This is a genomic window from Streptomyces sp. NPDC002490 (assembly GCF_040296045.1).
In the GTDB taxonomy this organism is placed as follows: Bacteria; Actinomycetota; Actinomycetes; order Streptomycetales; family Streptomycetaceae; genus Streptomyces.
Genome location: NZ_JBEOWM010000010.1, coordinates 57,013 through 168,880 on the forward strand (window position 1 = coordinate 57,013; position 111,868 = coordinate 168,880).

Consider the following 111,868-nt stretch of genomic DNA (forward strand, 5'->3'; position numbering starts at 1 on the left):
ATCCCGCTCCCGCCCCTCCCCCGCCCCTCGGCGCCCGGGCCCCCGCCGCCCCGGCACCGGGTGGTCGTGCTCGCCCTCGACGGGGTGCTGCCCTTCGAATTGGGCATCCCGCAACGGATCCTGGGCGGGGCCCGTGACGTCGAGGGGCGGTCCCTGTACGAGGTGGTGACCTGTTCGGTGCGGCCACCCGGCCCGGTCCTCGCGGAGGCCGACTTCTCCGTCCTGGTGGCGAACGGGCCCGAGACCCTGGCCACCGCCGACACGGTGGTCGTCCCCGCCTGTCACGCGCTGGGTCCCGCCCAGGAACGGGGCCAGCTGACCCCGGAGTTGGCCCTCGCCCTCGCCCACGTCCGTGCCGGCACCCGACTGGTCTCCATCTGCACGGGCAGCTACGTGCTCGCCGCCGCCGGGTGGTTGGACGACCGCCCGGCCACCACCCACTGGTCGTCCGCCGACCACTTCCAACGCCTCTTCCCCCGGGTCAGGGTGGATCCCGACGTGCTGTTCGTCGACGACGGCGACGTGCTCACCTCCGCGGGCGTGGCCGCCGGGATCGACCTGTGCCTGCACCTGGTCCGCCGGGACCACGGGGCCGCCGTCGCCAACGACGTGGCCCGTCGCACCGTGGTCCCGCCGCACCGCGACGGCGGGCAGGCCCAGTACATCGAGCGCCCGGTGCCCGAGCCCCAGTTCTCGACCACGACCGCGGCCCGTTCCTGGGCCCTGTCCCATCTGCACCGGCCGCTCACGCTGCGGGAGTTGGCCGCCCGCGAGGCCATGTCGGTGCGGACCTTCACCCGCCGGTTCCGCGAGGAGGTAGGGATGAGCCCCGGGCAGTGGCTCACCCAGCAGCGGGTGCAGCGCGCCCGGCACCTGTTGGAGTCGACCGACCTCGGCATCGACCACGTGGCCCGTGAGTGCGGCTTCGGCACCGCCCAGTCGATGCGCCAGCACCTCCAGGCGGCCGTCGGCGTCACCCCCAGCGCCTACCGCCGGGCCTTCCGCGCCCGCGGCCCGCTACCCGGTGGCTGACCGGGGGCGGCGACGCACCGGGGGTGCACCCGTCTGTCGGCCGGCCGTCACGGCGGGCGCGCCGATGTCCGTGAAGGGCGGTCGGGGCACTCGGAGTTCCGTCTCCCGTGCGTTCCTCTTCGGCGGGGCGCTGCCCCCGCGGGATTCTCCGCCCGTATCCGCGTTCCTGCCCGCACCCGCCCCGATCCGCCGGACCGGTTGTCCGGTGCCCCGTCAATTCACGGGAATTGCGCGCTACTTGCCCGGCCCGCCTCGCGGGAGAGGAATCCGCGGCAGGCCCGGGGCCACCGTTCGCGTGGCGGCGCGCAGTTCGGGCGGGCGGGCTCGTGCCGCGTCGGACCGGCCGACGCCGGGGCTGCCGGTTCGGCCGCGACCGGTCGGCTGACCCAGGGGTTGGGCCCCGCCCGGACGTCCGGACGGGACCCGAGGCCCGGGGTCAGTACCGTTCGAAGGAGCAGCCGTAGCCGCCGGGGGCGGCGGCGGGAGCGACGCTGCGGTCGACCTCGCACCAGATGCGCTTGCCGGACCCTTCCGGCTGCCAGCCCCACCGGTCGGCGAGTCCGTCGACGAGTTCGAGGCCCCGGCCGCCGGTCTCGTCGCCCTCGGCCCGTCGCGGGCGGGGCGGTCGGGCGCAGGCGTCGGCGACCTCCACCCGTACGGTGGCGGGTGCCGCCTCGGCCCGGCCCGACAGCAGCAGTCGCAGCACGGCGGGACACCCGGCGTGGACGACGGCGTTCGTGACGAGCTCGGACACCAGCAGGATGAGGGTTTCCGCCACCGGCTCGTCCGCGGCTATGCCGGAGCCGGCGAGCCGGGAGCGCGCCCATCGCCGGGCCCGCCCCACCTCCGCGGGGTCTGGCCGGACTTCCAGCTGAACCTGAAGCACCTGCACCGCTCACACCATCCGAACCGGCGGACACATCGCCTCGCGCCTCCCGAGGGTCACGGAACGTGATTCCCTTGTGAGACAGCATGGTTGACGTTCAATTACCCCAACAAGCGCTTCGGGCATATTCCAGCGCGAAGGAGTACGCGTGCGGCATACTGTGCGACGCTCGTCACGGGGGGTCGAACAAGCGGACGTCGGACCGCTTTTTGTACGAGCGAACAGGTGCGTCACCAGGCACGGAGCCGCCTCAGGGGCAACACCGGCAGGGCTCGGCCACAACTCCGCTCGCATCCCTCACAAGGTACCGGAGTGACGCGTTCGCACCACACCGTGACGAGTCACGCGAAGGACACAACCCGGTAAACCCGAGCGCCCGGCACCTCCGCACCCCGGATTCCCTCCCTCCGCACCCACCTCGCGTGCACGCTGCGTCACCATCTCCCCTGTGCTGTGGGGCGGTTGCCCGCCACCACGGTTGACCGTCCGGGGCGACGGTCGGCACGGCGGGGCGGCGGGGCACGGCACGCCGGTGGCCCGGGTGCGGACGGTCCGCACCCGGGCCACCGGCGTACGACGCGTTCCGGCCGCGGGGCGGTTCGTCCCGCGGCCGGCGGCGGGCGGGCTACTCGGGGACGGTGAAGTACCGGGCGAAGGCGCTGATGACCTCGGCCTGGGTCACCCGGCCGTCGGTGTCGGCGTCCAGCGCCGCGGCCGCCGCCTTCGCCGTGGGCGCGTCGACCCCGAGGCAGCGCAGTACCCGCGCGGTCTCCTCGACCGTCGCGGCGCCGTCCGCGTCGGCGTCCGCCACCGCGAGCGCGGCCTGGAGGAAGGGGCGGGCGATCTCGGCGAACCGGTCGGGGTTGTCGCGCAGTCGCTTGACCGCGCCGTTGACGAACTCGTCGCGACTGATGCGCTGGTCCCCGTCGCGGTCGGCGATGCCGGCCATGCCCTGCCAGAACGCCTCGGCGCCCAGGTAGAGGGCCTGGCCCTTGTCGCAGCGGGCGGTCGTGCCGAACTCGGCGAGCAGGGTCTTGGCCGCGGCGCTGAAGTCCTCGCGGTCGATGTAGCCGTTGCCGTCCTGGTCGAAGGTGGCGAACCACTCGGCGATCCGGTGCTCGTTCTCGGTACTGACCATGGGTTCTCGGACCGCCTCACGTTACGGGTTCCGGTTGCTTCCGATCGGGAGCGTACGTGCTTCCGGCTCCCCCCGGGCGGCGAACCCGTTCGGTCCCCGGCCGTGTTCGGCCACCTTGGCGGCCGGAACCCGGCGCCGGTCAGGCCGACAGCGGTTCGACCCGTTCCGTCACCGCGGCCTCGACGTCCGGAAACACGTCGAAGAGGCGCCGGACGCCGAGCGCCGCGAGCACCCGGTTCACGTGCGAGCCCTCGACCGCGCCGCGGGCGGGCAGCGTCAGCCGCAGTCGGCCCCGGCAGGAGCGGATGAGGCGTCGGGTGGCGATCAGCACGCCGACCCCGCTGGAGTCGCAGAAGAACACCTCGGAGAGGTCCAGCACCAGGTCGTGCCGGCCCTGCGCCACGGCGTCCCGCACGTGCTGCCGCAGCACCGGAGACGTCATCAGGTCCAATTCCCCCGAGACCCGGAGCACCGTCCACTCGCCCCGCTCGTCCCCGGTCACTCTGAACGCCACGCCCCAGCCCTTCGTCCGCCGAACCGTCGAATCCGTCCGGAACCCTCCACCGCCCGGCGCTGCGGTCGCCGCGCCGTCCGTGCCGCCTGCCGTCACTGCCGTCGTTCCGTCGTGCATTCCTGCGTTCCGGTGCCGCGCACCGGTGGTCCCGGGCCGTCCGCCGCGCGCCGGTTCGCACTCCGGCGATCCGCCCGGAAGCATTTCTCGTGTTTCCCAGGCCGACTTCCCGCACCGGCCGTCACGAAACACGGGTATCCAGAATCGTGAAGAGAAGTATTCGCGCTGTCACGATCACATTCGGACATGCTCATTCAACAGCAGTCAGACTTATGGCAGATGGGCTGAAAAGGCTTCCCCGCCCGGTCATCATCTGCGGATTTACTGGAAATCTCATGGACCAAAGGGGCGCCCCCGTACGGCCGGGCCGACTACATTCGAGGGGCGGGGTGCGAACGTCGCACCCGTCGACGTCGACGGGGACGCCCGGGGCAGGGCGCGGCCGGACCGGGTGAGGGGGGCACGTGACACAGGACGCACCGCGGCGCTGGGACCGGAGGATGCAGCAACGGTTGGCCCGCGGCGAGGCAGCGGCGCTCGGCGAGTTGTACGACCGCTTCGCCCCGCTGGTGCACGGACTGGCCCACCGGGTCCTCGGCGACGAGGCGGGCGCCGACCGAATCACCCGGGAGGTCTTCGGCCACGTCTGGGAACGACCCCACGCCTACGACCCCCGGAAGGAACCGCTCCGCACCTGGGTCGCCGCCCTGACCCACCGGTTCGCGGTCGAGCGGCTGCGCAGCACCGAGGCGGCGGCCCTGGCCGAGGGGGCCGCGGACGCCGCGGCCTCCACCGCCGAACTCGAACGCAAGGTGCGCCACGCCTCCGCGACGGCCCGCGCCGACTACATCGTCGCGTCGATGCCGGCGCCGCTGCGCACCGCGCTGGAGCAGGCGTACTTCCAGCGCCGCGACTACCACAGCACCGCCGCCGACCTCGGGGTGACCGCCGAGGAGGCCCGCCGCCGGCTACGGCTGGGCCTGCAACTCCTGGCGACCGCCCACGACACCGCGGGCGGGCCGCCGCAGTCGGGGAGCCCGCGATGAGCACGCCCCCGGGCCACCGGCCGCCGCCCGCGCCCACCGTGCCCCCGGACCCGGCGGAGCCCGTGTCGCACAAGGTCCTGACCTCCCTGTTGGGCGCCTGGGCGCTCGACGCCTGCTCGGCCGCGGAGGTCGCCGCGGTGGAACGGCACCTCGGCGAGTGCGGGCCCTGCGCGGTGGAGGCGCTGCGGCTGCGGGACGCGGTGACCCTGCTGCACCCCGCCGAACCGCTGGACCTCGACCCGCGGCTGCGCACCCGGGTCCTCGACAGCTGCCTGGGCCGCCGCCCGCCCCGGGTGCCGGTCCCCGCCTGGGCCACGCCCTACGACGCGGAGGCCGCCCGTCTCGACGCGCTGCTCCAGGACTTCGGCCCGGCCGAGTGGCACACCCCGGTGCGGCTGCGCTGGCACGAGGACGCCGGACCGCGCAGCCGCGCCACCACCGTGGCCGGGGTCATCGCCCACCTGTGGACCGTCGACGGGTTGGTGGCCGCGGCACTGGGGCTGACGGACCCGCTGGCCGGCGCCGCGGAGGACGGCGGACCGCTCGCCGCGGGGCCGACCGCCCGGACCGAGGCGTACTGGCGGACCCTGGCGGCGCCGCCCGACCGCACGGTGCGCGGGCCCTGGCGGGAACAGGGCCACGCACTGGTGCGCGGTGCCGCGTTCGCCGCCGACGGCACCGTGCCCGGCGGCCCGGCCGAGGAGGTGCCGGTGCCGTACGGGGACTTCACCCTGCCGCTGCGGGAGGCGATGCTGGACCGGGCCTTCGAGTGCTGGGTGCACGCCACCGACATCGCCGAGGCGGTGACCTACCCCTACGAACCGCCCGCGCCGCGCCATCTGCGGCAGCTCGTCGCGCTGGGGGTGCGGGTGCTGCCCCGGAGCCTGGCCCGGCGGCGGCGGGCCGGGCTCGGCCCCGGTGCGGAGCCCTCCGGGCGGCCGGGGGCGCCGGCGCGCAGCGTGCGGCTGGAGATCGAGGGGTTCGGTGGCGGCGACTGGCACATCCCGCTGGACCCGCCCGGCGGGGCGGACCCGGCGGTGCACGTGGTCGCGCACGTGGCGCTGGACGACACCGAGTTCTGTCGACTGGCCGCCGGGCACGTCGCGCCCGAGGAGGCCGCGGCGGGTCGGGAGGGCGACCGGCGGGCCATCCAGGAGGTGCTCGCCGCGACGGCGTCCCTCAGTCGGCTCTGAGCGGCCGGTCCGCGGACCGGCACGGGAGGGCTACGGGAAGACGACGGTGCGGCGCCCGTTGAGCAGGATGCGTCGTTCCGCGTGCCACTTCACGGCCCGGGCCAGCGCCTGGCACTCGACGTCCCGGCCGACCGCCACCAGCTGCTCGGGGGTCACCCCGTGGCCGACCCGCTCCACCTCCTGCTCGATGATGGGGCCCTCGTCCAGGTCGGCGGTCACGTAGTGCGCCGTCGCGCCGATCAGCTTCACGCCCCGCGCGTGCGCCTGGTGGTACGGCTTGGCGCCCTTGAAGCTCGGCAGGAACGAGTGGTGGATGTTGATGATGCGCCCGCTGAGCTGCTTGCACAGGTCGTCGGAGAGCACCTGCATGTACCGGGCGAGCACCACCAGCTCCACGTCCTGCTCGCGGACCAGCTCCAGCAGCCGGGCCTCCGCCTCGGACTTGGTGTCCTTGGTGACCGGGATGTGGTGGAAGGGGATGCCGTAGGAGTCGACCAGCTCGGCGAAGTCGGTGTGGTTGGAGACGACCGCGGCGATCTCCACCGGCAGCGCCCCGGTCCTGGCCCGGAAGAGCAGGTCGTTGAGGCAGTGCCCGAACTTGCTGACCATCAGGACGACCCGCATCCGGTCGTCGGCCCGGTTGATCTGCCAGTCCATCTGGAACGAGTCGCCGACCGCGGCGAAGCTCGCCCGCAGCTTGTCCACGGTGACCGGCGGCTCCGCCGAGAAGTGCACCCGCAGGAAGAACAGACCGGTGTCGTGATCGCCGAACTGCTGGCTGTCCTCGATGTTGCAGCCCGTCATGAACAGATAGCTGGAGACGGCGTGCACGATGCCCTGCTTGTCGGGGCACGACAGGGTGAGGACGTACTGCTCGGCTGGGGCGGCGGCCTGATCGTTCATGCGGACCAGGGTCGCACACCCCCGCCCCTGCGTCCCGGGTCCCGGCCGGAGGGGGCGGCGCTCAGCCCCGGCCGGTCATGGTCCGCAGCGCCTCCAGGGTGCGCGGCGGCTGGTGCGGGTCGTCCCCGTCGGCCGTCGCGAGCCGCAGGTGCGCCTCGCGCGCGGCGTGCACGGCCTCGGGCCACCCCGGGTGCTCCAGGTAGGCGGAGACGGCGGCGTCCGGGCCGACCTGGTGCATGATCCGCAGCACCCGCAGCACGGCGGCGTCCACCAGGGCCGCCTCCTCGGCGTCCCGGAAGATCGTCCCCACGTACTTCTCGGCCGACCAGTTGTCCAGCCAGGTGTCCTCGACCAGCCGGTACACGGCGTCGGTGACGTCCCCGTAGCCGGTGTGCCCGGCGAGCCAGCACTCCCGCTGGAACGCCGGGTCGGAGAGCATGTGCAGCGCGGAGCGCACCTGGCTGCGCCAGCGCCACCAGGGCATGTCGTTGAGCGGCATGCCGTCCATGGTGGAGGAGCGGCGGCCACGACGGGAAGGGTTCTCCGGACCTTGCACGGTTCCCGATCGTACGTTCCCGCGCGCTCGGCACGCACGCTCCCTCAATTCACCTCGGCGTCACCCCTCCGTGTCCCGGCGACACTCGACGGTTAGGAATGCGGCGCAAGGGTGCGGAGCCATGACCGGTTCCCCTCGCACGTCCACGCGCCCCGCGCGCTTCCTCACCTCCCGGTTCTCCAGACCGCGCGCACCGCGCGCCCGCGCCCTCGGTGCGCTGCGCCGCACGACGGCGCTCACGGCGCTCACGGCGCTCGTCGGGGCTTGCGGCGTGCTCCCCGGTTCGGGCCCGGACCGGTCCCCGGTCACCGTGATGACCTGGGCGCCCGAGCGGGCCGGGGGCGCCGACCTGCCCGGCATCCCGGCGATGGCCCGGGCGTTCGCCCGCTGGGTGAACGCCGAGGGCGGGATCGGGGGCCGCGAACTGGAGGTGATCACCTGCAACGAGCGCAACGACGCGGCCGGCGCCTCGGAGTGCGCCCACCGTGCGGTGGCCGAGGAGGCGGTGGCGGTGGTCGGCTCCTACAGCCAGCACAGCCGGGCCTTCCTGGGGCCGCTGGAATCGGCGGGCATCCCGTACATCGGCGGCTACGGGGTCACCGAGGACGAGTTCACCCGGGCGCTGTCCTACCCGGTGCACGGCGGACAGCCGGCGCTGACGGCGGGCCTGGGACGACAGCTCGCCGCGCACTGCACCGACGTGGCGCTGGTGCGGCCCGACACCGCCGCCGGGGACGAGCTCCCGGTGCTGCTCAACGGCGGACTCGCCACCGGTCGGCGTCCAGCCGCGCACGACGTGATGGCCGAGGAGGAGGCGACCGAGTACACGCGGCAGGCCCGTGAGGCCCTGTCCCGCGTCAGCGCCGCGGGCCCGGGGAAGGGGTGCGTGGTCTCGGCGCTGGGCGAGCGCACCCGCACGTTCACCGACTCCTTCCGGCGGGTCCGCGCCGACTACCCGCCGGTCCGGGTCGGGGCGGTCTTCGGCAGCGTGGACCAGTCGGCGGTGGACCGCACCGGCGGCGGTTCCGGCCCGTACGAGGGCGCCTACGTCTGCGGCTGGTACCCGGTGTCCTCGGACCCCCGGTGGGCGCCGCTGCGGAAGGTCATCGGGGCGCACGCCTTCGACGACAACCGCATCGACCCGGCGGACGCCGGGGTGCAGACCACCTGGGTCGCCTACACGGTGCTCCGGGAGGCCGTCGAGGCGATCGGCGGGGCCGAGGTGACGGCGCGCGGGGTACGGGACGTCCTGGACGGCGGGCTCCGGGTGGACACGGGCGGACTGACCCCCGTGCTGAGCTGGCGGTTCGAGGACCTGCTCGCGGTGCGGGAGTTCCCCCGGGCGGTGAACGCCAACGTCACCTTCCAGTCGGTGCGGGACGGTCGGCTGGTGGCCGCCCGCCCCGGGTTCGTCGACGTGTCCGCCACCCTGGAGGACCTGCCCGCCCGGTGACGGCGGGCGCCCGGGACCCCGGGGCCGTCAGAGCTGGGTGGGCTGCCGGGTGGTCAGCCCGTGCTCCTCGGCGATGGCGTTCCAGAGGCCGGACGCGGTCCGCTTGGCCTCGGTGGCCTCGCCGCTGGCCCGGTTGCCGGCCGCCGCCTCCTTGGTCTGTCGTGCCGTGCCGCCGCGGCAGCCCTTCTTGCCGTCGACCCGCTCGGCCCAGGCCGCGTAGTGCTCGTCGGCCTCGGCGGACGCCTGCCAGGCCGTGGTCAGCGCACTGGTCAACTCGCCGTGCCGGGGCAGTCGGTCCACGGACAGCCCGGCCAGCCGGGTCACCAGCTCGTCCCGTTCCCGGGCCGCGTCGCGCAGGTCCTCGGCGGCGCTCTCCAGGTCCCGGCAGCGGTTGATGTCGGCGACCGCGCTGATCACCGTGGCGCGGCTGCCGCCGCTGTCGGCGAGCAGTTCGTCCAGCTTCCCCGCCTGGTCCGCGGCCCGGTCGGGGGCCGGTGCGGACCCGGTCGGCTCGGGCGGGGCGTCGGCGGCCTCGGCCGCGGAGACGGGGGCGCTGCCCTTGGTGGTGCGCTTCGCGTCCTCGCCGTCGCCGCCGCCGAGCAGCGCCCCGGTGCCGACGCCGAGCGCGGCGAGCCCCACCCCGACGGCCGCGATCAGCGGCACCCGGGACTTGCGCTGCGGTTCGCGGGCGGCCCGACGGGCCGCCGCCCGCCCCGGGGGCGCGGCGGCCGGCCCCGGCGGACCCGGGTACGGGGGACGGGGACCCGGCGGTGCGGGCCGGGGGGCGGGGGCGCCGTCGCGGAACAGGGCGTCGAAGCCGGCGAGAGCCTCGGGCGGGGTGCGCTCGCCGTGCGGGGCGCCCGCGGCGGCGGCCGGCACCTGCGGAACGTGCTGGGTGGGCGCGCTGTGCACGTCGGGGGCCGATCCGGCGCGCGGAACGGTGCCGAGGTAGTGGGTCCGTTCGGCGGGGGCTCCGGGGGGCGCGGGCATCTCGGGCGGGAGGGCGCCCGGGGTGACGGGCAGGATGACCTGGGTGGCCGCCAGGTGCCGGGCCGGGGTTCCGGGCCCGGCCGGCACCGGGGGCATGACCTGGGTGGCCTGGGCGTCCGGGGCGGCCGGCACCGGGGGGATCACCTGGGTGGCCTGGGCGTCCGGCCCGGGGAGGGCGGGCAGCGCCGGCGGGCCCGCGGCGATCGGCGGGATCAGCTCGGTCGGGGCCGCGTCCGGGCCGGCGGGCAGCGGGGCCGGGGCGGGCGGGACCGGCGGCAGGTACTGGGTCGCCTGGGCGTCGCCGGCCGCGGCGGGCGGGAAGAGGCCGGGCGCGGGGCCGGCCGGTGGACCGGCGGCGGGCAGCGGACGGCCGGCGGCCGGGACCGGCGGCAGCAGCGCGGTGGCCTCGGCGTCCGGGCCGGGGCGGGCGCCGGGCGCGGTGCCGCTCTCGGGCGGCAGCGGGCCGGTGCCGGGAGCGGCGTGCCGGCCGCGGGAGGGCTGCTGCGGGGGCGGGACGGGCGCGCCCCAGCCGCCGGGGGCCGGCGGCGGGGCGGTGGATGGCGGGGCGCCCCAGCCGGGCGGGGCGGTGGGCTGCGGAGCCGGCGGCAGGAACGGCCCGCTTCCGTCCGCGGGGAGCACGAGGCCCTCGTGGGGGTGGCGTGCCGGAGCGGGATGCGCGTCCTCGCCCTGTCCGCTCTGCGTCACCGGGACTCCTTCGGATGAGGGAACTTCCGAACAGACCGGCCACGCTACCCGGTGCCCGCGTCCGCACGCCAAGTGCGTCGACGCGCCGCGGCCCGACCGGGCGGGAGCGGTGCCGCCCCGGCGCGCAGCGCCGTTCCCTCCTTGTGCGCGGGCCAGTTGACCAGGCGTCCGACCAGCGGGGACGGGCGGGCGCGGGTGCGGGAAGGACGTGGCGACGGGTCTCGGAAGCGGCCCGGCGAAGGGGCACCGGCGGGCCGCTTCCGTGACCCGTCTCACGTCCGCACGGGACGCGGGGGGTCAGGCCGCCTGGAGTTCCAGGCGGGCCCCGAACTCGCGGACCACCGGCTCGTCCCGGAACGGTTCCAGCCGCTGGTGGAAGTCCTCCAGGTACTCGGCGCCCCGTTGGGAGCGCAGGGTCCCCAGGAGCTCCACGGCCCGCAGCCCGGTGTGGCAGGCCTGCTCGACCTCGCGCTGCTGGATCTGGGCCGTCGCCAACAGCACCAGGGCGATGGCCCGGCGGCGCGCCCGGGTGGGCGGGTGCTTGTCGAGGGCCTCGCGGGCCGTGCGGGCCGCGGCCTCGGCCTGTCCGAGGTCGCGGTGGCAGTGGGCCAGTTCGTCGGCGAGGTACGCCTCGTCGAAGTGGGCGATCCACACCGGGTCGTCACTCGACGCCGCGTCGGCGCGCTCCATCGCGGACACCGCCCGCACCGAGGCCTCCTGGGCGGAGCGGACGTCCCCGAGCAGGGCGTGTCCGCGGGCCTCGGCCGCGTGGAACATGGACTCCGCGCGGGGGGTGACCCGCCCGCGTGCGCCCTCCTGTGCCGCGCGCGCGAGTTGGGCGATCTCGCGCGGGTTGCCCAGTTGGGCGGCGAGGTGGCTCATCGAGGCGGCCAGCACGTATCCGCCGTAGCCGCGGTCCCCGGCCCCCTGGGCGAGCCTGAGCGCCTGGATGTAGTAGCGCTGCGCCAGGCCGGGTTGGCCGGTGTCGACGGCCATGTACCCGGCGAGTTCGGTGAGTCGGGCGACGGCGGCGAACAACTCCCGTCCCACCGTCTCCCGGTAGGAGCCGGCGAGGAGTCCGGAGACCACGCTGTTGAGGTAGTGGACGACCACCGGCCGCACGTGGCCGCTGCCGTACTGGTGGTCCAGGTCGACCAGGGCCGCGGTCATGGCCCGCACGGCCGCCACGTCGGAGGTGCCGACCCGGGGGCCGGCCTGACGGGCCACCTGGGCGTCCGGGGCGGAGATCAGCCAGTCGCGGCTGGGTTCCACCAGGGCGGAGGCGGCGACGGAGGAGCCGGACAGGAAGTCCCGGCGGCCCACGTCGCTGCGCCACAGTTCGCAGACCTGCTCGATGGCGCCCAGCACGGTGGGGGAGAACTGGAGGCCGACGCCGGAGGCCAGGTTCTTGCCGTTGGCCATGCCGATCTCGTCGATGGTGACCGTCCGGCCGAGCTTGCGGCCGAGCGCCTCGGCGATGATCGCGGGGGCGCGGCCCCTCGGCTGCTGGCCGCGCAGCCAGCGGGCCACGGAGGTCTTGTCGTAGCGCAGGTCGAGACCGTGCTCGGCGCCGCACATGTTGACCCGGCGGGCCAGTCCGGCGTTGGAGCAGGCGGCTTCCTGGATGAGGGACTGGAGCCGTTCGTTCGGTTGTCGCGCGACGAGAGGCCGTGCGGCCATGACGTGAACCCCCTGTTGCTGCGGCGCTCGCCAGCCCGCCGCCTCGTCTGGTTCGGATGGTGTGGGTGTCGGGGCCGCCGTGGCTGCCGCGGGTGTGGAGGGTGCTGCGGGTGGTGTCCCGGTCTTCTCTGACATCGTGTCCGGTTCAGGTGGTTTCGCACTGTTCAGCCGTCGAGATGGCGGCTTCTCGCTGATCAATGCCCCGACGACAAAGGGAAGATGCGGGACATACGAGAAATGCCGGGGTAACGGCCGGTAGTACGCCCCTACCCTGGTTACCCACAGCCGCGGCTCGACCCTCCGCGCGCCCCTGCCAGTGCACCCATGCGCCCCGCCGCGGGCCCTCGTGCACCATGCCGTGCGCGAGGAGTGTCGTTACCCCTACAGAAAGCGAGAGTTGAGAAGCACGTGGAAGAGACCATCGAGCAGCGCGGAGCCGCATCGACCGCCCAGATCCCCCAGCAGCGGGGCGAGGCACCGCAGGACACGGCGGTGCGGTACGCCGAGGAACGACACTGGGACGTCTTCCCCGGCACCTGGATGGAGACCGTCGACGGGGTCCCGCAGTGCTCGTGCGATGACAACGGGTGCGCCGCACCGGGGGCGCACCCGGCGCGCAACGACTGGCCGGCACAGGCCACCGGGAGCGCGTCGACCGCGCGTCGCATCTGGGAGAAGCAGCCGAACGCGTCGATCCTGCTGCCCACGGGCCGCACCTTCGACGTGATCGACGTGCCCGAGACCGCCGGGTTCCTGGCCCTGGCCCGGATGCGGCGGATGGACCTGACGCTCGGTCCGGTGCTGAGCGTGCCCAACGGGCGCACCCAGTTCTTCGTCCTGCCCGGCGCCTCGGTGAAGGTTCCGGACCTGATCCGCAAGCTGGGCTGGCCGCCGTCCTCGCTGGACCTGGACACCCTCGGCGAGGGCAAGTACGTCGCCGCGCCGCCGACCCGCTTCGGCACCCGGGGCGCCGTCCAGTGGGCCAACCGCCCGACGGACGCCAACCGTTGGCTGCCGGACGTCGAGGAGCTGATCAGTCCGCTGGCGTACGCCTGCGCGCGGGAGGCCCGCCGATAGGCGCCCCGTGCGCCTGCCCCGTTCCCGGCCCGCCACCGCCCGTCCCGGGCTCCGGCGCCTCCTCCGGGGAACGCACCGGGCGGGGCGCGGCCGGTCGCCCGGCCGACGCGCCGCGCTCCGTCCGGGAGGCCGTACGGGGTCGTGCACGCAGACGACCCGCAGGCGTGGTCCCCCCGCGCGGAGCGGGGGAAGCCGGCCGGACTGACCGGCGACCTGCGGGTCGGGTGACTGCGTGGATTGGGCCGGTTGCGCATGCGTCCACGCGCTGATCCGGCACCGCACTCGGGTGGGGTGACGGGCCTAGCCCGCAGCCACCTCACTAGTCCGGTGATCACTCATGTTCCGAACCACCTCCCTTCTGTGTGTCTCCACACTAGGCACGCCCTTCGGGCGCCCTCAAACGGTTTTCCACCGCACCGCCCCCGGGCCTCCCGCACCGGCCCCGGACCCGACCGTCCCCCCGGCGCGAACCCGGCTGCGTGCGCCGGGCCCGCAAGCTGGCAGAGCCCCCGTACGACCATCCGCGGCGTCCGCCCCCCATGCGCCCCCACCTGCACGAAAGCCGCCCCCGATGCCCCCGAAACGGGCCGTTGGGTCCTCGATCGTTTCCCGGCGCGGCCTCTTTCGGGGAACACTGGATGGGGTGGGTCACGTTCGAGTTGAATGAGGCCGGAGCGCGGTGAGGCGTACCCGACGCGGTGGTACGCGTGCCGCACGGAAACGACGCGGTGCTGGGCGCCGCGGACAGGGGGTGCCCGGTGAGTGCTTCCCGACGGAGCGGGACCACCGACGAACTGGGACCGACCGGTCCCGACCGCGACGGGCGGGACGACGCGGACCTGCTCGCGGCCCTGCTGGACGGCATGGACGCGGCCCTGTGCGCCCTCGACGCGGACGGGGTGGTCACCCACTGGAACCGGGAGGCCGAACGCGTCCTCGGGTGGAGCGCCGACGAGGCGGTCGGCCGCCAGGGGTTCGCGGGCTGGGCGGCCCGGCCGGGCGATGCCGCGGGCATCGTGGAGCGCCTGCTGGGCGCGATGCGGGCGCGGGGCCGTCAGGTCCACGAGTTCGCCCTGCTCACCAAGGACGGCGGCCGGGTGCTGGTGCGCACCCAGTCCGCGGCCGTGCGCGGACCGGACGGCGAGCCCGCCGGCGTGTACTGCGCGTTCAGCGAGGTGCACGCGCAGATCGACCTGGAGCGGTCCATCGCCCTGAGCGAGGCCCTCTTCCAGGACGCCGCCTGGGGCGTCGTCCTGATCGACGCGGACCTGCGGCCCGCCGCCGCCAACGCGCACGCCGCCACCGCCCTCGGCAGCGGGCGCACCACCCTGCTGGGCCGGCCGCTGGGCGAGTTCCTGACCCAGGGCGTGGAGGAGGTGGAGGGCGCGCTGGCGCACGTCCTCGCCGAGGGGGCGCCGCCCGTGCCCACCGACCTGTGGGTGACGGTCCGACTGCCCGACGGCGAGGTCCGGCGGTGCTGGCGCAGCGGCTTCGTCCGGCTGTCGTCGCCGCTCGCCGAAGAACCGGTTCCGCTGGGCGTCGGCTGGCTCTTCCAGGACGTCACGGAGTCCAAGCAGACCGAGCAGGAGGCCACCCAGCTGCGGTTCCGCAGCAACCAGTTGCACCGGGCGGCGCGGGCGGCCGGTGAGTGCGAGGACCCCGCCGAGGCGATCTCGGTGCTGCTGGACTTCTCGCTCGCCGGCTTCGCCGACCACGTGCTGCTGGACGTGCTCGGCCGGGCCGACGCGCCCTCCGCGCACCCGGACCTCGACGTGCCGGTGCGCCTGGTGCGGGCCCTGGCCACGCCCGCCGGCCCCGCGGGCGGCCCGGGGCCCGGACTCGCCGCCCGTCGCTCCGGACTGCCGCTGCGGTACGCGGCCGGGCACCCGGCGCTCCAGAGCGTGGAGCGCACCAGCTCCGTGCGGGCCAGTGCGCCCGCCGATCCGCCCGGCCGCGCCCGGGAGTGGGCGCGGGCCCGGCAGTGGCCGGAGGACTCGGTGCACGCCCTGTGCTCGGTGCTGCGCAGCCGGGGCCGGACCCTGGGGGTGCTCACGTTCCTGCGGGCGGCGAGCCGCAGCCGCTTCGAGCGGCTGGACGCCACCTACGCGGAGTCGATCGCCGCCCGGATCGCGACGGCGGTGGACCTCGCCGACGCGCGGTCCGGCCCCCGCGGCTGAGCCGCGGGGGCCGGTGCGGCTACCGGCGGTAGAAGATGCGGTCGCGGTACTCGTCCATCACCCGGTCGTTCCAGTCCAGACCGCCGTCGACGTTCCCGGAGCGCAGCAGCGGGGGTTCGGTGCCGCGTCCGGCGAGCGCGCCGGCGGCGGTGGCCATGACCGCCTGGAGCACCGCGCTGTTGACCACCGTGGAGGCGGGGGCGAACGGGGCCGCGATGCCCTCGTGGGTGAGCTCGGCGTCGCCGAGGGGGATGCGGGTGTCCAGGACGACGTGGCAGTGGTCCTTGAGGTGGGTGCCGGACGGGTGCCGGGACGTGGTCCCGGTGGCGTAGGCGACGGAGGTGACGCCGATGACCGTAACCCCGAGGGCGCGGGCGTGGGAGGCCATCTCCACGGGCAGCGCGTTCCGGCCGGAGAGCGAGATGACGATCAGGAGGTCCCCGGCGCGCAGCGGGCTGGTGTCCAGCACCGCCGTGGCCAGCCCCTCGACGTGCTCCAGCGCGGAGCCGAGGGTGGCGGGCACCGCGTCGACGCCCACGGCGCCGGGCACGGCCAGCAGGTTCATCAGGGCCAGGCCGCCCGCCCGGTAGACGATGTCCTGGGCGGCGAGCGCGGAGTGCCCGGCGCCGTAGGCGAAGAGCCGTCCACCTGCTTCGACGGTGTCCGCGACGAGGGTGCCCGCGGCGGCGATCTCGTCCGCGTCCCCGTCCCGGACCTGCTGGAGCAGCCCGATGGCCGCGTCGAAGAACCGGTCGGAGAGCTTCCGGTCGGCCCCCGTCCCCCGGTCCCCTCCGTCGTGCGCCTGCGCGCCCCCGACTCCCTGGGAGCTGCTGTCGCTCATCGCCGAACCCCTTCGTTCACGATCGTGTACGTCTCACGCGCTGGAGCGCCGGCGCGGTACCCGGCAGCGTGCGCCCGCGGGCGGGTCGCGCGCGCCGGTGACCTCGCAGTGCCGTCCCCGCGCGTGTCGCGGATCACCGTGCGTTCTGCACCGCTGCGCTGTCAACACGGGTGCGGACGCCACCCGCGCGCCGGTGTGCGAGGCGTTCCGCACACGGCGACGTGCGCGCCGGAGGACGTCGGGACGAGGTCGGGTACGACGGCCGGGGCCCGGTTGTCGGCGCGATGCGTAAGAATTGGGGCCAGGGGCCAGCGCACTCGCTAGTGGAGCACTAGCAAAGCCGAACGAGGGGCACGTACGTATGTCCGGACTGATCGACACCACCGAGATGTATCTCCGCACCATCCTCGAACTCGAAGAGGAGGGTGTGGTCCCCATGCGCGCCCGCATCGCGGAGCGGCTGGACCAGAGCGGCCCGACGGTGAGCCAGACGGTGGCGCGCATGGAGCGCGACGGTCTGGTGTCGGTCGCCACCGACCGCCACCTGGAGCTGACCGAGGAGGGCCGCCGGCTCGCCACCCGCGTCATGCGCAAGCACCGCCTCGCGGAGTGCCTGCTGGTCGACGTGATCGGCCTGGAGTGGGAGCAGGTCCACGCGGAGGCGTGCCGCTGGGAGCACGTGATGAGCGAGGCGGTGGAGCGGCGCGTGCTGGAGCTGTTGCGGCACCCCACCGAGTCGCCGTACGGGAACCCGATTCCGGGGCTGGAGGAGTTGGGCGAGAAGGAGGCCGCCGACCCCTTCCTCGACGAGGGGATGGTGTCCCTCGCGGAGCTCGACCCGGGCAGCGAGGGCAAGACCGTGGTGGTCCGGCGGATCGGCGAGCCGATCCAGACGGACGCCCAGTTGATGTACACGCTGCGGCGGGCCGGGGTGCAGCCCGGTTCGGTGGTGAGCGTCACCGAGTCCGCGGGCGGGGTGCTGGTCGGCAGCGGTGGCGAGGCCGCCGAGCTGTCGACCGAGGTGGCGTCCCACGTGTTCGTGGCCAAGCGGTGAGGCGCCGCTCTCGGGGCTGAGTCCCGTGCCGCCCCGCAGACGGCACGGGCCGGGTCCGGTTGCGGACGGGGGCGGGCGCCGTGGGCTCGACGGCGCCCGGACGGGACCGGACCGGTCCGGGTGCGCTGCGGAGTGCCCCGGGCAGCTCGCCCACCGGGCAGGGGCGTGCGGACCTGCACGGGGGCGTGAGCAGGTGGAGTGCGCCCCTGGATGTGGGGTTGTTGGGACGGCGGAGAACGGGAGGGGGACGGCGGGTGTTCACATTCACAGCCGATGCGCTTTCTGTGTGTGGAATCGCAGCGCCGGACCCCCTCCCCGTGCCAATCTGTGCGGCAGGCATATGACCAGGAGGCCGGGAACCGCACGTCGGGACCCGGTCCCTCGGCCGTGGAGGGGCGGACCATGCGCGGCGCGCAGGGGGCGGTACGTCAGCGGAAGGTGCGGCGCGGAGCGCTCGACGGCGGGCGCCCGCCCCGGAGTCCGCGACCCCGCCGCCGCACCGCGCACCACGGGGCGGGGCGGCCCGTGACGGGCCCCGACACCCGGGGGCGCCGGAGTCCGCGCCCCTTCGCCGCTCCGGAGCCCCGAGCTCTCGGGGGCGCTCCCCACGGGCCCGCCTCCCCGGGCGGCCCGCCTCCCGGCAGCGAGCTCCCCCGGTTCACCGGGGCCGTTCCCCGGGAAGCGTCATCCGAACGAGGGGTGGCACGACCCCGCACCGCCTTTTCGAATACAAGTTCGATAATCTGGCATCCGTCGACCTGACGACCGGCGGGCGGAGCGGTGCCCTGCATGATTCCGCCCCTTCCAGCCCACACACAAGACCCGCAACAGCCCAGTAGAGCGCGCGAGCGGCCCCCGGGCCGCCATGAGGGGGTGCCGGAGCAATGGCGAGGCGTATCGACGTGACCGGGGCGGACGGGGTGCGCCTGGCCGCCTGGGACTTCGCCGACCCGTCCAAGCCCGGGCGGGAGCGCACGCCGGGCGTGTTGCTGTTGCACGGCCTGATGGGCCGGGCCTCGCACTGGGCCGACACCGCCCGCTGGCTGGGGGAACGGCACCGGGCGCTCGCCCTCGACCAGCGCGGGCACGGCCGCAGCGACAAGCCCGTCGACGGCCCCTGGGACCGGGAGGCGTACATCGCGGACGCGATCGCCGCCCTGGAGCAGCTCCACCTCGCGCCCGCAGTGCTGATCGGCCACGGCATGGGCGCGCTGACGGCCTGGCAGGTGGCCGCGCGCCGGCCCGAGTTGGTGCGCGCGGTCGTGGTGGGCGACATGCGCGCCTCGGCGCTGGGCGCGGCCTCCCAGCGGGAGTGGGAGCAGTGGTTCGCCACCTGGCCGCTCCCGTTCGCGACCCTGGCCGACGTGCACAAGTGGTTCGGCGAGGACGACCCCCGGGTGGAGCGGCCGAACGCGACCCGCGGTGCGTTCTACGCCGAGGTGATGGCCGAGTCCCCGGACGGCTGGCGGCCCGTCTTCGACCCCGCGCACGTGCTCGCCTCCCGCGCCGCCTGGACGCACAACGCGCACTGGGACGAGTTGGCGCAGGTCCGCTGCCCCACGCTGGTGGTGCGCGGACTGGACGGGGAGTTGGGGCGGGCGGAGGCCCAGGAGATGGTGCGGGTGCTGCCCCGGGGCCGGTACGCGGAGGTCGACGACGCCACCCACTTCGTCCACGTCGACCGGCCCGAGCAGTGGCGCACCGCGATCGAACCCTTCCTGGAGGAGGTCACCGCGGGCTGACCGGGCCGGCCCGCGCGCCCGTCGCGGGACGGTCAGGGGCTCAGCCGCTCGACCCGCCAGGCGGTGTCGGGGCCGGTGCCCTCCCGCACGTACTGGAGCCGGTCGTGGAGGCGGTTCTCCCGCCCCTGCCAGAACTCCACGGTCAGCGGGGCCACCCGGTAGCCGCCCCAGTGCGGGGGCACCGGCACCTGCTCGCCCTCCGGGTACCGGACCGCCAACTCGGCGTAGGCTCGGTCGAGTTCCGCGCGGGACGCGACCACCGTGGACTGGGCGCTGGCCCAGGCCCCGAGTTGGGAGCCGTGCGGGCGGGTGCGGAAGTAGGCGGCGGTCTCGTCGCGACCGGTGCGGCTCGCGACCCCCGTGACGAGCACCTGGCGGGCCATCGGGTGCCAGGGGAAGAGCAGCGCGACCTGCGGGTTGGCGTCGAGGTCGCGGGCCTTGCGGGAACCGTAGTTGGTGTAGAAGACGAAGCCCTCGTGGTCGAACTGCTTCAGCAGGACGGTGCGGGAGCGGGGCCGGCCCCGGACGTCCGCGGTGGACACCACCATGGCGTTCGGCTCGTAGAGGGCGCCCTCGTCCGCGGTGCGGGCCGCGTCCCGGAACCAGCGGGCGAACTGCTCCAGGGGGTGGGCCGCCAGGTCGTTCTCTGCGAGGCCCCGCTCCCGGTACTGCGCGCGCATCAGGGACGGGTTCGGGTGGTCGACGGAATCGCGGTTCACGGCGCCATCCTGCCGCACCCGCCCCGTGCGGACCGCGAGGGGGCGGTCACCCAACGCGTACCCGACCCGGCACTCAGTGCCACCGCGGACCCGATTTCCGGCACTCAGGGAAATGTCCGCGCCCGGTTCCGGTTGGCCGACCGCCCGAACGGGGCATCACGGGGGTGACGGGTCCGGTCCGCGCGCTCCCCCACCGGTGGTGCCGCGGCACCGACGCCGGGCGCCCCGTGCGCCCTCCGCAGCAAGGAGCCGCCCCATGACCGACTTCGTTCCCGGGCTCGAAGGAGTCGTCGCGTTCGAAACGGAGATCGCCGAACCGGACCGGGAGGGCGGCGCCCTCCGCTACCGGGGCGTCGACATCGAGGAACTGGCCGGCCAGGTGCCCTTCGAGCAGGTGTGGGGGCTGCTGGTGGACGGATCCTTCGCCCCCGGCCTCCCCCCTGCCGAACCGTTTCCGCTGCCCGTGCACTCGGGAGACGTCCGGGTGGACGTCCAGGCCGCGCTGGCCCAGCTGGCGCCCGTGTGGGGGCTGCGCCCCCTGCTGGACGTCAGCGAGGCCCAGGCCCGTGACGACCTCGCCCGCACCGCCGCGCTGGCCCTGTCCTACGTGGCGCAGTCCGCACGGGGGCAGGGTCTGGCGATGGTGCCCCAGCGCGAGGCGGACCGGGCCACCACCGCGGCGCAGCGGTTCATGGTCCGGTGGCGGGGCGATCCCGACCCGCGGCACGTGGCGGCCGTCGACGCGTACTGGACCTCCGCCGCCGAGCACGGGATGAACGCCTCGACCTTCACCGCCCGGGTGATCGCCTCCACCGGCGCCGACGTCGCCGCCGCGCTCTCCGGCGCGGTGGGCGCCATGTCCGGGCCGCTGCACGGCGGCGCCCCGTCGCGGGTGCTGGGGATGGTCGAGGAGGTCGAGCGGACCGGCGACGCCGGCGCCTACGTACGGCGGGCCCTGGACCGGGGCGAGCGGCTGATGGGCTTCGGGCACCGGGTGTACCGGGCCGAGGACCCGCGGGCCCGGGTGCTGCGGCGCACCGCCCGGGAGCTGGGCGCGCCCCGGTTCGAGGTGGCCGAAGCGCTGGAGGAGGCGGCGCTGGCGGAGTTGCGGGCCCGCCGCCCGGACCGGGTGCTGGCCACCAACGTGGAGTTCTGGGCGGCGATCGTGCTGGACTTCGCCGAGGTGCCGGCGCACCTGTTCACCTCCCTGTTCACCTGTGCCCGGACGGCCGGCTGGTCGGCCCACGTGCTGGAGCAGAAGCGGACCGGGCGGCTGGTGCGGCCCTCCGCCCGGTACACCGGGCCCGGAGCGCGCCCCCTGGCCGAGCTGCTGCGCCCGGAGCGCGCCGCCTCCTGAGCGGGCGCGGGGCCCCTTCCGCACGCCGGCGGACGGGCCCCGCGCCGGCGCTCAGGCCCGGACCGGACGGTTCCGGTGGTGGCGGGCGGCGACCCGGGGGTGCGCGCGCAGCTTGCCCTTCCACTCGTTGCGGCCGAACTCGGCGTGCAACGGGTTCGCCGGGTCCCGGGTGATCCCGGGCGCGCGCGGGGCGTACGGGAAGGGCAGCGGCTCCACCCGGGCGTCGAGCCGCGGGTTGTGGAAGTACGGGACGGAGAACCGTTCAGTGGCGCCGGGCGGGCTGACCACCCGGTGCGCGGTGGCCATGAGGTAGCCGTCGGTGGCGATCTCCAGGAGCTCGCCGAGGTTGACCACGAAGGCGCCGGGCAGCGGCGGCACGTCGTGGAACGCCCCGTCCTCGCGCTGCACCTGGAGCCCGCCGACCTCGTCCTGGAGCAGCAGGGTCAGGAAGCCGTAGTCCTTGTGCGCGCCCACCCCCTGCCCGGCGCCGTCGGCGCCGGCCCCGCCCGGGTAGCGGACCAGTTTCAGCTGGGGGTGCGCGCCCGGCCCGAAGAGCGGGTCGTAGAAGTCGGGCGGGGCGCCGATCGAGGCGAGCAGTTCCCGCAGCAGGCGCTGGGCGACGTCGCCGAGGCGGGCCATCCAGTCCAGTGCGGCGGTCCGCAGTTCGGGCAGGGCGTCGGGCCACTGGTTGGGGCCCTGGAGCCAGCCGTACGCGGGGGCGCCGAGGGCGGGCGCCCGGGCGGGGCGCTCGGTGCCGATGTCGAGTTGGTCGCGCCGGTCGGCCCGGCCGCCGGTGCGTTCCTCGCCGGTGCGGGTGTAGCCGCGGAAGTGCGGGGAGTTGACGATGTCGAGGGCGCCCCGCTCGGCCTCCGGCAGGGCGAAGAACCGGTGCACGACGGTGGTGAGCGCGGCGGTCCGGGCTTGCGGGACGCCGTGCCCGACGAGGTGGAAGAAGCCCACCCGGTGTGCGGCGTCGTGCAGTTGGGCGTGGAGCAGTCGGCGGGCCTGGGGGCCGCGGTCCGCTGCGGAGAGGTCGATGACGGGCAGGTCCGTGCGGCCGGTGGAGTGGTTGCCGTCGAGGGGGCGGGCGAGGGGGCCGGTGGTGTCACCCGGATGCGTCATGGGATGTCCGCTGGGGGTACGGCACCGGCGCCGCCGGGGTGGGGCGCCGGGCTGCCTGGGTTGACGGGGGTCGGGTCAGGCGGGACGCCGACATCCGGTGCTCGTCACACGGCGGTAGTCCACATGACGGCGGCGTACGAGCGGAAGCATGTCGCCAGCGTACTGCGGGGGTGGAAGGCACGCGCGTGCGCTCGCTCACAGGTGGTCCGCGCCCGGCGCACGAGGTGTGCGCACGCCGGGCGCGGGGAGGTCAGAGCGGATCGGCGGCGGGTGCCGCGCGCCGGCCGCGGGCCATCTGGGTGCGGACCGCGCCCATGCTCGCCGCGATGACCAGGACGATGGCCACGCTCTGGGAGGCGGTGAGGGTCTGGCTCAGGACGAGGAACCCGGCCGCCGCGGCGATCGCCGGCTCCAGGCTCATCAGGACGGCGAAGGTGGAGGCGGGCATCCGGCGCAGGGCGAGCAGTTCCAGGGTGTACGGGAGCACGGAGGACAACAGGGCGATGGCCGCGCCGAGCCCGAGGACGGCGGGGTCGAGGAGTGCGGTCCCGGACTCCACCACGCCGAAGGGCAGGATCAGCACCGCGCCCACGGCCATGGCGAGCGCGAGGCCGTCGGCCTTGGGGAAGCGGCGGCCGGTGCGGGCGGAGAACACGATGTACAGGGCCCACAGGGCGCCCGCCGCGAGGGCGTAGGCCATGCCGACCGGGTCCAGGGTGCCGAAGCCGCCGCCGCTGAGCAGGAACACCCCGGCGAGCGCGAGGCCCGCCCAGAGCAGGTTGATCGCGCGGCGGGAGACGATCACCGACAGGGCGAGCGGGCCGAGCACCTCCAGGGTGACGGCCGGGCCGATGGGGATGCGGTCGATGGCCTGGTAGAAGAGGCCGTTCATGCCGGCGAGGGTCACCGCGAAGGCGACGACCGTGGTCCAGTCGGCGCGGGTGTACCCGCGCAGTCGGGGCCGGCAGACCAGGAGGAGGACCAGCGCGGAGACCACCAGGCGCACGGTGACGACGCCGAGGGCCCCGGCCCGGGGCATCAGGGTGACCGCGAGGGCCCCGCCGAACTGGACGGAGACGCCGCCCGCGAGGACCAGCCCGACCGGGCCGAACGCCCCGAACCGTCCCGGTCGCGCGCCGCCGTCCGCGGGGGCGGGGGCCGGGGTGCGCGCGGGGGCCGGGCCGGCAGTGGCGGCGGCGGTCGGGGGGACGTCCACGGGTTCCTCGCATCGTCATCGGTGGCGGGTCGGCCGGCGACACCCGTCCGATCACTACTCTGAACTCAAGAGTGCACTTTAATGCACCAAACCGGGGGGGTGCCCAGCACCTCGACCCCCGAACACCCCGGAGCACTGCGCCGGCGCACGGGTCCTGCCCCCGAGCCGGTGTCCGCCCCGGGGCGGTCCCTCGGCCCTCCCCACCACGCTAAACGCCCCGTGCGCGCCCGTGAAATGCCGATCGGACCGCGCCTATGCTTCACAGACATGAGCGCTGACAGCGGCCATCGGCCCCGCCCGGCCGGCACCGGCACTGGCACTGGCACCGGCACTGGCACTGGCACCGGCACTGGCACTGGCAGCCTGCGCACCCTGGAGATCCGTCATCTGCGCTGCTTCCTCGCCGTCGCCGAGGAGGGCAGCTTCACCCGGGCGGCGATCCGGCTGCGACTCACCCAGCCGGCCGTGTCCCGGACCCTCGCCGCCCTGGAGGGCGCGCTCGGCGTCCGGCTGGTGGACCGCTCCACCCACCACCTCGCCCTGACCCCCGAGGGCCACGCCTTCCGGGACCGGGCCCGGGCCGCCGTCACCGCCTTCGAGGACGCCCTCGCCACCGGCCGCGGGGCGCCCCGCCCGCTGCGGATCGGCCACCCCTGGTCGGCGCTGGGCCCGTACACCACGCCCCTGCTGCGCCGCTGGCGCGCCGCGCACCCGGACACCCCGCTGGAGCTGCTGCGCATCGACGACCGGACCGCCGGGCTGACCCGGGGGCTGGTCGACGCGGCGTTCCTGCGCGGACCGCTGCCGGCGCCCGGGCTGGAGTCGGTGCGGCTGTACGAGGAGGGGCAGGTCGCGGCGGTCCCCTCGGACGGGTCGCTGGCCGACCGGGCGGACCTGCGGCTGGCCGACCTGTCGGACCGCACCATCGCCCTGAACACCGTCTCCGGGCTGACCTCCCTGGAGCTGTGGCCCGCCGCGATCCGCCCGGTCTCGGTGGTCAAGGTCGCCAACACCGACGACTGGCTGAACGCCATCGCCGCCGACCGGGCGGTGGGCGTCTCGGCGACCGCCACCGCCCGGATGCACCCGCACCAGGGCGTCGTCTACGTGCCGCTGGCCGACGCGCCCCCGGTGCCGGTGCTGCTGGCCTGGCGCACCGGCACCGACGGACCCGCGCTCCACGCCCTGTTGGCCCTGGTCCGCGCGGTGCTGACGGAGGGCGGGGACGGGGGCGCTTGAGTCTCCCGCCGGGGGAGAGCCCAGAGTGGGGCCATGAACGGCGGCACTCCCTACTCGATCGGTGAGCTGGCCCGGCGCACCGGGCTGACGGTCAAGACCGTCCGCTACTACTCCGACCGCGGCCTCGTCACGCCCGTGGACCGCACCCCCGCCGGCTACCGGCGCTACGGACCGGACGCCGTGGCCCGGCTCGCCCTGGTGCGCACGCTACGGGAACTCGGCATCGGCCTCGACGTGATCCGAGGGGTCACGGCACGGGAGCGCACCCTCGGCGAGGTCGCCGCCGAGCACGTCGCCGCGCTGGACGTCCAGATCGACGTCCTGCGGCTGCGGCGGGCCGTGTTGGGCGTCGTCGCCGCGCACGGAACCACCCCCGAGGAGATGGCACGCATGCACCGGTTGGCCACCCTGACCGCGGTCGAACGCCGACGTCTGGTCGACGACTTCCTGCACGAGGTCTTCGACGGCCTCGGCGACCCCGCCCGGCACGCCGGACCACGGCGCACCCTGACCCCCGACCTCCCCGACGACCCCACGGAGGAGCAGCTCGCCGCCTGGGTAGAGCTGGCCGGGCTGGCCCTCGATCCGGAGTTCCGGGCCGATCTGCGGCACCTCGTCCACACCCATCTGGCCGAGCTGCCCGCCGATGCCGGCGCCCCGCCGCGGCCGGGCACGATCGGCCTGGCCCGGCTGGTCGTGGGGCCCGCCCTCGCGGCCGGCACCGACCCCGGATCGCCGGGGGCCGATCCGGTGGTCGCGGAGTTCACCGCCCGCTGCGCGCTCCTCCACGACCGCCCCGACGACCCGGCCCTGCGAGGGTGGCTGCTGGACCGGCTCGACGGGATGCGCGATCCGCGCAAGGGCCGGTACTTCCGGCTGCTGGCGCTGGTCAACGGCTGGCAGCCGCCCCGGTGCACGGCTCCGGTGATCGATTGGACCGTCGCCGCGCTACGGGTCCGCACGGCCGGCTGACCCCGTCCCGGCGCCCTCCTCCCCGGGCAGGCCGTCCGCCAGCGCTTCGGCCAGGTGGCGCCCCCGGACCCCGCCGAGTTGGGCGAGCTGGGTGCGGCAGGAGTAGCCGTCCGCGAGGACCAGGGCGCCCGGCGGGGCCGCCCGCACCGAGGGCAGCAGCTGCTCCTCGGCGCAGCGCTGCGACACCTCGAAGTGGCCCTTCTCGAAGCCGAAGTTGCCGGCCAGTCCGCAGCAGCCGCCGCTCAGTCGCCCGCTCAGGCCGGCGGCGTCCCGGACCCGCTGGTCGGCCCCGTCGCCGAGGACCGCGTGCTGGTGGCAGTGGGTCTGGCCGACCACCGGCCGGTCCAGCCGGGGCGGACGCCAGTGGGGCACCTGCGCCTCCAGCGTCTCGGCGAAGGTGCGCACCGAGGCCGCCAGCCGGTGGGCGCGGGGGTCCTTCGGCAGGAGCTCGGGCAGGTCGGTGCGGAGGGTGGCGGCGCAGCTCGGTTCCAGGACGGTCACCGGCAGGTCCGGGCCGCCGGTCCGGTCCAGCAGGTCGAGGGTGCGGGTCATCACCCGGCGGGCCCGGTCGAGTTGGCCGGTGGTGACGTAGGTCAGCCCGCAGCACACCCCGGTGCCGGGCAACAGGACCTGCTGTCCCGCCGCCTCCAGCACCCGGACGGCGGCCCGGCCGACCTCGGGGGCCAGGTGCTCGGTGAAGGTGTCCGGCCACACCACGGTGGCCTGACTGGTCGACAGCAACCGGGGGCCGGGCGGGGTCCGCCGGGCGAACCAGCGGGTGAAGGGTTCGGGGGCGAGCGGCGGGAGGTCCCGGCGCGGGTCGATGCCGGCCAGCCGCTTGCCGAGGGCGGCCAGCGGCTCCCGGGCGGCCAGGGCGTTCAACAACGGTGCGGTGCGGGTGGCCGCGGCCAGCCGGAGCCAGCGCGGCAGCCGGCCCAGGGCGTAGTGGGAGGCCGGGCGGAGCCGTCCCGCGTAGTGGTGGTGGAGGAACTCCGCCTTGTAGGTGGCCATGTCGACGCCGACCGGGCAGTCCGAGCGGCACCCCTTGCAGGAGAGGCAGAGGTCGAGGGCGTCCCGCACCTCGGGGGCGCGCCAGCCGCCGGTGATGACGGCGTCGGGGGCGCCGGTGGTGCCGGCCAGCATCTCGTGGAGCAGCCGGGCCCGGCCCCGGGTGGAGTGCTCCTCCTCTCCGGTGGCCCGGAAGGAGGGGCACATCACGTCCGGGCCGGGCACGGTGGTGCGGCACTTGGCGACGCCGACGCAGCGACGCACCGCCGCGGTGAAGTCCCCGCCGTCCTGCGGGTAGCCGAACTCCACCGGCACCGGCCGCCGGGGCAGCACGGCGAACCGCAACCCTTCGTCCAGCCGCGCCGGCCGGACGAGTACCCCGGGGTTCAACAGTCCCTGCGGGTCCCAGGCGGCCTTCACCCGCGCGAAGAGCCCGACGAGTTCGGGGCCGTACATCCGGGGCAGCAACTCGGCCCGGGCGGTGCCGTCGCCGTGCTCCCCGGAGAGCGAACCGCCGTGGGCGACCACCAGGTCCGCCAGTTCTTCGGAGAAGGCGCGGAACCGGGCGATTCCGGGGGCGGTGAGCAGGTCGAAGTCGATCCGTGCGTGCACACAGCCGTCGCCAAAGTGCCCGTAGGGGGTGCCGTGCAGGCCGTGCGCGGCGAGCAGGGCGCGGAACTCCCGCAGGTAGGCGCCGAGTCGGGCCGGGGGAACCGCGCAGTCCTCCCAACCGGGCCACGCCTCGGAGCCGTCCGGCATCCGGGTGGCGGTGCCGGCCGCGTCCTCCCTGATCCGCCACAGGGCCCGCTGGGCGGCCGGGTCGGTGACCACCCGGGCGTCGAGGGCGTCCGCGGAGCGGACGATCCGTTCGGCAGCCGCCCGGGCCTCGGCCGGGCTCGCCCCGCCGGTCTCCACGAACAGCCAGGCCGTGCCCCGGGGCAGGGCGTCCAGGACGCCCGGGGGCACCAGGTCGACGGCCATGCCCTCGACGGTCAGCGGCCGGTGCGGCAGCAGGCCGGGGGCGGCATCCGCCGCCGCCGACTCGTCGACGTGGCCGAGCACGGCGAGGGCCCGCGCGGGCGGGGTCTCCACCAGCTTCACGGTGACCTCGGTGAGCAGGCCGAGGGTGCCTTCGGAGCCGCAGAACGCCCGTGCCACGTCGGCGCCCCGCTCGGGCAACAGGGCGTCCAGGGCGTAGCCGGAGATCCGGCGCGGGAGGTCGGGGAAGCCGGTGCGCAGCAGGGCGAGTTCGGATTCCACCAGCGGACGGAGCGCCGCGGGGGCCCCGGCCCAGTCGGGGCCGAGTCGGGTGAGGGCCGGGCCGTGGTCACCGGCGCAGAGGGCTGCGGTGAGCGAGGCGACGTTGTCGGCGGTGGTGCCCCAGGCCACCGAGTGGGCTCCGCAGGCGTTGTTGCCCACCATGCCGCCGATGGTGCACCGGCCGTGGGTGGAGGGGTCGGGGCCGAAGCGCAGCCCGTGCGGGGCGGCGGCCTCCTGGAGCCGGTCGAGGACGAGGCCGGGTTGCACGGTCGCCGTCCGGGCCTCGGGGTCCAGGTCCAGGACCCGGTTCAGATGCCGGGTGAAGTCGAGGACCACCCCGGTGCCGGTGGCCTGGCCGGCGATCGAGGTGCCGCCGCCGCGGGCGAGGACGGGCACCCCGTGGTCCCGGCAGACGGTGAGGGCGGCGAGGACGTCGTCCGCGTCCCGCGGGGCCACCACCGCCAGCGGCACCCGTCGGTAGTTGGAGGCGTCCATGGTGGTCAGGGCGCGGGCGGTGGGCCCGAAGTCGACTTCTCCGGCCACCTCCGCCCGCAACGCGGCCCGGAGGCCCTCCGGTTCGGTGTCGGTCCCGTGGTCCGTCATCCCCCCAGCATCCCGCGCGCGGGCGGAGGGGGGGGCGGAAGGCCCGCCCCGGAGCGGGTCGGGGACCCCGGGGAACGGGCCGGCCGCACCCGTCGGCGGGGGCGAGAGAACCTGCGGGGCGGGCGATTCCGGCGAATCCGGCCCGGGTTCCAGGAGATCCGGGAGCGACAAAAACGGCCAAAGCATCGAAAGGGAATTCCGACGGGCGAGAGGGCGACGAATCGGACCGCGAAGGAAAACGAGAAGAACGCGGAAAACGAGAAGAACCCCGCGCGCGACCGCCGGCACGGGGGCACCGGGAAGCCCGGGATCGAGGCCCGGACCTGCACCGTCGAGTCCGCGGTGCCGTGGGACGGGGCGAACCGGCCGGGGCGCCGGAACTCGTGAATCGGAGCCGGTCGGCCGCGGCCATGTGCGTAGCCGGATCACCCGGGCCGGGTCCGGTCGGTGAATCCGATCGCCGTATACGAGGCGGTCGGTATGCCCCGGGCGGCGGCACCGCCGGGCGGGGCCGCGCAGGGGCGGCACGGCAAACGGAAGGGAGACCGGTTGCCGTGGGAAACGAATGCGGCGGGGACGTCGGCGGGTCGGATGCGCGAAGGCGGCCCCCCGCCTGCTCCGGAGCAACGGAATGGGCTGGGAAAACGGGCCGGACGGGGCGGGGGACCAGGGAAGCCGCCGCACCCGCGGGTTACCGCCTGCGAACGGTGCGGAATTGCTCAGCGCATCTCCTTACCCCGGCGCCGCCTTCCCCTCACCCGGTCCCGAGCGAATCACACGAGAACCCCACAGGGCCGCTGCGTGGTTCAGACCAATTGCTTAGCGCGACGGTACGGAAAGCCAGGAATTCCGCTGCGGGATGTTCCCAAACCGATCAGGAACTCTCCTATAGTGACGACAAGTTGAACGGCGGGTGTTTCCTGTCCGTACGGAGAAGCACTTCGACCCATCGGTCGGCCGTTTCGACGCAGCTCACCACCCGGGGCCGGGCACCCTCGGGCCCCCCGGGGAGCGACCCGCGCCCGTGACGGACACCCCGTGACGGTCCCCGCCGCGGACACCCCGCGGGGCGGAGGCCCTGCCGCCCTCCCACCCACCAGCCCCCCGACACCCGCACCCGCACCCAGCCACCGTGGACTCGCCACCCGAGGACATGACCCGAGGACACGATTGATGACCGCGCCCCTACCGCACGCGCACCCCGCGGGACGCCGCATACCCGCGTCCAGGCGGGCGAAGGTCCGTCAGACGGCGGCCCTTCCCACCCCGCAGGCGTCCGCTCCGCCCGCGACCCCCGCCCCGGCGTCCCCCCCGCCGGCGTTCGCCACCCCCACCCCCCTCTCCGCCGCCGAACTGCGCACCACCCGCCCCGTCCAGGGCACCACCGTGCACGAGCCGTCCCGGCCCGCCCCGGCGACCGCCCCCCGCACCCGCACCGGCACGGCCCCGGCCCCGAGCGCCCCCGGCCCGATGCGTTCCGCCCTCGCGGGACTGCTCACCCTGCTGCTCTCCGGCGGCGCCACGCTCGCCACCGCCCTGGCCGCGCCCCCCGAGGTCCGGAACACCGTGGCCCTCGGCGGCGCCGCGGCCGGCGCCCTGCTGCTCTCCGTCACCGTCGCCGTCACCCACCGGACCCTGCACACCGCCCGGTTGCTGCGGGAGCGGCTCGCCGCGGCGCGGGCCGAGACCGCCCGCGCCCTCGCCCAGAACGCCTCCCTCACCGAGAAGCTGGCCGACGAACGGGAGCGGGCCGCCGAGGAACTCACCCGGGAACGCGACCGGTTGGGCGCCGTCTGCGAACGGCTCTCCGTCGACAACGCCCGGCTGGCCGAGGCCGCCGACCACGCCGCCATCGACCGCGCCGCCACCCTGTCCGCCTGCGCCAACGCCGCCGGACGGCTCCAGGCCCTGGCCACCGGCACCCTGGCCGACCTGCGCCGCATGGAGGACCAGCACGCCGACGAGAACGTCCTCGCCGACCTGCTGCACCTCGACCACCGCACCGCTCAGGCCGGTCGGATCGCCGACTCGATGGCGCTGCTCACCGGCTCGCGCTCCGGGCGGCGTTGGTCCCGACCCATCGTCATGGAGTCCATCCTGCGCGGCGCGATGGGCCGCATCAGCGCCTACCGGCGGGTCCGGATGCACTCCACCAGCCAGGTCGCCGTCGCCGGCCACGCCGCCGAGGGCGTGATGCACGCCCTCGCCGAACTCCTCGACAACGCGGCCAACTTCTCCTCGCCGACCTCCGAGGTCCATGTGTACGTGGAGGAGGTGCCGGCCGGGGTCGTCGTCTCCGTCGAGGACAGCGGACTGGTGATGAGCGAGCTCCAACTGCACCGCGCGGAACGGTCCGTGTCCGGCGAGTGCACCGCGCTCGGCGGGCTCTCCGGCACCCGGCTCGGACTCGCCGTGGTGGGCCGGCTCGCCCGCAAGCACGGACTGAAGGTGTCGTTCCGCCCCTCCTCGCGCGGCGGCACCGGCGTGGTCCTGATGATCCCCCGGTCCCTGCTGACCGGCCCCGACGCCGCACCCTCGCGCTACTCGGGCCTGCCCGAGACCGAAGCCGAGCCGGCGCCCGCGGCCGACCCGGAGCACGCGCGCCCCGCCCCGGCGGCCGGTGACCCCGCCATCGAGGACGCCCGGCCCGGCACGACGTCCTCCGTCGTCCCCGCGGCCGACCCGCACCCGCTGTCCTTCTCGTACGCCGCCGCCCGGCCGGACGCGGAGGACGGCCTCGACCCCGACCCGGTGCCGTCCCACGGCCGGCCGTCCCGGGCCGCCGCGGCCCGCACCGCACCACCCGCACCGGCCGCCCTGCCGGTGCGCGGCGCGACCCCGCCGACCGGCCGGCTCCCGCGCCGGGCCCGGGGCCGCACCCTCGCCGACACCGACCCCCGGCGCGCCGGCGGCGACCCCTACGCCGCCTCCGCCCCCCTCGACCCCGCGGAAGTCGCCGCCCGCACGGCGCGGTTCAGCAACTTCCGGGCGGCCGTCCGCACCGCTCCCCCGGCCTCCGCCAAGGCCGAACCGGCCGTCGAACCGCTCCAGCAGGAAGGTGAGCCCACCTCATGACCACCGCCCGCTCACACACCGCCGCCTCCGCCGGCCCGGCGCAGCAGACCGGACAGACCGGAGCGGGGACGCTCCACGCGTTCGACGCGGCCTACCCGATGGCCACCTACCACGCGGACATGGACCTGCGCCCCGCCGCCCCGGACGCCACCGGCACCGTCGACGACTCGTTCGCCTGGCTGCTGGAGGGCCTGCTCGCCCGCACCCCCGGCGCCCGGCACGCCCTGGTGCTCTCCCGCGACGGCCTCAAGCTGTGTCGCACCCCCGAACTCTCCGTCGACCAGGCCGACCAGTTGGCGGCGATCGCGGCCGGCATCCACTCGCTGTCCCACGGCGCCTCCGTGGAGTTCGGCAACGGCAACGGCGGCGTGCGCTCCGCGATGGCCGAGTTCCACGGCGGCGTGCTGTTCATCGTGGAGGCCGGCCAGGGCGCCCACATCGCCGTCATCGCCGACGAGGACGCGGACGCCGGCCTCGTCGGTCACCACATGAGCGAACTGGTCGACCAACTCGGCGCCCATCTGACGGCCCAGGCCCGTGCGGCGGACGACACGGCGGACGGCGCCCCCAAGGGAGCGCACCCCACCCCCGGCACGTGAGCCGACCCGGCCGGGACGAGGTGCCGGACCGGCTCTACACCCTCACCGGCGGACGCAGCCGGTCGTCGACGGACACCCCCCTCGACCTGGTGACGCTGATCGTCGCGGAGTCCGAGCCGCGCCCCGGGATGCAGTCGGAGCACGCGGCGATCCTGCGCATGTGCCGGCTCCCCACGGCGGTCGTGGAGGTCGCGGCGGACCTCCGGCTGCCGGTGAGCATCACCCGGGTGCTGCTCTCCGACCTGCTCTGCGCGGGCCGGATCAGCGCCCGGCACCCGCGTCCGGCGCGCCCGCGGGAGGGCTTTCCCGATACCGAACTCCTGGAACAGGTGCTCAATGGCCTCCGAAGACTCTGAAGGACCCTGGCCACCCGGCACGCCCGGTCCCCCCGCCGGTCCCCTCGGCGTCCCCGCGGGCCGCTCCTTCCCGCAGGACGACGGGCCCGCGGGCCGGCCGGCCCTGCAACCGACCGCGGAGACCGGGCTCAAGATCGTGGTGGTCGGCGGCTTCGGCGTGGGCAAGACCACCCTGGTCCGCTCGGTGAGCGAGATCCGCCCGTTGAACACGGAGGAGACGCTGTCCCGCGCCGGCGAGGCGGTGGACGACACCGCCGGGGTGAAGGGGAAGTCGGAGACGACGGTCGCCTTCGACTTCGGCCGCATCACGCTCGGCCCGCGCCACGTGCTGTACCTGTTCGGCGCGCCGGGCCAGCCCCGGTTCTGGTTCCTGTGGGACCAGCTCTTCGCCGGGGCGCTGGGCGCGGTGGTGCTGGTGGACACCCGACGGGTGGACGACTGCTGGTACGCCGTGGACCGGCTGGAACAGACCGGGGTGCCCTTCATCGTGGCCCGCAACGACTTCGGCGGGCCCCCGTACACCCCCCGCGAACTCCGCGAGGCGCTGGCCCTGGACCCGGAGGTGCCGGTGATCGACTGCGACGCGCGGTCCCGGGAGTCCGCGGCCCGGGTGCTGATCACCCTGGTCGAGTACCTGACCGCCGCCGCCCGCCGGCCGGGCGGGGACGCATGACCGCGACCGGCCCCGAGGCGGTCGCACCGGTGCCGCTGAGCCTGTTGCGCGGGCCCGGCGCCACCACGGCGCTCCACCACGAGCTGCGCCGCACCCACGGCCCGGTGGCGCCCGTGGTGCTGGACGACGGGGTGCCGGCCTGGCTGGTCCTCGGGTACCGCGAGCTGCACCAGGTGACGGCCGACGCCGAGTTGTTCAGCCGGGACCCGGCGCTGTGGAACCGGCCCGGCACCGTCCCGGACGGCTGGCCGCTGCCGCCGCACACCGGACGGGGCGCGCCGCCCGTGCTGCACACCACCGGACCGCAGCACACCGCCCGGGCGGCGGTGATCGCGCACGCCCTGGCCGCGGAGGACCCGTTCCGGCTGAGAGAGCAGGCGGAACGTTTCGCCGATGAGCTGGTCGACGGGTTCTGCGCCCGGGGGCGGGCCGAGGTGATCGGGCAGTACGCGGTGCCGCTGCCGGTCCGGGTGCTCGCCTGGCTGCTCGGCTTCCCGCCCGGGCTTGCCCCGGAGTTGCAGTCGGCCCTGGAGGCGGTGGCGGGCGGCGGGGAGGGCGCGGTGGAGGGCCGGCGCCGGCTGTCCGCGGCGGTGGTCGAGCTGGTGGTGGAACGCGGCCGGGCCCCGCAGGACGACGTGGCGACCCGGATGCTGGCCGACCCGGCCGGGCTGCCGGAGGAGGAGATCGCCCGGGACCTGACCTTGATGCTGCTCGCCGGGCACCGCCCGACCAGCGACTGGATCGGCAACTCGCTGCGGCTGATGCTGACCGACCACCGGTTCGCGGCCTCGCTCTCCGGCGGACGGCGCAGCGTGGTCGAGGCGATGAACGAGGTGCTGTGGGAGGACCCGCCGGCGCAGAACGTGGCCGGCCGCTGGGCCTCCCGGGACACGGTGCTCGGGGAGCGGCACATCCGGGCCGGGGACCTGGTGGTGCTGGGCTTGGCCGCAGCCAACTCCGACCCGGAGGTGCGGATCGACCGGACCGCGCTGACCGGCGGGAACAACGCCTTCTTCTCGTTCGGGCACGGCGAGCACCGCTGTCCGTTCCCGGCGCGGGAGATCGCCGAGGTGGTGACCCGGGCCGGGATCGAGGTGGTCCTGGACCGGCTGCCGGACCTGGATCTCGCGGTGGCCCCCGAGGAGCTGGCCCGGCGGCCCTCGCCGTGGCTGCGCGGGGTGGCCTCGCTCCCCGTGCGGTTCACCCCGGCGGCAGCGCTCGGCGCCCGCCGTTGACGGACCCGCCGCTTCCCTTGTGTCCGAGATCCGGCGCGTTCGTCTCAGCGGCCGGACACCCCGTTCGGGGGCGTCCGGCGAAGGGCTAGGCTCCGTACGTGGCTGAGATCCAGATTCCCGCTGACATCAAGCCCGCGGACGGCCGTTTCGGCGCGGGCCCCTCCAAGGTGCGGACGGAGGCGCTGGACGCCCTGGCCGCCACCGGCACGTCACTCCTCGGCACCTCCCACCGCCAGGCTCCGGTCAAGGACCTGGTGGGCCGGGTCCGGGACGGCGTGTCCCGACTCTTCGACCTGCCCGAGGGATACGAGGTGATCCTGGGCAACGGCGGCTCCACCGCGTTCTGGGACATCGCGACCCACGGGCTCATCGAGTCCCGCTCCCAGCACCTCACCTTCGGCGAGTTCTCCTCGAAGTTCGCCAAGGCCGCCAAGCTGGCGCCCTGGCTCCAGGACCCGTCCCTGGTCACCGCCGAGCCGGGCACCCACCCGCTGCCGGTCGCCGAGGCCGGCGTGGACGTGTACGCGTACACCCACAACGAGACCTCGACCGGCGTCGCGATGCCGCTGAAGCGGGTCGAGGGCGCCGACGAGGGCGCGCTGGTGCTGGTCGACGCGACCTCCGGCGCGGGCGGCCTGCCGGTGGACGTCAGCGAGACGGACGTCTACTACTTCGCCCCGCAGAAGTCCTTCGCCGCGGACGGCGGACTCTGGCTCGGGGTGTTCTCCCCGGCCGCCGTCGAGCGCGCCGAGCGCATCCACGCCTCCGGGCGGCACATCCCCGAGTTCTTCTCGCTGCCGACCGCGATCGACAACTCGCGCAAGAACCAGACGTACAACACCCCGGCGCTGGCCACCCTGTTCCTGCTCGCCGAGCAGCTGGACTGGATCAACGGCCAGGGCGGTCTGGACTGGGCGGTGCGGCGCACCGCGACCTCCGCCCGGAACCTGTACGGCTGGGCCGAGGCCAGCAAGTACGCCGACCCGTTCGTGGCCGACCCGGCGCAGCGCTCGGCCGTGATCGGCACCATCGACTTCGCGGACGAGGTGGACGCCTCCGCGGTGGCCAAGGCGCTGCGCGCCAACGGCATCGTGGACACCGAGCCGTACCGCAAGCTGGGCCGCAACCAGCTGCGGGTGGCGATGTTCCCGGCCATCGACCCGGCGGACGTCGAGGCGCTGACGCACTGCATCGACTACGTCATCGAGCAGCTCTGACCGTCTGACGGACCACCAGGGGGCGGGCGCCCGGCCGGGCGCCCGCCCCCTTCGTCGTGCCGTCCGCCGCGGCCGGCGGGTCAGCGGCTGAGCCGCTGGAAGCGCCGCACCGCCAGCGGCAGGAAGACCGCCGTCAGCACCAGCGGCCAGACGACCGCCATCAGCACCGCGTTCTGCTCGATCCAGGAGTCTCCGGCCCCGACGGGCGTGCCGAAGAGTTCACGGGAGGCCGCGACGGTGGAGGAGATCGGGTTCCAGGCGGCCACGTGTCCGAGCCAGTCCGGCATGAGCTGGGGCGCGACGAAGATGCTGGAGATCATCGTCAGCGGGAAGGCGACCGCGAAGAGGCCGCCCGCGGCCTCCGGGTTGGGCACCATCAGCCCCAGCAGCACGCCCACCCAGATCAGGCAGAAGCGGAGCAGCAGCAGGAGCCCGAAGGCGCCGAGCGCACCGCCGACCCCGCCGTCCGGACGCCAGCCCATGGCGAGCGCGGTGAGCATCAGGATGGTCAGTTCCGCGCAGGCCACGATCAGATCGGTGACGCCCCGGCCGGAGACCACCGCGGAGGGGGCCATCGGCATGGAGCGGAAGCGGTCGATGACGCCCTTGGTCGCGTCGTAGACGACGACGGTGGCCGTGTTGATAAAGCCGAAGGCCATCGTCATGGCGAACATGCCGGGCATCAGGAAGTCCCGGTAGTCGCCGCCGCCCGGCACCGTCATGGCGCTGCCGAACACGTACCCGTACAGCAGCACCGACAGGATCGGGAAGCCGAGCTGCCAGGCGATGTTCACCGGCTGGCGCTGGTAGTGGGTCAGGCCGCGGCGGACGATGTTCCAGCAGTCCGCGAGGGCCCAGTAGAGCCGGCCGTGCTGCGGCCGGTCGTCCTCCCCGCCCCCCGACGGGGAGGACGCGCCGGCGGTCGCGGCGGGCTTCTCGGTGATGGTCGTCCCCGTCATCGGCGGGCCGTTCCCTTCGGGTCGTCGGTGCGGTCCGCGGGATCGCCCGCGGCTTGGGGCTCCTCCGCGCGCTGTCCGGTGAGGCGCAGGAACACGTCGTCCAGGCTGGGGCGGCGCAGTCCGATGTCCTCGACCTGGACGCCGTCGTCCTGGAGGGTGCGGGCCACCTCGGTGAGGGCGGCCACCCGGTCGACGACGGGGGCGTGCACCCGTCGCTCGTTCGGGTCGGTCTCGGGCTCGCCCGCGCTGACCCGGGCCACCACCCCCGCCGCGTGGGCGAGCTGCGCCGGCTCGGCGACGACGACCTCGATGCGGTCCCCGCCCACGGTGTCCTTCAGCCCGTCCGGGGTGTCGTCGGCGATGGCCCGGCCCCGGTCGATGACGGTGATCCGGGAGGCCAGCTTGTCGGCCTCCTCCAGGTACTGGGTGGTGAGCAGGACCGTGGTGCCGTCCGAGACCAGCCGGCGCACCGAGTCCCACACCTCGCCCCGGCTGCGCGGGTCGAGTCCGGTGGTGGGCTCGTCGAGGAAGAGGACGTCGGGGGTGAGGATCATCGAGGCGGCCAGGTCCAGCCGCCGGCGCATCCCGCCGCTGTACTTGCCGACGCCCCGGTCGGCCGCCTCCGCCAGGTCGAACCGCTCCAGCAGTTCGGTGGCCCGGCGGCGGGCGCCCCGCCCGCCGAGGTGGAAGAGCCGGCCGAACATCTCCAGGTTCTGCCGTCCCGTCAGCACTTCGTCCACCGCCGCGTACTGGCCGGTGAGCCCGATCCGGGCGCGGACCGCCCGCGGGTCCTGGCGCACGTCGATCCCGGCCACCGTGGCCCGGCCGCCGTCCAGGGCGACCAGGGTGGACAGGATGCGCACGGCCGTGGTCTTGCCCGCGCCGTTGGGGCCGAGCAGACCGTGCACGGTCCCCGGGCGCACTTCGAGGTCGAAGCCGGCGAGGGCGTGCTTCTCCCCGTACCTCTTCTGGAGCCCTTCGGCCCGCACCGCATGCGTACTCATCGATTCCACCCCGTGTGGTGCCGTTCGGTCGGTGCCGCGGAGACCCGCGACCATTAACTGGGTACAACGTACCTCATGACGAGTACGGTGTACCCAGTTTTATTTCCGACGGTTTAAACTGCGCTCCATGGAGAGCACCGAGTCCAGCGGCAGCGGCGACATCCAGCGCACCCTCGAACTGCTCTGGGAGCCCGACCGCAGGCCGAGCCGCGGCCCCAAGCCGACCCTCACCGTCGACCGCATCGTGCAGGTGGCGATCCGGATCGCGGACGCCGAGGGCCTGGACGCCGTCTCCATGCGCCGGCTCTCCACCGAACTGGGCACCGGCACCATGTCCCTGTACCGCTACCTCCCCAGCAAGGCCGAACTCCTCGACCTGATGCTGGACCGGGTGCAGGGCCCCGAGGAGGCCGGCGGGCCCGCCGTCGACGACGGGGACTGGCGGACGGCCGTCGAGGACCTGGCCCGCGGCACCCTCGCCGTCTACCAGCGGCACCCCTGGCTGCTCCAGGTCAACCAGGCCCGCCCGGTGCTCGGCCCCGGCACCCTCGACAGCATGGAAGCCACCCTGGGCCGCATCCGCACCATGGGACTGACCGACCCCGAGCTGCTGTCCGTGATCATCATGGTCGACGGGTACGTGTCCGGCGTCGCCCGCACCAACGTCCACGAGGTCGAGGCGGAGCAGCGCAGCGGACTGACCGACAGCGAGTTCTGGGCCGCCCAGACGCCCTACCTGGAAGGCGTCATCGCCAGCGGGCGCTACCCGGTGATGGCCTCCCTCGCCGAGGACACCTTCGGCTCCGCCTTCGACCACTTCGAGTTCGGCCTCCAGTGCCTCCTGGAGGGCCTGGACGTCCTGGTCGAACGACGCCGGACGGGCGGGGACGAGGCCCCGACCGCGCGACCCCACGCCTGTCCCCCGACGCTCCGGCCGGCCGAGGACGCCACCGCGACGGGCTGACCCCGCCCCGGAGCCTCAGCCCCGCCGCGCCCGCCGCACCCCGAAGAACGCGAGCACGCCGAGGGCCAGCAGGACGAAGCCGGTGCTGATCCCCCCGCCGTCCTTCCCGTCGCCGGCCGCGGCCGTGCCGCCCTTGCCGGCCTCCGCCGCCGCGCCGCCGGGCGCCTCGCGCGGCTCCACGTCGCTGGCCAGCCCCTCCGAGCCGTACAGCAGCGTCTTGCCGTCCGGGGTCCAGGCGAGGGACTCGCCCTGCCGCTGGAGCGGCACCCGCAACTGGTCGACGCGCTTGGGCTTGCCCTTCTTCCAGGCGTAGTGGACCCCGCCGAAGTAGCCGCGCAGGGCCAGGTGTTCGCCGTCCGGGGAGAACGCCCCGTCGGTCACCCAGAGGTCGATCGGCCCGACCCGTCGGAAGACGTTGGTCCCGGACGGGGAGAGCTTCTCCGGACCCACGTACAGGGAACCGTTGCCGTCCTGCTTCTTGTCCGCGATGTAGACCCGCCCGGTCTTCGGATGCACCATCAGCGCCTCGGCGTCCCGCGCCCCGTCGGCGTACTTCACCACGTACTGGACGGCCTTGACCGTCCGGTCCACCAGCTTCTTCGGCTCGGGCAGCCGGTAGATCCACACGTGGTTCCAGGTGCCGCCGAGGTTGTCCCCGATGTCCCCGACGTACAGGTCCCCGTCCGGCCCCATCGAGATCGCCTCCACGTCCCGGGGGCGGCCCACCCCGGTCAGCGTGAGCCGGGCCACGGTCTTGCCGCTGCGGGCGTCCACCGCGTACAGGAACGCGCCGTCGTCGCTGTCGTTGTGCGTCCAGTAGATCCCGGGGTGCACCCGGGAGGCGACCAGACCGCTGGACTCCTTGATCCGCGGATCCTCGATGGTGAACCCTTCCGCCCCGGGGTCCCCGGCGGCGGACGCGGGCGCGACGGTGAACGCGGCGGTCAGGACGGCGAGGCAGGCGGCACCGGCCACCGACGGAAGCGAACGCATGCCCCCAAGGGTGCCACCCCCGGGCACCACCCGTCCGGGCCACCGCCCGGGAATGCCCCCACGTACCCCCGACCCCCGAACCCGCGCCCCCTGCGCCCCTCGTCGACGGCCGTGTGCCCTTGCACGGCGCGGGACCGGCCGGGTCAGTCGCCCGGGTCCGGACCGCACCGCCGACCGCACCCGCCGGCTCTCCGCGACCCGGGACACCCGCCGCGGGGAGGCGCACAACCGGCCGGCCACCAAGCGCAGTTCCCCGCGACGACCGGAGGGGGCAGCCCCCGGTCGACCCGCGCCCGCGCCGACGCGGAATGCCCTTGCACACCGCTCCCCCACCCCGTTGGCTGGGGATCATGGAGTACACGCAGCTCGGACGCACCGGCCTCAAGGTCAGCAGGATCGTCCTCGGGACGATGAACTTCGGTCCGCACACAGACGAGGCGAGCAGTCACGCCCTCATGGACGCCGCGCTGGACGCGGGCGTCAACTTCTTCGACACCGCCAACACCTACGGCCGCGACCCCCGGGGGCGCACCGAGACGATCATCGGCGACTGGTTGGCCCGGGGCGGCGGGCGCCGCGACAAGGTGGTCCTGGCGACCAAGGTCTACGGCGGCATGGGCGGCCCGGGCGCCCGGGAATGGCCCAACCACGACCGGCTGTCGGCGCTGAACATCCGCCGTGCGGTCGACGCCAGCCTCCAGCGCCTGCGGACCGACCACATCGACCTCTACCAGTTCCACCACGTCGACCGGAACACCCCGTTCGAGGAGATCTGGCAGGCGATCGACGTCCTGGTGGCCCAGGGCAAGGTGCTGTACGCCGGTTCGTCCAACTTCCCCGGCTACAAGATCGCCCAGGCCAACGAGGCCGCCGCCCGGCACGGCCGGCTGGGGCTGGTGAGCGAGCAGTGCATCTACAACCTGTTCGAACGGCGGGCCGAGATGGAGGTGCTGCCGGCGGCCCGGGAGTACGGGCTCGGGGTGATCCCCTGGTCCCCGCTGCACGGCGGGCTGCTCGGCGGAGTGCTGCGCAAGGAGGCGCAGGGCGAGCGGCGGGCCCGCGGCACCTCCGCCCTGGCGCTGGAGGACCCGGCGGTGCGGACGCGGATCGGGGCCTACGAGGACCTGCTGGCCCGGCACGGGCTGGAGCCCGGCGAGGTGGCCCTCGCCTGGCTGCTGACCCGGCCCGGGGTCACCGGCCCGATCGCCGGCCCGCGCACCGCCGAGCAACTCGACTCGGCACTGCGCGCGGCGGCCCTGACGATCCCGGAGGAGGTGCTGACGGAGCTGGAGACCCTGTTCCCGGGGCCAGGCCCGTCCCCGGAAGCCTTCGCCTGGTAGGCGCGGGGCGAAGGGTGGGGTCCGTCCGCGCGGGGTTCCCGCGGGCGGACCGGGCCGGCGGGCGCGGCTACCCGCCGAACGCCGAGGCGACGGCGACGACGAGGAACATCACGACGAGTACACCGGCCATGATCCGGTTGCGGGTCTTCGGGTTCACGCCGTCGAGCCTAACCGGCCGGGCGGAGCGGAAGCGCGGCGACCGTCTCGTAGCGGGGCCGGGCCCCGGGCACCCTGCCGGTCGGTAGGTTGCTGCGGACCAGGGCCAACTCCTCGACCGTCCACCGGGCGCCGACGAAGTCGGCGAGGGCCTCGGCGTACGGCCCGAGGTCCACGGTGGGGCCGGTGTCCCGGGCGCGGGCCAGCGTCAGGTGCGGACGGTGGCGGCGGTGCTCCCCCGTCGCCAGCCCGGCGCGGCGGGCCGCGGCCTCCGCCCGGTCGGCCAGCAGCCGCAGGGTCGGGGTGTCACCGCGCAACCCGGCCCACAGGGTGCGCCCGCCGAAGGTTCCGGAGCCGGCCAGGGAGAGGGCGAAGGGTTCCGTGCGGTGGGCGGCCCGGGCCAGTCGCCGGGTCAGCTCGGGCACCGCCCCGTCCGGCACCTCACCGTAGAAGGCGAGGGTGAGGTGCCAGCCGGGCCGGCCCGTCCAGCGCAGTGCGTCGTGGCCGGGCAGGTCCCGCAGCGCGTCGACCGCCCGGCCGAGCTCCCCGGCGACGGACGGCGGGGGCAGCACCCCGGCGTAGAGTCTCATGGGCCCAGTGTCCCCGCCGGCCGCCGGCCGGACGGGGTGGTGCGGGCGGTCAGGCGGCGACCAGTTCCCGGCGGCGGGGCACGAACCGCACGTGCTGGTGGCCGCGCCGCAGGTCGACCTGGAGCCGCAGCCCGGCGGCCCGGGCCAGCATCAACCCGACGAACAGGGCGGACACGGCGCAGACGAGTCCGCCCAGGGCGAAGCTGATCCGCACGCCGTAGGCGTCGGTGAGCCAGCCGAACAGCGGCCCGCCCAGCGGGGTGCCGCCGACGAAGACCATCATGTAGAGGCTCATCACCCGGCCCCGCATCTCGGGGTCGGTGGCGAGTTGGACGAACGAGTTGGCCGTGACGTTCACGGTCAGGCCGAGCATGCTGATCACCACGAGCAGCAGCAGGAACGTCCAGAGCGTCGGGGAGTAGGCGGTCACGACCTGGAGGACGCCGAAGACGACGGCCGCCGCGACGAGCATCCGCAGCCGGGTGCTGGAGCGTCGGGCCGCGAGCAGCGCACCGGTCAGCGAACCGGCGGCCATGAGCGTGTTGAACAGGCCGTACATGCCCGAGCCGCCGTCGTAGACGTCATGGGCGTAGGCGCTGAGCCAGATCGGGAAGTTGAAGCCGAAGGTGCCGATGAATCCGATGAGGACGATCGGCCAGATCAGCTCCGGGCGGCTGGACACGTAGGCCAGGCCCTCCCGGAGTTCGCCCTTGCCGCGGGGGCGGCGCGGGGTGGGGTGCAGTTCGGCGGTGCGCATCAGCGCGAGCCCGACGATCGGGGCGAGGAACAGCAGGCCGTTGGCGAGGAAGGCCCAGCCGGGGCCGACCGCGGCGGTCAGGCCGCCCGCGACGGCGGGGCCGACGAGCCGGGCGGACTGGAAGTTGGCGGAGTTCAGGCTGACCGCGTTGCGCACCTGGCCGGGGCCGACCATCTCGGAGACGAAGGACTGTCGGGTCGGGTTGTCCACGACGGTCACCATTCCGGTGAACAGCGCGGTCGCGTACACGTGCCACACCTGGACGTGTCCGCTCAGGGTGAGGACGGCGAGGAAGAGCCCGCCGAGGCCCATGGCGCCCTGCGTGAGGAAGAGGAGGGTCCGCTTGGGGAAGCGGTCGGCGATGACGCCGCCGTAGAGCCCGAACAGGAGCATCGGCAGGAACTGCATCGCCGTGGTGATGCCGACCGCGGTCGAGGAGCCGGTGAGGCTGAGGACCAGCCAGTCCTGGGTGATCCGGGCCATCCAGACGCCGATGTTGGCGACCAGGGCGGCGGTCCAGAACAGTCGGTAGTTGCGTATGCGCAGGGAGGAGAAGGTGCCGCGGCGTCCGCGGTCGGGACGCTCCGTGGACCCTGCGGGGGTGGTCCCCGTGGACCCCGTGGGGTCGGGGCGCTGGTGGTCGGGTCGTGGTGCGGGGGCGGATTCTGCTCCGGGTCCCGTACTCAAAGAGTTCGCCTCCTCGGCTCTGGCTTACAGGTGTGCGAGCTTCTCCAGCACGGGGGCGGCGGCGCGCAGCTTCGCGCGCTCGTCCTCGTCCAGGCCCTCGACCAGACCGGCCAGCCAGGCGTTGCGCCGACGGCGGCTCTCTTCGAGCATGGCTTCGGCCCGCTCGGTCTGGGTGACCACCTTCTGGCGGCGGTCGTCGGGGTGCGGCTCCAGCCTGACCAGGCCCTTTGCTTCCAGGAGTGCGACGATGCGGGTCATCGACGGTGGCTGCACGTGCTCCTTGCGCGCCAGCTCGCCGGGGGTGGCTGAGCCACAGCGGGCGAGAGTGCCGAGCACCGACATCTCCGTCGGGCTGAGCGACTCGTCGACCCGCTGGTGTTTGAGCCGGCGGGACAGTCGCATGACCGCCGAGCGCAGGGCGTTCACCGCTGCCGCGTCGTCGCCATGGGTGAGGTCAGGCATGTTCCTTAGAGTAACTCATTACTCTTTCTAAATACCAGCCGCGAAACCGTGACCTGCGACACGCCCGCCCCCCATCACCCGTACGGGTGAGCGACCGCCGGAAAGTGATACAACCTACCGCCTCGCGCCGGACCCTCGTGTACATGGGGACACATGTGTTGAGCCTACGGATAGACGGTCAGCTGTTGGACCGGCTCCGCGGCCACGCCGCGAAGCGCGGCATGAGCGTGCAGGACTACGTGATCCGGACGCTGGTGCGCGACGACTTCGACGAACGGTTCCACGCGGCGGTCGAGGAGACCGACCGGTTCTACGCCGGCGCCGCCCCCGCCCCGCGCGCCCTCCCCCCGGCCGGCACCGCCCCCACGGACAGCCGACCCGCGGACGCCTCCGCCGCCCCGTCCGACCCCGTCCCTTCGGCCGGGAGAGCCGGAACCCCGGGCACGGCCCGCCCCGGCACCCCGCCCGGCAGCACCCCTCGGGCGACGGGCTCGACCGTCACCGGCACGGGCACGGGACCCCTCGCCCCGGCTCCCGCCCGGACGGCGGGTGGGGCGGGTGGCGCCACGGCGGCGGCCCCGTAGCCGCCCGGACCCGCCGGCCGCCGCACCGAACGGCGGGTGAGCCGCAGCGACCGCCCCGGCCCCGTGAGCCCGAGGGTCGACGCGCACGGGCGGCTCCCCGGATCAGTCCGCGGTGCCGGCGGGAACCACCCAGCGCGTCGGCTGCCCGGTGATCGCGGCGATCATGTCGTAGTCGCCGTCGTAGTGCAGGACCGTGACGCCGTGGCGTTCGGCGGTCGCGGCGATCAGCACCTCGGCCATGGACAGGGCATGGTGATTCCCCCGGAAGAGAGCGCGACGCTGGATCTCCTTGGCCCGGTCCCAGACCTCGTCCGTGCAGGGCAGGTGGTCAAAGCCCCGCAGGAGGTGACCCAACCGGTCGGCTTCCGCCGCGCTTCGGGCGCTGTACACGACCTCCATCTCGACGGCGGCGCTCACCGCGAGGAGCGCCCGCTGCGAAAGGTCGTCGAGGACCGGCCGCACCGCGGGCTTCCGCCAACGCGCCAGCGCCGACTTGTCGATCAGGTGGTGCTCGCGGCTCACGCCACCGCCGGCCCGTCCGCCCGACCCTCGTCGCCGAGGAGGTCGAACTCACCGTTGGCGATGGCGTCGGCGAGTTCGATCCGCCGCGCGAGCTTCACCGCTTCCCGCAGCGCGGCGTTCACCGTGGCCACTTCGGTGGGGGCCCGAACAGGCGCTGCGCCTCCGCGGGGAGTTCGTCGTCCAGATCGATCACCGTGCGCGCCATGGCCGTCACCCCTCGGTTCGGATACCAGGAATGATCTCAACAGGGCTCGCTCTTTGACATCAGACAGAGCCCGCAGGGCTCGGTTCCGGAGCCGGGCGGCCCGGTAGCCGCCCGGGCCCGGCCGCGCCCCGCATCAGCGGGGGCGGCGGCCGCCGTCCCCGTCAGGTGAGCCCGAGGGCCGGCATCAGGTAGTAGAAGGCGAACACCGCCGAGACCGCGTACATCGCGGCGGGGACCTCGCGGCCCCGACCGGCGGCGACCCTCAGCACGGTGAAGGTGATGAAGCCCATGCCGATGCCGTTGGTGATCGAGTAGGTGAAGGGCATCATCACCATGGTCACGAACGCCGGGATCGCGATGGTGTAGTCGTCCCAGTCGATGGCCCGGATGGAGCCGGCCAGGATCAGGAAGCCGACCGCGAGCAGGGCGGGGGTGGCCGCCTGGGACGGCACCATCGTGGCGACCGGCGTCAGGAACAGGGCCAGGCCGAACAGGCCGCCGGTGACGACGTTGGCGAGGCCGGTGCGGGCGCCCTCGCCGACGCCCGCCGTGGACTCCACGAAGCAGGTGGTCGCCGAGGAGGAGGTGGCACCGCCGGCCGCGACGGCGATGCCGTCCACGAAGAGCACCTTGTTGATGCCGGGGAAGTTGCCCTTGGCGTCGGTCAGCTTGGCCTCGTCGCCGACGCCCATGATCGTGCCCATCGCGTCGAAGAAGCACGACAGCAGCACGGTGAAGACGAACAGGACGCCGGTGAGGATGCCGACCTTCTCGAAGCCGCCGAACAGGCTGACCTCGCCGATCAGCCCGAAGTCGGGGGTGGAGACCGGGTTGCCGGGCCACTTCGGGGTGGTCAGGCCCCAGGACGGGACCTTCGCGACCGCCTCGATGACCATGGCGAGGACGGTCATGGCGATGATCGAGATCAGGATGGCCCCGGGCACCTTGCGGACGATCAGCACCAGGGTGAGCAGCACGCCGAGCACGAAGACCAGCACGGGCCAACCGTCGAGGTGCCCGCCGCCGCCGAGTTGGAGCGGGACGGTGGTGCCGGCGACGTCCGGGATGCGGGACACGAACCCGGCGTCGACCAGGCCGATCAGCATGATGAACAGGCCGATGCCGATGGCGATGCCCTTGCGCAGCCCGAGCGGCACGGCGCTCATGACGCGTTCCCGCAGCCCGGTCGCGACCAGCAGCATCACCACGAAGCCGGCCAGCACGACCATGCCCATGGCGTCCGGCCACGACATGCGGGGCGCGAGCTGGAGGGCGACGACGGTGTTGACGCCGAGACCGGCGGCCAGCGCGATCGGCACGTTGCCGATGACGCCCATGAGCAGGGTGGTGAACGCGGCGGTGAGCGCGGTGGCGGTGACCAGTTGCCCGTTGTCGAGCTGGTTGCCGTACATGTCCTTCGCGCTGCCGAGGATGATCGGGTTCAGCACGATGATGTAGGCCATCGCGAAGAAGGTGGCGAAGCCACCGCGGACCTCGCGCGGAATGCTGGAGCCGCGCTCGGAGATCCGGAAGAAGCGGTCGAGGCCGTTGGACGGCTGCTGGGGGGCCGGAGAACCTCCGGCCGCGTCGACCTGGTCGGTGGCCGAGGGGGACATACGGGACCTCAAGGGGTGACTCGCAGGAATTGGTGTGTTCCTACGAGGGAAACGGGCCATATCGAGAACGTTTCAGTATGAACATATGATGCAAATGAACGCTATCTCCGCGCGTAGACCCCTTGTCGTGATCACCCGGAGGGCCCAGCCGGCGCCCCGCGCGCCGGACCCGGTTCTCCGGAGCCCGCCCCCACCGCCCGCCCCGCCGCGGCCCGCCCGGAGGGCCGGGCGGGCCCCCTCCGGGCCCTCGATAAACTCACCACCATGTCCGATCCTTCAGCGGGTTCCCCCAAGCGCGAGGCTCCGGAGCCCTTGGAGGGCCCGGTGGTCGGCACCATCACCGGTGGCACGATCGTCTGGTTCGCGCTCTTCCTGGTGCAGCTCCCCTTCTACGGCTGGTTCGACGACCACGGCCATCTGTGGTGGTTGTGGACCTGCCTCGCCGGCGGCGGCCTCGGCCTGATCGGCATCTGGTACGTGCGCAAGCGGGACGCCGCCCTCAAGCGGCACGCGGCCCGCTCGGCCGCCGGCGAACCCTCCGCCGGGAACGACGGGGGCGACGGGAACGACGGGGGCGAACGGAACGACGGGCACGGCAGGGGCGGAGGAACGGCCGACCGCACCGGCTGACACCCCACGGGCCCCACGGGCCCGCCGCTTCGCCGCCACGGGTCACCGTCCGGCCGACGCGCGGTTCTCGACGGGTGCGGACCCACGTCGTTCCGTACCGTCGGGGCATGACCCACATCGATGCGGGCGCCGAACTCGACCCCGTGCACCCGGTCCCGCTTCCGGGCGGCGCCCGGGCGACCGGTCTGACCGCGGCCGAGGTCGCCGAGCGGGTGGCCCGGGGCGAGGTCAACGACGTACCGGTGCGCAGCAGCCGATCGGCGACCGACATCGTCCGGGCGAACGTCTTCACCCGCTTCAACGCGATCATCGGCGTGCTGTGGGTGATCATGCTGGTGGTCGCACCGATCCAGGACAGCCTGTTCGGGTTCGTCATCCTCGCCAACACCGGGATCGGCATCGTCCAGGAGCTGCGGGCCAAACGGACCCTGGACTCGCTCGCGGTGATCGGCGAGGCGCGGCCCACCGTGCGGCGCGACGGCGCCGCGGTCGAGGTGCCGACCGCGGGGATCGTGCTGGGCGACCTGATCGAGGTGGGGCCCGGCGACAAGATCGTGGTGGACGGGGCCTGCGTCGAGGCGGACGGGCTGGAGATCGACGAGTCCTTGCTCACCGGGGAGGCCGACCCGGTGGTGAAGCGGCCCGGGGACCCGGTGCTCTCCGGCAGCTTCGTCGTCGCGGGCGGCGGCGCGTTCACCGCGACCAAGGTCGGCCGGGAGGCGTACGCGGTGCAACTCGCCGAGGAGGCGTCCCGGTTCACGCTGGTCCACTCCGAGCTGCGGTCCGGGATCTCCACCATCCTGAAGTACGTGACGTGGATGATGGTCCCGACCGCGATCGGGTTGGTCATCAGCCAGTTGGTCGCCGAGCACCACGACCTCCGGGACTCGATCGCCCGCACGGTCGGCGGCATCGTCCCCATGGTTCCGGAGGGCCTGGTCCTGTTGACCTCGGTGGCCTTCGCGATCGGCGTGATCCGGCTGGGCCGCAAGCAGTGCCTGGTGCAGGAGTTGCCGGCGATCGAGGGGCTGGCCCGGGTCGACACCGTCTGCCTGGACAAGACGGGCACCCTCACCGAGGGCGGGATGGACGTCACCGAGGTGCGGCTCCTGGGCGGCGGCGAGGGCGACGAGGAGCGGGCCGGGTACGTGGCCAAGGTGCTGGGCGCGCTCGGCGAGTCCGATCCGCGGCCCAACGCCTCGCTCCAGGCCGTGGTCGACGCCCATCCGGTGCCCGCGGGATGGCGGTGCACCCGTTCGCTGCCGTTCTCCTCGGCCCGCAAGTACAGCGGGGCGAGCTTCGACGAGGAGGACGGCCAGTCCAGCACCTGGCTGTTGGGTGCCCCGGACGTGCTGCTCGCGGCGGACGATCCGGCGCTGGAGGCGACGGAGGAGCTCAACCGGCAGGGCATGCGGGTGCTGCTGCTCGCCCGGGCCGGCGAGGGCCCGGACGTGCTGGACGCCGTCGACGGCACGGCGGTGGCCGCGGCGGTGCGGCCGGTCGCCCTGGTGGTGCTGGAGCAACGGCTGCGGCCGGACGCCGCCGACACCCTGCGCTACTTCGCCGCCCAACGGGTCCGGGCGAAGATCATCTCCGGGGACAACGCGGTCTCGGTCGGCGCGGTGGCGGGGAAGCTGGGCCTGGTCGGCGCCGAGGCGGCGGTGGACGCGCGGACGCTGCCCGCCGAACCGGACGCGATGGCCGGGGCCCTGGAGGCGGGCACCGTGTTCGGGCGGGTGACCCCGCAGCAGAAGCGGGAGATGGTGGGTGCGCTCCAGTCCCGCGGGCACACCGTGGCGATGACCGGCGACGGGGTGAACGACGTGCTGGCGCTCAAGGACGCGGACATCGGCGTGGCGATGGGTTCGGGTTCGGAGGCGACCCGGGCGGTGGCGCAGATCGTGCTGTTGAACAACAGCTTCGCGACCCTGCCCTCGGTGGTCGCCGAGGGCCGGCGGGTCATCGGCAACATCACCCGGGTGGCGACCCTGTTCCTGGTGAAGACCGTGTACTCGGTGCTGCTGGCGGTCCTGGTGGTGGTCTCCCAGGTCGAGTACCCGTTCCTGCCGCGGCACCTGACGCTGCTGTCCACCCTGACCATCGGCGTCCCCGCGTTCTTCCTCGCCCTGGCCCCCAACACCGAGCGGGCCCGCCCGCACTTCGTCCGGCGGGTGATGCGCTACGCGATCCCGGGCGGGATCATCGCGGCGACGGCCACCTTCGTGACGTACCTGTTGGCCCGTCACCACTACACGGGCGCCGGCGCCCTGGACGCCGAGACCAGTGCGGCGACGCTCACGCTGTTCCTGGTCTCGCTCTGGGTGCTGGTGATCATCGCGCGTCCGTACACCTGGTGGCGGGTCGTCCTGGTGGCGGCGATGGCGGGCGGGTTCGTGCTGGTGCTGGTGGTGCCCTGGCTCCAGCACTTCTTCGCGCTGAAGCTGGTGGGCGTGTTCATGCCGTGGACGGCGGTCGGCGTGGCGGCGGCCGCGGCCGCCGTGCTGGAGCTGACCTGGCGCTGGGTGGACGTGCGCTTCCCCGCGTAGGCCCCGGGGCGGGCGGGGCGGCGCCTCCGCCCGCCCCGGGGGCGTTCAGCGCACGTCGACGCGGTCGCCGCCGGAGGCGGCGGGGCCCGTCGTGCGGGACCCTCCGTACTGGTAGCGGTAGGTGCCGTCCGCCGTGGCCTTGACGGTGGTCCGCAGTGTGCCCCGGGCGTCGGCCCGGACGGTCCTCACCGTGGTCCAGGCGGTGGCGCCGTCCTTCTTGAACTGGAGCTTGACCGCGTTGCTGGTGAAGCCCCCGTACCGGTTGCGGTCCCAGTCGGCCCGGGTCAGCGCACCGGTGACGGTGAGGTCCGCCCCGCGCCGCACCGGCTCCGGCGAGGCGTCGGCGGTCAGCTTCGCCGCCCGCTTGATGTGCAGGGTGCCCTGCTCCCCCAGGGTCACGCTCCCGTCGCGGCCCAGCACCTGTCCGGCCAACTTCCAGGGGCCGGCCAGCTCGTTGGTGACGTCCTTGCGGGGGTGGTAGTGGTCCGGGTCGGCGACGTTGCGCGTGGTGCAGGCGGAGGTGGTGGCGTCGATCTCCCGGCAGCCGGACGAGAAGTCGTCGGGCAGCAGTTGGCGGTACGCGTTGTCCAGCGAGGCGCCCCAGTAGGCGAGTGCGGCCCCCTGGGCGATGCCCGACTCGTCCGAGGCGGTGATCGTGACGTCGAACGACTTCGGACCGAGGCCGAGCACCAGGTCCTTGCCGCCGTTCGCGGAGACGCTGATGATCTTCGGGTCGGCCGGGGCGGCCGGGGCGGCGGGTGCGGCACCGGGGGCGGCCTGGGCGGCGGGTGCGGCGAGTGCGGTCAGGGCCAGGGTGCAGGTGGCGAGAGCGGTCACGGCACGGGTTCTCATGCTTCTCCCTGTCGACGGGGCGACCGGGCCACCGGCGTGCGCCACCCCCCGCTCCGGGGCGCACGCCGGGCCGAACGGCCGCATCGTGTCGGTATGCGGAGCGGGAAGCGGCTCCGCGTACCCCAAGACCCCTTTCACGGCTGCGGGGTTGAGCAGTCCGGCACCGTGCGCACGGGGCGGGGCCCGCCCCGGACGGGCGGTCCCGTCCGAGTCGGGCCCGGTGCGTCAACGGCGGTGCCGTAGGGTCAGCGCACGTCGATGAAGTCGGCCGCGGAGGTCGCACCACCGGTGGTGGTGGAACCGCCGTAGGACAGCCGGTAGTGACCGTCCGCCGACGCCTTCGTCGTCGTCCTCACCTTGCCGCGGCTGTCCGCGGACACCGTCTTCAGCGTCTTCCAGGTGGTGGTGCCCTGCTTCTTGTACTGGAGCTTCACCGCACCGCTGGTGAACCCGCCGTACTTCAGGGTGTCCCAGTTCGCCCGGGTCAGATCACCGGTGACGGTGACGTCCGCACCCCGACGCACCGGCTCCGGCGAGGCGTTCGCCGTCAGCTTCGCCGCCCGCTTCACCGAGTGCTTCCCGTACTTCTGGTTCTCGTACTCGCTCCCGTCCCAGCCCCGGGCGTAGACGGCGACGTCCCAGCGGCCCGCGTAGGCGTTCGCGAGGTCGAACCTCGGGTTCGGGTGCGGGTTCTTCGGGTCGGCGACGATCGTCGCGGTGCACCTGGCGGTCGTCCGGTTGACCTTGACGCAGTCGGACTCCTGCTGCTCCAGCGGGGGCACCAGGATCTTCTCGGCACGGTCCGCGTCCGGGCCGCCCTTCCACAGCGCGGCGACGCCGTTGGCCACGCCCCGGGTGTCCTTCGCGGTGAAGGTGATGGTGAACGCCTTCTTGGAGACGCCGACCACCAGGTCCTTGCCCCCGTTGACGCGGAGGTTGCTGACCGTCGGGGCGCCGGCCGCGGCGGTGGTCACCGAACCGAACGGGGAGACCGGGTCGGCAGCCCGGTCACCCGCGTGGGCGGCGGGAACGGTGACGGCGGTCAGCGCCAGGGCGCCGGTCGTCAGAGCGACGAAGGCACGGGTCTTCATGCGGTGTCCTGTTCGTTGTGGGCCGCGGTGGTGTGCGCCGCCCCCGTGTTCCTCGGGGCGCACGGGCGCGCGGCCCAGGTCAGCGAGGAATCGATCATCACGACCCCCCGCCCTTAAGACGCCGCGGGAGCGGCATGGTTGCACGTCGGCCCGCGACCAACACGCGACGGAACCGGTCCCGTACGCACGGCGAGGGGGCGTCGCCCCGGACGGGTGGTCCCCGTCCGGGGCGACGCCCCCGTACGTCAGAGATGCGCCGTAGGGTCAGCGCACGTCGATGAAGTCGGCCGCGGAGGTCGCACCACCGGTGGTGGTGGAACCGCCGTAGGACAGCCGGTAGTGACCGTCCGCCGACGCCTTCGTCGTCGTCTTCACCTTGCCGCGGCTGTCCGCGGACACCGTCTTCAGCGTCTTCCAGGTGGTGGTGCCCTGCTTCTTGTACTGGAGCTTCACCGCACCGCTGGTGAACCCGCCGTACTTCAGGGTGTCCCAGTTCGCCCGGGTCAGATCACCGGTGACGGTGATGTTCGCACCCCGACGCACCGGCTCCGGCGAGGCGTTGGCGGTCAGCTTCGCCGCCCGCTGGAGCTTGAAGTTCCGGTAGTTCTCGACCATCGAGACCGGCTCGCCGTTCTCCTTGACGCTGAAGGCGACGGTCTTCCAGGCGCCCGCGTCCTTGTTGGTCAGGTGGGCGTTGACCCCGGTGGTCTTCGGGTCGAGGTCATAGGTGTACTTGCAGGTGAGGGTCGTCGAGCCGTACGAGCACGGGTTGCTGGTCGGCTCGTTGGGCTCCAGGAAGGCGGCCGGGTTGTCGAAGCTGCCGCGGTACGGCAGCGCGATGGCGGCGATCACGCCGCCCTTGCGCTGGGCGCTCACCGAGATGGTGATCTTCTTCTTGGAGACGCCGACCACCACGTCCTTGCCACCGTTCACGGTGACGCCGGTGATCTTCCCGCTGCCGGAGTTGGTGGCGGCGAACGAGGAGAGGGAGTTCGGGAGGTCCAGCCCACCGTCGGCGGCCTGGGCGGCCGGGACGGAGAGGGCGGAGAGGGCCAGGGCGCCGCTGACCACGGCGACGGAGGCACGGAAGCGCATAGAGACTGTTCCCCACTGTTTCTGCGGGGCCCCCGGCTACCCGGCGCTCCGTGGCTCTCCGCCGCGGAGTGCGCCGTCCCGGCGGCCCACTTCGGTCCGGAGTCCTGATGACTCCAACCGAACAGACATCCCCCGCCGGCGAATGGTTGTACGAATCACGCGGCTTCTCGCGAGGTCACACCTCTGCGGAACGGATGCGGGGTCCGTCCGCACGCCGTGGACGACGTCGGCCCGCGGGAGTTCGGGGGCGCCGCCCCGGGCGGGCAGAGGTCTCGTGAAGGCCCCGCCCGGGGTGGCGCCGTGCGCTACCGCGCGTGAGCGCGCGGGGAGCGCATCACGGTCAGCGCACGTCCACGTGGTCGGCGGAGGAGTTGACCGCCGCGGTGGTGGAGGTGCCCGCGAAGCCGTAGCGGTACGAACCGTCCGCGGTCGCCTTGACGGTGGTCTTCAGCTTGCCGTACCGGTCCGTCTTGACGGTCTTCAGCGTCGTCCAGGTGCTGGAGCCGCCCTTCTTGTACTGGAGCTTCACCGGCTGGGCGGCGTAGCCCTGATCCGCGAAGGCGTCCCAGTCGGCGCGGGTCAGGTCACCGGTGACGGTGACGGTGGCGCCCCGCCGCACCGGCTCCGGCGACGCGTTCGCCGTCAGCTTCGCCGCCCGCAGGATCTTGACGGTCTTGACGTTGTCGCTCTCCAGGGCGGAGGAGTGGTCGGTGGACTTCATGCGCAACCAGGTCCGCCAGTCGCCGGCGTTCCGGTTCTTGATGTCGTAGTTCAGCGTCTCCACGTGGAACGTGGCCGTGCAGTCCGACCTGGTGTCGGACACGGCCTTGCACATGTTGCCCTGCACCTCGTAGGGCTGGAGGAGCTCGCCCGAACCCTGCCGCAGCACGAGCACCGAGTTGCGCTCGACGTTGGCGGGGTGACTGGCCGAGAAGGTGATCGTGAAGCCGGAACCAAGGGATCCGATGTGAATGCCCTTGCCGCCGTTCACGCTGAAGTTGCTGAGCACGATCGGCTCTGCCGGAGCAGCGTGGGCGGCCGGGACGGCGAGGCCGGTGAGGGCCAGGGCGCCGCTGGTCAGGGCGGCGGAGGCGCGCATGCGCATGTGGTGTATCCCCCAGGTGTTGGGCGGCCGGTCGGCGCTTCCGTGCCGCTCCCGCGTGCACGGCGGGAGGTGCGCGGTCGGCCGGCGGTCCGCATCGGGTCGGTCGCGGAGCCCTTCCGGCTCCACCGACAACGATCGCCGCCCTCCGCCGACGGTTGTGCGGCACCCCGATTTTCCCCTGGAGAACCCGCCTTGCGACGGGTCGGAGCACCGTGGGCGCCCCCCGATCGCACCGGGGGACGCCCACGGCGTCAGATCAGCGCACGTCCACGTAGTCGGCGGAGGAGTTGACCGCCGGGGTGGTGGAGGTGCCCGCGAAGCTGTAGCGGTACGAGCCGTCCGCGGTCGCCTTGACGGTGGTCTTCAGCTTGCCGTAGCGGTCCGTCTTGACGGTCTTCAGCGTGGTCCAGGTGCTGGAGCCGTTCTTCTTGTACTGGAGCTTCACCGGCTGGCTGGTGTAGCCCGCGTACTTCCGGGTGTCCCAGTTGGCGCGGGTCAGGTCACCGGTGACGGTGACGGTGGCGTTGCGGCGCACCGGCTCCGGCGAGGCGTTCGCCGTCAGCTTCGCCGCCCGCAGGATCTTGACGGTCTTGATGTTGCTGCTGCTCAGCGTGGACGCGTAGTCGGTGGAGGCGATGAACAGGTCGGAGCGCCAGCTACCGGCTTCCTCGTTGGCGATGTCGTAGGCGCGCGGGTCCACGTTGAAGGTGGCCTTGCAGTCGGACTTGGTGCTGGAGACCGCCTTGCACATGTTGCCCATGAACTCCTCCGGCAGGAGGATGCCCAGCGAGTTCTTCTCCAGCGAGAGCGACGGGTCCCGCTCGACGTTGGCGCTGTGGCTGGCCGAGAAGGTGAACGTGAACTTGGTGAGGCCGGTGCCGACGTGGACGTCCTTGCCGCCGTTCACCTTGATGTTGCTGAGCACGATCGGCTCTTCCGGTGCGGCGTGGGCGGCCGGGACGGCGAGGCCGGTGAGGGCGAGGGCGCCGGTCACCACGGCGGCGGATACGCGCTTGCGCATGAGTTCCCCAGGTGTTGGGGGCTCCCGGGGCGATCCACGCCACCCCCCAGTTCTGGGGCGTGGGGCCGCACGGGAGCCCGGTCTGCGTTCGGTACGAGCCGGTCGGCTCGTCGAACAAGACACACCATGCCATCGAACGGTTGCACTCGTCCACAACTTTTTGACCTGTGAGCCGAGTTAACACTCATTCTCCGGGGTCGAGCATCCGCCGAACCGTGATGAACCGGCCCGAACCGCCTCAGTCGAACCAGCGGTCCCGGGCCAACTCGTCCGTCCGGGAGGGGTCCTCCAGCAGCGCGGCCACCTCGAACCGCCGCGGCCACTGGCCCGCCGCCCGGGCGAGACCCGCCGCGACGCCCTCCAGGGTCGCCGCGTGCACCACCCCGTCCGGGGTGCGGCGCCAGTCCAGTTCCACTCCCTGGACGACGAGTTCCTCGTGTTCCACGTAGGTGGCCGGGGTCGTCGGCCCGAGCAGGGTGCGCACCGACTCGGGCACCGTCCGCACCGCGCCGTCCGCCGTCACGGCGCCCTCGACCACGTCGGAGAGCCGACGCACCTGGAAGAGTTCCGCGAGGGCGGCCGCCGCGGCGGGGCGGACCGGCAGCAGGGGCAGTCCGGTGGCCAACGGCAGCAGGTCCGGCGCGTCGGCGACCACCGCGTCCGCGGCGTCCACCACCACCGCCCGGCCGTCGAGCACCGCACGGAGTTCCTCCGGCAGCGTCACCCGGTCCGCGTCGAGGTGCGCCAGCTCCCCGTAGATCGCGTGCAGTTGGGCGGGCGTCACATCGCGCTCGGGGTCGGCCAGCCGGTCCAGGAGTTCGGCCGCCCCGCCCGGCTCGTCCAGCAGCGCGGTCACCGAGGTGCGCACCCCCAGGGCCCGCAGCACCTGTACGTCCTCGAAGCCGGCGGCGTCCGCCGACTCGTACAGCCCGGCGAGCAGCGGGTCCGAGCCGGCGGCCCGCAGTCCCGCCGGGCGGCGGCCCTCCAGCACCGGGTGGCCGCGCAGCCACCAGGCGGTGTACGGGCGGACGGACTCGGTGGTGCCGTCCGGCAGCAGCACCCGCACCGGCTGGGTGAGCGCGTCCCGCAGCGGCGGGCGGGACAGCAGGGCGAGCGCCTGCGGCCAGCGGTCGTCGTCGACGAGGTCGAGGTCGCGCACCGCGATCAGTTCGGTGGCCACCGGCGGGACCGGGGTGTGCGGCAGCCGGTCCAGCACGTCCTCGCACCACACGTCGACGGCGTCCAGCAGACCGGCGTCGTCCGGCTGGGCGAAGTCGCCCTCCCGGGGCTCCAGTTCGTCCGGATCGAGGACCACGTCGGCGGCCCGGACCAGGGCGAAGTCCGCGAGCACCCCGCAGGCGGCGAGCGGCTGCTCGCCCCAGCGCTCGGCGAGTTCGCGGTCCACCTCCGCCAACTCCCCCTCCCGGATCACGAGGGCGAAGGGACTGTCCGGCAGGACCAGTTCGCCCGCCGGGGCGAGTTCGCCCTCCTCGTCGGTGAGGGCCAACGCCCCCAGCCAGGGCTCGTCGCCGGGGGCCAGGTGCGCGTCCCGGACCAGTCCGAGGACGAGTTCGGCGAGCCCTTCCGCGTCCAGACCGGCACCCGGCTCCGCCCCGTAGGGGTCGGCCCCCGCCCACTCCTCGTCCAGGGAGGCGGCGACGGCGGCCCGCACCTGCGGGGTGGTCAGCACCGCGCGCGGGGTCGCGGGCAGCGCGCCCAGCTTCTCCAGCAGCGGGTGCGCGGCCTCGGGGTGGGCGACCTTGAGGCCCAGCCGGGCCAGGACCGCGGGCGTGCCCGGGGCGTCCGCGTCGGTCGGGCCGGTGCCCGGCGCGGGCAGCAGCACCTGACGGGGGCCGATGGTGGTGCGGCCGTCGGCGAGCGGCACCGGCAGTCCGGTCAGCCGGTCCGGGTCCACGCCGGCGAGGCTGTCGTAGAGCCGCCACCACCAGGCGGGGTCGCGCTCCAGGCCGGCGAGCCGGTCCACGGCGTCGGTGAGCGGGGTGCGCGCCACCCCCAGGGCGCGCAGTTCCACCCGGCGCTCCAGTCCGGCCGGGAGCAGGGTCGGCAGCACCTCGGCGAGCACCTCGACGGTCTCCGCCCCGGCGCCCTCGACGAGTTCGGCGTCCCGGGGGCGCAGGGCGTGCCCGTCCTCGGGGGCCCGCTCGGCGTCGCCGTCCCACGCCTCGGGGGCGGGCACCGGGGCGGCCGGGGCGTGCCGGGCGGCGGGCGGCAGGAACGCGGTGCGGGGCAGCCGCTCCAGTACGGCGGCGCGCAGCGCCCCGTCGAGTTCGGCGCGGCCGAGCGGGCCGGGCACCAGGTCCACGGTGCCGGGGCCCACCGGGTGCCAGCCGGCGAGCAGGTCGGCGTAGGCGTCGGCGGCGCGGGCGGTGAGGAAGTCGGTGAGCGGGCCGGGCGCCGCGTGGCGGCGGGTGGGGTCCATCGGGTAGGAGGCGATCAGCAGGGCGGGCAGGCCGAGCGGCTCGTCGCTGGGGGTGGGCGCGTGGAGCACGGGCTGGGTGCGCGGCGGGCGGGGCGCGCCGGCGTCGTCCACCGGGACGGCCCAGGTGACCGACCAGTGCGGGCGGAGCCGTTCCTCGGTGGGGCGCCCGGCGAGGAGCTCGGCGGTGAGCGGGCCGGTGCGGCTGAGGGTGCGCCAACGGGTGGTGCCGTCCCGGGTGTCCTCGACGACGGTGTACGGGGCTTCGGTGCGCCGGGCGAGGGTGCGCACGGCGGCGCCGGGCAGTTCGACGGTGACCTCGGCGAGGCCGGGCAGGGTGAGCAGCAGGGCGGCGTCGACCTCGGTGAGGAGGCGCTCGGCGAGCTCCCGGGCGCTCGCGTCGCGCAGCGGGAGGAGCACCGCCGTGTCGTAGGGCTCGGGTACGGCTCCCGAGGCCGGGAACGGCAGCCGCAGCAGGGGTACCTGGCCGGCGCGGCGGTGGAGTTCGTCGCCGAGCGAGCCGGGGGTGCCGGCCGGGTCGCCGGAGGCGGTCCGTTCGGTCTGGGTGCGGGCCTCGTCGAGGGACCAGCGGACGCCGCCGGTGCGGCTGAGGACGGCGGGCGCGTCGGTGAGGGTGAGGACGGCGGCGAAGCCGACGCCGAACCGGCCCACGGCGCCGGCCGCGGGGTCGGAGTCCTCGCGTTTGGCGGAGGCGCGCAGGGTGGCCAGGGAGAGCACGCCGGCCGCGTCCAGCGGGGCGCCGGTGTTGGCGGCGAGCAGGGTGCCGTGGGGGGTGCCGTCCTCGTGGAGGGCGAGGCGGAGCCGGCCGGGGGCGCCGGTGCGGGCCGCGGCGTCGGCGGCGTTCTGCGCGAGCTCCACGACCAAACGGTCGCGGTGACCGCCGAGGGCGAGGTCCTCCTCGGCGTTGGCGTCCTCCCGGAAGCGGGCGGGCGCGGCCCGCCAGGCGGCGAGGACCTCGGTGCGCAGCCGGTCGGTGCCGAAGGGGTCCGGGGCCCCGGGGGCCTGGGGGGCGGGGCTCGGAGACGTGCTCACGGGGGGCTCCTTGTCCTTGGTCCTACGGCCCGCGGCCTCTCGGCGACCGCGGCGCGGCCCGGCGCCCGGCCCGCTGGTCGCCGCTGGGGCGGGCCGGGGCCGGGCGTTCGGGCGTGCCGCCCGAAGGTACCGCCTCGGGGAGGACGGGCCGGCGGCGCGGGTGCACGGGGACCCCCGCCCCCGCGCCCGGCGCCGGATACCCCCCGGACAGGGGGTGTGACTACGCGTGGCCCGGGTCCTCGGCGGGGGTGTCCGCGGGGGCCGGGTCCGCGTCGGCGGTGGGGTGGAGGGGGAAGACCTCGACGGTCGTCTCGTCCAGGACCGGGGCGGGCGGGCGGTTGCCGCGCGGGACCACCGCCGCCTCGGAGTGGGCGCCGCAGCCGTAGGTGAGGGAGACCAGTCGGCCGTCCGCGGGGGCGAACTCGTTCGCACAGACGCCGAACGCCTGTCCGAGCGCACCGCCGACGGGGGCCAGGAAGCCACAGCTCCCGCAGTTCCCGGGGGCGGCCTGCGCCATCGGAGTGGCCCCGCCGAACGCCTGGTCCCAGCGCTCCGCGGCCTCCTTCAGCCCGAGCGGGGACAGCACCCGGGCCCGGCCGAGTCCGAGCTCGCGGGCCACCGAGGCGATCTCCGCGCGGGCGGGCGTCACCGACAGCGCCGGCGGCGGCCCGTCGACCCCGGCCGCGGCCTCCTCGGCAGCGGCCAGCCGTTGGGCCTCCGCCGAACGGACGGAGTCGGGCGCCGGCTCGTCCGCGCCGCTCCAGCCGCCCGCGAGCCGCGGGTCACCGGCCGGTGCGGGCCCCTCGACGGGTCCGGCCGCGGGCTCCTCCGCGGCGGCCGGCACCCCCGGTTCCAGGCGCCGGTCGTCGTCCTCGGTCGGCAGCAGGTCGCCCGGGCCCAGGTCGCCGGGGCGCAGCCGCTCGCTCCAGGGCAGCCACTCGGGGGCGAGCAGGGCGTCCGGGCCGGGCAGCAGAACCGTCTCGTCAATCGTGACGATCCGGGCCCGGGAGGCCCGGGCCACCGTCACCGCCCAGCGCCAGCCCCGGTAGCCGGGCTCCTTGGACTCGAACAGGTGGGTGAGCACCCGGTCGCCCTCGACGACCACATCGACGTGCTCACCGACCACCCCCGGCGCGGCGGCCTCCTCGGCTGCGGTGCGGGCGAGATCGACCGCCTCGGCGCACAGGCGGTCGGGGGTACGGCTTCGCGTTGTCGCTGCGCTCACGGGTATCGCTTCTCTCCTACACCGTCTGTCGGGTGCGCCTCCTGTCGAGCGGCGGACCGGCTGCACCGGGAGCACGGACGGAGCGGACCTGTGGGCCGCGTCAACGTCCGCGCCCGGCCACCCGGGCGCACCTGTGTCATCCATTCTGCGTGATGAGCGAGAGGCGCGCGGCCAGGACCAGTCACCGCAGGCGCGTGGTGCACGCTACCCTCTCCGGCCGCCGGCGCCCACACCGGCGTACGGTGCGGCCCGGCTTCGTTCCCGGTCCGAGACCCGGCGGCCCCCGGTCCGCGCCCCCCGCAGCCGGGCGCGCCCCCCACCCGGCGGACGTCGTTTCCGCGCCACGCGGGCCGGTTTGCGGGCACTATGACGGGGTGGCAGTCGCCAGGTCGTCCCGTTCCCCGGGCGGACCGGGCCCGCTGAGCCGGGCCGGCCGCACGGTGGGACGCGCGCTGCACCTGCCGATCACCGGCCCCGCCCGGGGCATCCGCCGGGCCACCCACGCCCACGGCGCCGGCGAGTCCGGCCTCGGCAAACTGATCGAGCTGCACGCGGTGAACGGCGCCGGCGACGTCATGGTCACCGTGGCGCTGGCCTCCACCGTCTTCTTCGCCGTGCCCACCGACGAGGCCCGCGGCCGGGTCGCCCTCTACCTGGCCATCACCATGGCCCCCTTCACCCTGCTGGCCCCGGTGATCGGCCCGCTGCTGGACCGGCTGCCGCACGGGCGGCGGGCGGCGATGGCCGCGGCGATGCTGGCCCGGGCCGCCCTCGCGCTCCTGCTGTCCAGCGCGGTCGTCACCGGCAGCCTGGAGCTGTACCCGGCGGCGCTCGGCGTGCTCGTCGCCTCCAAGGCGTACGGGGTGGTGCGCAGCGCCGTGGTGCCCCGGCTGCTGCCCACCGGGTTCTCCCTGGTGCGCGCCAACTCGCGGGTCACCCTCGGCGGGCTGCTCGCCACCGGGGCCGCCGCCCCGATCGGCGCCGGGCTCCAGTTGATCGGCCCCCGCTGGCCGCTGTACGGGGCGTTCGTGCTCTTCGTGGCGGGCACCTTCCTGTCCTTCCGGATGCCGCCCAAGGTCGACTCGGCCAAGGGCGAGGCCCGGGCCCTGCTCGCGGCCGGCCCGGACCCCGCGGACCGCCCCGCGCGCGCCCCGCGCCCGGGGAACGGCGCCCGCCGGCCCGGGCTGCGCACCGTGGGGCCGGCGGTCACCCACGGGCTGGCCGCCAACGCCGCGCTGCGCTGCCTGTCCGGGTTCCTCATCTTCTTCCTGGCGTTCCTGCTGCGGGAGCACCCGATGACGGGGCAGAGCGCGGCGGTGTCCCTGGGCGTGGTGGGGGTGGCGGCCGGGGCCGGCAACGCCCTGGGCACCGCGGTCGGCGCCTGGCTGCGCACCCGGGCCCCGGAGCTCATCATCGTCGCCGTGGTCGGCGGGGTCCTGCTGATGGCGCTGGTGGCCGCGGCGTTCTTCGGTGCGGTGCTGGTGGCCTGCCTGGCCGCCTGCGCCGGCTTCGCCCAGGCGCTGGCCAAGCTGTCGTTGGACGCGCTGATCCAGCGGGACGTCCCCGAGTCCGTCCGCACCTCGGCGTTCGCCCGGTCGGAGACCCTGCTCCAGATGGCCTGGGTGCTCGGCGGCGCCGTCGGCATCGTGCTGCCGCTGAACGGCACCCTCGGGCTGCTGGTGGCCGCCGCGATCGTGGCCACCGGCTGGCTGACCACCGTCCGGGGGCTGCTCGCGGCGGCGCGGCACGGCGGCCCGGCACGGGCCCGGGTGGCCTGAGCGGGGTCGTGCCGGGGCGGCACGCCGTACCCGCGTAACACGCCCGTCCCGGGGGCCCGCTAGCCTTTCCGCCATGACGTCCCTGCCCGCGGCCGAGCCGCACCTGAAGTCCGCCCCGGCCACCGGGCGCCCCCGCCGCCTGCGCCGGACCGTCGCCGCCGTGGGCGCCGTGTCCGCCGGTCTGCTCGTCCTGTCGGCCTGCGAGAAGCCGACGCCCGTCGCCACCGTCACCGTCGGGGACGACTCCGTGACCTCGGAGGCCTCCTGCTACCAGGACGGCGACGCGATCAAGCCGGCCGACGTGGAGAAGTGCCTGAAGGACATGGACGACGTCAAGTCAATCACCGTGAACCCGGACGAGACGGTCCGCTTCGGCGTGGACGTCGGCATCGCCGACAAGGAGTGGACGATCCTCCTCAACGGCCAGCGGCTGACCGACTACAGCAAGAACACGTACCGCACGGTTCCCGGCAGCGTCTTCTTCAACCAGCAGTACGGCGCCAGCGGCACCTCCACCACCGTGACCATCGCCGAGGGCGGCGAGAACAAGGTCACCGGGCTGTGGACGTTCCGCCTCAAGAAGGCGTCCTGACGGGCCCCCTCCAATGACCCGGCCCCTGCGCGTCCTGGTCGCCACCGCGGTGCCCGTCGAGCGGGACGCGGTGGCGGTCGCGTTCCGCACCGAGCAGCGCGCGGTGCCGGTCCCGGGCGCCCCCCTGCGTCGGCTCACCACCCCCGGCGCCCGCTGGGACCTGCTGGCCGCCGGCGTGGGCCCGGCCGCCGCCGCGAGCGGCACCGCCTCGGCGCTGACCGCCGCGGCCCTGGACGGCGCCCCCTACGACCTGGTGGTGTCCACCGGGATCGGCGGCGGCTTCGCGCCGGACGCCCCGGTGGGCTCCCTGGTGGTCGCCGACGCGATCACCGCCGCCGACCTGGGGGCCGAGGCCGGCGACGGGGCCGGCTTCCTGCCCGTCACCGAACTGGGCTTCGGCACCGTCACGCACACCCCGCCGGCCCCGCTGGTGCGGGCGGTGGCGGGGGCCCTGGACTGCCCGACGGGCGGCGTCCTCACCGTCTCCACGGTCACCGGCACCGCCGCCCGCGCCGCGGACCTGCGCGCCCGTCACCCCGGTGCGCTCGCCGAGGCCATGGAGGGCTTCGGGGTCGCCGAGGCCGCCGCCGCGCACGGCCGGCCCGTCCTGGAGATCCGCGCGGTGTCCAACCCGGTGGGCCCGCGCGACCGGTCCGCCTGGCGCATCGCCGACGCCCTGGACGCGCTCACCGACGCGTTCGCCACCTGCGCACCCGTCCTGGAGAGTGGGGAACCCTCATGACGTCCACCGCCGACACCGTGTCCGGAGCGGCCCCGGAGCGGGCCGTGCCGCTGCGCATCGCCTACTCGCCGTGCCCCAACGACACCTTCGTCTTCGACGCCTGGGCGCACGGCCGACTCGCCGACGCCCCCGCCCTGGACGTCACCTTCGCCGACATCGACCTCACCAACGGCATGGCCGAACGCGGCGAGCTGGACGTGCTGAAGGTGTCCTACGCGGCGCTGCCCTGGGCGCTGGACGAGTACGCGCTGCTGCCCTGCGGCGGAGCGCTGGGCCGGGGCTGCGGGCCGCTGGTGCTGAGCCGCGAGCCCGGCACGGACCTGGCCGGGCGCACGGTGGCGGTGCCCAGCGAGCGCTCGACGGCGTACCTGCTCTTCCGGCTCTGGGCCGCGGAGCGGGTGGCCGGCGGAGTGGGCTCGGTCGTGGTGCTGCCGTTCGACGAGATCATGCCCGCGGTGCGGGACGGGCGGGTGGACGCCGGACTCGTCATCCACGAGGCCCGCTTCACCTACCGGAACTACGGGCTGCACGCCCTGGTCGACCTCGGCGAGCACTGGGAGACGACGACGGGGCTGCCGATCCCGCTCGGCGCGATCATCGCCAGGCGCTCGCTGGGCGCGGCGGAGCTGCGCCGGCTCGCCGACGCCGCCCGGGCCTCGGTCCGGGCCGCCTGGGACGACCCGGACGCCTCCCGCCCCTACGTCCTCGCCCATGCGCAGGAGATGGACCCGGCCGTCGCCGACCAGCACATCGCGCTGTACGTCAACGAGTTCACGGCCGACCTGGGCGAGGAGGGGTACGCGGCGGTGCGGACGCTGCTGTCGCGGGCCGCGGACGAGGGACTGGTGCCGCCCCTCGCCCCCGGTGCGCTGGCGTTCCCCTGACCGGGGGCGGCGCGAGGACCCCCGTCCGGTTCGTGCCGGGCCCGCCCGGCCGGATCCGAACGGGGGACCCTACACGTCGAGTTGGTCGGCGACCGCCCGGAGCAGGCCGGCGATCTTCGCGCCGGACGCCTTGTCCGGGTAGCGGCCCTTCTCCAGCGCGGGCGTGATGTTCTCCAGGAGGGTCGTGAGGTCCTGGACGATCGAGGCGAGTTCGTCCGGCTTGCGGCGCTGGGCGGCGGCGACGGACGGCGTGGGGTCGAGGACCGTCACGGACAGGGCCTGGTCGCCCCGTTGGCCCGCCACCACGCCGAACTCGACCCGCTGGCCCGGCTTGAGGACGTCGACGCCGTCGGGCAGCACGGAGGAGTGGACGAAAACGTCGCCGCCGTCGTCGCGGGAGAGGAAGCCGAAGCCCTTCTCACTGTTGAACCACTTGACCTTGCCAGTCGGCAAAGCACACACCCACTTCCGCTTCACAAGGCCAACGTTTGGACCAGCCTACCGGGGCTGTCCCCATTCGATCACCCAGGAAAACAAACGGGGCGGCCACTCGATCCGGTAAGGGGGCCGTCGACCCGTTGGGTTCACGCCATTGAGGGCTGAACGGACCCGGGAACGACGACGGCCGCCGCCCGTTGTCAGCGGCGGCCGGCCCGTTCGTTCAGGGGGCCGGGGAACTGCTCTTCGGATCGGGGAACGGCGGGCGGCTCCGCGTCCCGCACGGGCTCCTCGCGCACCGTCCCACCAGCGGGCCGGAACACCCGGGTGCGGTAGGCCCAGAACCGGAACAGGCTGCCCAGCGCCAGTCCGACCACGTTCTTGGCGAGGTTGTCGGCGAGCGCGGAAGTGAAGTCCAATCCGTAGTGGGAAATGGCGAGAACGCCGTTCTGGATTCCCGTCCCCACCAGGCTGTAGACCAGGAAGAGGGACATTTCCCGGCCGTGCTTCCCGGCCGCCCGGTCGCCGTACGTCCAGTACCGGTTCCCCAGATAGTTGACGCACATCGCGACGGCCGAGGCCATCACTCCGGAGCGGACCGGTTGGAGGTCGAGGACACCGATGCAGAAATTGAAAACCGCGACGTCGACGATCCAGCCGAAAGCGCCCACCGCCCCGAACCGGGCCAGCTCGCCGCGGAGGTTTCGAAATCCTTTCCGACGCCCCGGTGAAGCGCTCCTGCCGTCCGTCATGCACCCTCACCGTCGCATCGGTCGCGGAGGGGCATGTTAAGCACACGCTTCGGCCATCCGGGGACCCGCCCGAGACCACCCGGGGACCCTGTCCGAAAAACCGCTGTTCAGCCGCCGGAAACCAGGGGCCTGAGGCCGGCTCCCCCGCTGGTACGGCTCCTGCGCCCGCGCGCGCTCCCGCCCCGCCGTCGGCACCCGAGGAGCGTGCGCGGGCGCAGGAACTACCCTGGAGCGGTGCGCAACGAGACCCCAGTGAATTCCCCGGTGCCCGGTGACGGACTGATCCGCGTCGGTGCGGTCGTCTTCTTCCTCGGCGCGGTGGCCACCCTGATCACGGTGGCCCCGCTGTTCCTGGGGACCACCCCGTTCCCCACCTACATGTTCTGGCTGAGCATGCTGATGGGCGTCGGCTTCGCCGTCGCCGGGGCGGGCGTCCTCCAGTCCATCGCGGCGCAGCGCCGGCAGGCCCGCGCCGTGCAGCGCGCCGGTACGACCGGCTGACCACCGGACCGCCCCCGGTCAGCCCCGCGCCGCGTGCGCGGCGAGCCAGTCGGGGAAGCCGGTGAGGTCGGCGAGGACCACGTCCGCGCCGGCGGCCCGCAGCTCCTCCGCCGAGCAGGGACCCGTCGCCACCGCGACCGACACCGCGCCGGCCGCGCGCGCCCCGCGCACGTCGCCGACGTGGTCGCCGACGTACACGGTCGCCCCGTGCGTCCGCAGCGCCGCCGCCTTGCCCTCCGCCCACAGGTTCCCCACCACCGCGTCCGCCTCGATGCCCAGGTGCCGCAGGTGGAGCACCGCGTTCGGCTCCCACTTGGCGGTCACGACCAGCGTCCGGCCGCCCGCCGCGCGCACCGCGTCCAGCGCCGCGCCCGCGCCGCGCATCTCCCCGGTCGGCTCGATGGCCCACCGCGGGTACATCCGCCGGTACCGGTCGGCCACCGCCGGGACGCGCTCCGCCGGGAACCAGTGCGCCAGCTCCTCCGTGAGCGGCGGGCCCAGCCGGCTGACGACCAACTCGCTGTCGATGGCGACGCCGGTCTCCTCGGCCAGGGCGTCGTAACAGGCCCGGATGCCGGGACGCGAGTCGATCAGGGTCATGTCGAGGTCGAACCCGACGACGAGCCCTCCCCCGGGCGCCGCCCCGCCGGTGCGGTGCCCGGTGGGCTCCGGTCCGGTCGCGGGGTGCCCCGGCACCGTCCGGGGCACGGTGGGCGCGGGGTCCGTCGGGGGGTGCGTCGTGGAGGTCACGCCTCCATTGTGCCGGGACGGACCGGAACGTCCCGTGCCGCGCCCGTCCGCCGCTCGGCACGGCCCGCGCCCTCCCGACCCCGTTCCCCGTGTCTCGCATCCCGGACAACTCCCGAAGTACGGCCGAAAAGGGCCCACCCTTAGACTTAGCCAAGCCTTACCAACCCTCGCTGTCACGGGAGTACCGCCGATGCCGGTCAGACGTGCCGTCGCGATGCTTGCGGCCGTCGCGGCCCTGCTGCTCGCCGTGGTGTTCAGCCTCGCCGTGGGCGCCCGTACCATCGCCCCGTCCGTCGTCCTCGACGCCCTGCTGCACGGCGGGTCCAGCGAGGACGCCATCGTGATCCGCGAGATGCGGGTGCCCCGCACCCTGGTCGGGGTCATGGTGGGGGCGGCCCTCGCGATGGCCGGAACCGCCTTCCAGGGCATCACCCGCAACCCGATCGCCGACCCGGCCATCCTCGGCATCAGCCAGGGCGCCTCGGTAGGGGTGATCCTCGCCATCGCCTTCCTCGGCGTGCACACGCTCAACGGGTACGTGTGGTTCGCGTTCGTCGGCGCCGCGCTGGCCGCGCTCGCCGTGTACGCGATCGCCTCCCGCGGCCGGGGCGGGGCCACCCCCATCAAACTCGCGCTCGGCGGGGCCGCGCTCAACGCGCTGTTGGCCTCCGTCCTCACCGGCATCCTCACCACCCGCTCCGCCGCGCTGGACGAGTTCCGCTTCTGGCAGGTCGGTTCGCTGTCCGGTCGGGACGCCGAACTCGCCGGTCAGGTCTGGCCGTTCCTGCTGATCGGCACGGTGCTGGTGATCTCCGTGGCCCGCGGACTGGACGCCCTCGCCCTCGGCGAGGACATGGCCAAGGGCCTCGGGCAGAAGGTCGCCACGGTACGGATCGTGGGCGGTCTCGGCGCGGCCGTCCTCACCGGGGCCGGGGTCGCCGCGGCCGGCCCGATCGCCTTCATCGGCCTCGCGGTGCCCCACCTGGCCCGCGGGATCGTCGGCACCGCCCACCGCTGGCTGCTGCCGATGGCCGCCCTGCTCGGGCCCACCATGCTGCTGGTCTCGGACACCCTGGGCCGTGTCGTGTTCCCGCCCAGCGAAGTCCCCGTGGGGGTCATGACGGCCCTCCTCGGGGTGCCGTTCCTGATCGTCCTGGTGCGCAGGAAGACGGTCACCGCATGAGCCGCACCGGCCACCACATACGTCACACCCGTCACGTGGGCAGCGCGGGCACGCGCACCGAGACGTTCCGAGCGTTGCGAGAGGCGGCACGCGGATGAAGCTCCGTACCGCGGACGGCGTCACCGCCGACCCGACCCCGACCCGGCCCCCCCGGCCCGGGGCCCGACCCGCCGGCTACACACCCGTGCGGTTCGGGACGCGCGCCTCGTTCCTGGTCCACCGGCGGGCCGTGGTCACCGCCCTCGCCCTGACTGCCGTGCTCCTCGCGTCCTGCGTCGCCTACCTGTCGGTCGGCGAGAGCTTCGTCTCCCCCGCCGAGGTGCTGCGGGTGCTCAGCGGCCAACCCTCCCCCGACGAGCTTGTCGTGGAGAGCCTGCGGGCGCCGCGGCTGGTGGTGGGGCTGCTGGTGGGCGCCGCCTTCGGAGTCGCCGGCGCGCTGATCCAGTCCGTCGCCCGCAACCCGTTGGCCAGCCCCGACGTCATCGGCATCAGCCAGGGCGCGGCGGCCGTCACGGTCGGCGCGATGACCTTCGGCATCACCTCCTACGCCGTGATGCCGTACCTGAGCGTCGCCGGCGGCATCCTCGCCGCCGCGCTCGTCTACGCCTTCGCCTGGCGCGGCGGGGTGCAGGCCGCCCGGTTCGTCCTGATCGGCATCGGCATCGCCGTCGCCCTGCGCTCCGTCACCAGCCTGTTCATGACCAAGGGCGACCACAACGTGGCCCAGCAGGCCCAGGTGTGGATGACCGGCTCGCTCAACGGCCGCGGCTGGTCGGAGGCCGCCCCCCTCGGCTGGGTGCTGCTCGCCCTGGTGCCCGCGATGCTCTGGGCCGCCCACGCCCAGCGCCGGGTCGGCGTCGACGACGCCACCGCCACCGCGCTCGGCGTCCGGCTCAACCGGGTCCGCCTCGGGCTGGTCGCCCTCGGCGTGGTGCTGGCCTCGGTGGCGACCGGCGCGGCCGGCCCGGTGGACTTCGTGGCGCTGCTCGCCCCGCAGGTCTCCCGCCGGCTGACCCGCACCGCGCAGATCCCGCTGCTGTGCTCGGCGCTGACCGGCGCGGTGATCGTGGTCGTCGCCGACCTGCTGGCGCGGCGGATGTTCGCCCCCACGGAACTCCCCGTCGGAGTGCTGACCGCAGCTGTCGGCGCCCCCTACCTGATCTGGCTCATCATCCGCAGCCGCACTGGAGGAACCTCGTGACGCAGTCACCGTCCCTGGGCAAGCAGTCCCCGTCCTCCGACCCGAAGGGCCCCCGGCGGGCGGAGGCCGCGGCGGCCGGCGGGCTCACCGCGGACGCCGCCGCCCGGCTGCGGACCCGCGAACTGTCCCTCGGCTACGAGGACCGCACCGTCGTCCAGGAACTGGACCTGGCGATCCCGGACGGCCGGGTGACGGTCCTCGTCGGCCCCAACGCCTGCGGCAAGTCCACCACCCTGCGCGCGCTCGGCCGGCTGCTGAAGCCGCGCGGCGGCTCGGTGCTGCTCGACGGCACCGCCCTCGCCGAGCTGCCCACCAAGCGGATCGCCCAGCAGATCGGACTGCTGCCGCAGACCCCGGTCGCCCCGGAGGCGATCACCGTCGCCGACCTGGTGGCCCGCGGCCGTCAGCCCCACCAGCGGTGGTGGCAGCAGTGGTCCGAGGCGGACGAGCAGGCCGTGACCGAGGCGATGGAGCGCACCGACGTCGCCGCGCTCGCCGACCGTCCGGTGGACGCGCTCTCCGGCGGACAGCGGCAACGGGTGTGGATCGCGATGGCCCTCGCCCAGGAGACGGAGCTCCTGCTCCTGGACGAGCCCACGACCTACCTCGACATCTCCCACCAGGTGGAGGTGCTCGACCTGGTGCGCCAGCTCAACCACGACCGGGGCCGCACCGTGGTCGTCGTCCTCCACGACCTCAACCAGGCCGCCCGGTACGCCGACCACCTGGTGGCCATGAAGGACGGCCGGCTGGTCGCCCAGGGCCGGCCGTCCGAGGTCGTCACGGAGGAGTTGGTCCGCGAGGTCTTCGGCCTGGACTGCGTGGTCGTCCCGGACCCGGTCACCGGTTCGCCGCTGGTGGTCCCCGGTCTGCCCTGGCGCCCGGCCGCCGCCTGACCCGTCCGTTACGCGCCCGCCCCCGGTTCCTTCCGGGCGGTCAGCCCGGCCATGAAGGGGTTGCTGCGGAAGACGTCCCAGTGCTCCGGGCCGCGCTCGCGCAGGGAGCTCTCGGGGATGTCGGGAACGGACCACCGGGGGACGGAGAGGCCGGCCTCGCGGGCCGCTTCGGCGTAGACGTCCTCCTCCCAGAGGGACGACTCGACGACGATCTCGCCGCGGGGCGCGAGGAGCGCCGCGGTCATCCGGTGGCGGCGCGGCAGCGCGGTGTGGGAGAGGACGCGCAGGCCGTGCGGCTCCCAGTCCTGCCGCTCGGGGTCGAAGGAGTGGTGGGCGGTGACGGCCACCAGCCGGCCGCCCGGCACCAGGTTGCCGGCGACGGTCGCCATCATGCCCTTCAGCGCGGCGACGGATTCGGTGTAGGGGAACAGCCACACCGCCATCACCACGTCGAACTCCCCGATGGCGCCGAGGCCCGCGGCGTCGCCCACCCGGAAGTCGATGCCCGTCGCGTCCTCGGGCAGGGCCTCGCGGGCGAGCCGGACCATCTCCGGCGACAGGTCCACCCCGGTGACCCGTTCGGCGCCGAGCCCCTTGACGTACCGGGTGTAGTGCCCGTGCCCACAGCCCAGGTCGAGCACCCGCAACCCACTGACGTCGCCCAGCAGTTCGGCGACGTGGGCCTGCTCCGGACTCTCCCGGGTGGAGGCGTCCTTGAAGGACCGGTACTTGTCGCCGATGGCCTCGTACTGGTTGGCGGCGGCGCCGGTCGCACCGTCGGTCGCTTCGGCCGTTCCGGTCTCGTTGGGGGCTTCGGTTCCTCTGGGGGCTTCGGTCATGAGGGTTTCTCCCGTTCCGTCAGGGGTGTTTGATCCGTGGGAAGTCCAGGGTTGTCGGCGAACGCGGGGCCGTGTGTGGCTGCGGCCGCGGGTCCGGGCTCCCTCAGTCGGTCGATGACGGGGCCGCCGGGAGGGGGGAGATCCCGGGCTCGTAGTGGTTCCGTAGGTAGATGCGGGTGCGTTCGGGGGAGTACTCGTGCGCGTACAACTTGACGCAGCGCTCATCGTAAGTGCCGGCCTCGTAGGACGTGTCGAACGGGTCTTCCGAGGCACTGGGAGACGCCTCCAGGGAGCTGGGTTCGCCATCACTCGGGCAGACGTAGCCTTCCCGCACACCGCTCTTAAGAGTCTCCGGCTCCGGCAGCCCGAAATGGGCGAAGTCGCGAGGGGCGACGTCGACGGGTTCCGGGGAATCCAACCACTTGCCCTCCGGGGGGTTCTGCTTCAAATACGTCTCGGCCTCGGACCTGGTGAGCGTGAAGGTCAGCAAGCCCGTATCGAACTGGATAGTGATCTTGTACGCGGCTTTGGGGGACTTCGCCGTGGGCGGCACGGTGAGGCCCAGTTGCTTGCTCATCCACTCGGGCGTGATGCCGGGGGCCCATCGGGAGACCCTCAGGCGGTCATCGCCGCTGCCCTCGCCCTGCCCGGCGCACCCCGCCACCACGAGCAAGGCGGCTGCCGATCCGGCCATGGCCCGTACGGTGCGCCGCCCACCGCGGGTGGACTCCCTGTGGCGGTCGCTCATCGAGTTGCCGTCCTCCCGGGCGCATCGGTCATACGGTCCTGCTGTTGCTCCCGACCGGGATTCATCCGCCCGTCCCTGCCTTCTTCCGGACCCGGCAGCGGGTCATTATTGGGTTCTACAGAACCCAATTCGTAGTGCTGGACGCTACTGCTACCGGACATGTCGAATTCCTGAGCCAGCCCCACGCGATGAAGTTTCGCCATCTCCCCGTCGGGGATTTTCATCGGACCGATGTTCACACCCTTGCCCTCGTCCCAGTTGTAGCGATCCCAGACGTTCACCTGATAATCAACGTCGACCTTGGGGTTACCGTTCGCGTCCGGTACGGCCGTCACGACCCCCGTGATATTGGAATTCACCCCACCCACGGCATAGAACCAGTTCTCATTATCATCCCCGACAAAATAGAATCCTTCACTTCCTTTCACTTCAAAAGAGAAGGAAACCGGCTTTCCGTCATTTTCACGAAACTCACCCAAAGCCCTTCCGTGCCAGTCTTCCAGATTACCTTGAACGATCTTATTGATGTACGACTGAAATTCGGGCACATCCACCATCATCTTGTCCACCGGGAGATTCAAGGGACTGCCACTATTCCCCAGATAGTGAGACATGTGACGAGAGGCTTCCGTCATCCCCTTCCAGTCCGCACCTTCCGCGAGCAACTCCATCCTCTGTTTCGTCGCCAGATCATCGAAGCCTGGAGACTCCGAACCGTGTTTTCCGGATCCTGCATCCGCCGCAATCTGCGGTGCGGTCGGGCCAAGAATTCCCGCCGCCATCAAGTCGACCTTCTGATCCAGCCAGATTTGGGCTCGGGCGGTCGAACTCAGGGAATCCCAGAGACGTCGCAGTTCCGCTCGCTGCTGCGGGCTCGCGTCCGCGCCGAGGCCTGCCAGTTCCTTCGCTCGCGGCAGTTGCACCTCGTCGAGTGAGGTATGGCGCGCATGGCCGGCGTTCTGCGGGTCACCGCCGTGGCTCTTGCGGAGGGCCCGCACGGCTGCGGCGTCGATCTCGGCTGCATGCTGGACGATTGCGGTGAGGGTGTCGGCGTACCACTGGATGCGATCCGTGGTCCGTTGGTGGGGGCCCTCCGGGGTGCAGATCGCCTCGGATACTCGAACCGTTCCGTTCGGGCCGTCGGAAATCAGAAGCCCAGGGTCCGGTGGTTGGCGGGACGGGTCACCCCTGCCAGCCGATTCAGTATGCTCCCGGGCCTTCTTCTGGCAGCGCACGAGTTCCGCGTGAGCATCCGCAAGAACGTTCGCCACGCTCTCCGCCTCCTTCTGGAGGTCGGCGAACTCCTTGGCCGTCTTGCCAACGAATTCCCTGGTCACAGTGGCGTTGACACCCTGCCAGCGAGCCGCTTCTGCTTTCCTCGTCAGTCCATCCCGGACCTCGTTGGCGAGCTTGGCCAGTTCCCCGGCCATCGTTCTCCAGTCGCCCGCGGCGGTACCGAGCCCCGCAAGGTTCACGGACATGAGGTCCGAGTACGAGAATTCCCCCACAGAGCCTCCTACGTGAAGTAGTCGTTCAGAGCCGAAACGGGCGGAGGGCCCGTCCGACCACGAATCTCGTCCGCGATCCTGACGTCCTCCTGAGCATGCAACTTCTTGCTGTAGTCGAGATGGTTCGAGATGTGCGCACATGCCTGAAGAACGTGCTTCACCTGCGAACTCCAGACCTCAACGGTCAGAGCCATTTCCCTGCCGAGGCGCAGGTTGTGGCTGGCGAGCACTTCGGAAGCCTGCATGGTCGACCCCGACCCGCTCCCGTCAGCCCCCTTCCCGGCGATGTCGGCCCGCTTCCTCAACTCGCCGTGGAGGACGAACGCCTCGTGCCCGACCGCCCCCAAGTCATCCTGGTTCACGACGAGGTCCCCGCCCGCACCGCCACTCCCCGGCGCGGACTTGTTCAACTGCATTCCGGCTTCGTGGCGCGCCCGCACTGCGGACTTGGCCCGCTCCCACTCTTCCCAGGCCATGGGTCCTCCCCGTAGTGAGCGATGGTGGAACGATCCGTTCGTGCGCTGGTCCCCGCGGACATCGCCGAGCCGTCCCGGAGGACCAGGACGGGCACCCCTCCCGTGGCTGGCGCCCGGGGAGAACGGTCAGTCTGGAGAAACGACCTCCGGCAACTCGGCGAACCGGGTCGGGTGTGCCAACTGTCGCTCCAGGAACGTAAGTCCGGCGATCGGACACCACACACACTACGCAGAACGCACGCCCATGAGGACGGGACCGGGCGATCGGTTCGCGTGTCCGCCGAGAGCGTGGCCGTGCACAGGGTGGGGCCGGGCCGCACCCCGGACCACCCGTCAGGACTTGCGCTGCGAGCGCCAGAGCAGGAACGCGGCGCTGGCCAGGGCCGCCGACTTGAGCACCCAGGGCCACGTCTCGCCGATGGCCTCGTCGAAGCGTTCGTCGACCAGCTTCGGGCCCCAGTGGCCGGCGGCGCGGCCCCACAGCCAGAGGACGCCGCCGGCGAGCGACAGGCCGGGCAGCCAGACCACCGCGAACTGGGACTCGGCGGGGGTGAGCCGCCGGGAGAGCCAGGCGATGGCCCATCCCCCGGCCAGCGCCAGCAGGTTCCCGGCGAGCGCGCCGAACACCAGCAGGGCGACGGCGAGCAGCAGCAGCGGGTTGGACCAGCCGGTGAGCAGGGCCCGGGCCGCGCGGGTGCCGGGGGTGGTGGCCGGGGCGAGCGGGGCGGTGTCCTGCGCGGCCGGTGCTCCGGCGGCGGGTTCGGGGGCGTCGTCCTTCGGATCGGTGGTGGCGGGCGGCGGTTTCAGTATCTCGGGGATCTCGATGCCGCCGACGAAGCCGGGGACGCTGTCGAAGGGTTCGCGCGGTCCGGTGTCGACCCGCCACCAGTCGCGGTTGCCGGACGGGGAGCCGAGTTCGTCCAGGGGGGCGAGGTGCGGCGGGGCCGGGGCCCGGTGGTCGTCGTCGAGCCCGGGCGGAAGGGTCGGGGGGACGTCGTGGGGCGCGGCGGCCTTGCGGGGTCGGGGGACGAGGCCCCACAGGGACTTGGCGGTCGGCCGTCCGGCGGATTCGTCGGGGCCCGGCGGGTCCTGGGGCTCCCCGGGCTTGGGGACGAGGGGATCCGCCGGGGGCGGGGGCGGCGCTTGGACGGTGCGCTGTTCGGGGACGGCCAGGGGAGTGCCGTCGGTGGCGGGGCGCGCGCCGGTGCCCGCCTGGGCGACGAGTTCGTCGGGGTCGCCGATCCGGGACAGGATGCGGCGGACCGACGCGGGGCTGTCGGTGGACGCCTTCGACCGGTGCCGGTCGATCTCGTCACGCAGCTCGGCCACCAGCCGCATCCGGGCGGACGACGGAAGTTGTTGCTGTTGTGCCAGGTCGCCGACTCGACTCAGGTAGTCGAAGACGAGCCGGTCGCTCTCGATCCCCACGAGGCCCCTCCGCGGTGGCCGGTTGCCAAAACCCCTCGGCGTGACGGTACCGGGTCGCCCGCCGTCGTGGCGCGCCCCCGCGCGCGCCGCCGGTCCGGGCGGGGGCCGCGGTGCGGCGCGCTCGGGGACGGGAGCCGTCGTGCTCCGCGGGAACCCAGTACCGTGAGCCGGATGAGCGGAAAGTCACCCGGAAGCGTCTCGCCCCGGTCTCTCGCGGAAGCCCTGCGCGCCCGCGACGACGTGTTCCTCGCGGAGTTGCTGCGGGCCAGGCCCGATCTGCTCACCCCCGTGCCCGGGGACCTGACCCAGTTGGCGACCCGGGCCGCGACCCGGGCGAGCGTGGTGCGGGCACTGGAGCGGTTGGACCGGTTCGCCCAACAGGTCGCCGAGGCGCTGGCCGTCGCCCCGGAACCGACCGGGTACGGGGACCTGCTCCGGTTGATGCGCGGGGCTGACGGCGCCGCGGAACGGGAGGAGCGGGACGGGGAGGACGGCGACCCGGACGGGGGCGCGGCGATCGGGCGGGCGTTGCCGGGCGCGCTGGCCACCCTGCGTGCGCAGGCGCTGGTGTGGGGCGACGACGAGCGGTTGCGACTGGTGCGCACCGCGCGGGAGCTGCTGGCGCCGGGGCCGCAGCACCCCTCGCCGACGGGACTGGGGCCGCCGGTCGCGGAGACGACCGCGGGCATGTCGCCGGGGCGGGTGCAGGCGATCGTGGCGACGGCCGGGCTGGCGTCCACCCACGACTCGGTGTCGGCGGTGGCCGCGTTGGCCGCCCTGTTCGGGGACCGCGCCCGGATGGACGCGTTGTTGGCCGGGGCGCCCGCCGAGTCCTTGGAGGTGTTGGACCGGTTGGTGTGGGGGCCGCCGTACGGGCAGGTCACCGCCGAACCGGCGGCCCGGCTGCGCTGGTTGTTGGACCGGGGGTTGCTGCTGCCGACCTCGCCGGGCACGGTCGTCCTCCCCCGTGAGGTGGCGCTGCACCTGCGGGGCGGACGGGTGCACCGCCGGCCGGAGCCGTCGCCGCCGCCGCTCGGGGTCCGGGCGGAGCACCGGCCGCAGGTGGTGGACGCGACGGCGGCCGGGCAGGCGTACACGGCGGTGACGGTCGTGGAGGACCTGCTGCGGGACTGGGACGAGGGCGGGCCTGCGGTGCTGCGCGCGGGCGGGCTCAGCGTGCGCGACCTGAAGCGCACGGCGGTCGCGCTGGACGTGTCCGAGCCGATGGCAGCGTTCTGGGTGGAACTGGCCTATGCGGCCGGGCTCCTCGCCTCGGACGGCGAGGCGGACGAGCGGTACGCGGTGACCCCGGCCCGCGACGAGTGGGCGCAGCGGCCGGCCGCGGAGCGCTGGGCGGTGCTGGCCGCCGCCTGGCTGCCGGCCACCCGTACGGCGGGGCTGGTGGGCGGGCGGGACGCGAAGGACCGTTCGCTGTCGGCGCTGGGGCCCGGGCTGGACCGGACCGCGGCGCCGGAGGTGCGGAACCGGGTGCTGGCCCTGCTCGCCGAGGTGCCGCCGGGGTCGGCGCCGGACCCGGAGGCGGTGGTGGCCCGGTTGCGCTGGGAGCATCCGCCCCGGGCGGTCGCGCCGGCGCGTGCGGGTGGTGCGGCTCCGGCGGACGATCCGCGCACCCGGCTCGCGCGCGGGGCGCTGGACGAGGCGGAACTCCTCGGGATCACCGGGCGGGGCGCGCTGTCCGCGCACGGCCGGGAGCTGCTCGGCGCGCCGGACGGGCCCGCGGCGGACGGGGCGGGCCGGCTCGGCGCCGGGGCGGTGGCACGGGCCGTCGCCCGGCTCGCCCCGCTGGTCCCGCACCCGCTGGACCACGTACTGCTCCAGGCCGACCTGACCGCCGTCGCACCGGGCCCGCTGGAACGCCCGCTGGCGGACGTCCTCGCGGTGCTCGCCGAGGTCGAGTCCAAGGGCGGGGCCACCGTGTACCGGTTCACGCCGGCCTCGGTACGGCGTGCGCTGGACGCCGGCCGCACCGCGAGCGACCTGCACGCCTTCCTCGCCGCGCACTCCCGCACCCCGGTCCCGCAACCCCTGTCGTACCTGATCGACGACGTGGCCCGCCGGCACGGCCGGCTCCGGATCGGGGCCGCCGCCGCGTACGTGCGGTGCGACGACGACGGCCTGCTGAGCGAGATCCTGGCCGACCGGCGCACCGAGGGGCTGGGGCTGCGGCGGCTGGCACCGACGGTGCTGGCCTCGCAGAGCGACCCGGCGACCCTGCTGGAAGGGCTGCGCGCGATGGGCTTCGCTCCGGCGGCGGAGACCCCGGAGGGCGATGTCATGATCGCCCGCGCCGACTCCTACCGCACCGGCCCGCGCACCCCGCCGGAGCCGGTCCAGGAGGGCCCGGCCCGCCCGGACGACACGCTACTGCGCGCGGCGGTGCGCGCCGTGCGCGCCGGCGACCACGCAGCCACGGCGCCCCACAAGTCCGCCCCGGAGCAGCCCGGCGCGCTCCCGCGCACCAGCCCGCCGGAGACCCTGGCCACCCTCCAGGCGGCGGTGCTCACCGGTCAGGCGCTGTGGATCGGCTACGTCAGCGCGGAGGGCGCGGCCAGCCAGCGCGTGATCGCCCCGGTCCGCGTCGAGGGCGGCTTCGTCACCGCCTACGACCACACCGCGGACGAGGTCCGCACCTATCCGCTGCACCGGATCACGGGGGTGGCGGAGTTGGCGGAGGAGGAGTGAGGGTCAGCCCGTGCCGGAGCGGGCCTGACGCAGTCGCTCCACCAACTCGTCCACGTTGGTCCACGGGTTGGCCCGCCGTCCGTCGGGCTTCCCCTCCCTCAAGGCCCGGGCCTTGGTCCGAGCCCTGGTGTAGTTGGCCCCTTCGGCACCGCTCAGGAGGGCGTAGTCGACGTGCTTGCTCTGGACGGTGTAACCGCAGTGCGCCCCCTTCTCGACCGCGCGTTGCACATCGGCCGAGGTGCGGTAGGTGGAGACGTCCACGAAGTGGAGCAGGAGCCACAGTTCGAAGCACGGGTTGGTGAGGGCGACATTGATCTTGTTGCGCCCGGCCAGGGTCAGCGCCTCCTCCAGGGAGGGGTGCTGGCGAGGGGCCTCGGCGTCGATGACGCACCACACCTCGTCGTACGCGGTGTAGCGGTCCGTGGGCGACCGCGGGGCCTTCTCCATGTGCTGGATGGCCGACCGGACGAGGGACTTGGGCTCCCCGTGGGTGTTGCCCAGGCAGATCGTGACCGGAAGTGACCTCAGCTCCCTGCGGAGACCGTTGAAGTACCCCTTCTCCGTCTGCTCGCCCTCGCAGTAGATCAAGAACCTCCGCTGCTCCGACCGCGAACTCCCCTTCCTCGCCAGCGGCTTCCCCCGACGTCCCACCTACGCCCCTCCCACCCCTGCGGCGATCTCGCGCAGGGCCTCGTCGTCCAGGTGCGGCACTGCTCCATACCGGCCGGCGAGATAGCGCTTCTCCAGGTTCTCGACCGATTCCCGAACGTGGAACTCGGTCAACGGGAAGACCCGCGTGGCCTGGGTCTCCCGGTCCTTCTCGGTGAACCACACCTGGTCCCTGTGCAGTTCGGTCCGGACGTTCTTCCCCAACAGGGCCGCCTCGTGCGTGCTGAAGAGCAGTTGGGCCCCGAAGCGGTTGGTCTCGCCCGACTGGAACATCCCGACCAGGGCGTCGACCAGATAGGGGTGCAGACGGGCGTCGAGTTCGTCCACGCACAGCACGCTCCCCTCCGCCAGGGCCATGAGGACCGGGCCCATCATGCCGATCCAGGTCCGCGTGCCGCTCGATTCCTGGGACAGGTCGAGGGGGAAGGTGCCCTCGGCGGTCCGGTGCTCGACCTGCACCGAACGCGGCCCCGGGTTCTCCACGTGGACCTTGTCCCCGAGGACGTCCCGCATCACCCGGGTGAGCCGGCGGTACTCGTCCATCACCGCCTCGTCGGGCTCTTCGACCTTCAGACCCGATACCCCCAGGTCGGCGAAGCCGAGGAGCGTCAGCACGGGGGCGCGGCCGGCCGAGTTCCGACCCTGGTCGGACAGCAGGCGCACGGTGCGGTCCAGCCGTGACCGGAAGTTGCCGTCGGTGGCGATCCGCAGCCCCGACTGGAACCATCGGAAGACGCGACCGAGCTGAGAATGTCCTTGGGCGGCCGCGACCGAGAGGTAGAGGCTGTTGGGGCGGAGCAGTTCGGAGATGACCTTCTTGCGCCCCGTCAGGGAACGGCCGAACGTGACGGCGTCCCCGGTCCGCTCGTACAACCGGTTGGCCTTGCGCTCCGGGTAGTAGTACAGCCACTCCTCGGTGACGCGTTCGTCGTCGACCGTGAACCCGAATTCGTAGCGCGTCCCGTCCAGCGCGAAGTCGACGGCGAAGGACGTGGGCCAGTCCGCGGCGTCACGGCGCAGGGCGAAGGGGCGCCGGGGCACCCCGCCGGTGGGATCCCAGCGGCGGAACGACGACAGGACCGCACTGCGCATCCAACTGATCGCGTCGATCACGTTGGACTTGCCCGAGGCATTGGTCCCGTAGATCGCGACGACCGGCACTACGTGATGCTCACCGTTCGCGAGGGCACGCTCGGCCCGCTCCGGATGACGGGCGGAGGCGACGAGCGACAGTTCCTGCTCGTCCCGCAGCGACGCGTGGTTGGTTACCTGGAATCTCAAGAGCACAGCCCCTCCTCCAACACCGATCGATGACGTTTAACGGTCTGACCGGACAAAATTTGACGGTACTAGCCTTCTGACGCAACGGCTAGCGCTGTTCACTCTCCGGGAGGGGCGAATTCCGGACGGGCCTCTCCCCTGTACCGATCATGGACCGCCAGCTTGTTCCGCCCATGCGGCAAACTGGAGGTTTGGCCGGCGCGGAAGGGATGCACGGACGTGAACGGACCACTCATCGTCCAATCGGACAAGACCCTCCTCCTGGAGGTCGACCACGACCGGGCCGACGCCTGTCGTCGGGCGATCGCGCCGTTCGCGGAGCTGGAACGCGCGCCCGAGCACATCCACACCTACCGCATCACCCCGCTGGGCCTGTGGAACGCGCGGGCCGCCGGGCACGACGCCGAGCAGGTGGTGGACGCCCTGGTGGAGTACAGCCGGTACCCGGTGCCGCACGCACTGCTGGTGGACATCGCCGAGACCATGGACCGTTACGGGCGGCTCACCCTCAGCAAGCACCCGGCGCACGGGCTGGTCCTGACGACCACCGACCGGCCGGTGCTGGAGGAGGTGCTGCGCTCCAAGCGGATCGCCCCGCTGGTGGGCGCCCGGATCGACGCGGACACCGTCGCCGTGCACCCCTCCGAGCGCGGGCAGATCAAGCAGACGCTGTTGAAGCTGGGCTGGCCGGCCGAGGACCTCGCCGGGTACGTCGACGGGGAGGCCCACCCGATCGAGCTGGCCGAGGACGGCTGGGCGCTGCGCCCCTACCAGCGACAGGCGGTGGACGGCTTCTGGCACGGCGGTTCCGGGGTCGTGGTGCTGCCCTGCGGGGCGGGCAAGACGCTGGTCGGCGCCGGGGCGATGGCGGAGGCGAAGGCCACCACGTTGATCCTGGTCACCAACACCGTCTCGGCCCGGCAGTGGAAGCACGAGCTGGTGCGCCGGACCTCGCTCACTGAGGACGAGATCGGCGAGTACAGCGGGACGAAGAAGGAGATCCGGCCGGTCACCATCGCCACCTACCAGGTGCTGACCACCCGGCGGAAGGGCGTCTACCCGCACCTGGAGCTCTTCGACTCCCGGGACTGGGGGCTCGTCGTCTACGACGAGGTGCACCTGTTGCCCGCGCCGGTGTTCAAGTTCACCGCGGACCTCCAGGCCCGTCGTCGGCTCGGGCTGACCGCGACGCTGGTCCGCGAGGACGGCCGCGAGTCGGACGTGTTCTCGCTGATCGGCCCCAAGCGCTTCGACGCCCCCTGGAAGGAGATCGAGGCCCAGGGGTACATCGCCCCCGCCGACTGCGTGGAGGTGCGGGTCAACCTGACCGACGCCGAGCGGCTGGCGTACGCGACGGCGGAGCCGGAGGAGAAGTACCGGTTCTGTGCGACCACCGCGACCAAGCGGCGGGTCACCGAGGCGCTGGTGCGCCGCCACCGGGGCGAGCAGACCTTGGTCATCGGCCAGTACATCGACCAGCTCGACGAGTTGGGGGCGCACCTCGACGCGCCCGTGATCAAGGGCGAGACCTCGAACGCGCAGCGCGAGAAGCTGTTCGACGCGTTCCGGGCCGGGGAGATCTCGGTGCTGGTGGTGTCGAAGGTCGCCAACTTCTCGATCGACCTGCCGGAGGCGACGGTCGCCATCCAGGTGTCGGGCACCTTCGGCTCGCGTCAGGAGGAGGCCCAGCGCCTCGGCCGGGTGCTGCGGCCGAAGGCGGACGGGCACGAGGCCCGCTTCTACTCGGTGGTGGCCCGGGACACCATCGACCAGGACTTCGCCGCGCACCGCCAGCGGTTCCTGGCCGAGCAGGGGTACGCGTACCGGATCGTCGACGCGGACGAGTTGCTCGGGGGGTCCCCCGCTTAGGATCTCCGATCGTGGAGATCCGAGGCGTCGACCCCCGTGACATCGAGTGGGAGCGGGATCACGGCCGCTACCGCGTGTACTTCTGGGACCGGGCGGCCGGCGCCTCCGACGAGTACGAGGTGCTGGGCGAGCGGGACGTGGAGGAGGTCCTGGCCTGGGCCGCGGCACGGGCGGCCGAGCACGGCTGGACGTACACCGTGTACCTGGTGGTGGAGGACGACCGGGGCTCGCCGGGGCTGGTGCGGTTGAGCGGGGCGATCGGCGACCCCTTCGCGTGAGCCGGGCGCCCTTGCCGGGTGCGGGGTCGCAGGCGGTCGGGAAGGGGCGGGGGCGGGAGGGTCAGCCGCGGGTGCGGACGCCGGCCTCGCGGGCGTACTCGCCGAGCACGGCGACGCCGAACGCCGTCGAGACGAAGACCTTCAGGACCCGCAGGGCGTCGCCCACCCGGTGGGCGCGGTGCTCGCCGGTGACGGCGGTGGCACCGGCGAGGTCGGCGGGGACGGGACCGGGGGTGATGGTTGCGCTGCTCATACCTCCAGTGTCGGTTTCCCGCACGCCGGGGGCATCTGTCCGAGGACGGAACCGGTGGCCGCCGGGGTCCTCCCCAGGTGCCACGGGCACCCCGTGCCCGTCCCCTACGCCTCAGGGGGGACGGGCCTCAGCCTCTCGGACGAGGCGCATGATGGGGGGATGAGCGAGCACGAGGCACTGCCGGCGGCGGTGGACGCGGAAGCACTGCTGGCCCTGGCCCGGGGGCACCACCAGCGCGAGGCACGGGCGGTCGGCACCCGGGAGGTCGGCGGCCACCTGGTGAAGGTCTACTCCCTCCGGGCTCCGGGCCGCACGGTGACGGAGCAGGACGTGGCCGCCGCGCTACGCGTCGCGGCGGAGCACCTGGGATCGGGCCGCCTCCGCGGCTCGCTCGGGCTCGCGCTACTGATCGTGCACGCCGGTGGCGACGGCGACTACGTCCTGGTCCACAGCTGGATCGAGGGGCACATGTCCGACCTGGCCGTCTTCACCGGGCCTCCCGGGCGCCCCGAACGGCTCCGCCCGGGCCGTGCCGGCCTCGGCCCCTGCGTCTGGGAGGCCGCGCTGCTGGCGCACGAACGCGAGGCGTTCGTGCGCCACGTCCTCGACGGCAGCGGCCCGCTCGCCGACCGGCTCGCCGGCTGGAGCGCGGACACCCCGGCGGGGGGCGTGCGGTGAGGGGCGCTCCGCCGGTGCGGTGAGCGCCGGGTGCCGCGGGAGCGCACGGCGCGCGCAACGGCCGGTCGGGGGCGGGCCTCCCGGCATCCGGGAGGCCGAACGCCTCAGCCCGGGACGACCCGCAGCCTCTCGTAGGGCTCCTTCAGCGCCGGGTAGTAGTCGCCGAAGCGCGGGGGCTCGCCGCCCTCGCGGGCCACAGGCTCCCGACCACCGCCCTTGTTGTGATCACCGAACGACCACTCGTCCGCAGAGGGCACGTACGGCTGCGTCGAGCAGCACACGAAGGCCTTCCACCACCTCAGGAGAGTCACACCGTGGCGTTCGCTGGACGAGCGAGTCCGCAATGACGAAGGCGCCAGCTGCTGGAACCCGCCGATAGCGAGCGACAGCAAGCACCCCTGCGGCTTCCATCTCCACACACACCACGCCTTCGGCAGTGAACGCCTGTACCTCGGCGGCGCTCTCCCGGTACAGAGCGTCGGTGGTCCAAGCACGTCCCGAACGTACGGTGGATTCAAGGCCCCCCACCTCGTGGGTCAGGAGCGCAGTCAACCCTGTGTCGGGAGCGCTGTAACGGCCGGGGGCCAGGTAGTGGTGGGAAAGCCCTTCACCACGTAGAGCCTCACGACAGATCACCAGGTTGCCCGGAACCAAGTCTTCGACCAGGGCAGCGGCGGTGCCGATGGTGATCACAGCACGGGCGCCGAGAGCGACGAGCTGTTCGACTATGAGACCGGCAGCAGGTGCGCCACGCCCGAATCCGGAGCAGAGCACGACGTTGTCGACCGTCAGATGAAGATCGGCGGACACCCAACGGTCCAGTGGTCGGGTACCGCAGCGGCGCGCTGCGATCTTCGCGATCGACGACTGGTACAGCAGGACGACGCCCGCAGCGCGGGTCAGGTCCGCCTCGGGTCGTCGAGCACGGACGTAGGACGCGTGCTCGGAGGGATGGGTCAGCGAAGGCAGCCGGTGCTTCCCGGCCGGCAGCACGACGTCACGCCTCGAGACGTTCACGAAGAGGTCGTCCTCCTCCGGATCGCCTCAGCGAGTTGTCGTTCCTCATCCGGATCAACTTCGTTGACGATGTGCCAAGGAAGCACGACATCGTCCATGTACCGCAAGTGCCGTTCGAAATCGAGGCCGTGGTCCGCCATCGCGCGCATGAGATCCTGAGGATTCAGTGACGTGAAGTCGACTTCACTGTCGTGGAGTTGCTCCAGTACGTGCCCGACCCGACGGTCTCCACGTAGACACACCGCTTCGAGGTGAAGGCGGTTGGTTTCGCCGTACTGAACGCGGTAGTGCTGGTTGAACGCATCCGCGCCGACGAGGTCACGCAGGCGGGCAGTGATGTCCTCGACGTAGCCGTCAACTCGGACGGGGTCGCTCATGGCCAGCCGCTGCGCTGGAGTACCCGGCTCCGGCATGAACTGATGCAACTTGATGACGACCGAGGCGTCAGGTCGGCCAAGTCGATCGCGGATTTCACGAGCACGGTCAGCGATCGCGAGTCGGTCCTCATGGCGTTCGCCGGGCGCTCCGATGATGAAGTAGAGCATCATCGTGTTGATGAGGTCGGAGACCTCGCGGCACCGGTCGACGGCACGGTCAACCCGCTCGGGCGTCATGGTTTTTCCGTACAGGGCGATCAGATCGGCATCGGCGAACTCCGGAGCCACGGTGATGATGCCGCGAGCCTGTGCAAGATTCAATTCGGTGAACAAGTGCCCGAAATCGCCGAGTTCGTTGACATCACGTAAGTAGTCGGGAGTCATCTCGTCGGCGCGGACTGATCCGATGATCGTACTCACCTTGACACCCCGCCCCCTGGCCTCCTCCCGGTAAGCACGAATTCGCGCAAGGAGTTCAGCACGGTGTTGGTACTGGGTGAATGTGGGGGCGCTGATGATGATGGCGGGAACACCGAGCTCTTCAAGGCGGTCAATACGGGAGATAAGCATGCTCAGTGGCGCCTGCCGGAATGGGGGCGTCCGCAAAGTACAGAAGGAGCACTTATGACGGCATCCGATCAGCGGAATTAATCCGGAAGCCGTACCGTCCGTGATCGGATGCACGAAGTGCGCATCGTGCAACTCGGTCAACGCAAGCCATTGAGCGCGCACCCGGGAAGGCACTGTGGGTGTCTTGGGTCTCACTGCGCTCACCCCTCCTCCCGCGACCAAGTCACACTCGTACATGGCCGGTACGTACAGGCCAGGAATTCGAGCGAGTTGCTCGTGGAGCGAGGTGGAGCCATCGGGAGAACGCCGATGAGTGTGCACCGTTCGTAAGAGCTCAGGCAGGGACTTCTCGGCCTCGCCGAGCGCGATGACGTCCAAGTAGTCGGCCAGGACTTCGGGGTTGGCCAGGCCACCCTGCCCTCCGACGACGAGAGGGTGAATGCCGGGTACGCGGTCAACAGCACGGCGTGGGACTCCTGCGAGGTCCAAGAGACGGAAGACTGAGTGCAGGTCGCCGGAATTGGTCACTGACAACCCGAGGACATCCGCCTCATGGACCGGCGCGACGGACTCGATGCTTCGATACGGCTCATCACCAGGAGTGGTGAGGCGATTACCTTCTTGAACCAGGCAGTCATATTGGACGGCCCGTTCCGCATGGGCAGGCAAGGTGACGTCACGGTTGATGAGGTCATACAGAGCCATTGGCCCGTTGCACATCAGGGAAAATCCGTGCCCGTAGGGAAACATGAAGACCATCCGTAGGTCATCCCTCGCATGCCCCTTGGGGTACGGGGGGCCGAGCAGCGTCTCGCGGGCCTCGATGGAGGCGATCTCCTGAGCGATCTGAGACATGTCTGGTTCCTTCATCGACGAAGCGGAGACGAACGCCAACAGGCGCACGGGGACGCGGAAGGCATCAGACGTCGAAACTCCGGGCGACGCGCGCGGTGGCCTCCCGAATGGCGGCACAGATCTCGCGCTCGTCGTCCTCAGTGATGAGTGGATGGAAGCAGGGGCAGAGGAGACGGGCTGCGAGCCACTCGGCCCGGGGGCACGCCTGGCCGGCGACGTGAGCGCGGATGTAGTCGTGACTGGCATAGGTGGGCGGATCATTGATGATGCTGCCGAGCCCGTACTCATCCGCGAGCAGTTCCATGAGGGCATCCCGACCTGCACCCGCCCAACTCCCGGGCACAAGAAGGTTGTAGCGGTAGTACACGTGCTGGCCACCGTGGAGGACCGGGGGAAGAGTGAGGTGCCTGATGCCCTCCAGGAGTCGGGTGCGCTGGTGGGAGCGGACGACACGAGCAGCGTTCATCTCGTCCAAGCGGCCGAGCTGGGTGAGGCCAACCGCTGCCTGGATCTTGGTGAGTTGCTGGTTCGTTCCCCACTCCTGACTCAGCCCGTAGGTGCGCAGCCTCCGTAGTCTGTCAGCGAGGACAGGGTTGTCGGTGGTGACCATGCCTCCCTGCCCGAACGTCGTCATCAACTTCTTGGTCTCGAAACTGAAGATCGTCGCCCAGCCCTCGGCTCCGACCGGGAGCCCGGACGGGGTGGTGCCTCCGCAGGCACGCGCGGCGTCTACGATCACTGCCGGGGGACCGTGGTGCGGGTTGGGGTGGCGTTCGGCCAGGGCGAGGAAGGGACGCAAGTCCGCTGCCAGTCCGTTCCAATGGGTAACGAGGATGGCACGGGTACGACTGGTGAGTCGGTGCTCGACGTCCACGGGGTCGAGGTTCAGGGTCAACGGATCGGGCTCGGCGAGGACCAGGTTCCCGCCTTGGTGGATGACCGGCAGGTGGGTGCCAACGAAGTTCAGCGCGCAGCTGATCACCTCGTCTCCAGGCCGGATGTCCAGGCACTTCAGAACCATCTCCAGCGCGGTCCCACCACCGTTGAAGGCCACCGCATATCGAGCACCAGCTCTGTTCTGGAATGCATTTTCGAAAGCAGCAACGCGATCCTTTCCGCGCCACCCGATCCGCCACGGCTGGGAGTCAGCCATCACTTCCCGAACGGCGGCCTCTTCGGCTTCGGTGTACCACCCGCCCTGAGCCGGTTCGTCAGGCCAGCGCCGTGGTGTCCGGCTACGGGGCACGGTGGTGGTGTCAGTGGGCATACGGATCCTCCCGAGCACACGGTTGGACAGAGGTGCGTTCAGCTGGAATCACGCTGGCGACGGTGTTCGAACTCGGCGATCAACGAGAGCTTCGCAGCAGCGCGAGAAGCTGGGTTGTAGGCATGGGTCAGCCACTCCTCGGTGAGCTGACGGGCGAGAGCCACTCCTACGACTCCAACGCCCAGGCACAGAACCTGGGCGTTGTTGTGGGTGACGGCGTGTTCCACGCTGAGCGGGTCATGGGCGGTGACCGCACGGACGCCAGTCACCTTGTTGGCTGCAATCGCCATGCCCAAACCGGTGTGACACATCAGCAAAGCCCTGTCGACAAGGCCCGCGTCGATGAGTTGCGCCGCAGCAAAGCCGACCTCGGGATAGGTGTGCGGAACGTCGGCGGCGCCGACACCGACGACCTGCCGGACTCTGGGGTGACGTTGCAGTTGATCAGCGAGGATCGGGTGGTAGGCAGCGCCGGCCCGATCTGAGCCGATGGCGACGCGCAGTCCCGCGAGCATGAACATGGCCTCCAGAATGGTGGGTTCTGGGCCCGAGTCGAGAGGTGCCGAGATCAGATGATCGGCGGACGACCGGCTCTGGTCAGTCGCCACACCGTCCGCCAGGACATCGGCCGACGCTCTCCGTGGCCTCCGCGCACCCCCTCGGCGAACCCCTTGAACACGGTGGTCAGATTTCCGGAGGCACGGAACCGCCAGGTGCTGATCACCACCCAGGCAGACAGGTAGACGGGAACCAGCGGTGCGGGGAGACGCCGACGAGCCACCCAGACGCGGTTGCGCGCGACCATCCGGTAGAAGGGGCCGTGTCGTGCCGGGTTGGTCGCGGGATGGTGCACCTCGATGTCACCGGCGTACCAGCCGACCCGTCCGAGGTCCCACAACCGCCATGAGAGATCCACTCCCTCGTGGAAGAGGAAGAAGTGCCCGGGCCAACCACCCGCTGCATCGAAATCTGCCCGTCTCACGAGCACGACTCCCTCCGCCATGAGGGTGACGACACCCGAGCGTCGGGCGTCACCGGACCGGAGCCGGGGAACCCACCGTCCCAGGGTTTCACCAGTCACGGGGTCGGCGATCCTCGGCTGCACGTACGCGAGGTCCGCACGCCGGTCGAACTGGGCGATCAGCCGTGTGAGGGTGTGCGGGTCGGGGAGCACGGCGTCGTTGTCGAAGAAGAGCACGAACTCGGCACCTCCCGTCGCCAGCGCCCGGGCCCCGACGTTGCGCCCTTCGGGAATGCCTTCGTTGGCTTCGAGCGCCACACTCAAGGCGCCCTCGGGGACGTAGTCCGGCTCCACACCGTTCCCGACGATGACGAGGCGTAGATCGACCCCCTGCTGGGCGACGACCGAAGCCATCGCCGCACGGAACTCCTGATCCCGGTCATTCATGGTGAGGACGACGACGTCGACCGTACGTTTCGCAGCGGACTCTTCCCTGCTCACCGTGACCTGACTTTCTCCTGCTGGACTGACGCCCGCCTATGGCCGGACGCACGTGGATCCGGCGGGGCATGTGAAGGTGACCCGAAGAACGGACCTGTTGGTGCAGCCCAGCGCAGCGTAGCGCCCATGGCACTTCGGCAAGAACTCTGTGTACCCGCTCAGTGGCCTGTTCACCAACCCGGCATGAACGGTTCCGGACACGGGAGGTGTCCTCGACACCGGGCGTCTCGGGCAGGTGCCCACCTCTGGTCTCCCGCCCTCTGTTCGCGCCCCTCAGCCCGGGACGGCCCGCAGCCTCTCGTAGGGCTCCTTCAGCGCCGGGTAGTAGTCGCCGAAGCGCGGGGGCTCGCCGCCCTCGCGGGCGTGGACGAGGCGGTCGAGGTAGCACTCCCAGCCGGGGCCGATCTCGCCCAGGCCCTCGGTGCCGGCGAGGTGGTGGACGAGCGTGAACTCGGTGTGCGGGCCGGGGGTCTCGGTGAGCCGGGCCTCCAGGCGCCAGGAGCCGAAGGCGTCCTGGGTGGTCACGACCAGCCGACGGGGCGGCTCGCAGGTCTCGATGCGGACGCTGGACCGGGGCTCGCCCTCCTCGAAGGCCATCCGGACCCGTACCGTGCGGCCGGGGGCGGCGCGGCCCTCCCAGGGGCCGAACCAGAGCGCGGTGCGCTCGGGCTCGGTCAGGCTCGCCCAGACGTCGGCGACGGGGGCGTCGAAACCGCGGGCGAGGAGCAGGTCGGTGCCCTCGCCCGTGGCCAGGAGCCGGCCCGTGAGCTGCGGTGTCATGCGGCGTCCTCCGTGCGTGTGGGCACCTCGTCCATGCGCGAAGGGTAAGCCATCGGTGACGGTCCGGGACGGAAACCCGTTGGCGCGGGAGTGCCCGTCTCGCCTAAGCTCTCCGCCCTTGCCCGCCTCCCGCACGGAGTGCCGCCGCCCGGTCGGAACCGGACGGCCCGATCGTCCTGCCCGCACCCGTCCGGAAGGCCCGCACCCGTGTCCCGCACGCACCACGATCCCGTTGCCGACGCCGTCCCCGCTCCCCCGCCCGCTGCCGCCCCGGACGGTGATCCGTTGGTGCGGGAGCGGACGCACCTCGCCGCTTCCCGGGCGGCGCTGCGGGTGATGCGGGACGAGGTGGAGTCCCTCGACATCCGGGACGTGACGGCGAACTGGGTCAACCGGGAGGCGTTGGAACACCAGATCGAGTTGCGGATCGAGGCGCTGGCCGACCACGCGCACACGCCCTTGTTCTTCGGGCGCGTCGACTTCCTGTCCGCTCCGGGCCCGCAACCGGCAGCGGAGGCGGCGGGCGAGCGGTTCTACATCGGGCGCCGGCACGTGCACGACGCGGCGGGCGATCCGATGGTGATCGACTGGCGTGCGCCCGTCTCGCAGGCGTTCTACCGGGCCTCCCGGGCGGAGCCGTTGGACGTGGGGCTGCGCCGCAGGTTCGGCTACACGGGCGGGGAACTGACCGCGTACGAGGACGAGCGGCTGTCGGATCCGGTGGACCCCGGGGCCGGAGGGGGGCCGGGCGCCAGCGCGCTGCTGCAACGGGAGATCGAACGGCCCCGGGTGGGGCCGATGCGGGACATCGTGGCGACGATCCAGCCGGAGCAGGACGAGATCGTGCGCGGCGGGCTGACCGGCACGGTGTGCGTGCAGGGCGGGCCGGGCACCGGGAAGACGGCGGTGGGGCTGCACCGGGTGGCGTACCTGTTGTACGCGCACCGGGAGCGGCTGGCCCGCACCGGGACCCTGGTGATCGGGCCGAACCGGTCGTTCCTGCGGTACATCGAGCAGGTGTTGCCGGCGCTGGGCGAGGTGCAGGTGCGGCAGGCCACCTTGGAGGAGTTGGTCGGGCACGTGGAGGTGCGCGCCGTGGACGGTGCGCGGGCCGCGGTGGTGAAGGGCGACGCGCGGATGGCCGAGGTGTTGCGGCGGGCGCTGTACGCGCAGGTGACCGTGGTCGAGGAGCCGGTGGTGGTGGTGCGCGGTTCCCGGCGCTGGCGGGTGCCGGCGTACGAACTCGCGGAGATGGTCGAGGAGTTGCTGGGGCGGGGGTTGCGGTACGGGGCGGCGCGGGAGGCGCTGCCGCAGCGGATCGCGCATGCGGTGCTGGTGCGGATGGAGCAGGCGGGCGAGGCCCCGGACGACCGGGTGCAGGACGCGGTGGCCCGGGACCGGGCGGTGAAGGCGGCGGTCAAGCGGGTGTGGCCGCCGGTCGATCCGGCGACGTTGGTGTGGCGGCTGCTCTCCGACGCGGGGTTCCTGGCGGAGCACGCGGCGGGGCTGTTGGACGAGGAGGAGCAGCGGGCGGTGCTCTGGGAGCGGGCGTCGCGCGGGGTGCGCAGCGCCAGGTGGTCGACGGCGGACGCGGTGCTGATCGACGAGGCGCGGGACCTGGTGGAGCGCACCCCGTCGCTGGGGCACGTGGTGCTGGACGAGGCGCAGGACCTGTCGCCGATGCAGTACCGGGCGGTGGGGCGGCGCTGTTCGACGGGGTCGGCGACGGTGCTGGGCGATCTGGCGCAGGGCACCACCCCGTGGGCGACCCGTGACTGGGCCGCAGCCTTGGGGCACCTGGGCAAGGCGGATGCGGTGGTGGAGGAGTTGACGGCCGGGTTCCGGGTGCCGCAGGAGGTGATCGGGTACGCCTCGCGGCTGCTGCCCCGGATCGCGCCGGGGCTGGCCGCGGTGGAGTCGGTGCGGGAGGCCCCGGGTTCGCTGACAGTCCGTCACGTCATGGTGGAGGAGCGGGAGTCGGCGGTGCTGTCGGCGGTGGCGGAGGCGTTGGGGCGGGAGGGTTCGGTGGGGTTGATCGCGGCGGACGCGCGCGTTCCCGACTGGACGGCGGCCCTGGCGGCGGCCGGGGTGCCCCATCTGGCGCCGGGTGAGGAGACCCGGGCCGAGGTGCGGCTCGCCCTGGTTCCGGCCTCGCTGGCCAAGGGCCTGGAGTACGACCGGGTGGTGCTGGACGAGCCGGCGGCGGTGGTCGCGGGCGAGCCGGACGAGCGGACCGGGCTGCGGCGGCTGTACGTGGCCCTGACCCGGGCGGTGTCCGGGCTGGTGGTGGTGCACGCCGAGCCGCTGCCGCCCGCCCTGGACCGCTGATCCGGGGCGGGACGGGCGGCGGGTGGGCTCAGCCGTCGAGGGCGAGCCGCCACCGGCGGACGGCGTCCGCGGAGACGGGGCCGTCCCAGCCTTCGGGGCGGGAGGCGCCGCCGATGTGGAAGCCGTCGATGCCGCCGGCGCGCAGGGCGGGGACGTGTTCCAGGTGCAGTCCGCCGCCCACCAGGATCTGCTGCTCGTAGCCGGGCTCGCCGCTGCGGGCGGCCTCGGCGAGGAGGGTGCCCAGGCCGTCCTCGACGCCGGCGGCGGAGCCGGCGGTGAGGTAGGTGTCCAGACCCGGCAGGTCGGCGAGTTGCTTGCGCAGGGCGTCCCGGTCGGCGGCGCGGTCGATGGCGCGGTGGAAGGTCCAGCGACAGCCGGCCAGTTCGGCGGCGAGCGCCTCGATCGCGTACAGGTCGGCCTCGTCGGTGTCGGTGAGGAAGCCCAGGACGAACTCGTCCGCGCCTTCGGCGCGCAGGTCGCGGGCGGCTTCGGCGAGCGCCTCGATGGACCGGGCGTCACCGGCGGCGAAGCCGTCGCTGAGGCGGAGCATGACCCGTAGGGGGATGTCGACGGCGTCCCGGATCGCCGCGAAGGTCTCGCGGGACGGGGTCAGCCCGTCCGCGGCCATGTCGGCGACGAGTTCCAAGCGGTCCGCGCCTCCGGCCCGGGCGGCGACGGCGTCCCTCGCATCGAGGGCGATCACCTCCAGGAGTGCACGCTTGCTCATGGGGGACCCCATCTCTCGGCGGTCGGCCCGGGGGCTCCCGGAGCCTGCTGCGGTGTACGTCGGCGGACTCGCTGCCGCCGCTGCCCGCCGGAGCACCGCGTGACGCGTGCGCGTACCAACGAGTAGCTCAACAGGTCTAGTCCATTGCCAGCCTACGCCGCAAGGGCTTTCACCAACAGACGGCCCGCCCCGCAAAGCGGGTGGAAGTGGCCATGGTGGCGGGATGCCGCCGCCCACGGTACGCCCTTTCCTCCCCGTTCAGCGGCAAACCCGCTGGCCAGCGGCGTGTGCCGGCACCGCGGCCCGATCCGGGCCGGCACCGGCCCGGCCCCGTTGTGGCCGAGGCGCCACCGCCCGGGCCCCTCCAGCGCCGCACGGAACCGGCCGCCTCCCCCACGCGCCCGGCCCGCGGCGGCCCGGCGACAATGAGGACATGACGGCGGTGGACGCGGGCCCGGGCCCGGAACGGGACGAGGCGCTCCTGGCGCGCTGGGGCGAGGCCGTGCGGGAGGCCACCGGCGCCGCCGCGGCGGCGACCGACCCCGGCGTCCGGGAGTACGGCGCGGAGTTGCTGCGGCGCTGGAGCGAGGAGCCCCGGGCCTACCACACCGTCGCCCATCTGAGCGCGGTGCTGGAGCACGTCGACACCCTGGCCGCACACGCCGCCGAACCCGCGCTCGTCCGGCTCGCCGCCTGGTTCCACGACGCGGTGTACCGGCCCGACCGCTCCGAGAACGAGGAGCGCAGCGCCCGGCTCGCCGAGCGGGCGCTCGCCGAGCTGGGGCTCGACCCGTCCGCGGTGGCCGAGGTGGTCCGACTGGTGCGGCTGACCGCCGACCACGCGGTGCGGGACGGCGACCGCAACGGCGCGGTGCTGTGCGACGCCGACCTGGCCGTCCTCGCCGGCACCCCCGCCCGGTACCGGGCCTACGCGGAGGCCGTCCGCACCGAGTACCACTTCGTGCCCGACCCGGCGTTCCGGACCGGTCGGGCCGAGGTCCTGCGCCGGCTGCTGGCCCTCCCCCGGCTCTACGGCACGCCCCACGGCGCCCGGCACTGGGAGGCCGCGGCACGCCGCAACCTGACCGCCGAGCTCGCGGAACTCGCCGCTCCGCCCGCCCGGCGCGCCTGACCGGCGCCGCCTGGGCCGTGCCGCCGGGGGACGGGGCCGGGTCCGCCGGCGACCGCTTCGTGGCGTCCGCGGAGAACGCCGGATGCGACCGGAAACACACCGGATGCGGGAATGCCCACCCGCCGTCGACCCGTTGTCACCGAACATGCCTGAGCCGATACCCCACGTCCCGGAGCACGCCGCGAGCTCCTCCCAGGCCCCCTCGACCCGGCCCCCGTCCCCCGCCGACCCCCGCTCCGCCACCCGCATGCCGTTGGCGGTCCACATCCTCGGGCTGTCCGTCTTCGCGCTCGGCACCAGCGAGTTCATGCTGTCGGGGCTGCTGCCGCCGATCGCCCGCGACATGGGCGTCACCATCCCCCAGGCCGGGCTGCTGATCTCCGCGTTCGCGGTGGGCATGGTGGTGGGCGCGCCGCTGCTCGCCGTGGCGACCCTCCGGTTGCCGCGCAAGGCCACGCTGGTGGCGCTGCTGACCACCTTCGGGCTCGGCCAGGTGGCCGGTGCGCTCGCCCCGAACTACGAGGTGCTGTTCGCCTCGCGGGTGGTGAGCGCGCTGGCGTGCGCCGGGTTCTGGGCGCTGGGGGCCGCGGTCGCCATCGCGATGGTGCCGGTCACCGCGCGGGCCCGGGCCATGGCCGTGATGATCGGCGGGCTGTCGATCGCCAACGTCCTGGGCGTCCCGGCCGGCGCGTTCCTCGGCGAGCACCTGGGGTGGCGGTCCGCGTTCTGGGCGGTCGGCCTGGCCTCGGTGGTGGCGCTGGTGGGCGTCCTCACCCTGATCCCGCGCATTCCGGTGCCCGCCGAGCGGCCGCGGCTCCGCGGCGAACTGCGCATCTACCGCGACCGTCAGGTGTGGCTGGCCATCGCGGTGACCGCGCTCGCCGCGGGCGGCGTGTTCTGCGCGTTCAGCTACCTCGCCCCGTTGCTGACCGACGTGGCCGGCCTCACCGAGGGCTGGGTGCCCGTCGTGCTCGGCCTGTTCGGGCTGGGGGCGCTGATCGGGACCCTGCTCGGCGGCCGGTTCGCGGACGCCCACCTGTTCGGGGTGATGCTGTCGGGCACCGCCGCCTCGACGGTGTTGCTGACCGCGCTGGCGTTGCTGGGCCAGTGGGCGGTGGCGGCCGTCGCCCTCTCCTTCCTGCTGGGCGTCTCCGCCTTCTACACCGCCCCCGCGTTGAACGCCCGGATGTTCAACGTGGCCGGTGCCGCGCCGACCCTCGCCGGGGCCACCACCACCGCCGCGTTCAACATCGGCAACACGGGCGGCCCCTGGCTGGGCGGCACCGTGATCGACGCCGGCTGGGGCTACGCGGCGACCGCATGGGCGGGCGCCGCGATGCTGCTCACCGCGATCGGGCTGGTGGCGGCCTCGCTCCGGCTGCACCGACGGACCGCCTCCTCCCGCATCGTCGCCGGCACCCCGCGCGCGGTGCCGCTGGACGGGGCCGAGCCGAGGTGCGCCGGGGCGGCCACGGCACCGTGACCGAGCCCGTGACCCGGCGGGGGCGTCAGGGGGGCGGGGGCGCGTAGCGCGCCGAGCCCAGGGCCCAGGTGAGGTAGGCGGCGGGGAAGTTGAGGGTGGCGCAGACGACCCGGCTGACCTCGCGGACGGCGGCGGGCGACAGGCCGAGGTCCTGGGCGGCGGCCGGGGCGCGCCGCCCCAGCTCCGCCGCCCGGTCCAAGCGGTCGACGACGTGTTCGGTGACCCACTGCACGGCCTCCGCCCCGGTCAGTCCCTTCCGGTGGCGGGCGACGAGCAGGTGGTTCACGGTGAGCCGGTCGGCGCTCTCCTTCTCCGCGGACAGCAGGTCGTTGCACCCGTTGGCGGCGTCGCCGACGTGGTGGGTCAGCTCCCGCCACAGGGCGGTGGCGGCGAAGGCGGGCGGCAGTTCGACGCCGAGCACCGCCTCGGGCAGGTCGTAGAGCCACGGGCCGCTGGACCACCGGCGCAGCCGCGGGTACTCCTGCGGGGTGGGCACCGTGCCGGTGGCGCGCAGCAGGTGCTCGCGCAGGCAGCCGGCGCGCTGCTGGCGCAGATGGCGGCGGAACCGCTGCTGCCAGTGGTCGCTCATGCCCCGGCCGGTCCGCCGCCACAGGTCGGTCAGCACCTCCGCCACCGCCCGCCCGTCCCCGTCGGCTTCCCCGCGCGGCGCGGGGGCGACGGTGCCGGGCGGCCCGATCCGGTCCAGCAGCCCCCCGAAGAGGGTCTCGACCGCCTCGGGGGTGGTGCGGGACTCGACGTGGTCGTCGAGGTGGAACACCCAGATCAGCCAGCGGGCGTAGCGGAGTACCTGTTCGTCCCGCTCCTCGGACAGGACGACGGCGGCGAGCCGGTCCAGGCCGTGGGCGCGCAGTCGGACCGCCGCCGGGCCGGCGGCGAGCCCGCTCCCGGCGGCCCACTGCCGGGCCCGCCGTTCCAGCTCGGCGGCGTGCCGGTGGCGGCGGTACGGGGCGGACAGCCAGCGGGTGGCCGTGGACAGCGCGGGCCGGGCGCCCGGCCCGGGGGCCGTCGCGGACGCCGGGCCGGGCGGGGCCTGCGGGAAGGGGCCCGTCACCGCGGTGCCGCGGGGAACGGGAACCGGAAGGTGGCCCCGTACAGCCAGTTGCCGGGGGCGTCGGGGTCGGGGCTGGTGTAGTACTCGCGGACCGCGGTGAGGTACTCCGGGACGTCCAGCGCGCCGTCCGCGTTGGTGTCCAGCCGCTCGAACGCGGTACGCCCCTCGGCCTGCGACACCCCGAGCACGGCTTCCATCGCCAGGAACTCGGGCCGGTCGATCCCGCCGTCCCCGTCGGTGTCGGCGACGAGTGCCAGGGCCGTGGCGGCGGGGTGGAAGATCGCGTCGAACCGGTCGCCGTCGACGTAGGCGGCCCGCATCCCGTCCCGGTACTCGGTCGGGGTGATCCGGCCGTCGCGGTCGGTGTCGCAGTGGGCGGAGAGGGTGTCCCAGAACCGGTCGAAGGCGCCCATCAGGGCCTGGCCCTTCGGGGTGGACGAGGGTTCCGCGTAGGTGAGGAGCAGGTGGGCGGCGAGTCCGAGCAGGTCCTGGCGCTCGATCAGGCCGTTGCGGTCGGCGTCGATGTGGAGGTACGACCAGTCGAGCTTGTTGGCCAGCAGGCGTCCCGCGTCCATGGCAGGTTCCGTTTCCCCGCGCTCGGGCACCGCCCCCGGAACGTCCGTTCCGGTGCCGCGCGGATGTCGACTCCCCTTTCTCCTTAGGGCTGTCACAGCGGGCTGTCAACATCCGCCCCACTGATGAGTGAACGCACCACGGGACTCTTGCGTCAGCTCCAGGGCCCGGGGGCGGCGAGTGCCCGCAGCGCGAGGTCCACCTGGTGCGCGACGGGGACCGGTCCGGCGTCCGGCAGCAGTTGCACGATCCGGACGAGGCCGAGGAACTGGTGGGCGACGTCCTCGGCGGTCACGTCCGGGGCGAGGGCGCCGTCCGTCCGGGACCGTTCGACGGCGTCCCGACCGATCGCGGTCAGATGGGCGCGGCACCGTTCGAGGTCGGCGCCGGTCGGTGGTCCGGCGGCGAGCACGTCGACCATCGCCCGGTTGCCGGCGAGGGCGGTGAGCATCGCGGTGAAGTAGGTGCGCAGGGCGTCGATCGAGGTGGCTCCGGCGGGCAGGGCGACCCGGGCCAGCGCCGCGAGGTCGGCGCCCGTCACGGCGTGCACGAGGTGTTCGCGGGTGGGGAAGTGCCGGTAGAGGGTGCCGACGCCCACCCCGGCGGCCGTGGCGACGGCCCGCATGTCCACCGCCATCCCCGCCCGACGGAACGCCTCGCCGGCCGCGGTCAGGATGCGTTCCCGGTTGGCGGCGGCGTCGCGCCGCTGTCTGCGGTCCTGTGCCATGCCGCGACCCTATCAATCCGGAACAGGTGTTCCTCTTGGGGTATCGTTACCGGAACAGGTGTTCCGGAAAAGGGGAGGCGGTCCACGTGCGCACGATCGTGATCACGGGAGGCACCGACGGGATGGGCGCGGCCTTGGCCCACCACTACCTGACGGCGGGTGACCGGGTCGTGGCGATCGGCAGGGACCGCGCCAAGTTCGAGACGCTGGTGGCGAAGGCGTCCGCCACGGGCGGGGGCGACGCCGGGCCGCCCGTGGCGGCTCGGGCCGAGTTCCTCGCCGCCGACCTGTCCTCGGTCGCCGAGGCCCGCCGCACGGTCGGCCGGCTGACGGAGCGGCACCCGCGGATCGACGCCCTGGTGCTGGCCGCGTCCTTCGTCCGCCGACGCCGGCATCTGACGCCCGAGGGCCACGAAGCCTCCTGGGCGCTGTTCTTCCTGAGCAAGTACCTGCTGGTCACCGGGGTCGCCCCGGTCCTGGCAGCGGCGGCCCGGCCGGTGGTCGTGAACGCTGCGGTCCCCGGGGCCCGCCCCGACGCGATCGACTTCGAGGACCCGGGGATGGCCACGGGGTTCACCTTCGCCCGGTCCAACGCCCAGCAGCGACGGGCCAACGAACTCCTCGGCGTCCTCGCCACCGGGCTCGATCCCGACCTCGCCTATGTGACCTGGGGCCCCGCCCGGCTGGTCCGCTCCGGCTTCGCCGGCGAGTTCGGCACGGCCGCCAGGCTCGGCGTCACCGTCCTCGGGGGGCTGCTGGGGCAGCGCCCGGCCACCGCCGTCCGCCCACTCGTCCGGCTCCTCGACGACCCCGCTCCGGGGCGGGCGGCGTACCGCGGCGGCACCCGGCGCCCGCTCGCCGCCGGTCCCCGCGAGGCCGAGGAGTGCGCACGGCTGACGGCACTGGTCGAGGCCACCCTGTGACGCCCCCCGCCCCGGCGGCCACCGGGTGCGCCTGGCCCCGCGGCGGGGCGCACAATGGCAGGGTGGAGAACGTGTCCGGAATCGAACAGGCGCTGCACGCGGCGCGGGCGCTGGTGATGGCCGACCTGGCCGCGAGGAACGTCGCCGAAGCGGACGTGGTCTCGTTGGTGGAGGACTCGGTGACGCACCGTCGCTGGTGGGCCGAGCAGTGGCCGGAAGGCACCGCGTACCTGACCGGGCTGGTCGCCCAGGACGTGCAGGACGCGCTGCTGGAGCGGTACGGGCGGTGGCCGCTCTGCCCGGTGTGCGCCTCCGGCGAGCCGCACGCCCTGGACGTGGAGCCCGAGCTGGGCGCCGACCCGCACTGGGTGTGCAGCGAGGCGGGCGTCTCGGTGGCCCCGGTGGGTTCGCTGGGACGGCTGCCCGGCACGGCTGGTCCGTGAGCCCCGGCCGGTGACCCTGTACATCGACCCGCCGACCTGGCCCGGACACGGCCGGCTCTGGTCCCATCTGGTCAGCGACGAGTCCTTCGAGGAGCTGCACGCCTTCGCCGAGCGGATCGGTGTCCCGGCGCACGCCTTCGACCGGGACCACTACGACCTGCCCTCCCACCGCCATCCGGACGCGGTGCGGGCGGGCGCGGTGGAGGTCGGCTCCAAGGAGTTGCTGCGCCGGCTCACGGAGGCCGGTCTACGCCGGCCCAAGCACCGGCGCGCGTGAGCCGCCTTGCATGACATGCACCCGACATGGGCACCTTCTGCACACCCGTCGCCGCGGAACGTCACCCGGGTGGTCGCCGACCCCTTGACCGCCACCCGGGGGGAAAATATCTTTCCGATGTGACGGACATAGTGAAGGAAACTTCCACCCCCACGCTCCCCGCCCCCACCACGCCGGCACCGCACCCCGTACCACCCGCCGCCCTCGCCTCCCGGGTCCGCGCCCTCGCCCCCACCCTGACCCGCTCCATGCAGCGGGTCGCCGAAGCGGTCGCCGCCGACCCGGCCGGCTGCGCCGCCCTGACGGTCACCGGACTCGCCGAACGCACCGGCACCAGCGAGGCCACCGTGGTCCGCACCGCCCGCCTCCTCGGCTACCCCGGCTACCGGGACCTGCGGCTGGCCCTGGCCGGACTCGCCGCCCACCAGGAGTCCGGGCGGGCCCCCGCGGTCACCGCCACCATCCACGTCGACGACCCGCTGACCGACGTGGTCGCCAAGCTCGCCCACGAGGAGAGCCAGACCCTCGCCGACACCGCCGCCACCCTCGACGTCCAACAGCTCGGCGCCGCGGTCACCGCGCTCGCCGCCGCGGGCCGCGTCGACGTGTACGGGATCGGCGCCTCCGGGCTGGTCGGCCAGGACCTGGCCCAGAAGCTACTGCGGATCGGGGTCGTCGCCCACGCCCACCACGACCCCCACCTCGCGGTCACCAACGCGGTCCAGCTCGGCCCCGGGGACGTGGCCGTCGCGATCACCGACTCCGGCTCCACCTTCGACGTGATCGAACCCCTGCGGGTCGCGTTCGAGCGCGGTGCCACCACCGTCGCCATGACCGGCCTCCCGGACGGACCCGTCACCCAGTACGCCGACCACGTCCTCACCACCGCGACGGCCCCCGAGAGCGAACTGAGACCCGCCGCGATGTCCTCCCGCACCAGCCAACTCCTCGTCGTCGACTGTCTGTTCATCGGGGTCGCCCAACGCACCTACGACCGGGCCGGCCCCGCCCTCGCCGCCTCCTACGAAGCCCTGGCCCACCGGCGCACCCGCCGCGCCCCGCGCCCCCGCCGCTGACCCGTCGGGTGCGCCGGTCCGACCGGCCGGCGCACCCGCCCCCTGCCACCCCTCCCCTGCCACCCGTCCCCGTCCGCCCCGGAAAGAGCCCGCCATGCCCACCTCCACCACCCGCACCGCCGAGAACACGCCCGACCCGGCCCCGGAGCTGCGCACCCGGCTCGCCGCCCTCACCACCGAGGCGCACCGCCCGGAGCTGGCCGAGGTCGACCTGTTGCCCACCGCGGAGATCGCCCGGCTGATGAACGCCGAGGACCGCCGGGTCGCCGCCGCCGTCGCCGAGCGGCTGCCGGAGATCACCGCGGCCGTCGACGCCATCGCCGTCCGCATGGCCCGTGGTGGGCGCCTGGTCTACGCGGGCGCCGGCACCGCCGGACGGCTCGGCGTCCTGGACGCCAGCGAGTGCGGCCCCACCTTCAACACCCGCCCCGGGCAGGTGGTCGGGGTACTGGCCGGCGGCCCCACCGCGATGGTGGACGCCGCCGAGGGCGCCGAGGACTCCCGGGAACTCGCCGCCGCCGACCTGGACGCGCTCGCCCTCACCGCCGACGACACCGTCGTCGGCGTCTCCGCCTCCGGCCGCACCCCGTACGCGGTCGGCGCCGTCGAGCACGCCCGCAAGGCGTACGGGGCGCTGACCGTGGGGCTGTCCTGCAACGCGCACAGCGAGCTGGCCGCCGCCGCGGACCACGGGATCGAGGTGGTCGTCGGCCCCGAGTTCCTCACCGGCTCCACCCGACTCAAGTCCGGCACCGCCCAGAAGCTCGTCCTCAACATGATCTCGACGATCACCATGATCCGGCTCGGCAAGACCTACGGGAACCTGATGGTCGACGTCCGCGCCTCCAACGAGAAGCTGCACGCCCGCTCCAGACGGATCGTCACCCTTGCCACCGGCGCCGACGACACCGCCGTCGAGGCCGCCCTGGACGCGGCCGGCGGCGAGGTCAAGAACGCCATCCTGATCATCCTGGCCGGCGTCGACGCCCCCACCGCCGACCGGCTCCTGCACACCGCCCACGGCCGGTTGCGCGAAGCCCTCGCGGCAGCCGGCTGACCCGGCGGCCGGGCCACCCACCCCCCACCCTCCCGGGCCCCACCCCGACAGCGAGGTCCCCATGGCCACCACCCCGCCCCCCGAACCGCCCGAACCCGCCGCCGACGCCCCCCACCGGGCCACCGCCGCCGCCCTCCTCACCCTGGTCGGCGGCCCCGACAACATCGCCTCCGCCACCCACTGCATGACCCGGCTCCGGCTCGTCCTCCACGACCGGGCCCGGGTCCGGGACGCCGAGGTCCGGGCCCACCCGGCCGTCCTCGGGGTGGTGGAGGACGGCGAGGGCTACCAGATCGTGCTGGGCCCCGGCCGCGCCGCCCGGGTGACCCGCGCCCTCGACGCGCTCCTCGCCCGCGCCCCGGGCGCCCCCGCCCCGGCCACCGCCGTCACCACCCCCGTCACCGCCGAGGACCTCGCCGCCCGGGGCGCGGCCCTGCGCGCGGACCGCGCCCGGCGCAACGCCACCCGCGGAAAGCTCCTGCTGCGGCGCGTCGCGGCGGTGTTCGTCCCGCTGATCCCCGCGCTCATCGGCTGCGGCATGCTCGCCGGACTCAACGGCCTCCTCGTCAACGCGGGCCTCCTCCCGGGCCTGACCCCGGTGCTCGGCGCGCTCGCCTCCGCCTTCATGGCGCTGATCGCGGTGTTCGTCGGCCTGAACACCGCGCGCGAGTTCGGCGGCACCCCGGTCATCGGCGGGGCCGTCGCCGCGGTCGTCGTCTACCCCGGCGTCGACGCGATCAGCGTGCTGGGCCAACCGCTCGTCCCCGGCCAGGGCGGGGTGCTCGGCGCGCTCGGCGCGGCCCTGCTCGCCACCGTGATCGAGAAGTGGTGCCGCCGTTGGGTCCCCGAAGCCCTCGACGTGATCGTCACGCCCACCCTGACCCTGCTGCTGACCGGACTGGTCACGGTGTACGCGCTGATGTACCCGGCGGGTCGGGCCGCCCGGGCGATCGGAGTCGGCGCGGACTGGCTGCTCGTCCACACCGGGGTCTTCGCCGGGCTGGTCCTCGGCGGACTCTTCCTGCCGCTGGTGATGCTGGGGCTGCACCAGGCGTTGATCCCGCTGCACACCACCCTCATCGAACAGCAGGGCTACACGGTGCTGTTGCCGGTCCTGGCCATGGCCGGGGCCGGCCAAGTGGGCGCGGCGGTGGCGGTGTTCGTCCGACTGCGCGGCAACCGGACGATCCGGGCCACCATCCGCTCCGCGCTCCCCGCCGGAGTGCTGGGCGTCGGCGAACCCCTCATCTACGGGGTGTCGTTGCCGCTGGGCCGCCCCTTCGTCACGGCCTGCGCGGGCGGCGCCGCGGGCGGCGCGGTGGTCGGACTGTTCTCGATGCTCGGCACCAAGGTCGGCTCCACCGCGATCGGCCCCTCCGGCTGGGCGCTGTTCCCGCTCGTCCAGGGCAACCGGGGCTTCGGCACCACCCTCGCCGTGTACACCGGGGGGCTGCTCGCCGGCTACGCCGTCGGCTTCCTGGCCACCTACTTCTTCGGCTTCACCCGCAGCGCCCTCGCCGAACTCAACGCGGAACCGGCCCCCGAGGCCCGGACCGGCCGGGAGCCGGCCCCCGTCTGACGTCCGCCGGGGCCTCGCCCGGCACAATGGCAGGATGACGAACCGACGACGGGGGTTGATCGCGGCAACGGCCCTGGTGGGCGTGGCGGCCGTCACGGCCGGCGCCTGGTGGGCCGGGCGCGAACCCCAGTGGGACGGGGCGGCGTTGCGCTCCGCGGTGGCCGAGGTGACGGACAACCTCAACAAGGGCCCGCACCCCTACGTCCTCAACTACGGCGACGCCATCGAACACCGCGTCGGCGACACCGGCAGAGGCCCCGACGACGAGGTGTTCGTGGTCCGGGTCGACGCCCCGCACGACACCTCCCGGGAGGACGCCCGCGCCCCGCACCTCTACCAGGTCTCCACCGAGGACGCCCGGGTCTGCCTCCGCGTCACCCGCACCGACCCCCGCCCCAGCGCCCGCTTCACCGGCCTGTCGGCCCGAACGGCGCCGTGTCCGGGGTGAGTCCGGGAGATCGGGAGCGAGGGAGAACGGCGTACGGCGTCAGACCCGGAGGGGCCAGCGAACGGCGTTGCCGAGGGCGAGTTCGTGCCGGCCGTCCGGGTGGACTGTGAGGCCGTAGGCGGCCGGGCCCGGCCGCCCGGCCTCGTTCCACCCGCTGAGCAACGGGGCGCGCTCGGTCCACAGATCCCGGGGGCCACCGCGCACGAGGCTCGCCGTGCCGTCCCCGTGAGGGGTGATCCGGGCCCACGACTCCGAGTCGGGGTGGACGAGTCCGTACGTCCTCCGTTCGTCGAAGACCAGGGAGAGTTCGAGGACGTCGGGCTGCGACAGGGCGCCGAGGAAGCGCGGCATCCCCTCGTCGAGGGCCACCGGTAGCTCGATCTCCCGGCCCTCGCCCTCCGCGGTCGCGAGCCGGCCGGCATGGGCGCGTGCGGGCGTCGGTGCGTCGCCCGGGGCGGCTCGGACGGTCATGAACGCCGCGAGGGCGGGCAGGAAGCGGCCGGTGGCGAGCCCGTGGTCACCGATGGTCAGGGAGACGAGGCCGTTGCCGACGTTGGCGACGATGGTGCCACCGCGGACGACCTGGGCCCGCCATGGGTCCGGTACGCGCCCGACCCCGTACGTGGCGATCAGCGCACCGTACGGCGCATGTTCTGGGCACCCCTCGTTCCCGTCCCCGACCGTGAGCACGGGCGCGCAGCCGGCCGCGGCAAGGTGTTCGGCGGCCGCATCGACGAGGGCCGGGTCGACATCGCGGGAGACGACTCGTGGCGAACCGTACCGGTGGCTGAGGAGGGCGGCGTTGTAGCCGGGGCCGGTGCCAAGGTCCAGCACAGGCAGCGAGTCGTCCGCGGGGGCCAGGGCTTCGAGCATGAGCGCCATCACGGTCGGTTGACTTGAGGAACTCGTCGCCGTGCCGTGCACGTCGTACTGCGTGTTCAGCGAGGAGTCGGTGTAGACGGCTTCGAGGTATCCCGGGTCGCCCTCGCGATAGGTGATCGGATCACCGGCCGCGCGCGTGGTGAAGGTGGACACGAACAGCTCTCGGGGGACGGCCTCGAACGCCGCGCGCCAGGCGGGCGAACGCAGGACGCCGTCCTGCACGAGCCGTTCGACCATGCGGTGGCGTAGTTCGTCGGGTGGAGCGGTGACCGCGGTCACGGGTGTTCTCCTTCCAGGAGATCGGCAAGGGCGTGAGCAATGGGGGCGCGGAGTTCGGGTACGAAGCCCCACTGCCCATTCGGATTCACATCGACCAGGTACCAGTGGCCGTCATCCTGATCAACGACGAAGTCACATGCCGCGTAGCGCAGTTGCAGTGCATCGAGCAAGGCGGCCATGCCTCCGGCCACTGGAGCGGGGACCTGACACGGCCGGTACGTGTTGTTGTCGTAGTCCGTGCGGAAGTCGATCCGCCCCGCGGCGGATCCCGCGTGGATCTCCGCTGCGAACAGTTGGCCGCCGACAGCGGTCAACCGCACCTCGTACGCCTTGGGCACCCACTGTTGGAACTGGTGAGCGGTGAGGTTGACCGTGTCCTCGATCTCGTGGGCCCGTACCTGCGTGGTCCACAGGGCGTGTGCGTCGGCGCCCCGGCTGGTCGGCCCACCGGGGCCGAGTCCCTTGTACGCGGCGACCTTGCCGGGCAGCGAGTCGACGAACCCCCGGGCCGCGACGGGATCGTTGGTGATGAGCGTCCGGGGGACGGAGAGCCCGCAGCGCGCCGCCGTGGCCAGGGCCACGGGCCTGAGTTCGGCATGGGCGTTGCGGCTGGGATGGTTCACCCACGGACAGTCGAGCGCGGCGAGCAGGCCGTGGAAGCCTGCACGCGCCTCGGACCTCGCCCATCGGGCATCGTGGTCGGTCATGTCCGGGTGCGGACGGAAGGGGGAGGGTCGGCGGTAGTAGACGGCATGCACATCGTCCAGGGTCAGGTCTCGGTGCTGACCATGCAGAACGCTGGTCCACGTACTCGTCTCGGGACCGAGGTGGGCTTCCACGGTCAGCCCGTCGGAGAAGTCACCGGGGTCGAGCCGGTACACGGGCACACCACGGGCGGTCAGCTCCGATACGACCAGGTCGGATGTCGCATCGAAGGCACGCGTCAACACCAGGACCGTCATGGGGCGCTCACTCCATTTTGCGAATGGGTTGGTCAGTCGGTGTCGTTCTCGATACTGGTGTCGGGCTGGTGGTCCTCCCTGGTCTCCTGCACCGTGGTCAGGGCGGTCCCCATTGAGGGCTCGTGGATGAAGGGGGTGCCGTCCGCGGTGACGCTGATCTGCCGATCGGGGCAGAGAGTCAGCAGGGGGGACACCTTCGTCGTGTCGGGCAGCGCGACCGGCACCGCCCTGGTCAGGCCGAATGGCCGGATGGGGGTGGTCCGGATCGGCCGGGGTGCGGGCGGTACTGCACGCTCAGCGGTGAATGTCATGGCAACGCAACTCCTTCTATGGTTCACGGAATGTGCCGGCAGGATCACGGGCTCAGCCCCCATGGGGGCAGGCGGCCCGGGCGGGGGGCTGTGCCGTGAATGTCTCCCGTTCGGCCGGGCACGTGGACTGCGCGGTGCCGGCGAGGTGCCCGGTACGCGCCCCCTTCGCCTTGTGTGCCGGTACGAGCACACACCGCAATCGGCCGGAGGACAATGGAGTGCTCCGATCCAGCACCGATCCCCAGCAGGAGGGCCACCCGATGCTCGACCAACTCCGCATGGACATGCGGGAGGCGCGTAGGGCCTCCGGAATGGTGTGGGCACGGTTCGCCCGTGAGGCCGGGTTCGGCGAGGCGTACCTGCGCAACGTGGAGAACGGGAACCGGTCCGTGACGGCAGGTGTTGCCGCCGCGTACGACAGGGTCCTGCGCACCGGGAACGCTTTCACGACCACGCTGCACGACCACGGTGCGTCCGGCACCACGGGTCCGCCCTGGGACCGGCCCAGCAGCCTCGCCGTTCTCACCGGCCTGCTGAAGGGAAGCGGTGTGGATCGCAGGGGATTCCTTTCAGCCGGAGCAACGCTGGCCGTTTCCGCGAGCAGTTGGTCCCATGCCCTGGAGTCGGGCGGACCGGACGGGACGTCCCTCGCCGTACCCGAGGGCGGCCCCGCGATCCTGGCTCATGTGGACGACCGTCTCGATCACTTACGGCGTCTCGATGACGAAATCGGCAGCGGCACGGTGTGGCAACTCGCCCGCAGTGAACTCTCCTTGATCGTTCGGCTGATCACGTCGCGGAGGTACGACGGCTCGACCGTGGACCGCTTGCACGCCATGGCTTCCGAGGCCGCGCGACAGGCAGCCTGGGCGGCGTTCGACCAGAACCGCCCTGGCATCGCCCAGCGGTACTTCGACGGTTGCCTACGCGCCTCCGCAGATGCGGGCGATGCGTTCAGCGGCGCCTACGGGCTGTCGTTCGCCGCCGTCCAGTGCTACTCCACCCCGGGCCAGGCAGGCAGAGCGGTGTCATTGCTCCAGACAGCACGAGACCGGGTGGGGCGAAGGGCGACTCCACGCATGCGCGCCATGCTGGCCGCCCGCACGGCCCGTGCCCTCTCGGTGACCGGCGCCAGGAAGGAATGCGCCCACCAGCTCCACCTCGCCCGGACCGCTCTGGACGAGGGAATCCGTGACGAAGACCCGAAGGCCCTGTACTGGGTGGACTACGGCGAGATCGAAATGATCGCCGGTTCGGCGGCACTGCGTCTCGGGGACCCTGCGGAGGCGGTGCGCCGCTTCGAAGCGGCCGTGGCGTCCTCGTATCCCGGCGACGACGAGTACCCGCGCAGCCATGCGATCTATCTGGCCCGAGCCGCGGAAGCACACCTGGCCCTGCATGACCTGGACGCCGCGGTCGCCGCGGCGCGCCACGCGTCCCGCTGTCTCGGCGCGGTCGACTCGGTCCGCTCGGCATCCGAACTGAAGGCACTCCGCGCGAGGTTGGCGCCGCACGCCTCGCACGCTGCGGTACGCGAGTTCCTACACCTCGGGTAGCCCGAGCAACCGACGCAGGCGCTTGGCCGCCACCTGGTCGTCCAGGGCCAGCAACGGGGTGATGCCCATCCGATGGGCCGCGGCGAGGTTCTCCTCGCTGTCGTCGACGAGCAGGCACCGTTCGGCCGGCACGCCGAGCTTGTCGAGCACCAGGCGGAGAACGGCGGGGTCGGGTTTGCGCAGACCGTGGTCAGCGGAGAGGACCACCTCGTCGAAGGTGCCCGCCAGGTCGAACCCCGCGTAGGGGTCGTACGGCTCCCGCCCGAGGCTGTTGGACAGCACCGCGGTCCTGATCCCGGCGGCCCGGGCCTGACGCGCCACTCCGAGCATGCCGTACGCGGGGAACGCGTCGTGGAGGTACCGGGCCATCAGGTCGTCCGGCACCACGCCGAGCAGGGCCGCGAACCCGGCGTTCCATTCGGTCTGGGCGATCTGTCCGAGTTCGAGCCTCCGGAAGAGTTCCTGGCCCCGCGGGTCGGCCCAGGCCCGGAGGAAGGTGCCCCGACGGAGGCGTTCCCGGTCCTCGAAGGAGGAGATCACCTCGACCATGTTGAAGGTCAGGACACCGAAGAAGTCGAAGATCACGCCGCCGTAACCGGGCTCTGCGGAAGTCGCCATCCACCAAGCCTACGGACCCGTGGGGAAGTTGCGCCGCCGTACGCCGTGCAGCACGCGGGCCGATCCGTGGGCGTCCCGACCCGGACCGTCTCCCCTCGCTGCGGGGAGGGTGTTCCTCCACCTCGGGCGGGTCCGTGCGGGGCGCGGCGCTCCGTACCGACCTTCGGGTACGAGATTTCCCATGCGATGCCCGAATCCTTGCACGGACGCTCAGCGAAGGGCGAACACCGATCACAGCAATACCCGTGCGGCCCCGCGGAAAAGGGTCATGCGTTCCGGATTCACGATCAAGTGAGAATCTCCGGCACCCCAGCTTGGCCAGCTTCTTGCCTTGACCGGTGGCGGAGGAGCCCCGACCATCATCCGTGAACACCCACCCGGAGAAGCATCAGGAACGAATGGAGAAAGGTGATGTCTGGGAAGTCACGCAAGAAATCCGGGAACTCCTTGGCCCGCCGTGCGTCCCGGACCCTGCTCGCCGCAGTTCTCGTCGCGCCCGCGGTGCTCGTGTCCTCCCCCACCGCGCAGGCCGCCTCCTCGGAAGCCCGCGCGCTCCCGGGCCGGTTCTACTCCGACGGCGTGAACATCCGCAACGCTCCGCGGCTCAACGCCACGGTGCGGGGGCTCGGGTACCGCAGCCACCGCATCACCGTGCACTGCGGCACCCCCGGTCCCCTGGAAACGTACTGGTGGCGCATCACCAACAACACGACCGGGGTGCGTGGATACATCGTCCAGGAACACGGCGGCCCGTCGAGCGACCCCGGCAGGTGCTAGCCGGCGGCACCGCCCGCACCGGGACCTTGCCCGCCGCACACCGCTCCGCCCGCTCGGCCCCGGCCGTGCGCACCGACTCACCAGCACGCCCCTCACACGGAACCAGGAGAATTCCATGCGTGGGAAAAGAGCCTTCGCCAGCGCGGGGATCGGTACCGCACTCGTCCTCGGCCTCGTGGCCGCCCCGGCCCACGCGGAATCGGTGAAGTCCACCGCCTCCGCAGCCTGCTACGTGTACGTCAGTCCCAGCGTCGGATACCTCAACGTCCGTGCCGCCAAGAGCTCGACTTCCCGGCTGATCGTCAAGTACACGGGAACTCGCCTCACTCCCCAGGGTTGCGAGTACGAGGAGACCGGATCGTCGTACCGGTGCAATGCGGGCGAACCGCAGTACAACAATTGGGCGCCGGTGATCTACAACGGGGTCAAACGCTACGTGGCCATGGAATGCAGTGGCGGATGGGGGGCTTGACCGGCGACGGCGCAGCCTCCGGGCACCCCCGTCGGTCCGGGAGGGTGCCGGTGCCCTCGGGTCACCCGGGGCAGTGGGTGTCGCGGGCGGGGAGGGTGCCGTGCAGCAGGTACGCGTCGACGGCGCGCCGCACGCAGTCGTCGGAGTGGTTGAGGTAGACGGTGTGCGCCCGGGCGGCCAGCGTCACGAGTCGGGAGCCGCGCATCGCCCGGTGCATCCGCAGACCTGACGGGTAGGGGGCACGGGGGTCCCCGGTGGCCTGGATCTGGAGGGCCGGGACCCCGTTGTCGATGGGGACCAGGGGCTGCAACGGCTCCCGTTCCCAGAACGCGCAGGGGAACGGCGCATGGGTCAGGGGTCCGAAGACGGGCTGCGAACGCCGGCTGCGCTCCACCACCCGCCGGTAGTGGCCGAGGCTGCGGGGCACCGCCGCGTCGGCACAGATCATGGCGAGCGAGGCCGAGTAGTCCCTCGCCTGGGTGCTCCCGGGGCCCGCGAACATCAGGTCGAGGGTCGCCCGCAGCGCCTGCGGCACGGTGACCGGCCGCCCCTCGGCCGCGTCCCGTAGGACCCGCAGCATGCCCGCGGCCTCGGGGTTCGCCCGGTCGTCGATGAGCGCGAGGTAGAGCAGCAACGGAAGTTCGTGGTCGGTGATCCGGTGCTCGCCGATCCGGATCGGCTCCCGGGCCGCCCGCTCGATCATCCCCTCGACTCCGGCGCGCACCGCCGCAGGCGTGGCGCCCAGACCGTACGCACCGTCCCGGGGCGCCGCCCAGCGCGCGAAGTCGTCGAGGGCCCCCTCGTAGGCGGCGCCCTGGCGGCGCACCATGCGGAGCGGGTACTCGGCGGGGTCGGACGCACTGTCCAGGACCAGGCGGTCCACCCTGCCGGGGAACATCTGCGCGTACGTCGCGCCCAGGATCGTTCCGTAGGACTGCCCGAACCACGAGGTGCGCCGCTCGCCCAACGCGGCACGGACGAGGTCCACGTCCCGCGCGATGTTGCGCGTCGACAGATGGGGGATGGACTCCGGCGCGTTGCGCCAGCACTTCCGGGCGTCTTCACGGGACAGCCGCGCGCTCTCCTCGAACCCGGCCCGACCGGTCCCCGGCGCGTACAACAGCCAACTGCTGCGGTCGAGTCCGCAGTCGACCGGTGTGCTCCCGCCTCCGCCGAGCCCGCGGGTGTCCATGCCGATGATGTCGTACGCCGCCGCGACTGCCGGGCTCATCGCCCTTTGCAGGTCCGCCGGCATGCCGAGCCCCCGGGACCCGGGGCCGCCCGGATTGGTCTGGAGGATGCCGCGCCGCCGGGCCGGGTCCTCCGCCGCGATCCGCGAGACGGCGACGGTGACGGTGCGCCCCCGCGGGTGGCCGTAGTCGAGCGGGACAGTGAGGTGCGCGCACTCGGTGCCGCTCGCGGTGAGCGAGGCGTCCGCACACCTTCCCCAGTCGACGGACTGGTTGCGGAACCGGTCCAGGCCGTCGGGGGACCCGGACCGCGACGCGGGAGCGGACGTCCCGGGAAGCAGTCCGAGGGCCGCGACCGAGAGGACGGCCAGGCCGAGCACTCTGATCCTCTTCACGTTCCGCGACGCTACCGCCACCGTCCCGGACACCGCCCGGCCAACGGCGACGTGTCGTCCACCCGTCACACGACCTCGGTCGTCCAGCACGGCGACCCCCGCACGGCGGAGCGAGCCGTGCCGTACGGGTCAGGGGTCGCGTGCCCCTCCCCGCCGCACCACCCCGCCCGGGCATCGGAGGGCTGCGGCACGAAGAACCCTGCCTCCCCGAACACCGGGGAGGCAGGGCGAAGTCCAGCCGAACCGAGGACCCGGGAATCACACCCCGGACGCACACACCAACGTCACGAAGCCCGCCCAACTCTCCGGACTCACCAGCAACACCGGGCCACCGGACACCTTGCTGTCCCGCACCGGGACCACACCGTGCGCCGAAGCGACAGCGGGCGCCCACTCGACGCACTGGCCGCCGTTGGGTGCGCTGTAGGTGCTCTTCACCCAGCTCGCCGTCCCGTAAGTGTTCTCACTCACGCCTGTACTCCTCACGCATTCGCCAGATCCGGTCAAGGGTCGCGCGACGGCCCAACGCCTCTACGAAGAACCCTGCCTCCCCGAACGCCGAGGAGGCAGGGCGAAGTCCAGCCGAACCGAGGACCCGGGGATCACGCGTCGGACGCACGCACCAACGTCACGAAGCCCGCCCAACTCTCCGGACTCACCAGCAACACCGGGCCACCGGACACCTTGCTGTCCCGCACCGGGACCACACCGTGCGCCGAAGCGAAGGCGGGCGCCCACTCGACGCAGGTACCACCGTTGGGCGCGCTGTAGCTACTCTTCACCCAGCTCGCCGTCCCGTAAGCGTTCTCACTCACGCCTGTACTCCTCACGCATTCGCCAGATCCGGTCAAGGGTCGCGCGACGGCCCAACGCCTCTACGAAGAACCCTGCCTCCCCGAACGCCGAGAAGGCAGGGCGAAGTCCAGCCGAACCGAGGACCCGGGGATCACGCGTCGGACGCACACACCAACGTCACGAAACCCGCCCAACTCTCCGGACTCACCAACAACACCGGGCCACCGGACACCTTGCTGTCCCGCACCGGAACCACACCGTCCACCGAGACGACAGCGGGCGCCCACTCCACGCACTCGCCACCATTGGGCGCGCTGTAAGTGCTCTTCACCCAGTCGGCCATTCCGTAAGCGTTCTCACTCACGCCTGTACTCCTCACGCATTCGCCAGATCCGGTCAAGGGTCGCGCGACGGCCCAACGCCTCGGCCCGCAGTTGATCGTAGACCTCACCCGCAGCAGTCGTGATCTTGGGCGCATCCTGCGGCCGCCCCGTCACGGGACCCTCCGCGTAAAGCAGCGTAGGCCGGGAGTCAAAGGCCAGCAACGTAAAAGGAGTCGCAACCGCCGGCGCTGCTTCGAAGGGCAGCAACTGCAAGGTCACCTCTGACCGCTCCCCGTCTTCGAGGAGTCGGTCGAGCTGTCCAGCCATCACCTCCGGTCCGCCCGCCCGTACGCGTAGACACGCCTCGTGGAGCACCACCCATAGCTTCGGGGGTGGCGGTTCGGCACGGTTGAACACCTCGCGGCGGCTCATCCGCGCCGCCACCTTGGACTCGACCGACTCCGCCGTCATCCCCGGCGAACTCAACCGGTATGAAGCGCGGGCGTACTCGGGAGTTTGCAGCAACCCCGGTACGTACAGGGTGGAGTAGTTGAAGATACGCACCGCCCGGCGTTCGTAGGTCAGGTACGGCATGAACCAACTGGGGTGGTCGCCCTCCAGGGCGCGTTCTCGCTGGCGGGTCAGCATGACGCCGGTGCCGAACGCCTTGTCACAGCCGACGGCGAACCGCTCGCTGGGGTGGACGACGCCCTTCTCCACCTTGCAGACGTAACTCGGCGAGTAGCCCGTCACCTTCCCCAACGCCTGAAGAGTGATGCGACGGGTCCTGCGCAGCTCCCGAACGTCAACACCGAACGTCTCAAGTGGATTCAAAAACTCTGATGGTTCGTCATCTTTCATCGCGATGACCTGCCCCTTCCTGCGAACCGGCAACTCGAACACCGGTTTGGGTCTTGAGCCCCCCTCCGTCAACTCTACTCACCCACAGCGACCTTGTGGTCACATCGAGAAACAAACCCCGGCCGAGACCGGGTCCCGAGAATCAGGTGAGACGACCGATGTTCCTCAATGACGAGGGAGAGGTTCTGCCTCCCGCTGCCGCGCTGACGTTCCCGCCGTGCGTCTGCGGCTACCCCCA

104 protein-coding genes and 1 pseudogene (1 of these 105 cut by a window edge) are annotated in these 111,868 nt (G+C 73.4%); 47 read left to right on the plus strand and 58 right to left on the minus strand.

Annotation, left to right across the window (positions count from 1 at the left end; genetic code table 11):
- Nucleotides 1–1,032, plus strand: partial view of a GlxA family transcriptional regulator gene (locus ABT092_RS08905; protein ID WP_351241386.1) — the 3' portion only. Its footprint begins 15 nt before the window's first position; the window shows 1,032 of its 1,047 coding nt (coding positions 16–1,047); its start codon lies off the left edge, out of view; its stop codon occupies nt 1,030–1,032.
- Between the two features lie 436 nt (nt 1,033–1,468).
- Here the strand turns inward: ABT092_RS08905 and ABT092_RS08910 are convergent, their stop codons facing one another.
- The 3 genes from ABT092_RS08910 to ABT092_RS08920 form a co-directional block, all read right to left on the minus strand.
- Nucleotides 1,469–1,924 carry an ATP-binding protein gene (locus tag ABT092_RS08910; protein WP_351241388.1) on the minus strand — a complete coding sequence of 152 codons (456 nt, stop codon included), beginning with the start codon at nt 1,922–1,924 and terminating at the stop codon, nt 1,469–1,471.
- Nucleotides 1,925–2,543: 619 nt separating this feature from the next.
- Nucleotides 2,544–3,056, minus strand: a complete 513-nt coding sequence (locus ABT092_RS08915) for an EF-hand domain-containing protein (RefSeq protein ID WP_351241390.1) — start codon at nt 3,054–3,056, stop codon at nt 2,544–2,546.
- A gap of 139 nt (nt 3,057–3,195) precedes the next feature.
- A complete protein-coding gene (locus ABT092_RS08920; protein ID WP_351241392.1) occupies nt 3,196–3,570 on the minus strand; it encodes an STAS domain-containing protein in 375 nt (124 codons plus the stop codon).
- Between the two features lie 557 nt (nt 3,571–4,127).
- On the opposite strand from ABT092_RS08920, the gene ABT092_RS08925 reads away from it, so the two are divergent.
- Nucleotides 4,128–4,673, plus strand: a complete 546-nt coding sequence (locus ABT092_RS08925; protein WP_351241578.1) for a sigma-70 family RNA polymerase sigma factor — start codon at nt 4,128–4,130, stop codon at nt 4,671–4,673.
- Nucleotides 4,670–5,866, plus strand: coding sequence for a zf-HC2 domain-containing protein (locus ABT092_RS08930; RefSeq protein ID WP_351241394.1), 1,197 nt, complete (start codon nt 4,670–4,672; stop codon nt 5,864–5,866). Before ABT092_RS08925 ends, ABT092_RS08930 begins: the two co-directional genes overlap by 4 nt.
- A 30-nt stretch (nt 5,867–5,896) precedes the next feature.
- Here ABT092_RS08930 and purU read toward each other — a convergent pair whose 3' ends face one another.
- Nucleotides 5,897–6,769, minus strand: coding sequence for a formyltetrahydrofolate deformylase (gene purU, locus ABT092_RS08935; protein WP_351241396.1), 873 nt, complete (start codon nt 6,767–6,769; stop codon nt 5,897–5,899).
- A 61-nt stretch (nt 6,770–6,830) separates the two neighbouring features.
- On the minus strand, nt 6,831–7,277 hold the full coding sequence (locus tag ABT092_RS08940; protein WP_351241580.1) for an SCO4402 family protein: 447 nt from the start codon (nt 7,275–7,277) through the stop codon (nt 6,831–6,833).
- Nucleotides 7,278–7,446: 169 nt separating this feature from the next.
- On the opposite strand from ABT092_RS08940, the gene ABT092_RS08945 reads away from it, so the two are divergent.
- The gene (locus ABT092_RS08945) at nt 7,447–8,778 is read left to right on the plus strand and encodes an ABC transporter substrate-binding protein (RefSeq protein WP_351241398.1); all 1,332 of its coding nucleotides are present in this window, start codon (nt 7,447–7,449) and stop codon (nt 8,776–8,778) included.
- 27 nt (nt 8,779–8,805) lie between these two features.
- On the opposite strand, the gene ABT092_RS08950 is transcribed toward ABT092_RS08945, so the two are convergent.
- Together ABT092_RS08950 and ABT092_RS08955 are read right to left on the minus strand one after the other, a co-directional pair.
- Nucleotides 8,806–10,473, minus strand: a complete 1,668-nt coding sequence (locus ABT092_RS08950) for a hypothetical protein (RefSeq protein WP_351241400.1) — start codon at nt 10,471–10,473, stop codon at nt 8,806–8,808.
- A 297-nt stretch (nt 10,474–10,770) separates the two neighbouring features.
- Entirely contained in the window at nt 10,771–12,153 is a 1,383-nt protein-coding gene (locus tag ABT092_RS08955) for an NsdA family TPR-like regulatory protein (RefSeq protein WP_351241402.1), read from the minus strand.
- Nucleotides 12,154–12,561: 408 nt separating this feature from the next.
- Between ABT092_RS08955 and ABT092_RS08960 the strand changes: the two genes are divergently transcribed.
- Together ABT092_RS08960 and ABT092_RS08965 are read left to right on the plus strand one after the other, a co-directional pair.
- A complete protein-coding gene (locus ABT092_RS08960; RefSeq protein ID WP_351241404.1) occupies nt 12,562–13,230 on the plus strand; it encodes a bifunctional DNA primase/polymerase in 669 nt (222 codons plus the stop codon).
- 758 nt (nt 13,231–13,988) lie between these two features.
- The gene (locus tag ABT092_RS08965) at nt 13,989–15,407 is read left to right on the plus strand and encodes a PAS domain-containing protein (protein ID WP_351241406.1); all 1,419 of its coding nucleotides are present in this window, start codon (nt 13,989–13,991) and stop codon (nt 15,405–15,407) included.
- Between the two features lie 19 nt (nt 15,408–15,426).
- On the opposite strand, the gene ABT092_RS08970 is transcribed toward ABT092_RS08965, so the two are convergent.
- A complete protein-coding gene (locus ABT092_RS08970; protein ID WP_351241408.1) occupies nt 15,427–16,248 on the minus strand; it encodes an SIS domain-containing protein in 822 nt (273 codons plus the stop codon).
- Between the two features lie 361 nt (nt 16,249–16,609).
- Between ABT092_RS08970 and ABT092_RS08975 the strand changes: the two genes are divergently transcribed.
- Nucleotides 16,610–17,302, plus strand: coding sequence for an iron-dependent transcriptional repressor DtxR (locus ABT092_RS08975; protein ID WP_351241410.1), 693 nt, complete (start codon nt 16,610–16,612; stop codon nt 17,300–17,302).
- 884 nt (nt 17,303–18,186) lie between these two features.
- Complete coding sequence (locus ABT092_RS08980; RefSeq protein ID WP_351241412.1) at nt 18,187–19,044, plus strand: alpha/beta fold hydrolase; 858 nt, start codon at nt 18,187–18,189, stop codon at nt 19,042–19,044.
- Between the two features lie 32 nt (nt 19,045–19,076).
- Here the strand turns inward: ABT092_RS08980 and pdxH are convergent, their stop codons facing one another.
- Nucleotides 19,077–19,724 (minus strand): pyridoxamine 5'-phosphate oxidase, encoded by a 648-nt coding sequence (gene pdxH, locus ABT092_RS08985; protein WP_351241582.1) that lies wholly within the window; start codon nt 19,722–19,724, stop codon nt 19,077–19,079.
- Nucleotides 19,725–20,019: 295 nt separating this feature from the next.
- Here pdxH and ABT092_RS08990 point away from each other — a divergent pair, with 295 nt between their 5' ends.
- The gene (locus ABT092_RS08990) at nt 20,020–21,120 is read left to right on the plus strand and encodes a citrate synthase 2 (protein WP_351241414.1); all 1,101 of its coding nucleotides are present in this window, start codon (nt 20,020–20,022) and stop codon (nt 21,118–21,120) included.
- Between the two features lie 51 nt (nt 21,121–21,171).
- Here ABT092_RS08990 and ABT092_RS08995 read toward each other — a convergent pair whose 3' ends face one another.
- Both ABT092_RS08995 and ABT092_RS09000 read right to left on the minus strand, forming a co-directional pair.
- Nucleotides 21,172–22,242 (minus strand): isopenicillin N synthase family dioxygenase, encoded by a 1,071-nt coding sequence (locus ABT092_RS08995; RefSeq protein ID WP_351241416.1) that lies wholly within the window; start codon nt 22,240–22,242, stop codon nt 21,172–21,174.
- A 250-nt stretch (nt 22,243–22,492) separates the two neighbouring features.
- Entirely contained in the window at nt 22,493–23,458 is a 966-nt protein-coding gene (locus ABT092_RS09000) for an EamA family transporter (protein ID WP_351241418.1), read from the minus strand.
- A gap of 267 nt (nt 23,459–23,725) precedes the next feature.
- Here ABT092_RS09000 and ABT092_RS09005 point away from each other — a divergent pair, with 267 nt between their 5' ends.
- A complete protein-coding gene (locus ABT092_RS09005) occupies nt 23,726–24,697 on the plus strand; it encodes a LysR family transcriptional regulator (protein WP_351241420.1) in 972 nt (323 codons plus the stop codon).
- A gap of 33 nt (nt 24,698–24,730) precedes the next feature.
- Nucleotides 24,731–25,669, plus strand: coding sequence for a MerR family transcriptional regulator (locus tag ABT092_RS09010; RefSeq protein ID WP_351241422.1), 939 nt, complete (start codon nt 24,731–24,733; stop codon nt 25,667–25,669).
- Here ABT092_RS09010 and ABT092_RS09015 read toward each other — a convergent pair.
- A complete protein-coding gene (locus tag ABT092_RS09015; RefSeq protein ID WP_351241424.1) occupies nt 25,646–28,540 on the minus strand; it encodes an FAD-binding and (Fe-S)-binding domain-containing protein in 2,895 nt (964 codons plus the stop codon). The genes ABT092_RS09010 and ABT092_RS09015 overlap by 24 nt on opposite strands.
- Before the next feature lie 1,173 nt (nt 28,541–29,713).
- Between ABT092_RS09015 and ABT092_RS09020 the strand changes: the two genes are divergently transcribed.
- From ABT092_RS09020 to serC, 6 genes are all read left to right on the plus strand, one after another.
- Nucleotides 29,714–31,615 (plus strand): ATP-binding protein, encoded by a 1,902-nt coding sequence (locus ABT092_RS09020; RefSeq protein ID WP_351241426.1) that lies wholly within the window; start codon nt 29,714–29,716, stop codon nt 31,613–31,615.
- 119 nt (nt 31,616–31,734) lie between these two features.
- Nucleotides 31,735–32,214 (plus strand): roadblock/LC7 domain-containing protein, encoded by a 480-nt coding sequence (locus tag ABT092_RS09025; protein ID WP_351241584.1) that lies wholly within the window; start codon nt 31,735–31,737, stop codon nt 32,212–32,214.
- Nucleotides 32,211–32,570, plus strand: coding sequence for a DUF742 domain-containing protein (locus tag ABT092_RS09030; RefSeq protein WP_351241428.1), 360 nt, complete (start codon nt 32,211–32,213; stop codon nt 32,568–32,570). Before ABT092_RS09025 ends, ABT092_RS09030 begins: the two co-directional genes overlap by 4 nt.
- The gene (locus ABT092_RS09035; RefSeq protein ID WP_451362649.1) at nt 32,551–33,243 is read left to right on the plus strand and encodes a GTP-binding protein; all 693 of its coding nucleotides are present in this window, start codon (nt 32,551–32,553) and stop codon (nt 33,241–33,243) included. The genes ABT092_RS09030 and ABT092_RS09035 overlap by 20 nt, the downstream gene beginning before the upstream one ends.
- Complete coding sequence (locus tag ABT092_RS09040) at nt 33,240–34,478, plus strand: cytochrome P450 family protein (protein ID WP_351241430.1); 1,239 nt, start codon at nt 33,240–33,242, stop codon at nt 34,476–34,478. The genes ABT092_RS09035 and ABT092_RS09040 overlap by 4 nt, the downstream gene beginning before the upstream one ends.
- Nucleotides 34,479–34,576: 98 nt before the next feature.
- On the plus strand, nt 34,577–35,695 hold the full coding sequence (gene serC, locus ABT092_RS09045) for a phosphoserine transaminase (RefSeq protein WP_351241432.1): 1,119 nt from the start codon (nt 34,577–34,579) through the stop codon (nt 35,693–35,695).
- Between the two features lie 80 nt (nt 35,696–35,775).
- Here serC and ABT092_RS09050 read toward each other — a convergent pair whose 3' ends face one another.
- Nucleotides 35,776–36,654: an ABC transporter permease gene (locus ABT092_RS09050; RefSeq protein WP_351241434.1), complete on the minus strand. Its 879-nt coding sequence runs from the start codon at nt 36,652–36,654 to the stop codon at nt 35,776–35,778.
- Nucleotides 36,651–37,658: an ATP-binding cassette domain-containing protein gene (locus ABT092_RS09055; protein WP_351241436.1), complete on the minus strand. Its 1,008-nt coding sequence runs from the start codon at nt 37,656–37,658 to the stop codon at nt 36,651–36,653. Before ABT092_RS09055 ends, ABT092_RS09050 begins: the two co-directional genes overlap by 4 nt.
- Nucleotides 37,659–37,785: 127 nt before the next feature.
- Between ABT092_RS09055 and ABT092_RS09060 the strand changes: the two genes are divergently transcribed.
- Nucleotides 37,786–38,622 carry a TetR/AcrR family transcriptional regulator gene (locus ABT092_RS09060; protein ID WP_351241438.1) on the plus strand — a complete coding sequence of 279 codons (837 nt, stop codon included), beginning with the start codon at nt 37,786–37,788 and terminating at the stop codon, nt 38,620–38,622.
- A 15-nt stretch (nt 38,623–38,637) separates the two neighbouring features.
- Here ABT092_RS09060 and ABT092_RS09065 read toward each other — a convergent pair whose 3' ends face one another.
- On the minus strand, nt 38,638–39,615 hold the full coding sequence (locus tag ABT092_RS09065) for a WD40 repeat domain-containing protein (protein WP_351241440.1): 978 nt from the start codon (nt 39,613–39,615) through the stop codon (nt 38,638–38,640).
- 350 nt (nt 39,616–39,965) lie between these two features.
- Here ABT092_RS09065 and ABT092_RS09070 point away from each other — a divergent pair, with 350 nt between their 5' ends.
- Nucleotides 39,966–40,955: an aldo/keto reductase gene (locus ABT092_RS09070; RefSeq protein ID WP_351241442.1), complete on the plus strand. Its 990-nt coding sequence runs from the start codon at nt 39,966–39,968 to the stop codon at nt 40,953–40,955.
- A gap of 167 nt (nt 40,956–41,122) precedes the next feature.
- On the opposite strand, the gene thpR is transcribed toward ABT092_RS09070, so the two are convergent.
- From thpR to ABT092_RS09085, 3 genes are read right to left on the minus strand one after another with little or no spacing between them, the layout of a single operon-like run.
- Nucleotides 41,123–41,701: an RNA 2',3'-cyclic phosphodiesterase gene (gene thpR / locus ABT092_RS09075; RefSeq protein WP_351241444.1), complete on the minus strand. Its 579-nt coding sequence runs from the start codon at nt 41,699–41,701 to the stop codon at nt 41,123–41,125.
- Between the two features lie 49 nt (nt 41,702–41,750).
- Nucleotides 41,751–43,145, minus strand: coding sequence for an MFS transporter (locus ABT092_RS09080; RefSeq protein WP_351241446.1), 1,395 nt, complete (start codon nt 43,143–43,145; stop codon nt 41,751–41,753).
- A 24-nt stretch (nt 43,146–43,169) separates the two neighbouring features.
- The gene (locus ABT092_RS09085; protein ID WP_351241448.1) at nt 43,170–43,607 is read right to left on the minus strand and encodes a MarR family winged helix-turn-helix transcriptional regulator; all 438 of its coding nucleotides are present in this window, start codon (nt 43,605–43,607) and stop codon (nt 43,170–43,172) included.
- 143 nt (nt 43,608–43,750) lie between these two features.
- On the opposite strand from ABT092_RS09085, the pseudogene ABT092_RS09090 reads away from it, so the two are divergent.
- A pseudogene (locus ABT092_RS09090) lies at nt 43,751–43,921 on the plus strand (ribbon-helix-helix protein, CopG family); the annotation flags it as partial.
- 372 nt (nt 43,922–44,293) lie between these two features.
- On the opposite strand, the gene ABT092_RS09095 reads toward ABT092_RS09090, so the two are convergent.
- From ABT092_RS09095 to ABT092_RS09105, 3 genes are all read right to left on the minus strand, one after another.
- The gene (locus ABT092_RS09095) at nt 44,294–44,713 is read right to left on the minus strand and encodes a PIN domain nuclease (RefSeq protein ID WP_351241450.1); all 420 of its coding nucleotides are present in this window, start codon (nt 44,711–44,713) and stop codon (nt 44,294–44,296) included.
- A complete protein-coding gene (locus ABT092_RS09100; protein ID WP_351241452.1) occupies nt 44,710–44,835 on the minus strand; it encodes a hypothetical protein in 126 nt (41 codons plus the stop codon). Before ABT092_RS09100 ends, ABT092_RS09095 begins: the two co-directional genes overlap by 4 nt.
- A gap of 244 nt (nt 44,836–45,079) precedes the next feature.
- Nucleotides 45,080–46,534 (minus strand): NCS2 family permease, encoded by a 1,455-nt coding sequence (locus tag ABT092_RS09105; RefSeq protein WP_351241454.1) that lies wholly within the window; start codon nt 46,532–46,534, stop codon nt 45,080–45,082.
- Between the two features lie 264 nt (nt 46,535–46,798).
- On the opposite strand from ABT092_RS09105, the gene ABT092_RS09110 reads away from it, so the two are divergent.
- Both ABT092_RS09110 and ABT092_RS09115 read left to right on the plus strand, forming a co-directional pair.
- Nucleotides 46,799–47,164 carry a DUF2530 domain-containing protein gene (locus tag ABT092_RS09110; RefSeq protein ID WP_351241456.1) on the plus strand — a complete coding sequence of 122 codons (366 nt, stop codon included), beginning with the start codon at nt 46,799–46,801 and terminating at the stop codon, nt 47,162–47,164.
- Between the two features lie 107 nt (nt 47,165–47,271).
- Nucleotides 47,272–49,710 carry an HAD-IC family P-type ATPase gene (locus ABT092_RS09115; protein WP_351241458.1) on the plus strand — a complete coding sequence of 813 codons (2,439 nt, stop codon included), beginning with the start codon at nt 47,272–47,274 and terminating at the stop codon, nt 49,708–49,710.
- 45 nt (nt 49,711–49,755) lie between these two features.
- On the opposite strand, the gene ABT092_RS09120 is transcribed toward ABT092_RS09115, so the two are convergent.
- From ABT092_RS09120 to ABT092_RS09150, 7 genes are all read right to left on the minus strand, one after another.
- Nucleotides 49,756–50,562: a calcium-binding protein gene (locus ABT092_RS09120; protein ID WP_351241460.1), complete on the minus strand. Its 807-nt coding sequence runs from the start codon at nt 50,560–50,562 to the stop codon at nt 49,756–49,758.
- A gap of 245 nt (nt 50,563–50,807) precedes the next feature.
- On the minus strand, nt 50,808–51,653 hold the full coding sequence (locus tag ABT092_RS09125) for a calcium-binding protein (protein WP_351241462.1): 846 nt from the start codon (nt 51,651–51,653) through the stop codon (nt 50,808–50,810).
- Nucleotides 51,654–51,917: 264 nt separating this feature from the next.
- Nucleotides 51,918–52,748, minus strand: a complete 831-nt coding sequence (locus ABT092_RS09130; protein ID WP_351241464.1) for a calcium-binding protein — start codon at nt 52,746–52,748, stop codon at nt 51,918–51,920.
- Between the two features lie 340 nt (nt 52,749–53,088).
- The gene (locus tag ABT092_RS09135; RefSeq protein ID WP_351241466.1) at nt 53,089–53,847 is read right to left on the minus strand and encodes a calcium-binding protein; all 759 of its coding nucleotides are present in this window, start codon (nt 53,845–53,847) and stop codon (nt 53,089–53,091) included.
- A 262-nt stretch (nt 53,848–54,109) separates the two neighbouring features.
- A complete protein-coding gene (locus ABT092_RS09140; protein ID WP_351241468.1) occupies nt 54,110–54,874 on the minus strand; it encodes a calcium-binding protein in 765 nt (254 codons plus the stop codon).
- 238 nt (nt 54,875–55,112) lie between these two features.
- Entirely contained in the window at nt 55,113–58,364 is a 3,252-nt protein-coding gene (locus ABT092_RS09145; protein ID WP_351241470.1) for a sacsin N-terminal ATP-binding-like domain-containing protein, read from the minus strand.
- 220 nt (nt 58,365–58,584) lie between these two features.
- A complete protein-coding gene (locus tag ABT092_RS09150) occupies nt 58,585–59,589 on the minus strand; it encodes a DUF3027 domain-containing protein (protein ID WP_351241472.1) in 1,005 nt (334 codons plus the stop codon).
- Between the two features lie 374 nt (nt 59,590–59,963).
- On the opposite strand from ABT092_RS09150, the gene ABT092_RS09155 reads away from it, so the two are divergent.
- The 4 genes from ABT092_RS09155 (at nt 59,964) to ABT092_RS09170 (ending at nt 63,585) form a co-directional block, all read left to right on the plus strand.
- Nucleotides 59,964–61,367, plus strand: coding sequence for an MFS transporter (locus ABT092_RS09155; RefSeq protein WP_502968408.1), 1,404 nt, complete (start codon nt 59,964–59,966; stop codon nt 61,365–61,367).
- Between the two features lie 73 nt (nt 61,368–61,440).
- Nucleotides 61,441–61,959, plus strand: coding sequence for a DUF2771 domain-containing protein (locus tag ABT092_RS09160; protein ID WP_351241474.1), 519 nt, complete (start codon nt 61,441–61,443; stop codon nt 61,957–61,959).
- A gap of 13 nt (nt 61,960–61,972) precedes the next feature.
- Nucleotides 61,973–62,701, plus strand: a complete 729-nt coding sequence (locus tag ABT092_RS09165) for a futalosine hydrolase (protein ID WP_351241476.1) — start codon at nt 61,973–61,975, stop codon at nt 62,699–62,701.
- Nucleotides 62,698–63,585: a 1,4-dihydroxy-6-naphtoate synthase gene (locus ABT092_RS09170; RefSeq protein WP_351241478.1), complete on the plus strand. Its 888-nt coding sequence runs from the start codon at nt 62,698–62,700 to the stop codon at nt 63,583–63,585. The genes ABT092_RS09165 and ABT092_RS09170 overlap by 4 nt, the downstream gene beginning before the upstream one ends.
- 69 nt (nt 63,586–63,654) lie before the next feature.
- Here ABT092_RS09170 and ABT092_RS09175 read toward each other — a convergent pair whose 3' ends face one another.
- A complete protein-coding gene (locus ABT092_RS09175) occupies nt 63,655–64,038 on the minus strand; it encodes a cold-shock protein (protein WP_351241480.1) in 384 nt (127 codons plus the stop codon).
- 185 nt (nt 64,039–64,223) lie between these two features.
- Nucleotides 64,224–64,694, minus strand: coding sequence for a GtrA family protein (locus tag ABT092_RS09180; protein ID WP_351241482.1), 471 nt, complete (start codon nt 64,692–64,694; stop codon nt 64,224–64,226).
- Nucleotides 64,695–65,009: 315 nt separating this feature from the next.
- Here ABT092_RS09180 and ABT092_RS09185 point away from each other — a divergent pair, with 315 nt between their 5' ends.
- A complete protein-coding gene (locus ABT092_RS09185; protein WP_351241484.1) occupies nt 65,010–65,276 on the plus strand; it encodes a hypothetical protein in 267 nt (88 codons plus the stop codon).
- A gap of 18 nt (nt 65,277–65,294) precedes the next feature.
- Here ABT092_RS09185 and ABT092_RS09190 read toward each other — a convergent pair whose 3' ends face one another.
- The gene (locus tag ABT092_RS09190) at nt 65,295–65,876 is read right to left on the minus strand and encodes an HAD family hydrolase (protein ID WP_502968412.1); all 582 of its coding nucleotides are present in this window, start codon (nt 65,874–65,876) and stop codon (nt 65,295–65,297) included.
- A gap of 340 nt (nt 65,877–66,216) precedes the next feature.
- Between ABT092_RS09190 and ABT092_RS09195 the strand changes: the two genes are divergently transcribed.
- From ABT092_RS09195 to ABT092_RS09205, 3 genes are all read left to right on the plus strand, one after another.
- Nucleotides 66,217–67,209: a FecCD family ABC transporter permease gene (locus tag ABT092_RS09195; protein WP_351241488.1), complete on the plus strand. Its 993-nt coding sequence runs from the start codon at nt 66,217–66,219 to the stop codon at nt 67,207–67,209.
- A 94-nt stretch (nt 67,210–67,303) separates the two neighbouring features.
- Entirely contained in the window at nt 67,304–68,410 is a 1,107-nt protein-coding gene (locus ABT092_RS09200) for a FecCD family ABC transporter permease (RefSeq protein WP_351241490.1), read from the plus strand.
- A 107-nt stretch (nt 68,411–68,517) separates the two neighbouring features.
- Nucleotides 68,518–69,306, plus strand: coding sequence for an ABC transporter ATP-binding protein (locus ABT092_RS09205; RefSeq protein WP_351241590.1), 789 nt, complete (start codon nt 68,518–68,520; stop codon nt 69,304–69,306).
- An 8-nt stretch (nt 69,307–69,314) separates the two neighbouring features.
- Here ABT092_RS09205 and ABT092_RS09210 read toward each other — a convergent pair whose 3' ends face one another.
- From ABT092_RS09210 to ABT092_RS09230, 5 genes are all read right to left on the minus strand, one after another.
- The gene (locus tag ABT092_RS09210) at nt 69,315–70,145 is read right to left on the minus strand and encodes a class I SAM-dependent methyltransferase (RefSeq protein ID WP_351241492.1); all 831 of its coding nucleotides are present in this window, start codon (nt 70,143–70,145) and stop codon (nt 69,315–69,317) included.
- Nucleotides 70,146–70,248: 103 nt separating this feature from the next.
- Nucleotides 70,249–70,839 carry a hypothetical protein gene (locus tag ABT092_RS09215; protein WP_351241494.1) on the minus strand — a complete coding sequence of 197 codons (591 nt, stop codon included), beginning with the start codon at nt 70,837–70,839 and terminating at the stop codon, nt 70,249–70,251.
- 50 nt (nt 70,840–70,889) lie between these two features.
- Nucleotides 70,890–72,401 (minus strand): hypothetical protein, encoded by a 1,512-nt coding sequence (locus ABT092_RS09220; protein WP_351241496.1) that lies wholly within the window; start codon nt 72,399–72,401, stop codon nt 70,890–70,892.
- Nucleotides 72,402–72,409: 8 nt separating this feature from the next.
- Nucleotides 72,410–72,877, minus strand: coding sequence for a hypothetical protein (locus ABT092_RS09225; protein WP_351241498.1), 468 nt, complete (start codon nt 72,875–72,877; stop codon nt 72,410–72,412).
- A gap of 333 nt (nt 72,878–73,210) precedes the next feature.
- Nucleotides 73,211–74,305, minus strand: coding sequence for a hypothetical protein (locus ABT092_RS09230; RefSeq protein ID WP_351241500.1), 1,095 nt, complete (start codon nt 74,303–74,305; stop codon nt 73,211–73,213).
- 171 nt (nt 74,306–74,476) lie between these two features.
- Here ABT092_RS09230 and ABT092_RS09235 point away from each other — a divergent pair, with 171 nt between their 5' ends.
- Entirely contained in the window at nt 74,477–77,008 is a 2,532-nt protein-coding gene (locus ABT092_RS09235) for a helicase-associated domain-containing protein (RefSeq protein WP_351241502.1), read from the plus strand.
- 3 nt (nt 77,009–77,011) lie between these two features.
- On the opposite strand, the gene ABT092_RS09240 is transcribed toward ABT092_RS09235, so the two are convergent.
- Both ABT092_RS09240 and ABT092_RS09245 read right to left on the minus strand, forming a co-directional pair.
- A complete protein-coding gene (locus ABT092_RS09240) occupies nt 77,012–77,596 on the minus strand; it encodes an RloB family protein (RefSeq protein ID WP_351241504.1) in 585 nt (194 codons plus the stop codon).
- Nucleotides 77,597–77,659: 63 nt separating this feature from the next.
- Entirely contained in the window at nt 77,660–78,964 is a 1,305-nt protein-coding gene (locus tag ABT092_RS09245; protein ID WP_351241506.1) for an AAA family ATPase, read from the minus strand.
- 213 nt (nt 78,965–79,177) lie between these two features.
- Here ABT092_RS09245 and ABT092_RS09250 point away from each other — a divergent pair, with 213 nt between their 5' ends.
- Nucleotides 79,178–80,827, plus strand: coding sequence for a DNA repair helicase XPB (locus tag ABT092_RS09250; protein WP_351241508.1), 1,650 nt, complete (start codon nt 79,178–79,180; stop codon nt 80,825–80,827).
- An 11-nt stretch (nt 80,828–80,838) separates the two neighbouring features.
- Nucleotides 80,839–81,105 carry a hypothetical protein gene (locus tag ABT092_RS09255; protein ID WP_351241510.1) on the plus strand — a complete coding sequence of 89 codons (267 nt, stop codon included), beginning with the start codon at nt 80,839–80,841 and terminating at the stop codon, nt 81,103–81,105.
- 61 nt (nt 81,106–81,166) lie between these two features.
- Here ABT092_RS09255 and ABT092_RS09260 read toward each other — a convergent pair whose 3' ends face one another.
- The gene (locus ABT092_RS09260; protein WP_351241512.1) at nt 81,167–81,358 is read right to left on the minus strand and encodes a hypothetical protein; all 192 of its coding nucleotides are present in this window, start codon (nt 81,356–81,358) and stop codon (nt 81,167–81,169) included.
- A 159-nt stretch (nt 81,359–81,517) separates the two neighbouring features.
- On the opposite strand from ABT092_RS09260, the gene ABT092_RS09265 reads away from it, so the two are divergent.
- Complete coding sequence (locus ABT092_RS09265) at nt 81,518–82,036, plus strand: hypothetical protein (RefSeq protein WP_351241514.1); 519 nt, start codon at nt 81,518–81,520, stop codon at nt 82,034–82,036.
- Between the two features lie 225 nt (nt 82,037–82,261).
- Here ABT092_RS09265 and ABT092_RS09270 read toward each other — a convergent pair whose 3' ends face one another.
- The 6 genes from ABT092_RS09270 to ABT092_RS09295 form a co-directional block, all read right to left on the minus strand.
- Entirely contained in the window at nt 82,262–83,053 is a 792-nt protein-coding gene (locus ABT092_RS09270; RefSeq protein ID WP_351241516.1) for a nucleoside phosphorylase, read from the minus strand.
- Complete coding sequence (locus ABT092_RS09275) at nt 83,050–84,855, minus strand: B12-binding domain-containing radical SAM protein (RefSeq protein ID WP_351241518.1); 1,806 nt, start codon at nt 84,853–84,855, stop codon at nt 83,050–83,052. The genes ABT092_RS09270 and ABT092_RS09275 overlap by 4 nt, the downstream gene beginning before the upstream one ends.
- A gap of 64 nt (nt 84,856–84,919) precedes the next feature.
- Nucleotides 84,920–86,122 carry a DegT/DnrJ/EryC1/StrS family aminotransferase gene (locus tag ABT092_RS09280; protein WP_351241520.1) on the minus strand — a complete coding sequence of 401 codons (1,203 nt, stop codon included), beginning with the start codon at nt 86,120–86,122 and terminating at the stop codon, nt 84,920–84,922.
- A gap of 38 nt (nt 86,123–86,160) precedes the next feature.
- Nucleotides 86,161–86,637, minus strand: coding sequence for an RpiB/LacA/LacB family sugar-phosphate isomerase (locus ABT092_RS09285; RefSeq protein WP_351241592.1), 477 nt, complete (start codon nt 86,635–86,637; stop codon nt 86,161–86,163).
- A gap of 53 nt (nt 86,638–86,690) precedes the next feature.
- Nucleotides 86,691–87,584 carry a glycosyltransferase family 2 protein gene (locus ABT092_RS09290; protein WP_351241522.1) on the minus strand — a complete coding sequence of 298 codons (894 nt, stop codon included), beginning with the start codon at nt 87,582–87,584 and terminating at the stop codon, nt 86,691–86,693.
- 273 nt (nt 87,585–87,857) lie between these two features.
- On the minus strand, nt 87,858–88,364 hold the full coding sequence (locus ABT092_RS09295) for an SRPBCC family protein (protein ID WP_351241524.1): 507 nt from the start codon (nt 88,362–88,364) through the stop codon (nt 87,858–87,860).
- Between the two features lie 207 nt (nt 88,365–88,571).
- On the opposite strand from ABT092_RS09295, the gene ABT092_RS09300 reads away from it, so the two are divergent.
- Nucleotides 88,572–90,692 carry a HelD family protein gene (locus ABT092_RS09300; RefSeq protein WP_502968409.1) on the plus strand — a complete coding sequence of 707 codons (2,121 nt, stop codon included), beginning with the start codon at nt 88,572–88,574 and terminating at the stop codon, nt 90,690–90,692.
- Between the two features lie 28 nt (nt 90,693–90,720).
- Here ABT092_RS09300 and ABT092_RS09305 read toward each other — a convergent pair whose 3' ends face one another.
- Nucleotides 90,721–91,419, minus strand: a complete 699-nt coding sequence (locus ABT092_RS09305; protein WP_351241526.1) for a copper homeostasis protein CutC — start codon at nt 91,417–91,419, stop codon at nt 90,721–90,723.
- A 433-nt stretch (nt 91,420–91,852) separates the two neighbouring features.
- Between ABT092_RS09305 and ABT092_RS09310 the strand changes: the two genes are divergently transcribed.
- Together ABT092_RS09310 and ABT092_RS09315 are read left to right on the plus strand one after the other, a co-directional pair.
- On the plus strand, nt 91,853–92,551 hold the full coding sequence (locus tag ABT092_RS09310; RefSeq protein ID WP_351241528.1) for an HD domain-containing protein: 699 nt from the start codon (nt 91,853–91,855) through the stop codon (nt 92,549–92,551).
- 247 nt (nt 92,552–92,798) lie between these two features.
- Nucleotides 92,799–94,034, plus strand: a complete 1,236-nt coding sequence (locus tag ABT092_RS09315; RefSeq protein WP_351241596.1) for a Cmx/CmrA family chloramphenicol efflux MFS transporter — start codon at nt 92,799–92,801, stop codon at nt 94,032–94,034.
- A 25-nt stretch (nt 94,035–94,059) separates the two neighbouring features.
- Here the strand turns inward: ABT092_RS09315 and ABT092_RS09320 are convergent, their stop codons facing one another.
- The 3 genes from ABT092_RS09320 to ABT092_RS09330 all read right to left on the minus strand — a co-directional run bounded on the left by ABT092_RS09320 (nt 94,060) and on the right by ABT092_RS09330 (nt 96,406).
- On the minus strand, nt 94,060–95,106 hold the full coding sequence (locus ABT092_RS09320; RefSeq protein WP_351241530.1) for a terpene synthase family protein: 1,047 nt from the start codon (nt 95,104–95,106) through the stop codon (nt 94,060–94,062).
- Nucleotides 95,103–95,681: an EF-hand domain-containing protein gene (locus ABT092_RS09325; RefSeq protein ID WP_351241532.1), complete on the minus strand. Its 579-nt coding sequence runs from the start codon at nt 95,679–95,681 to the stop codon at nt 95,103–95,105. The genes ABT092_RS09320 and ABT092_RS09325 overlap by 4 nt, the downstream gene beginning before the upstream one ends.
- A gap of 152 nt (nt 95,682–95,833) precedes the next feature.
- A complete protein-coding gene (locus ABT092_RS09330; protein ID WP_351241534.1) occupies nt 95,834–96,406 on the minus strand; it encodes a TetR/AcrR family transcriptional regulator in 573 nt (190 codons plus the stop codon).
- A gap of 86 nt (nt 96,407–96,492) precedes the next feature.
- On the opposite strand from ABT092_RS09330, the gene ABT092_RS09335 reads away from it, so the two are divergent.
- From ABT092_RS09335 to ABT092_RS09365, 7 genes are all read left to right on the plus strand, one after another.
- Nucleotides 96,493–97,329, plus strand: a complete 837-nt coding sequence (locus tag ABT092_RS09335; protein WP_351241536.1) for an SDR family NAD(P)-dependent oxidoreductase — start codon at nt 96,493–96,495, stop codon at nt 97,327–97,329.
- 62 nt (nt 97,330–97,391) lie between these two features.
- Entirely contained in the window at nt 97,392–97,772 is a 381-nt protein-coding gene (locus tag ABT092_RS09340; RefSeq protein ID WP_502968410.1) for a DUF8819 family protein, read from the plus strand.
- Nucleotides 97,773–97,782: 10 nt separating this feature from the next.
- Nucleotides 97,783–98,049, plus strand: a complete 267-nt coding sequence (locus ABT092_RS09345; RefSeq protein ID WP_351241538.1) for a DUF4031 domain-containing protein — start codon at nt 97,783–97,785, stop codon at nt 98,047–98,049.
- A 119-nt stretch (nt 98,050–98,168) separates the two neighbouring features.
- The gene (locus tag ABT092_RS09350; protein WP_351241540.1) at nt 98,169–99,125 is read left to right on the plus strand and encodes a MurR/RpiR family transcriptional regulator; all 957 of its coding nucleotides are present in this window, start codon (nt 98,169–98,171) and stop codon (nt 99,123–99,125) included.
- A 94-nt stretch (nt 99,126–99,219) separates the two neighbouring features.
- On the plus strand, nt 99,220–100,182 hold the full coding sequence (gene murQ / locus ABT092_RS09355; protein ID WP_351241542.1) for an N-acetylmuramic acid 6-phosphate etherase: 963 nt from the start codon (nt 99,220–99,222) through the stop codon (nt 100,180–100,182).
- A gap of 61 nt (nt 100,183–100,243) precedes the next feature.
- Complete coding sequence (locus tag ABT092_RS09360) at nt 100,244–101,761, plus strand: PTS transporter subunit EIIC (RefSeq protein WP_351241544.1); 1,518 nt, start codon at nt 100,244–100,246, stop codon at nt 101,759–101,761.
- Nucleotides 101,762–101,795: 34 nt separating this feature from the next.
- On the plus strand, nt 101,796–102,209 hold the full coding sequence (locus tag ABT092_RS09365) for a hypothetical protein (protein WP_351241546.1): 414 nt from the start codon (nt 101,796–101,798) through the stop codon (nt 102,207–102,209).
- A gap of 39 nt (nt 102,210–102,248) precedes the next feature.
- Here the strand turns inward: ABT092_RS09365 and ABT092_RS09370 are convergent, their stop codons facing one another.
- From ABT092_RS09370 to tgmA, 3 genes are read right to left on the minus strand one after another with little or no spacing between them, the layout of a single operon-like run.
- Nucleotides 102,249–103,370 (minus strand): methyltransferase domain-containing protein, encoded by a 1,122-nt coding sequence (locus ABT092_RS09370; protein ID WP_351241548.1) that lies wholly within the window; start codon nt 103,368–103,370, stop codon nt 102,249–102,251.
- Nucleotides 103,367–104,332: an ATP-grasp ribosomal peptide maturase gene (gene tgmB / locus ABT092_RS09375; protein WP_351241550.1), complete on the minus strand. Its 966-nt coding sequence runs from the start codon at nt 104,330–104,332 to the stop codon at nt 103,367–103,369. Before tgmB ends, ABT092_RS09370 begins: the two co-directional genes overlap by 4 nt.
- A 32-nt stretch (nt 104,333–104,364) precedes the next feature.
- Complete coding sequence (tgmA, locus tag ABT092_RS09380) at nt 104,365–104,643, minus strand: putative ATP-grasp-modified RiPP (protein WP_351241552.1); 279 nt, start codon at nt 104,641–104,643, stop codon at nt 104,365–104,367.
- 311 nt (nt 104,644–104,954) lie between these two features.
- Between tgmA and ABT092_RS09385 the strand changes: the two genes are divergently transcribed.
- Nucleotides 104,955–106,199, plus strand: coding sequence for an NsdA family TPR-like regulatory protein (locus ABT092_RS09385; RefSeq protein ID WP_502968413.1), 1,245 nt, complete (start codon nt 104,955–104,957; stop codon nt 106,197–106,199).
- Here ABT092_RS09385 and ABT092_RS09390 read toward each other — a convergent pair.
- Complete coding sequence (locus ABT092_RS09390) at nt 106,185–106,817, minus strand: HAD-IA family hydrolase (RefSeq protein ID WP_351241556.1); 633 nt, start codon at nt 106,815–106,817, stop codon at nt 106,185–106,187. The genes ABT092_RS09385 and ABT092_RS09390 overlap by 15 nt on opposite strands.
- A 411-nt stretch (nt 106,818–107,228) precedes the next feature.
- Between ABT092_RS09390 and ABT092_RS09395 the strand changes: the two genes are divergently transcribed.
- Nucleotides 107,229–107,594 (plus strand): SH3 domain-containing protein, encoded by a 366-nt coding sequence (locus ABT092_RS09395; RefSeq protein ID WP_351241558.1) that lies wholly within the window; start codon nt 107,229–107,231, stop codon nt 107,592–107,594.
- Nucleotides 107,595–107,709: 115 nt separating this feature from the next.
- Nucleotides 107,710–108,066 (plus strand): hypothetical protein, encoded by a 357-nt coding sequence (locus tag ABT092_RS09400; protein WP_351241560.1) that lies wholly within the window; start codon nt 107,710–107,712, stop codon nt 108,064–108,066.
- A gap of 61 nt (nt 108,067–108,127) precedes the next feature.
- Here the strand turns inward: ABT092_RS09400 and ABT092_RS09405 are convergent, their stop codons facing one another.
- The 5 genes from ABT092_RS09405 to ABT092_RS09425 all read right to left on the minus strand — a co-directional run bounded on the left by ABT092_RS09405 (nt 108,128) and on the right by ABT092_RS09425 (nt 111,672).
- On the minus strand, nt 108,128–109,651 hold the full coding sequence (locus tag ABT092_RS09405; protein WP_351241562.1) for an alpha/beta hydrolase: 1,524 nt from the start codon (nt 109,649–109,651) through the stop codon (nt 108,128–108,130).
- A 258-nt stretch (nt 109,652–109,909) separates the two neighbouring features.
- On the minus strand, nt 109,910–110,122 hold the full coding sequence (locus tag ABT092_RS09410; RefSeq protein WP_351241564.1) for a DUF397 domain-containing protein: 213 nt from the start codon (nt 110,120–110,122) through the stop codon (nt 109,910–109,912).
- Nucleotides 110,123–110,253: 131 nt separating this feature from the next.
- On the minus strand, nt 110,254–110,466 hold the full coding sequence (locus ABT092_RS09415) for a DUF397 domain-containing protein (RefSeq protein ID WP_351241566.1): 213 nt from the start codon (nt 110,464–110,466) through the stop codon (nt 110,254–110,256).
- A 131-nt stretch (nt 110,467–110,597) separates the two neighbouring features.
- Nucleotides 110,598–110,789: a DUF397 domain-containing protein gene (locus ABT092_RS09420; protein WP_351241600.1), complete on the minus strand. Its 192-nt coding sequence runs from the start codon at nt 110,787–110,789 to the stop codon at nt 110,598–110,600.
- Nucleotides 110,790–110,802: 13 nt separating this feature from the next.
- Nucleotides 110,803–111,672: a helix-turn-helix domain-containing protein gene (locus tag ABT092_RS09425; protein ID WP_351241568.1), complete on the minus strand. Its 870-nt coding sequence runs from the start codon at nt 111,670–111,672 to the stop codon at nt 110,803–110,805.
- Nucleotides 111,673–111,868 lie beyond the last annotated feature (196 nt).

Bases quoted from the DNA above. Each gene is read 5' to 3' on its own strand.
- purU (WP_351241396.1), bottom strand. From the start codon at position 6,769: ATGAACGATCAGGCCGCCGCCCCAGCCGAGCAGTACGTCCTCACCCTG.
- ABT092_RS08925 (WP_351241578.1), top strand. From the start codon at position 4,128: ATGCAGCAACGGTTGGCCCGCGGCGAGGCAGCGGCGCTCGGCGAGTTG.
- ABT092_RS09010 (WP_351241422.1), top strand. From the start codon at position 24,731: ATGAACGGCGGCACTCCCTACTCGATCGGTGAGCTGGCCCGGCGCACC.
- ABT092_RS09140 (WP_351241468.1), bottom strand. From the start codon at position 54,874: ATGCGCAAGCGCGTATCCGCCGCCGTGGTGACCGGCGCCCTCGCCCTC.
- ABT092_RS08975 (WP_351241410.1), top strand. From the start codon at position 16,610: ATGTCCGGACTGATCGACACCACCGAGATGTATCTCCGCACCATCCTC.
- ABT092_RS09065 (WP_351241440.1), bottom strand. From the start codon at position 39,615: ATGCGTTCGCTTCCGTCGGTGGCCGGTGCCGCCTGCCTCGCCGTCCTG.
- ABT092_RS08945 (WP_351241398.1), top strand. From the start codon at position 7,447: ATGACCGGTTCCCCTCGCACGTCCACGCGCCCCGCGCGCTTCCTCACC.
- ABT092_RS09330 (WP_351241534.1), bottom strand. From the start codon at position 96,406: ATGGCACAGGACCGCAGACAGCGGCGCGACGCCGCCGCCAACCGGGAA.
- ABT092_RS09160 (WP_351241474.1), top strand. From the start codon at position 61,441: ATGACGTCCCTGCCCGCGGCCGAGCCGCACCTGAAGTCCGCCCCGGCC.
- thpR (WP_351241444.1), bottom strand. From the start codon at position 41,701: ATGAGACTCTACGCCGGGGTGCTGCCCCCGCCGTCCGTCGCCGGGGAG.
- ABT092_RS09225 (WP_351241498.1), bottom strand. From the start codon at position 72,877: ATGGCCTGGGAAGAGTGGGAGCGGGCCAAGTCCGCAGTGCGGGCGCGC.
- ABT092_RS09295 (WP_351241524.1), bottom strand. From the start codon at position 88,364: ATGACACCGCAGCTCACGGGCCGGCTCCTGGCCACGGGCGAGGGCACC.
- ABT092_RS08940 (WP_351241580.1), bottom strand. From the start codon at position 7,277: ATGGACGGCATGCCGCTCAACGACATGCCCTGGTGGCGCTGGCGCAGC.
- ABT092_RS08930 (WP_351241394.1), top strand. From the start codon at position 4,670: ATGAGCACGCCCCCGGGCCACCGGCCGCCGCCCGCGCCCACCGTGCCC.
- ABT092_RS09055 (WP_351241436.1), bottom strand. From the start codon at position 37,658: ATGAGTACGCATGCGGTGCGGGCCGAAGGGCTCCAGAAGAGGTACGGG.
- ABT092_RS09305 (WP_351241526.1), bottom strand. From the start codon at position 91,419: ATGAGCAAGCGTGCACTCCTGGAGGTGATCGCCCTCGATGCGAGGGAC.
- ABT092_RS09400 (WP_351241560.1), top strand. From the start codon at position 107,710: ATGCGTGGGAAAAGAGCCTTCGCCAGCGCGGGGATCGGTACCGCACTC.
- ABT092_RS09395 (WP_351241558.1), top strand. From the start codon at position 107,229: ATGTCTGGGAAGTCACGCAAGAAATCCGGGAACTCCTTGGCCCGCCGT.
- ABT092_RS09210 (WP_351241492.1), bottom strand. From the start codon at position 70,145: ATGACCGAAGCCCCCAGAGGAACCGAAGCCCCCAACGAGACCGGAACG.
- ABT092_RS09060 (WP_351241438.1), top strand. From the start codon at position 37,786: ATGGAGAGCACCGAGTCCAGCGGCAGCGGCGACATCCAGCGCACCCTC.
- ABT092_RS09215 (WP_351241494.1), bottom strand. From the start codon at position 70,839: ATGGCCGGATCGGCAGCCGCCTTGCTCGTGGTGGCGGGGTGCGCCGGG.
- ABT092_RS09125 (WP_351241462.1), bottom strand. From the start codon at position 51,653: ATGAAGACCCGTGCCTTCGTCGCTCTGACGACCGGCGCCCTGGCGCTG.
- ABT092_RS09260 (WP_351241512.1), bottom strand. From the start codon at position 81,358: ATGAGCAGCGCAACCATCACCCCCGGTCCCGTCCCCGCCGACCTCGCC.
- ABT092_RS09360 (WP_351241544.1), top strand. From the start codon at position 100,244: ATGGCCACCACCCCGCCCCCCGAACCGCCCGAACCCGCCGCCGACGCC.
- ABT092_RS09025 (WP_351241584.1), top strand. From the start codon at position 31,735: ATGGACCTGCGCCCCGCCGCCCCGGACGCCACCGGCACCGTCGACGAC.
- ABT092_RS09020 (WP_351241426.1), top strand. From the start codon at position 29,714: ATGACCGCGCCCCTACCGCACGCGCACCCCGCGGGACGCCGCATACCC.
- ABT092_RS09040 (WP_351241430.1), top strand. From the start codon at position 33,240: ATGACCGCGACCGGCCCCGAGGCGGTCGCACCGGTGCCGCTGAGCCTG.
- ABT092_RS09085 (WP_351241448.1), bottom strand. From the start codon at position 43,607: ATGCCTGACCTCACCCATGGCGACGACGCGGCAGCGGTGAACGCCCTG.
- ABT092_RS09265 (WP_351241514.1), top strand. From the start codon at position 81,518: ATGAGCGAGCACGAGGCACTGCCGGCGGCGGTGGACGCGGAAGCACTG.
- ABT092_RS08915 (WP_351241390.1), bottom strand. From the start codon at position 3,056: ATGGTCAGTACCGAGAACGAGCACCGGATCGCCGAGTGGTTCGCCACC.
- ABT092_RS09280 (WP_351241520.1), bottom strand. From the start codon at position 86,122: ATGCCCACTGACACCACCACCGTGCCCCGTAGCCGGACACCACGGCGC.
- tgmB (WP_351241550.1), bottom strand. From the start codon at position 104,332: ATGACGGTCCTGGTGTTGACGCGTGCCTTCGATGCGACATCCGACCTG.
- ABT092_RS09200 (WP_351241490.1), top strand. From the start codon at position 67,304: ATGAAGCTCCGTACCGCGGACGGCGTCACCGCCGACCCGACCCCGACC.
- ABT092_RS08970 (WP_351241408.1), bottom strand. From the start codon at position 16,248: ATGAGCGACAGCAGCTCCCAGGGAGTCGGGGGCGCGCAGGCGCACGAC.
- ABT092_RS09135 (WP_351241466.1), bottom strand. From the start codon at position 53,847: ATGCGCGCCTCCGCCGCCCTGACCAGCGGCGCCCTGGCCCTCACCGGC.
- ABT092_RS09310 (WP_351241528.1), top strand. From the start codon at position 91,853: ATGACGGCGGTGGACGCGGGCCCGGGCCCGGAACGGGACGAGGCGCTC.
- murQ (WP_351241542.1), top strand. From the start codon at position 99,220: ATGCCCACCTCCACCACCCGCACCGCCGAGAACACGCCCGACCCGGCC.
- ABT092_RS09365 (WP_351241546.1), top strand. From the start codon at position 101,796: ATGACGAACCGACGACGGGGGTTGATCGCGGCAACGGCCCTGGTGGGC.
- ABT092_RS09105 (WP_351241454.1), bottom strand. From the start codon at position 46,534: ATGTCCCCCTCGGCCACCGACCAGGTCGACGCGGCCGGAGGTTCTCCG.
- ABT092_RS09130 (WP_351241464.1), bottom strand. From the start codon at position 52,748: ATGCGCTTCCGTGCCTCCGTCGCCGTGGTCAGCGGCGCCCTGGCCCTC.
- ABT092_RS09170 (WP_351241478.1), top strand. From the start codon at position 62,698: ATGACGTCCACCGCCGACACCGTGTCCGGAGCGGCCCCGGAGCGGGCC.
- ABT092_RS08955 (WP_351241402.1), bottom strand. From the start codon at position 12,153: ATGGCCGCACGGCCTCTCGTCGCGCGACAACCGAACGAACGGCTCCAG.
- ABT092_RS09275 (WP_351241518.1), bottom strand. From the start codon at position 84,855: ATGTCTCAGATCGCTCAGGAGATCGCCTCCATCGAGGCCCGCGAGACG.
- ABT092_RS09070 (WP_351241442.1), top strand. From the start codon at position 39,966: ATGGAGTACACGCAGCTCGGACGCACCGGCCTCAAGGTCAGCAGGATC.
- ABT092_RS08980 (WP_351241412.1), top strand. From the start codon at position 18,187: ATGGCGAGGCGTATCGACGTGACCGGGGCGGACGGGGTGCGCCTGGCC.
- ABT092_RS09420 (WP_351241600.1), bottom strand. From the start codon at position 110,789: ATGGCCGACTGGGTGAAGAGCACTTACAGCGCGCCCAATGGTGGCGAG.
- ABT092_RS09050 (WP_351241434.1), bottom strand. From the start codon at position 36,654: ATGACGGGGACGACCATCACCGAGAAGCCCGCCGCGACCGCCGGCGCG.
- ABT092_RS09115 (WP_351241458.1), top strand. From the start codon at position 47,272: ATGACCCACATCGATGCGGGCGCCGAACTCGACCCCGTGCACCCGGTC.
- ABT092_RS08995 (WP_351241416.1), bottom strand. From the start codon at position 22,242: ATGACGCATCCGGGTGACACCACCGGCCCCCTCGCCCGCCCCCTCGAC.
- ABT092_RS09285 (WP_351241592.1), bottom strand. From the start codon at position 86,637: ATGCTCGCGGGACTGCGCGTCGCCATCGGCTCAGATCGGGCCGGCGCT.
- ABT092_RS09005 (WP_351241420.1), top strand. From the start codon at position 23,726: ATGAGCGCTGACAGCGGCCATCGGCCCCGCCCGGCCGGCACCGGCACT.
- ABT092_RS09195 (WP_351241488.1), top strand. From the start codon at position 66,217: ATGCCGGTCAGACGTGCCGTCGCGATGCTTGCGGCCGTCGCGGCCCTG.
- ABT092_RS09385 (WP_502968413.1), top strand. From the start codon at position 104,955: ATGGTGTGGGCACGGTTCGCCCGTGAGGCCGGGTTCGGCGAGGCGTAC.
- tgmA (WP_351241552.1), bottom strand. From the start codon at position 104,643: ATGACATTCACCGCTGAGCGTGCAGTACCGCCCGCACCCCGGCCGATC.
- ABT092_RS09315 (WP_351241596.1), top strand. From the start codon at position 92,799: ATGCCGTTGGCGGTCCACATCCTCGGGCTGTCCGTCTTCGCGCTCGGC.
- ABT092_RS09325 (WP_351241532.1), bottom strand. From the start codon at position 95,681: ATGGACGCGGGACGCCTGCTGGCCAACAAGCTCGACTGGTCGTACCTC.
- ABT092_RS09015 (WP_351241424.1), bottom strand. From the start codon at position 28,540: ATGACGGACCACGGGACCGACACCGAACCGGAGGGCCTCCGGGCCGCG.
- ABT092_RS09390 (WP_351241556.1), bottom strand. From the start codon at position 106,817: ATGGCGACTTCCGCAGAGCCCGGTTACGGCGGCGTGATCTTCGACTTC.
- ABT092_RS09190 (WP_502968412.1), bottom strand. From the start codon at position 65,876: ATGACCCTGATCGACTCGCGTCCCGGCATCCGGGCCTGTTACGACGCC.
- pdxH (WP_351241582.1), bottom strand. From the start codon at position 19,724: ATGCGCGCGCAGTACCGGGAGCGGGGCCTCGCAGAGAACGACCTGGCG.
- ABT092_RS09235 (WP_351241502.1), top strand. From the start codon at position 74,477: ATGAGCGGAAAGTCACCCGGAAGCGTCTCGCCCCGGTCTCTCGCGGAA.
- ABT092_RS09110 (WP_351241456.1), top strand. From the start codon at position 46,799: ATGTCCGATCCTTCAGCGGGTTCCCCCAAGCGCGAGGCTCCGGAGCCC.
- ABT092_RS09165 (WP_351241476.1), top strand. From the start codon at position 61,973: ATGACCCGGCCCCTGCGCGTCCTGGTCGCCACCGCGGTGCCCGTCGAG.
- ABT092_RS09120 (WP_351241460.1), bottom strand. From the start codon at position 50,562: ATGAGAACCCGTGCCGTGACCGCTCTCGCCACCTGCACCCTGGCCCTG.
- ABT092_RS08990 (WP_351241414.1), top strand. From the start codon at position 20,020: ATGACCGACTTCGTTCCCGGGCTCGAAGGAGTCGTCGCGTTCGAAACG.
- ABT092_RS09035 (WP_451362649.1), top strand. From the start codon at position 32,551: ATGGCCTCCGAAGACTCTGAAGGACCCTGGCCACCCGGCACGCCCGGT.